This window comes from Paraburkholderia heleia NBRC 101817 (genome assembly GCF_000739775.1).
Lineage (GTDB): Bacteria > Pseudomonadota > Gammaproteobacteria > Burkholderiales > Burkholderiaceae > Paraburkholderia > Paraburkholderia heleia.
In genome coordinates this window covers 1-110,791 of record NZ_BBJH01000022.1, presented here as the reverse complement: position 1 = coordinate 110,791, position 110,791 = coordinate 1, and the positions used below count along the sequence as shown (strand labels likewise).

The 110,791-nt window shown below is 66.4% G+C and carries 103 protein-coding genes and 2 pseudogenes (1 of these 105 cut by a window edge); 43 read left to right on the top strand and 62 right to left on the bottom strand.

The annotated features are described in order from the left end of the window. On the bottom strand, positions 1 to 162 hold the 5' portion of the coding sequence (locus BHE01S_RS18975; protein WP_042266623.1) for a hypothetical protein. Its footprint begins 51 nt before the window's first position; 162 of the gene's 213 nt are visible here — the first part of the coding sequence; it begins with the start codon at positions 160 to 162; its stop codon lies beyond the left edge, outside the window. 272 nt (positions 163 to 434) lie between these two features. Between BHE01S_RS18975 and BHE01S_RS18970 the strand changes: the two genes are divergently transcribed. From BHE01S_RS18970 to BHE01S_RS36865, 3 genes are all read left to right on the top strand, one after another. Further along, positions 435 to 629: a DUF1653 domain-containing protein gene (locus BHE01S_RS18970; protein ID WP_042266620.1), complete on the top strand. Its 195-nt coding sequence runs from the start codon at positions 435 to 437 to the stop codon at positions 627 to 629. 45 nt (positions 630 to 674) lie between these two features. Further along, a complete protein-coding gene (locus tag BHE01S_RS18965) occupies positions 675 to 869 on the top strand; it encodes a YqaE/Pmp3 family membrane protein (RefSeq protein WP_042266618.1) in 195 nt (64 codons plus the stop codon). A 127-nt stretch (positions 870 to 996) separates the two neighbouring features. After that, entirely contained in the window at positions 997 to 1,365 is a 369-nt protein-coding gene (locus BHE01S_RS36865; protein ID WP_084068988.1) for a hypothetical protein, read from the top strand. Positions 1,366 to 1,523: 158 nt separating this feature from the next. Here BHE01S_RS36865 and BHE01S_RS18955 read toward each other — a convergent pair whose 3' ends face one another. Then, positions 1,524 to 1,787: a DUF4148 domain-containing protein gene (locus BHE01S_RS18955; RefSeq protein WP_042266614.1), complete on the bottom strand. Its 264-nt coding sequence runs from the start codon at positions 1,785 to 1,787 to the stop codon at positions 1,524 to 1,526. 390 nt (positions 1,788 to 2,177) lie between these two features. On the opposite strand from BHE01S_RS18955, the gene BHE01S_RS18950 reads away from it, so the two are divergent. Continuing rightward, positions 2,178 to 2,468 (top strand): DUF4148 domain-containing protein, encoded by a 291-nt coding sequence (locus BHE01S_RS18950; RefSeq protein WP_042266611.1) that lies wholly within the window; start codon positions 2,178 to 2,180, stop codon positions 2,466 to 2,468. Between the two features lie 84 nt (positions 2,469 to 2,552). Here BHE01S_RS18950 and BHE01S_RS18945 read toward each other — a convergent pair whose 3' ends face one another. The 3 genes from BHE01S_RS18945 to BHE01S_RS18935 all read right to left on the bottom strand — a co-directional run bounded on the left by BHE01S_RS18945 (position 2,553) and on the right by BHE01S_RS18935 (position 6,099). Continuing rightward, entirely contained in the window at positions 2,553 to 2,879 is a 327-nt protein-coding gene (locus tag BHE01S_RS18945; protein ID WP_042266610.1) for a 2Fe-2S iron-sulfur cluster-binding protein, read from the bottom strand. Then, the gene (locus BHE01S_RS18940) at positions 2,876 to 4,006 is read right to left on the bottom strand and encodes a VIT1/CCC1 transporter family protein (RefSeq protein WP_042266608.1); all 1,131 of its coding nucleotides are present in this window, start codon (positions 4,004 to 4,006) and stop codon (positions 2,876 to 2,878) included. Before BHE01S_RS18940 ends, BHE01S_RS18945 begins: the two co-directional genes overlap by 4 nt. 92 nt (positions 4,007 to 4,098) lie before the next feature. Next, a complete protein-coding gene (locus tag BHE01S_RS18935) occupies positions 4,099 to 6,099 on the bottom strand; it encodes a sigma-54-dependent Fis family transcriptional regulator (protein WP_042266607.1) in 2,001 nt (666 codons plus the stop codon). Between the two features lie 231 nt (positions 6,100 to 6,330). Here BHE01S_RS18935 and BHE01S_RS18930 point away from each other — a divergent pair, with 231 nt between their 5' ends. Then, positions 6,331 to 6,552, top strand: a complete 222-nt coding sequence (locus tag BHE01S_RS18930; protein WP_042266605.1) for a DUF2964 family protein — start codon at positions 6,331 to 6,333, stop codon at positions 6,550 to 6,552. Positions 6,553 to 6,897: 345 nt separating this feature from the next. Next, positions 6,898 to 7,188 (top strand): DUF1488 family protein, encoded by a 291-nt coding sequence (locus BHE01S_RS18925; protein ID WP_042266602.1) that lies wholly within the window; start codon positions 6,898 to 6,900, stop codon positions 7,186 to 7,188. Between the two features lie 134 nt (positions 7,189 to 7,322). Here the strand turns inward: BHE01S_RS18925 and BHE01S_RS18920 are convergent, their stop codons facing one another. The 4 genes from BHE01S_RS18920 to BHE01S_RS18905 all read right to left on the bottom strand — a co-directional run bounded on the left by BHE01S_RS18920 (position 7,323) and on the right by BHE01S_RS18905 (position 11,004). Further along, the gene (locus tag BHE01S_RS18920; protein WP_042266600.1) at positions 7,323 to 7,856 is read right to left on the bottom strand and encodes a cytochrome b; all 534 of its coding nucleotides are present in this window, start codon (positions 7,854 to 7,856) and stop codon (positions 7,323 to 7,325) included. Positions 7,857 to 8,009: 153 nt separating this feature from the next. Further along, complete coding sequence (locus tag BHE01S_RS18915; protein WP_042266599.1) at positions 8,010 to 9,311, bottom strand: NCS2 family permease; 1,302 nt, start codon at positions 9,309 to 9,311, stop codon at positions 8,010 to 8,012. Between the two features lie 329 nt (positions 9,312 to 9,640). Continuing rightward, a complete protein-coding gene (locus BHE01S_RS18910; RefSeq protein ID WP_042266598.1) occupies positions 9,641 to 9,910 on the bottom strand; it encodes a DUF4148 domain-containing protein in 270 nt (89 codons plus the stop codon). An 83-nt stretch (positions 9,911 to 9,993) separates the two neighbouring features. Continuing rightward, on the bottom strand, positions 9,994 to 11,004 hold the full coding sequence (locus BHE01S_RS18905) for an AraC family transcriptional regulator (RefSeq protein WP_042266737.1): 1,011 nt from the start codon (positions 11,002 to 11,004) through the stop codon (positions 9,994 to 9,996). A gap of 227 nt (positions 11,005 to 11,231) precedes the next feature. Here BHE01S_RS18905 and BHE01S_RS18900 point away from each other — a divergent pair, with 227 nt between their 5' ends. The 6 genes from BHE01S_RS18900 (at position 11,232) to BHE01S_RS18875 (ending at position 18,557) form a co-directional block, all read left to right on the top strand. Further along, positions 11,232 to 12,365, top strand: a complete 1,134-nt coding sequence (locus BHE01S_RS18900) for an acyl-CoA dehydrogenase family protein (RefSeq protein WP_042266597.1) — start codon at positions 11,232 to 11,234, stop codon at positions 12,363 to 12,365. 64 nt (positions 12,366 to 12,429) lie between these two features. Next, positions 12,430 to 14,154: an AMP-binding protein gene (locus BHE01S_RS18895; protein ID WP_042266596.1), complete on the top strand. Its 1,725-nt coding sequence runs from the start codon at positions 12,430 to 12,432 to the stop codon at positions 14,152 to 14,154. A 19-nt stretch (positions 14,155 to 14,173) separates the two neighbouring features. Next, the gene (locus BHE01S_RS18890; RefSeq protein WP_042266595.1) at positions 14,174 to 14,959 is read left to right on the top strand and encodes an enoyl-CoA hydratase; all 786 of its coding nucleotides are present in this window, start codon (positions 14,174 to 14,176) and stop codon (positions 14,957 to 14,959) included. Between the two features lie 3 nt (positions 14,960 to 14,962). Beyond that, positions 14,963 to 16,111: an enoyl-CoA hydratase/isomerase family protein gene (locus BHE01S_RS18885; protein ID WP_042266593.1), complete on the top strand. Its 1,149-nt coding sequence runs from the start codon at positions 14,963 to 14,965 to the stop codon at positions 16,109 to 16,111. Between the two features lie 608 nt (positions 16,112 to 16,719). Next, positions 16,720 to 17,031: a BON domain-containing protein gene (locus tag BHE01S_RS18880; protein WP_042266590.1), complete on the top strand. Its 312-nt coding sequence runs from the start codon at positions 16,720 to 16,722 to the stop codon at positions 17,029 to 17,031. 341 nt (positions 17,032 to 17,372) lie between these two features. Continuing rightward, on the top strand, positions 17,373 to 18,557 hold the full coding sequence (locus BHE01S_RS18875) for an endo-1,4-beta-xylanase (protein WP_245639784.1): 1,185 nt from the start codon (positions 17,373 to 17,375) through the stop codon (positions 18,555 to 18,557). Positions 18,558 to 18,581: 24 nt separating this feature from the next. Here BHE01S_RS18875 and ppnP read toward each other — a convergent pair whose 3' ends face one another. From ppnP to BHE01S_RS18860, 3 genes are all read right to left on the bottom strand, one after another. Next, the gene (ppnP, locus tag BHE01S_RS18870; RefSeq protein ID WP_042266587.1) at positions 18,582 to 18,902 is read right to left on the bottom strand and encodes a pyrimidine/purine nucleoside phosphorylase; all 321 of its coding nucleotides are present in this window, start codon (positions 18,900 to 18,902) and stop codon (positions 18,582 to 18,584) included. A gap of 128 nt (positions 18,903 to 19,030) precedes the next feature. Next, positions 19,031 to 19,831: a family 1 encapsulin nanocompartment shell protein gene (locus BHE01S_RS18865; RefSeq protein WP_042266583.1), complete on the bottom strand. Its 801-nt coding sequence runs from the start codon at positions 19,829 to 19,831 to the stop codon at positions 19,031 to 19,033. After that, positions 19,824 to 20,909 (bottom strand): Dyp-type peroxidase, encoded by a 1,086-nt coding sequence (locus tag BHE01S_RS18860; RefSeq protein WP_042266581.1) that lies wholly within the window; start codon positions 20,907 to 20,909, stop codon positions 19,824 to 19,826. Before BHE01S_RS18860 ends, BHE01S_RS18865 begins: the two co-directional genes overlap by 8 nt. A gap of 148 nt (positions 20,910 to 21,057) precedes the next feature. Between BHE01S_RS18860 and BHE01S_RS18855 the strand changes: the two genes are divergently transcribed. Then, a complete protein-coding gene (locus BHE01S_RS18855) occupies positions 21,058 to 21,330 on the top strand; it encodes a hypothetical protein (protein WP_042266579.1) in 273 nt (90 codons plus the stop codon). Between the two features lie 16 nt (positions 21,331 to 21,346). Here BHE01S_RS18855 and BHE01S_RS18850 read toward each other — a convergent pair whose 3' ends face one another. The 5 genes from BHE01S_RS18850 to BHE01S_RS18830 form a co-directional block, all read right to left on the bottom strand. Continuing rightward, the gene (locus BHE01S_RS18850; RefSeq protein WP_042266577.1) at positions 21,347 to 23,449 is read right to left on the bottom strand and encodes a VTT domain-containing protein; all 2,103 of its coding nucleotides are present in this window, start codon (positions 23,447 to 23,449) and stop codon (positions 21,347 to 21,349) included. A gap of 272 nt (positions 23,450 to 23,721) precedes the next feature. Continuing rightward, on the bottom strand, positions 23,722 to 24,936 hold the full coding sequence (locus BHE01S_RS18845; protein ID WP_042266575.1) for a CaiB/BaiF CoA transferase family protein: 1,215 nt from the start codon (positions 24,934 to 24,936) through the stop codon (positions 23,722 to 23,724). 56 nt (positions 24,937 to 24,992) lie between these two features. Beyond that, positions 24,993 to 26,129: an acyl-CoA dehydrogenase family protein gene (locus BHE01S_RS18840; protein WP_042266574.1), complete on the bottom strand. Its 1,137-nt coding sequence runs from the start codon at positions 26,127 to 26,129 to the stop codon at positions 24,993 to 24,995. Between the two features lie 10 nt (positions 26,130 to 26,139). Then, on the bottom strand, positions 26,140 to 27,336 hold the full coding sequence (locus BHE01S_RS18835; RefSeq protein ID WP_042266573.1) for an acyl-CoA dehydrogenase family protein: 1,197 nt from the start codon (positions 27,334 to 27,336) through the stop codon (positions 26,140 to 26,142). A gap of 25 nt (positions 27,337 to 27,361) precedes the next feature. After that, entirely contained in the window at positions 27,362 to 29,485 is a 2,124-nt protein-coding gene (locus BHE01S_RS18830) for a 3-hydroxyacyl-CoA dehydrogenase NAD-binding domain-containing protein (protein WP_042266571.1), read from the bottom strand. 147 nt (positions 29,486 to 29,632) lie between these two features. On the opposite strand from BHE01S_RS18830, the gene BHE01S_RS18825 reads away from it, so the two are divergent. Next, the gene (locus BHE01S_RS18825; protein WP_042266570.1) at positions 29,633 to 30,541 is read left to right on the top strand and encodes a LysR family transcriptional regulator; all 909 of its coding nucleotides are present in this window, start codon (positions 29,633 to 29,635) and stop codon (positions 30,539 to 30,541) included. Between the two features lie 25 nt (positions 30,542 to 30,566). On the opposite strand, the gene BHE01S_RS18820 is transcribed toward BHE01S_RS18825, so the two are convergent. From BHE01S_RS18820 to BHE01S_RS18770, 11 genes are all read right to left on the bottom strand, one after another. After that, positions 30,567 to 30,965 carry a Na+/H+ antiporter subunit G gene (locus BHE01S_RS18820; RefSeq protein WP_042266568.1) on the bottom strand — a complete coding sequence of 133 codons (399 nt, stop codon included), beginning with the start codon at positions 30,963 to 30,965 and terminating at the stop codon, positions 30,567 to 30,569. 12 nt (positions 30,966 to 30,977) lie between these two features. After that, positions 30,978 to 31,253: a K+/H+ antiporter subunit F gene (locus tag BHE01S_RS18815; RefSeq protein WP_042266566.1), complete on the bottom strand. Its 276-nt coding sequence runs from the start codon at positions 31,251 to 31,253 to the stop codon at positions 30,978 to 30,980. Next, the gene (locus tag BHE01S_RS18810; protein WP_042266564.1) at positions 31,247 to 31,738 is read right to left on the bottom strand and encodes a Na+/H+ antiporter subunit E; all 492 of its coding nucleotides are present in this window, start codon (positions 31,736 to 31,738) and stop codon (positions 31,247 to 31,249) included. The genes BHE01S_RS18815 and BHE01S_RS18810 overlap by 7 nt, the downstream gene beginning before the upstream one ends. A 1-nt stretch (position 31,739) precedes the next feature. Continuing rightward, positions 31,740 to 33,404 (bottom strand): monovalent cation/H+ antiporter subunit D, encoded by a 1,665-nt coding sequence (locus BHE01S_RS18805; RefSeq protein WP_042266560.1) that lies wholly within the window; start codon positions 33,402 to 33,404, stop codon positions 31,740 to 31,742. Next, complete coding sequence (locus BHE01S_RS18800; RefSeq protein ID WP_042266557.1) at positions 33,401 to 33,754, bottom strand: Na+/H+ antiporter subunit C; 354 nt, start codon at positions 33,752 to 33,754, stop codon at positions 33,401 to 33,403. The genes BHE01S_RS18805 and BHE01S_RS18800 overlap by 4 nt, the downstream gene beginning before the upstream one ends. Continuing rightward, positions 33,754 to 36,561, bottom strand: coding sequence for a monovalent cation/H+ antiporter subunit A (locus tag BHE01S_RS18795; RefSeq protein WP_042266554.1), 2,808 nt, complete (start codon positions 36,559 to 36,561; stop codon positions 33,754 to 33,756). Before BHE01S_RS18795 ends, BHE01S_RS18800 begins: the two co-directional genes overlap by 1 nt. Positions 36,562 to 36,730: 169 nt before the next feature. Beyond that, positions 36,731 to 37,216: a carboxypeptidase regulatory-like domain-containing protein gene (locus BHE01S_RS18790; RefSeq protein ID WP_245639783.1), complete on the bottom strand. Its 486-nt coding sequence runs from the start codon at positions 37,214 to 37,216 to the stop codon at positions 36,731 to 36,733. 215 nt (positions 37,217 to 37,431) lie between these two features. Beyond that, positions 37,432 to 39,135, bottom strand: coding sequence for a lactate permease LctP family transporter (locus BHE01S_RS18785; RefSeq protein WP_042266552.1), 1,704 nt, complete (start codon positions 39,133 to 39,135; stop codon positions 37,432 to 37,434). A gap of 92 nt (positions 39,136 to 39,227) precedes the next feature. Next, positions 39,228 to 40,694, bottom strand: a complete 1,467-nt coding sequence (locus tag BHE01S_RS18780; protein WP_042266550.1) for a LutB/LldF family L-lactate oxidation iron-sulfur protein — start codon at positions 40,692 to 40,694, stop codon at positions 39,228 to 39,230. Beyond that, positions 40,691 to 41,410 carry a LutC/YkgG family protein gene (locus BHE01S_RS18775; RefSeq protein ID WP_042266734.1) on the bottom strand — a complete coding sequence of 240 codons (720 nt, stop codon included), beginning with the start codon at positions 41,408 to 41,410 and terminating at the stop codon, positions 40,691 to 40,693. Before BHE01S_RS18775 ends, BHE01S_RS18780 begins: the two co-directional genes overlap by 4 nt. A gap of 11 nt (positions 41,411 to 41,421) precedes the next feature. Continuing rightward, entirely contained in the window at positions 41,422 to 42,213 is a 792-nt protein-coding gene (locus tag BHE01S_RS18770; RefSeq protein WP_042266547.1) for a (Fe-S)-binding protein, read from the bottom strand. 216 nt (positions 42,214 to 42,429) lie between these two features. On the opposite strand from BHE01S_RS18770, the gene BHE01S_RS18765 reads away from it, so the two are divergent. The 3 genes from BHE01S_RS18765 (at position 42,430) to ppk2 (ending at position 44,720) form a co-directional block, all read left to right on the top strand. Next, positions 42,430 to 43,236: a FadR/GntR family transcriptional regulator gene (locus BHE01S_RS18765; protein ID WP_084068997.1), complete on the top strand. Its 807-nt coding sequence runs from the start codon at positions 42,430 to 42,432 to the stop codon at positions 43,234 to 43,236. Positions 43,237 to 43,299: 63 nt separating this feature from the next. Next, the gene (locus BHE01S_RS18760) at positions 43,300 to 43,680 is read left to right on the top strand and encodes a VOC family protein (protein WP_042266545.1); all 381 of its coding nucleotides are present in this window, start codon (positions 43,300 to 43,302) and stop codon (positions 43,678 to 43,680) included. 110 nt (positions 43,681 to 43,790) lie between these two features. Beyond that, positions 43,791 to 44,720 carry a polyphosphate kinase 2 gene (gene ppk2, locus BHE01S_RS18755; RefSeq protein WP_407669531.1) on the top strand — a complete coding sequence of 310 codons (930 nt, stop codon included), beginning with the start codon at positions 43,791 to 43,793 and terminating at the stop codon, positions 44,718 to 44,720. An 81-nt stretch (positions 44,721 to 44,801) separates the two neighbouring features. Here the strand turns inward: ppk2 and BHE01S_RS18750 are convergent, their stop codons facing one another. Further along, positions 44,802 to 46,391, bottom strand: coding sequence for an inorganic phosphate transporter (locus BHE01S_RS18750; RefSeq protein ID WP_042266541.1), 1,590 nt, complete (start codon positions 46,389 to 46,391; stop codon positions 44,802 to 44,804). Between the two features lie 345 nt (positions 46,392 to 46,736). Between BHE01S_RS18750 and BHE01S_RS39875 the strand changes: the two are divergent. Continuing rightward, a pseudogene (locus BHE01S_RS39875) lies at positions 46,737 to 47,575 on the top strand (diguanylate cyclase). 43 nt (positions 47,576 to 47,618) lie between these two features. Here BHE01S_RS39875 and BHE01S_RS18740 read toward each other — a convergent pair. Further along, entirely contained in the window at positions 47,619 to 48,023 is a 405-nt protein-coding gene (locus BHE01S_RS18740) for a helix-turn-helix domain-containing protein (protein ID WP_028202557.1), read from the bottom strand. A 679-nt stretch (positions 48,024 to 48,702) separates the two neighbouring features. On the opposite strand from BHE01S_RS18740, the gene BHE01S_RS18735 reads away from it, so the two are divergent. Further along, positions 48,703 to 49,317 carry a hypothetical protein gene (locus BHE01S_RS18735; protein ID WP_042266539.1) on the top strand — a complete coding sequence of 205 codons (615 nt, stop codon included), beginning with the start codon at positions 48,703 to 48,705 and terminating at the stop codon, positions 49,315 to 49,317. Positions 49,318 to 49,341: 24 nt separating this feature from the next. Here the strand turns inward: BHE01S_RS18735 and BHE01S_RS18730 are convergent, their stop codons facing one another. From BHE01S_RS18730 to BHE01S_RS18710, 5 genes are all read right to left on the bottom strand, one after another. Further along, positions 49,342 to 49,587: a DUF2964 family protein gene (locus BHE01S_RS18730; protein ID WP_243413099.1), complete on the bottom strand. Its 246-nt coding sequence runs from the start codon at positions 49,585 to 49,587 to the stop codon at positions 49,342 to 49,344. A 312-nt stretch (positions 49,588 to 49,899) separates the two neighbouring features. Continuing rightward, positions 49,900 to 51,342: a flagellar filament capping protein FliD gene (fliD, locus tag BHE01S_RS18725; protein WP_042266536.1), complete on the bottom strand. Its 1,443-nt coding sequence runs from the start codon at positions 51,340 to 51,342 to the stop codon at positions 49,900 to 49,902. Positions 51,343 to 51,506: 164 nt separating this feature from the next. Then, positions 51,507 to 52,145 carry an IMPACT family protein gene (locus BHE01S_RS18720; protein WP_042266534.1) on the bottom strand — a complete coding sequence of 213 codons (639 nt, stop codon included), beginning with the start codon at positions 52,143 to 52,145 and terminating at the stop codon, positions 51,507 to 51,509. Between the two features lie 727 nt (positions 52,146 to 52,872). Further along, positions 52,873 to 53,187, bottom strand: coding sequence for a hypothetical protein (locus BHE01S_RS18715; protein WP_042266531.1), 315 nt, complete (start codon positions 53,185 to 53,187; stop codon positions 52,873 to 52,875). A gap of 312 nt (positions 53,188 to 53,499) precedes the next feature. Further along, positions 53,500 to 55,170, bottom strand: coding sequence for an acyl-CoA synthetase (locus BHE01S_RS18710; protein ID WP_042266529.1), 1,671 nt, complete (start codon positions 55,168 to 55,170; stop codon positions 53,500 to 53,502). Between the two features lie 185 nt (positions 55,171 to 55,355). Here BHE01S_RS18710 and BHE01S_RS18705 point away from each other — a divergent pair, with 185 nt between their 5' ends. Further along, the gene (locus BHE01S_RS18705; protein WP_042266729.1) at positions 55,356 to 56,108 is read left to right on the top strand and encodes a Crp/Fnr family transcriptional regulator; all 753 of its coding nucleotides are present in this window, start codon (positions 55,356 to 55,358) and stop codon (positions 56,106 to 56,108) included. A gap of 116 nt (positions 56,109 to 56,224) precedes the next feature. Beyond that, entirely contained in the window at positions 56,225 to 56,599 is a 375-nt protein-coding gene (locus BHE01S_RS18700) for a DUF4148 domain-containing protein (RefSeq protein WP_245639781.1), read from the top strand. Between the two features lie 8 nt (positions 56,600 to 56,607). On the opposite strand, the gene BHE01S_RS18695 is transcribed toward BHE01S_RS18700, so the two are convergent. Together BHE01S_RS18695 and BHE01S_RS18690 are read right to left on the bottom strand one after the other, a co-directional pair. After that, entirely contained in the window at positions 56,608 to 58,380 is a 1,773-nt protein-coding gene (locus tag BHE01S_RS18695; RefSeq protein ID WP_042266528.1) for a peptidoglycan D,D-transpeptidase FtsI family protein, read from the bottom strand. Positions 58,381 to 58,560: 180 nt separating this feature from the next. Next, positions 58,561 to 60,108, bottom strand: coding sequence for a methyl-accepting chemotaxis protein (locus BHE01S_RS18690; RefSeq protein ID WP_042266725.1), 1,548 nt, complete (start codon positions 60,106 to 60,108; stop codon positions 58,561 to 58,563). 417 nt (positions 60,109 to 60,525) lie between these two features. On the opposite strand from BHE01S_RS18690, the gene aepX reads away from it, so the two are divergent. From aepX to BHE01S_RS18675, 3 genes are read left to right on the top strand one after another with little or no spacing between them, the layout of a single operon-like run. After that, on the top strand, positions 60,526 to 62,232 hold the full coding sequence (gene aepX / locus BHE01S_RS18685) for a phosphoenolpyruvate mutase (protein WP_042266527.1): 1,707 nt from the start codon (positions 60,526 to 60,528) through the stop codon (positions 62,230 to 62,232). Further along, positions 62,229 to 63,428 (top strand): phosphonopyruvate decarboxylase, encoded by a 1,200-nt coding sequence (gene aepY / locus BHE01S_RS18680; protein ID WP_042266526.1) that lies wholly within the window; start codon positions 62,229 to 62,231, stop codon positions 63,426 to 63,428. Before aepX ends, aepY begins: the two co-directional genes overlap by 4 nt. A gap of 10 nt (positions 63,429 to 63,438) precedes the next feature. Then, positions 63,439 to 64,506 (top strand): 2-aminoethylphosphonate aminotransferase, encoded by a 1,068-nt coding sequence (locus BHE01S_RS18675; RefSeq protein ID WP_042266525.1) that lies wholly within the window; start codon positions 63,439 to 63,441, stop codon positions 64,504 to 64,506. Positions 64,507 to 64,620: 114 nt separating this feature from the next. On the opposite strand, the gene BHE01S_RS18670 is transcribed toward BHE01S_RS18675, so the two are convergent. From BHE01S_RS18670 to BHE01S_RS18640, 8 genes are all read right to left on the bottom strand, one after another. Further along, positions 64,621 to 65,850, bottom strand: a complete 1,230-nt coding sequence (locus BHE01S_RS18670; RefSeq protein ID WP_042266523.1) for a PepSY-associated TM helix domain-containing protein — start codon at positions 65,848 to 65,850, stop codon at positions 64,621 to 64,623. Between the two features lie 262 nt (positions 65,851 to 66,112). Continuing rightward, the gene (locus BHE01S_RS38435; RefSeq protein ID WP_167337693.1) at positions 66,113 to 66,262 is read right to left on the bottom strand and encodes a hypothetical protein; all 150 of its coding nucleotides are present in this window, start codon (positions 66,260 to 66,262) and stop codon (positions 66,113 to 66,115) included. Positions 66,263 to 66,383: 121 nt separating this feature from the next. Next, complete coding sequence (locus BHE01S_RS18665; protein WP_042266522.1) at positions 66,384 to 66,971, bottom strand: nucleotidyltransferase family protein; 588 nt, start codon at positions 66,969 to 66,971, stop codon at positions 66,384 to 66,386. Between the two features lie 173 nt (positions 66,972 to 67,144). Further along, a complete protein-coding gene (locus tag BHE01S_RS18660) occupies positions 67,145 to 69,376 on the bottom strand; it encodes a xanthine dehydrogenase family protein molybdopterin-binding subunit (RefSeq protein ID WP_042266519.1) in 2,232 nt (743 codons plus the stop codon). Then, positions 69,373 to 70,389: an FAD binding domain-containing protein gene (locus BHE01S_RS18655; protein WP_042266516.1), complete on the bottom strand. Its 1,017-nt coding sequence runs from the start codon at positions 70,387 to 70,389 to the stop codon at positions 69,373 to 69,375. Before BHE01S_RS18655 ends, BHE01S_RS18660 begins: the two co-directional genes overlap by 4 nt. Positions 70,390 to 70,405: 16 nt before the next feature. After that, positions 70,406 to 71,122 (bottom strand): (2Fe-2S)-binding protein, encoded by a 717-nt coding sequence (locus BHE01S_RS18650; protein WP_042266723.1) that lies wholly within the window; start codon positions 71,120 to 71,122, stop codon positions 70,406 to 70,408. Between the two features lie 353 nt (positions 71,123 to 71,475). After that, on the bottom strand, positions 71,476 to 73,128 hold the full coding sequence (locus BHE01S_RS18645) for an FAD-dependent oxidoreductase (protein ID WP_042266513.1): 1,653 nt from the start codon (positions 73,126 to 73,128) through the stop codon (positions 71,476 to 71,478). 161 nt (positions 73,129 to 73,289) lie between these two features. Further along, positions 73,290 to 74,258, bottom strand: coding sequence for a LysR family transcriptional regulator (locus BHE01S_RS18640; protein WP_245639780.1), 969 nt, complete (start codon positions 74,256 to 74,258; stop codon positions 73,290 to 73,292). A gap of 64 nt (positions 74,259 to 74,322) precedes the next feature. Here BHE01S_RS18640 and BHE01S_RS18635 point away from each other — a divergent pair, with 64 nt between their 5' ends. Next, positions 74,323 to 75,402 carry a zinc-binding dehydrogenase gene (locus BHE01S_RS18635; RefSeq protein ID WP_042266508.1) on the top strand — a complete coding sequence of 360 codons (1,080 nt, stop codon included), beginning with the start codon at positions 74,323 to 74,325 and terminating at the stop codon, positions 75,400 to 75,402. A 74-nt stretch (positions 75,403 to 75,476) separates the two neighbouring features. Here the strand turns inward: BHE01S_RS18635 and BHE01S_RS18630 are convergent, their stop codons facing one another. After that, on the bottom strand, positions 75,477 to 76,769 hold the full coding sequence (locus BHE01S_RS18630; protein WP_042266507.1) for an aspartate carbamoyltransferase: 1,293 nt from the start codon (positions 76,767 to 76,769) through the stop codon (positions 75,477 to 75,479). Between the two features lie 186 nt (positions 76,770 to 76,955). Here BHE01S_RS18630 and BHE01S_RS39565 point away from each other — a divergent pair, with 186 nt between their 5' ends. Both BHE01S_RS39565 and dapA read left to right on the top strand, forming a co-directional pair. After that, positions 76,956 to 77,081 (top strand): hypothetical protein, encoded by a 126-nt coding sequence (locus tag BHE01S_RS39565; RefSeq protein WP_281177761.1) that lies wholly within the window; start codon positions 76,956 to 76,958, stop codon positions 77,079 to 77,081. Between the two features lie 137 nt (positions 77,082 to 77,218). Beyond that, a complete protein-coding gene (gene dapA, locus BHE01S_RS18625; protein WP_042266505.1) occupies positions 77,219 to 78,073 on the top strand; it encodes a 4-hydroxy-tetrahydrodipicolinate synthase in 855 nt (284 codons plus the stop codon). A 202-nt stretch (positions 78,074 to 78,275) separates the two neighbouring features. On the opposite strand, the pseudogene BHE01S_RS18620 reads toward dapA, so the two are convergent. The 6 genes and pseudogenes from BHE01S_RS18620 to BHE01S_RS18595 form a co-directional block, all read right to left on the bottom strand. Continuing rightward, positions 78,276 to 78,506, bottom strand: a pseudogene (locus BHE01S_RS18620) (DUF2866 domain-containing protein); the annotation flags it as partial. 283 nt (positions 78,507 to 78,789) lie between these two features. Further along, on the bottom strand, positions 78,790 to 78,990 hold the full coding sequence (locus BHE01S_RS18615; protein WP_028202533.1) for a DUF3562 domain-containing protein: 201 nt from the start codon (positions 78,988 to 78,990) through the stop codon (positions 78,790 to 78,792). A gap of 271 nt (positions 78,991 to 79,261) precedes the next feature. Then, positions 79,262 to 80,323 (bottom strand): alkene reductase, encoded by a 1,062-nt coding sequence (locus BHE01S_RS18610; RefSeq protein ID WP_042266502.1) that lies wholly within the window; start codon positions 80,321 to 80,323, stop codon positions 79,262 to 79,264. A gap of 114 nt (positions 80,324 to 80,437) precedes the next feature. Further along, positions 80,438 to 80,761, bottom strand: a complete 324-nt coding sequence (locus BHE01S_RS18605; protein ID WP_042266501.1) for an ArsR/SmtB family transcription factor — start codon at positions 80,759 to 80,761, stop codon at positions 80,438 to 80,440. Positions 80,762 to 80,988: 227 nt separating this feature from the next. Further along, the gene (locus tag BHE01S_RS18600) at positions 80,989 to 85,386 is read right to left on the bottom strand and encodes an autotransporter domain-containing protein (RefSeq protein ID WP_042266498.1); all 4,398 of its coding nucleotides are present in this window, start codon (positions 85,384 to 85,386) and stop codon (positions 80,989 to 80,991) included. A gap of 133 nt (positions 85,387 to 85,519) precedes the next feature. Next, positions 85,520 to 87,457 (bottom strand): ATP-binding protein, encoded by a 1,938-nt coding sequence (locus BHE01S_RS18595; protein ID WP_245639779.1) that lies wholly within the window; start codon positions 87,455 to 87,457, stop codon positions 85,520 to 85,522. Here BHE01S_RS18595 and BHE01S_RS18590 point away from each other — a divergent pair. Then, the gene (locus BHE01S_RS18590; RefSeq protein ID WP_042266495.1) at positions 87,428 to 88,060 is read left to right on the top strand and encodes a response regulator; all 633 of its coding nucleotides are present in this window, start codon (positions 87,428 to 87,430) and stop codon (positions 88,058 to 88,060) included. The genes BHE01S_RS18595 and BHE01S_RS18590 overlap by 30 nt on opposite strands. A gap of 426 nt (positions 88,061 to 88,486) precedes the next feature. Further along, positions 88,487 to 88,921, top strand: coding sequence for a hypothetical protein (locus tag BHE01S_RS18585; RefSeq protein WP_042266492.1), 435 nt, complete (start codon positions 88,487 to 88,489; stop codon positions 88,919 to 88,921). 35 nt (positions 88,922 to 88,956) lie between these two features. On the opposite strand, the gene BHE01S_RS18580 is transcribed toward BHE01S_RS18585, so the two are convergent. Then, positions 88,957 to 89,643, bottom strand: coding sequence for an NADPH-dependent F420 reductase (locus BHE01S_RS18580; protein WP_245639778.1), 687 nt, complete (start codon positions 89,641 to 89,643; stop codon positions 88,957 to 88,959). Between the two features lie 103 nt (positions 89,644 to 89,746). Here BHE01S_RS18580 and BHE01S_RS18575 point away from each other — a divergent pair, with 103 nt between their 5' ends. After that, positions 89,747 to 90,715: a LysR family transcriptional regulator gene (locus BHE01S_RS18575; RefSeq protein ID WP_084068981.1), complete on the top strand. Its 969-nt coding sequence runs from the start codon at positions 89,747 to 89,749 to the stop codon at positions 90,713 to 90,715. Positions 90,716 to 90,720: 5 nt separating this feature from the next. On the opposite strand, the gene BHE01S_RS18570 is transcribed toward BHE01S_RS18575, so the two are convergent. Continuing rightward, positions 90,721 to 91,554, bottom strand: coding sequence for an isocitrate lyase/PEP mutase family protein (locus BHE01S_RS18570; protein WP_042266490.1), 834 nt, complete (start codon positions 91,552 to 91,554; stop codon positions 90,721 to 90,723). Positions 91,555 to 91,855: 301 nt separating this feature from the next. Here BHE01S_RS18570 and BHE01S_RS18565 point away from each other — a divergent pair, with 301 nt between their 5' ends. After that, positions 91,856 to 92,851, top strand: coding sequence for a LacI family DNA-binding transcriptional regulator (locus BHE01S_RS18565; protein ID WP_042266717.1), 996 nt, complete (start codon positions 91,856 to 91,858; stop codon positions 92,849 to 92,851). A gap of 36 nt (positions 92,852 to 92,887) precedes the next feature. On the opposite strand, the gene BHE01S_RS18560 is transcribed toward BHE01S_RS18565, so the two are convergent. After that, positions 92,888 to 93,634 carry an IclR family transcriptional regulator gene (locus BHE01S_RS18560; protein WP_042266488.1) on the bottom strand — a complete coding sequence of 249 codons (747 nt, stop codon included), beginning with the start codon at positions 93,632 to 93,634 and terminating at the stop codon, positions 92,888 to 92,890. 199 nt (positions 93,635 to 93,833) lie between these two features. Here BHE01S_RS18560 and BHE01S_RS18555 point away from each other — a divergent pair, with 199 nt between their 5' ends. Beyond that, positions 93,834 to 95,021, top strand: coding sequence for a pyridoxal phosphate-dependent aminotransferase (locus BHE01S_RS18555; protein ID WP_042266487.1), 1,188 nt, complete (start codon positions 93,834 to 93,836; stop codon positions 95,019 to 95,021). On the opposite strand, the gene BHE01S_RS37870 is transcribed toward BHE01S_RS18555, so the two are convergent. The 3 genes from BHE01S_RS37870 to BHE01S_RS18545 form a co-directional block, all read right to left on the bottom strand. After that, positions 95,018 to 95,188, bottom strand: a complete 171-nt coding sequence (locus BHE01S_RS37870; RefSeq protein WP_157025474.1) for a hypothetical protein — start codon at positions 95,186 to 95,188, stop codon at positions 95,018 to 95,020. The genes BHE01S_RS18555 and BHE01S_RS37870 overlap by 4 nt on opposite strands. A gap of 112 nt (positions 95,189 to 95,300) precedes the next feature. Next, positions 95,301 to 95,534, bottom strand: coding sequence for a hypothetical protein (locus BHE01S_RS18550; RefSeq protein ID WP_042266486.1), 234 nt, complete (start codon positions 95,532 to 95,534; stop codon positions 95,301 to 95,303). Positions 95,535 to 95,572: 38 nt separating this feature from the next. After that, positions 95,573 to 96,037, bottom strand: a complete 465-nt coding sequence (locus tag BHE01S_RS18545; RefSeq protein ID WP_042266484.1) for an Lrp/AsnC family transcriptional regulator — start codon at positions 96,035 to 96,037, stop codon at positions 95,573 to 95,575. Between the two features lie 136 nt (positions 96,038 to 96,173). Here BHE01S_RS18545 and BHE01S_RS18540 point away from each other — a divergent pair, with 136 nt between their 5' ends. Further along, positions 96,174 to 96,800, top strand: a complete 627-nt coding sequence (locus tag BHE01S_RS18540; RefSeq protein WP_042266482.1) for a LysE family translocator — start codon at positions 96,174 to 96,176, stop codon at positions 96,798 to 96,800. A gap of 88 nt (positions 96,801 to 96,888) precedes the next feature. Here BHE01S_RS18540 and BHE01S_RS18535 read toward each other — a convergent pair whose 3' ends face one another. After that, complete coding sequence (locus BHE01S_RS18535; RefSeq protein ID WP_042266481.1) at positions 96,889 to 97,395, bottom strand: DUF1993 domain-containing protein; 507 nt, start codon at positions 97,393 to 97,395, stop codon at positions 96,889 to 96,891. Between the two features lie 352 nt (positions 97,396 to 97,747). On the opposite strand from BHE01S_RS18535, the gene BHE01S_RS38680 reads away from it, so the two are divergent. Together BHE01S_RS38680 and BHE01S_RS18525 are read left to right on the top strand one after the other, a co-directional pair. Then, positions 97,748 to 98,344 (top strand): hypothetical protein, encoded by a 597-nt coding sequence (locus tag BHE01S_RS38680; RefSeq protein WP_174479514.1) that lies wholly within the window; start codon positions 97,748 to 97,750, stop codon positions 98,342 to 98,344. Between the two features lie 347 nt (positions 98,345 to 98,691). After that, the gene (locus BHE01S_RS18525; RefSeq protein WP_042266479.1) at positions 98,692 to 98,961 is read left to right on the top strand and encodes an RNA-binding protein; all 270 of its coding nucleotides are present in this window, start codon (positions 98,692 to 98,694) and stop codon (positions 98,959 to 98,961) included. A 17-nt stretch (positions 98,962 to 98,978) separates the two neighbouring features. Here the strand turns inward: BHE01S_RS18525 and nadE are convergent, their stop codons facing one another. Next, complete coding sequence (gene nadE / locus BHE01S_RS18520; protein WP_042266476.1) at positions 98,979 to 99,857, bottom strand: ammonia-dependent NAD(+) synthetase; 879 nt, start codon at positions 99,855 to 99,857, stop codon at positions 98,979 to 98,981. Positions 99,858 to 100,036: 179 nt separating this feature from the next. Here nadE and BHE01S_RS18515 point away from each other — a divergent pair, with 179 nt between their 5' ends. Beyond that, entirely contained in the window at positions 100,037 to 101,158 is a 1,122-nt protein-coding gene (locus BHE01S_RS18515; RefSeq protein ID WP_157025479.1) for a L,D-transpeptidase, read from the top strand. A 41-nt stretch (positions 101,159 to 101,199) separates the two neighbouring features. Here BHE01S_RS18515 and BHE01S_RS18510 read toward each other — a convergent pair whose 3' ends face one another. Together BHE01S_RS18510 and BHE01S_RS18505 are read right to left on the bottom strand one after the other, a co-directional pair. Further along, positions 101,200 to 102,120 carry a DMT family transporter gene (locus BHE01S_RS18510; protein WP_042266475.1) on the bottom strand — a complete coding sequence of 307 codons (921 nt, stop codon included), beginning with the start codon at positions 102,118 to 102,120 and terminating at the stop codon, positions 101,200 to 101,202. A 214-nt stretch (positions 102,121 to 102,334) separates the two neighbouring features. Further along, positions 102,335 to 103,906, bottom strand: a complete 1,572-nt coding sequence (locus BHE01S_RS18505; RefSeq protein WP_042266473.1) for an ABC1 kinase family protein — start codon at positions 103,904 to 103,906, stop codon at positions 102,335 to 102,337. Between the two features lie 190 nt (positions 103,907 to 104,096). On the opposite strand from BHE01S_RS18505, the gene BHE01S_RS18500 reads away from it, so the two are divergent. The 7 genes from BHE01S_RS18500 (at position 104,097) to BHE01S_RS18470 (ending at position 110,758) form a co-directional block, all read left to right on the top strand. Then, a complete protein-coding gene (locus BHE01S_RS18500) occupies positions 104,097 to 104,852 on the top strand; it encodes a DeoR/GlpR family DNA-binding transcription regulator (RefSeq protein ID WP_042266471.1) in 756 nt (251 codons plus the stop codon). Between the two features lie 433 nt (positions 104,853 to 105,285). Further along, positions 105,286 to 106,368 (top strand): 2-aminoethylphosphonate ABC transporter substrate-binding protein, encoded by a 1,083-nt coding sequence (gene phnS, locus BHE01S_RS18495; RefSeq protein WP_042266470.1) that lies wholly within the window; start codon positions 105,286 to 105,288, stop codon positions 106,366 to 106,368. A 126-nt stretch (positions 106,369 to 106,494) separates the two neighbouring features. Next, complete coding sequence (gene phnT, locus BHE01S_RS18490) at positions 106,495 to 107,604, top strand: 2-aminoethylphosphonate ABC transport system ATP-binding subunit PhnT (RefSeq protein ID WP_042266712.1); 1,110 nt, start codon at positions 106,495 to 106,497, stop codon at positions 107,602 to 107,604. Beyond that, on the top strand, positions 107,582 to 108,496 hold the full coding sequence (locus BHE01S_RS18485) for a 2-aminoethylphosphonate ABC transporter permease subunit (protein WP_042266467.1): 915 nt from the start codon (positions 107,582 to 107,584) through the stop codon (positions 108,494 to 108,496). The genes phnT and BHE01S_RS18485 overlap by 23 nt, the downstream gene beginning before the upstream one ends. Then, positions 108,486 to 109,361, top strand: coding sequence for a 2-aminoethylphosphonate ABC transport system, membrane component PhnV (phnV, locus tag BHE01S_RS18480; protein WP_042266466.1), 876 nt, complete (start codon positions 108,486 to 108,488; stop codon positions 109,359 to 109,361). The genes BHE01S_RS18485 and phnV overlap by 11 nt, the downstream gene beginning before the upstream one ends. A 142-nt stretch (positions 109,362 to 109,503) precedes the next feature. Further along, positions 109,504 to 110,130 carry a GntR family transcriptional regulator gene (locus BHE01S_RS18475; RefSeq protein WP_245639776.1) on the top strand — a complete coding sequence of 209 codons (627 nt, stop codon included), beginning with the start codon at positions 109,504 to 109,506 and terminating at the stop codon, positions 110,128 to 110,130. 73 nt (positions 110,131 to 110,203) lie between these two features. Continuing rightward, a complete protein-coding gene (locus tag BHE01S_RS18470) occupies positions 110,204 to 110,758 on the top strand; it encodes a phosphonate degradation HD-domain oxygenase (RefSeq protein ID WP_042266464.1) in 555 nt (184 codons plus the stop codon). The last annotated feature ends 33 nt before the right edge of the window (positions 110,759 to 110,791 follow it).

Below are 110,791 nucleotides of genomic sequence, written 5' to 3'. Positions count from 1 at the left end.
GCGCGCATCGTCCCAACTGGCGAGCCATTCGATCTCTTTTGCGGCGAACACCTGGCCATGGTTGCGCAGGGCGTACTGCAATGAGTCGATAACGTGATTGCGGATGATTTCGGGCGTATGCGGGTCGTCGAGGACGATGCGCAAGGCTTCGAGCGTGGCCATTGTGCGGCTCCGGCGAATGTGGCGACCGCAACGTTATCGCACGACAAAAAAGCGTTTGCCGGGCGAGAAAAAATGTCCGGCAAAGCGCGCCTCAGCTTGCGAAGGTACGTTCCCCAAACTAAAAAACTGGATTCCATGGGCCGGCCGCCAGAAGGGATGTCACGCCGGACATTAGCTGCCGGCGCCCTCTACGCGGGTCCGCATGCCGCATTCCCTTGTTACACTGGCGCAGTCGCGCAGGGACAGCTTGCGCACTCGAAGAGGGGAACACGATGGTGCGCTACAGGCACTACAAGGGTGGCATTTACGAACTGGTTTGCGAGGCGACGCTCGAATCGGATCCTTCCGTCACGATGATCGTGTATCGCGCGGCGAACGGTACGATCTGGACACGACCCGCCACCGTGTTCTTCGAACTCGTCGAGCATGAAGGCGGACTCGTGCCGCGCTTCGCGCCTGTCAACTGATACTTTTCACACCCGTCTTTTTCCACGCTTTAGAGGTTTCGCCGAATGCGTTTACTGATTGCGCTGATTCTGCCCTGGCTCCTGTTCTTCACCATTGGGCGTCCGATTGCGGGCATCGTCTGCCTGATCCTGCAGGTCACGCTGATCGGCTGGATTCCTGCCGCGATCTGGGCCGTGTATTCGCTCAGCCAATACAAGACCGACCGGAAAATAGAAGACGCGCTCGGCCGCCGCGGCTAAAACCCGGAGCGGGCGTCTACGCGCCGCTCGCAGGCGGTTTGCGCGTTACAACGGTAACCCGTGCTCACAATTCAATAAGAACTTAACGCCGGTTCTCCTTTCTTACAAACAGAAAGGAGAGTCAGCTATGTTCAAGTTCGTTCTCACGATGGGCGCTATCGTGCTCCTTGCCGGGTGTGCGGTGGCCCCGGGCTACGACTATGGCTACGGCGGCTATGGCCAACCGTACTCCACCGGGTATTACAGCGGCTACGCGCCGGGCTATGCACCGGCATATGGCAGCGTGAATATCGGCGTCTGGGGCGGTGGCGGTCGCGATCATCACGGTGGCGGCTGGCATGGCGGCGATGGCTGGCATGGCGGTCGTCCGGGCGGTCACGGCGGGCCTTGGGGGCCGCCGGGCGGCGGTCATGGAGGCGGCCCCGGCGGCGGTCATGGTGGCGGAGGCCATGGTGGCGGCGGTCACGGTGGCGGTGGACCGGGCGGCGGCCGTTGATGCGGGCTTACCACGCACACCGGCGCGGTTCCGTGACGCTCAAGGTGCCGCGCCGAGCCGAAAATCCGTTTCAAAACGTCAGGCCCGCCACTCTTACGAGTGGCGGGCCTGACGTTTTGCGCGAGAACCCGGCGTCACAGCCGGGGTTGTCGCGGAACTTACTGGCTCGACTGCGACGTACCGTTCGTCGACGGGCCGTAAGCCGTCGCGCGTTGCGCTGCGACCTTGGCTTCGGCAGCCTGAATGTTTTCGGGGTAGTGCATCCAGTCGCTCGGATCGTAGCCGGCAGCGCGCAGTTGCGCGAGATCGGCGCGAACTTCGGCGCGGGTCAAGGGTTGTTGCTGAGGTTGTGCCTGCGCGAACGCGGCGGCGGGCACGGCGACGATGGCGGCGAGCACAGCTGCCTTGAGAAGCGATTTCATGACTAACCTCCGATATCTTTTGTGAGGAGCCATCGCATCGGCGTGGCCCATATCGACAATGTATGCGGGCGGAGGGTAAGGGTAAATACCTAGAAAGTGAATTCAGTGTTCTCCTGGTGACAACAATCGGCTACGAAATTTCCAGAAGCATTGCGCGAGGCGCGTGCAATAAGGCGAGAAGCCCACGGATCGTCTGTCCCTGAAAACTCAGAGGATTATTGCGGAATCTGTAACTCCAATTCGCCCGAATCGGTCTGTATCCGGCCGGGGCACTTGCCTAGAATCCACTCACAGCCAGCCGATGCGGCAAGTCGCAGCGGGCCGGCCGGGCACGACAGGGCATGCACCGTCGTTGCGCATCGACGTTAAATAATTCCGGAGGTTGTCATCATGAAGTCGCTTGTCAAGGCTGTTGCCCTCACCGTTGCCCTGGCTGCTCCGCTGGCCGCTTTCGCTCAGGCCGATCAAGGTCTGACCCGCGAGCAAGTGCGCGAGCAACTCGTCGAATTCCAGCAAACGAGCCGCAATCAGGCCGCAGTCGCCACCCAGACGGCTGCGCCGGTCGCCCAGACGGATGGCTCGTTTGGCGGCGTGAGCAACTCGACGTCGGTGGCGGGCGCTCGCTATGTGTCGGAAGCGGCTCGCACGGGTCCGCAATCGGTGTATTTCGGCGGTCAGTAAGCCCTGTCGTCAGTCGGCAGATAAAAACGGCCCGCGATGTCGATTCGCGGGCCGTTTCGCATCTGGGCTCTGCTTCTCGTGCCGCTACATGGCTTGCGCCTCCGGCACGTCGAGCACGAGATCCGTACGCGCAACGGCCACGCAGGTCAGCACATAGCCCTCAGCTTTTTCCTCGCGGCTCAATCCGGGCCACTCGATCGTGAAGCTCACTTCGCCGCTCACCACGCGGCACAGGCAGGCGCGGCAGGTGCCGTTGCGGCACATGCGCGGCAGACGGATGCCCTCGAACGCCGCCGCTTCGAGCAAGGTCAGCCCGGGCGGCGCTTCGAAGCTGCGCCCGAGCGGCTCCACGCGCACGACGGGCACGCGCGCCGGGTCGTCCTGCAAGCTTTCGCGGCTCGAATCGCTCATGAAAGCGACACCCCGAGCAGCCGCCCCGCGCCCGCCGTGAACGCCGCCGCGGCGAGCCCGATCACGATCTGCCGGAACGCCGAGAACGTTGCGCTGCGCCCGTTGAAGAGCGACGTGAACACCCCGACGAGGGCGAGCCCGCACGCGCTGAGCGCCACCGACTGCGCGATGGCCGTGACGCCGCTTGCCCACAGGAACGGGGCGGTCGGAAACGCCGCGCCGAGCGAGAAGAGGCAAAACGAGACGGCCGCGGCCGACCACGGATTGCCGCCCAGCTCTTTCGGGTCGATGCCGAGCTCCTCGCGTGCGAGCGTATTGAGCGCCTCGTCCTTGTTGCGCATGATCTGGGCGGCCACGCGGTGCGCTTCATCGGGTTCCACGCCCTTCGCCTGATAGATGAGCGCGAGCTCGTGGCGCTCGGCATCCGGCGTGTGCTCGAGTTCGTCGGCTTCCTTCGCGAGCTGCGTGCGCGCCAGCTCGCGCGCGTTGGTCACCGAAAGCCATTCGCCGAGCGCCATGGAGCAGGCGCCCGCCACGAGGCCCGCAAGCCCCGTGAGCAAAATCGTGCGGTTGACGCTGCCGGCGCCCGCCACGCCCATGATCAGGCAGAAGTTCGAGACGAGCCCGTCGTTCGCACCCAGCACCGCTGCGCGCAGATCGTTGCCCGACGTGACGCCCTTGTGCCACGACTCGGCGGCGCCGATCGCTTCGCCGTGGCCATGTTCGGGCTCGCGCTTGCTCGCGGCGATCGCCTGCACGATGGCGGCGTGCTGCTGTTCCTGGGCGGAAAGTTTCTCGGCGCCGGGTTCGCGCGCGTAGCGGTCGCGGTCGGCGTATTCGGCGGCGGCGACGGTGGGCAGCACGAGCGAAGGGCCGAACGTGCGCGTGAGCGCCTGCAGCAGGCGGGTTTTTGCGCTGCGCCGATGCGGCCGGGGCGTGACGCCGTTGGCCGCGAGCTTCTCGCGCCAGACGCTCGCGTGCTCGCGCTCGGAGGCGGCGAGTTCGGCGAAGATGCGGCGGCGCTCGTCGTCTTTCTCGACCGCGGAAAGCGTGTCGTAGACCGCGGCGCTGTCGAGTTCATCGGCGAGATTGCGCCGGAAGCGGTTGATTTCCTGAGCGGAGGCCATGGGGCGCGGTGCGGGAAGCGATTCGCCAAGCTTACCCTGGTGCCGCTGTCGCCAGAAGCCGCGCGTCGCTTCGCACCGCCTGGCCGGTGCGCTCAGCGGCGCTGACGCAGATGCCGATAGACCGTGTTGCGCGCGAGCCCCAGTTCGCGAGCCGCCGCCGAAACATTGCCGCGGTGGCGCGCGAGGGTCGCTTCGATGAGCCGCGTTTGCCAGACGGCGAGGCGCGCGGGTTCGCGTTCCGTGTCGCTCGTCGGGTCTTCAGCCGTCGCATCGGCGGACGGCCGTGCGCAGTCGCTCGCGGGATCGCAATCGTGCATGAGGTCTTCGGGCAGATGCGCCATGTCGATGGCGTCTTCGCCTTCGGCCATGATCGCCGCCGTGCGCAGCGCGCTGGCGAGCTGACGCAGATTGCCCGGCCAGCGGCAGCGCGCGAAGCACGCCCGAACCGCCGGCGTGAGACGCGCGGGTGCGCCCCGCACCTCGCGCCGCACGATCTCGAGCATGCGGGCGACGAGCGCGTCGAGGTCGGTGCGCTCGGCCAGCGCCGGCAGCGTGACGACGAGGCCGTTGATGCGGTAGTAGAGATCTTCGCGGAACGTGCCTTCGGCGATCATCGCGCGCAGGTCGCGGTGCGTCGCGCAGACGATGCGCAAATCCACCGGCACCGCGCGCGTGCCGCCGAGCGGCACGACGGCGCGTTCCTGCAACACGCGCATGAGCCGCACCTGCTGCGCGAGCGGCATGTCGCCGATTTCGTCGAGAAAGAGCGTGCCGCCATGCGCCTGCGCGATCTTGCCGGCGCTGCCGCGGCGCTTCGCGCCCGTGAACGCGCCGTCCTCGTAGCCGAACAGCTCCGCTTCGATCAGCGTGTCGGGCAGGGCGGCGCAGTTGAGCGCGACGAACGGCCCGTCGCGGCGCGGCGAGTCGCGATGCAGCGCACGCGCGAGCCATTCCTTGCCGGTGCCGGTGCGGCCGAGCACGAGCACGGGAATGTCGCGGCCGCGCACGCGCGCCACGCGCTGCAGGGCGGCGGCGAGCCGCGCGTCGCCGGTGTCGAGTTCGGCGAGCGTCGGCTGCGGCGCGGTGTCGGCGGCGTTGGGCCCTTTCGCCTGGACGGGCGCGGGCATGTACGGCGAGCGGGACGTTTCGGCTACGGCGCTGTGCGCGAACGTAGCGACGCCCGACGTAGTCACGCCCGACATACCGACGCCCGACGTGGCCGCGCCGGGCGTGGCGCGCGCGATCACGCGCACGCCGCTTGGCAGCGCGAGCGTGAGCGGCTCGCCGCTCGCGCGCATGAGCTGCTGCATGAACGCCGCGAACGGCTGGCCGAAGAGCGCCGCGAACTCGCGCTGCTGCAGCTCGGCGAGCGGCGCGCCGAACTGGAACAGGGCGCTGCGGTTTGCGCAGAGCAGCGTGCCGTCGGCCAAGAATGCGGCTAATCCTTCGTAGAGCGTACCAATGAATTCCGCGCGCGCATGAAACTGGAGCCGGATGGCATCGGCGAATTCGGTGTTGAACAGATGGTTCTCGATCATCTGCGCCGACATGCGTACGAGCGCGAGCGTGTGCTTGTGGAAGTCGCGCGACTCGCCGCTCACGTCGAGCGCGCCGAGCGTGCGCCCGTATGGATCCGCGATCGGCGCGCACGAACAGGTGAGGATGTGATTGGCGCGCAAGAAGTGCTCGCCCGCATGCACCGTGGTTGGCTGGCCTTCCACGAGCGCCGTGCCGATGGCATTCGTGCCGCGATGCTGCTCGGCCCACGAAACGCCCGGACGCAGCGCGACGCGCTGCGCTTTCTCGACGAAGTCGCTGTCGGCGCAGCTATGGAGGATCACGCCGTTGCGATCGGTGAGCAGCACCATGCTCTGCGTATCGACGATCTGCGCGTGCAAGGCGTCCATGACGGGGCGCGCCTGGTGATAGAGCGTGCGGTTCGTGTCGATCAGCTCGCGCAGGTCGGCGGCGGCCAGCGCGTCGAAATCCGGCGCTTCGGTGGCGCGCAGCCCGAGTGCGCGCGAGCGCGCGTGAGCCTGCGCGATGGCGTCCGCGCGGGCCGCGTCGTGCGGCGTGACGGGGCGTCGGGTCACTCGGTGTCTCCAGTCGTTTTGGGGTGCTACGCTGCGGCGCAGCATGGCAAGGGCGCGAGCGGCGCCTCTGGGCAGTTCATGGTACAGGATACGCGGCGGCTGCCAATTCGGGTTGAAGCGGGGTTCCGGCCGCGACGGTGCCTCAACTGCGCCTTGAGTTTACCGGCGCGGATGCCATGATGAAGGTGAGGGCGCATTCGCGTCGCGCCCCCGCTGAGTAGGGAGTTCGTCATGGTGCACGGCGAATTGAGGATCGTGGCATCAGTGCTCGCCACGTTCGTTGCGCTCTTCGGGCTCGGCTATGCGATTGACGGATTGATCTTCGACGAGAACAACGTCGTGCTCTCCGGAATGGTGACCGTGGCCCTTGGAATCGTCGCGTTCGTGGTGATGCTCACCCTGCACCCGAAAGACCTCGAAGATCTTGATCAGCACCGGCATCGCGAGTCGTGACGCGCCCGGGTGGCGCACATGGTGCGATGCGGCAACCGGCGCAGCGCGTTGGCGCAGGGCCGGGGTGGAGGGCGTTTGCGCGCGCAACGGCATACGCGCATGCTGCACGCGCAAAAAAGGGATCAGGCGAGGACGCCGCCGGCTATTTCAGCTGTGTGACAACGTCGACCTTGCGGGCGGCAGGAAGTCGTCTAAAGTGAATCCAATCAACCTGCGCGAGCGTATCGTTCGCAACGGTTGTTGTTGATCCGCGGGAGCCGGATCGGGGTGTTCCCAGGCACCAGGCTGGGGCAGCCCGAGGACGGTTGAACGCGGCCTGTTCACCCTCCACCAAAGGCGACCCCCATGCAGATCATGTTTCCGAATGAGGTGCCCGAGTACTCGGGCCCAGACCTGACCTTGGCGTTTCCGGCGATGATCGATGGCGAGCGGGTGGAGTGTCTGATCACGGCGGCGGCGCTGGAAGATCACTTCGGGGCGGCTTCACCGCGCGCCGAAGACATGCTCAGCGCGTTCGACCATCATCGCGACCGCATCGAGGCTTGCGCGCGCCGTTTGCTCTCCGAAACACGTGCGCAGTGTCTCGTGCTGCGCAGCGGCTACGTGCGTTTCGTGCAGGCTCACGCCAACGCGTAGTCAACAGGGAAACGCCGGCGAGACGCGCGCGCTTTCCGTTCAACTGAGTCCTCTTGCCGCGCCCGTTGGGGCGCGGCGTTCGTTTACGCGTGTGCCGCCTTGCTGCCAGGGCCAGTTATCAGCGTGAACCGGCTCTAGATCATGCGGCGCAGCGTGTTGTCGCGCAATACCACATGATGCGCGATCGCCGCGAGGGCGTGCAGTCCGACCACCCAATAGAACAGATTGCCGATCAGCTCGTGTGCGTCCTTGAGGAACTTGCGCGCGGCCGGGTCGGGGCCCATGAGCGTGATCTGCAGGTCGAACCCCGCGAGCGTGACCGGATGGCCGCTGGCGTTGATCATCAAAATGCCGAGCAGCGGCTGCACGAAGATGAAAAGGTAGAGCGCGAGATGCACAAGGCGCGAGAGAAACGACAGCAGCGCGTTCGAGTCGATCTGCGCGGGCGCGCCGCGCCAAAGACGCCACGCGAGGCGCAGCACCGCGAGCACGAGCACGAGCGAGCCCGCCCAGAAGTGCACGTTGCTCCAGAACAAGCGGCTGTCCGTGCCCTTGGGGCCGCGCACCTCGATCGCCAGCCAGGCGAGCGCGACGAGCAGGAAGATGATCCAGTGAAAGAAGATGGCGGGCTTCGTGTAGCGTTCGGTTGCGGCGGTGTAGGTTGCCACGTGGCGGCTCCTGTGTGCGGGGAATCTGACGATAGTTCCCTATGATAAGGAGGACCCGCCTTGAGGGGCAGTCATGCGGCTGCGAAGTTTGATGCTGAGGGGGGCGGCGGCGATTCGAAACAAAAAGGGTGGCGCGAAGCCACCCTTTTGCTTTTACGCGTTGCCGAGATAGAAAAACCGGAACAGGAACACGGCGGCGATGATCCAGACGATCAGTTTCACGTCGCGCACACGGCCCGTGAGGAGCTTCAGGCCCGCATACGAGATGAAGCCGAACGCCACGCCGTTGGCGATCGAGTAGGTGAACGGCATGGCAAGCGCCGTGAGGGCGGCGGGCACGACTTCGGTGGCGTCGTCCCAGGGCAGATCGGCGAGTTCGCGCAGCATCAGGCACGAGACGTAGAGCAGCGCCGGCGCGGTGGCGTAGCCCGGCACGACGCCCGCGAGCGGCGCGACGAACAGGCAGGCGAGGAACAGCACGGCCACGGTGAGCGCGGTCATGCCGGTGCGGCCCCCCGCCTGCACGCCCGAGGCGCTTTCGATATACGCCGTGGTCGACGAGGTGCCGAGAATCGAACCTGCGAGAATTGCGGTGCTATCCGCGAGCAGCGCGCGGTTCAGGCGGTGCATCTTGCCGTGCACGAGCAGCCCGGCCCGGTTGGCCACGCCCATCAGCGTGCCGGTCGCATCGAACAGTTCGACGAGGAAGAACACGAGCACCACGTTGAGCACGCCCGTGGAGAGCGCCGCCTTGATGTCGAGCTGGGCGAAGGTCGGCATGATCGACGGCGGCGGGGAGAAGACGCCGTGAAACTGGTTGCCGCCGAAGAAGAACGACAGGATCGTGACGCCCACGATGCCGATCAGGATCGCGCCGCGCACCTTCAGCACATCGAGCGTGACGATCGCGAAGAAGCCGATGATCGCGAGGATCGTGTGCGGATCGTGCAGGTTGCCGAGCTCGACGAGCGTGGCCGGGCTGCCGACCACCACGCCCGAGGTCTTGAGCGAGATGATGGCGAGGAACAGACCGATACCCGCTGTGATCGACACGCGGATCGAATGCGGAATGCCATTGACGATGGCTTCGCGCACGCGCAGCAGCGTGACGATGAAGAACAGGCACCCGGAGATGAACACCGCGCCGAGCGCGGCCTGCCACGTGAAGCCCATGCCCTTCACGACCGTATAGGCGAAATACGCGTTCAGGCCCATGCCGGGCGCGAGCGCGATGGGGTAATTCGCGTAAAGGCCCATGACGAGCGAGGCGAGCGCCGCGACGAGGCAGGTGGCGACGAAGACGCTTTCCTTCGGCATGCCGGCGTCGCCAAGAATGGCCGGGTTCACGAAGATGATGTAAGCCATCGTGAGGAAAGTCGTGATACCGGCGAGCAGTTCGGTGCGCAGGTTGGTGCCTGCTTCTTCGAAACCGAAATAGCGTTTGATGGCGTCCATGAAGATCGGGCCCTTGAGAGTCGAGCGGGTTGTTCGCTGCTTGTTGGTGTGGTGTCTTGCGTGCAGCCGGCGCCGCCAGGTCCTCGACGTGCCCATGCGCGCGCATGCCGCAGCGCGCGGCTACGGGCGCGATTGTAAACAATTGTCCGGCGAACGCAGAAAAGCCGTCGTGAACGTGGAACGGGTACAACAGCGTGCGTTGCGGTGGCAAACGTGAGAGGGCGCGGCGAATTGCGCCCGTGCGGGGACGCGAGGGGCACGACCGCCTGCAGGCGCCGGGCGTTGCATCGTCCGGTGCCGGTTACCGCGGCCGTCCTGCAATCAGGCGATCACTGCTGCATTTGACCGGCGGGAGCGCCATATCCGGCGCGCGCCGCCCGCCGTTGCGCGACGATCGCGCCGGCGCGTTGTGCGTTTTCCGGGTAGTCGATCCAGTCGAGCGGATCGTAGCCCGCCTGCCGCCATTCGATCAGATCCGCGCGAACCTGGGCTCGAGTGAGCGGTTGTGACGGATCGCCCGGTTGGGCCACCGCCGCAGCCGAAGCGAAGCAGCACGCTGCGGCGAGGACGCCGAGCATTACACGCGAAAGGGAGTTCATGGCAAGACCTTTCATATTAGGGATATCCCTAAAATTATAGGCACTATCTCACTAACTCAAAGGGGGATCGAGGGCTTCGCGGGCTACCCGCGAGGCTGCGAAGAGGCGTTGCGGACGTTTGCCGTGCGGTAGTCGGTCGGGCGCTGCCCGGTCCATTTGCGGAACGCCCGATGAAACGCACTCGGCTCCGCAAACCCGACCGCGGCGGCGACATCGGCGACAGAGCGGCCCGGTTCCTGCAGCGCCGCGATCGCGAGGTCGCGGCGCAATTCGTCCTTGATCGACTGGCAACTGTGGCCTTCCTGGCTCAGCCGGCGGCGCAGCGTAGCGGGCGCCATGTTCAGGCGTTGCGCGATGGCGTCGGCATCGGGCCACGCGGTGACGGGCAGGGCGCGCAGCGCGCGTCGCACGCGCGCTGCGTACGAGCCCGGATTGCGGTACTTCACGACGAAGTTGCCGGGTGCGTTGCGCAGAAACGTTCGCGCCGAGCTGGCGGTCTGGATCACGGGCAGTTCGAGAAAGCCCGGTGCGAATTCAAACCACGTGGCCGGCTGATCGAACGCCATTTCGTCGCAGAGCATGAGCTGGTATTCGTGCGCCGCGACCGGCTGCGGGCAGCGAAAGCGCGCCGCGAGAAGCGGAATGCGCCGCCCCACGAGCCAGCACACGAGTCCGTAGACGAGGATGAACCAGGTAGCGTACGCGAACATGGTGGGTGCAGGTTTGCCGGCGCGATGCGAGAGCGTGACGCGCACGCGCGTGGCGCCGATGTCGATCTCGCCCGACAGATCGTCGAGTACGAGCCGCATGAAGTGCACGGCGCGCTGCAGCGCCTGGCGGCCCGTGCTGGCGCCGAGCGCCGCGTGCGTCATGGCGACGAAGCTGCCGCTTTTCATCGCGTGCGAATCCTGGCCGAAGAATTCGTCGTCGAGCGCGCGCGCGATGCCCGACCACAACTGGCCGTATTGCGCCGCGCTCACGCGGGCCTCGGGCGCGAGCAGCACGGCCGGCGCGATGCCGGCGGCCTCCGTGAGCGGCGCGGTTGCGAGGCCGCCTGCGCGCGCCAGCGCCAGCGTCTCGTTCACGAGGCTCATCGAGATCGTGCCTTTTTCGCTCAGTGTCGGGTTTCTTGCCGGCCGCACAGAATCGCATCCCAAAGGGTTGTCACAACCGATATGGTAAATCCGATCAGCGACTTTGAGCGTGGCGGGCATCGAATACGGTCGCCTGCGTGCCTACACTTTTCACAAGCCTTGCAGCCGGGGCCGCATCGCGCCACAGTGTGGAAGGCAAGCGCAAGAGACACAGGAAGGGGACACACATGGACGAGTTCTACACCGACGACCAGCGCATGATCCGCGACGCCGCGCGCGACTTTGCGAGCGGGCAGCTTGCGCCGAATGCGGCGCAATGGGACCGCGACGGCAGGCTGCCCGACGAGGTCGTCAAGCAACTGGGCGAACTGGGTTTTCTCGGCATGATCGTGCCGCAGGAGCAGGGCGGCTCGTACACCGATTACGTGGCCTACGCGCTCGCCATGGAGGAGATCGCGGCCGGCTGCGCCTCGTGCGCGACGCTCGTGAGCGTGCACAATTCGGTGGGCTGCGGGCCGATCCTGCAGTTCGGCACCGACGCGCAAAAGGACCGCTGGCTCGGCAAGCTCGCGAGCGGCGAGCTGATCGGCGCGTTTTGCCTGACCGAGCCGCAGGCAGGCTCCGAGGCGAACAACCTGCGCACGCGCGCCGACCTGCGCGACGGCAAGTGGGTGCTCAACGGCAACAAGCAGTTCGTGACCAACGGCTCGCGCGCGAACATTGCCATCGTGTTCGCCGTGACCGATCCCGACGCCGGCAAGCGCGGCATTTCCGCGTTCATCGTGCCGACCGATACGCCGGGCTTCAACGTCGGGCCGCCCGAGAAAAAGATGGGCATTCGTGCTTCGGACACCTGCCCGATCTCGCTCGTGGACTGCGCGATTCCCGAGGCGAATCTGCTCGGCCAGCGCGGCGAAGGGTTGAAGATCGCGCTTGCGAATCTCGAAGGCGGACGCATTGGCATTGCCGCGCAGGCGCTGGGCATTGCGCGCGCGGCCTTCGATGCGGCGCGTGCCTATGCGCACGAACGCGTGCAGTTCGGCGAGCCGATCATCAAGCATCAGAGCGTGGCCAACCTGCTCGCGGACATGCATACGCGCATCAACGCCGCGCGTCATCTCGTGCATCACGCGGCGCGGCTGCGCTCGCTCGGCAAGCCGTGCCTTTCCGAGGCATCGCAGGCCAAGCTCTATGCTTCCGAAATGGCCGAGGAGGTGTGCTCCCACGCGATTCAGATTCATGGCGGCTACGGCTTCCTGAACGACTATCCGGTGGAGCGCCACTATCGCGACGCACGCATCACGCAGATCTATGAAGGCACGAGCGAAGTACAGAGGATGGTGATCGCACGGCAGCTTTGAAAAGCAGTGAGGATGACGTAGCAACAATAAGCGGGCGCATGAGCACGCCGACAAGGAGACGACGATGACCGGGTTCACCCCTTCCGCGCAGGCCTTCATCGACGCACGCGAGTTGCTGCTGCGTCACCGTACCGACTACGCACGCGCGTACGAAGCTTTCGCGTGGCCGAAGCTCGACCTGTTCAACTGGGCGCTCGACTACTTCGACGTGATGGCGCGCGGCAACGACAACCCGGCGCTCTGGATCGTCGACGACCTCGCGGACGGCGGCACGCGCTATTCGTTTGCGCAGATGTCGGAGCGCTCGTCGCGCATGGCGAATTTTCTGCGCGAGCAGGGCGTTGCGCGCGGCGACCGCTTGCTGTTGATGCTGCCCAATCGCGTCGAACTCTGGGACGTGATGCTGGCGGCGATGAAGCTGGGCGCCATCGTGTTGCCCGCCACGACGCAGCTTTCACCCGACGACGTGCGCGAGCGCGTGGAAACGGGCGGCGCGCGCTACGTCATCGTGGACGCCGCCGAACTCGGCAAATTCGCTGCGCTCGACCCGGACGTGAAGCGCATTGCGGCAGGCGCGGCGCCCGCTGCGTGTGAAGGCTGGATCGATCTTGCGCGCGCGTACGAAGCGAGCCCCGCGTTCGAACCCGACGGCCCGACGCGCGCCAGCGACCCGCTCCTGCTGTATTTCACCTCGGGCACGACTTCGAAGCCCAAGCTCGTCGAGCACACGCACGAGAGCTACCCAGTAGGCCACCTTTCGACGATGTACTGGATCGGCCTCATGCCCGGCGACGTTCACTGGAACATCAGTTCGCCGGGCTGGGCCAAGCACGCGTGGAGCTGCTTCTTCGCACCGTGGAACGCACAGGCCTGCGTGTTCGTCTACAACTACGCGCGCTTCGTGCCGAAAGACACGCTCGCCGCGCTCGTGCAATGCGGTGTGACCACGCTGTGCGCGCCACCCACGGTGTGGCGCATGCTCGTGCAGGAGCCGCTCGCAACGTATGCGGTGAAGCTGCGCGAGATCGTGGGCGCGGGCGAGCCGCTCAATCCCGAGATCATCGAGCGCGTGCGTCACGCGTGGGGCATTACCATCCGCGACGGCTACGGCCAGACCGAAACGACCTGCCAGATCGGCAATCCGCCGGGCCAGCCTGTGGTGGCGGGCTCGATGGGACGGCCGCTGCCGGGCTACCGCGTGGAGCTTGTCGATGCCGACGATCAGCCTGCGAGCGAGGGCGAAATCGCGCTGCCGGTTGGGCGAGATTCGGTGCACCGTCCGCTCGGCCTGATGACGGGCTATGCGAACAACGCGAAGGCGAGCGAGTACGCCATGCGCAACGGCTATTACCACACGTCCGATGTCGCCCTGCGTCGCGACGACGGCTATTACGTCTACGTGGGCCGCGCCGACGACGTGTTCAAGTCGTCCGACTACCGCCTGAGCCCGTTCGAACTGGAAAGCGTGCTGATCGAGCACGAGGCGATCGCCGAGGCGGCCGTCGTGCCGAGTCCGGACGAGCTGCGCCTCTCGGTGCCGAAGGCTTTCGTCATCGTGCGCCAGGGCTTCGAGGCGGGCCCCGAACTCGCACGCGAGGTGTTCCGTTTCTCGCGTGAAAAACTCGCGCCGTACAAGCGCATCCGCCGCCTGCAGTTCAGCGACCTGCCCAAGACCATCTCGGGCAAGATCCGCCGCGTGGAGCTACGCCGGCGCGAAATGGAGCGCAGCGCCGAGCCCCCGCGACAGCCTGACGAGTATTGGGAAGAGGATTTCCCCGAGCTGCGCTGATATTCACACGGAGTCCGAAATGATCGAGTTCGAATACGCGCACGAAGGCGCGGTGGCCCTGCTCACGCTTTCGCGGCCGCCTGCGAATGCCTTTACGGTCGACGGCCTGCATCAGCTCCAGCAGGTCGTCGAGGCGTTCGACCGTGAGCCGCAGGTGCGCGCGGTCGTCATCACCGGCAGCGGGCCGAAGTTTTTCAGCGCGGGCGCCGACCTCAATGCCTTCGCCGGCGGCGATCGCGAGGTCGCACGCACGGCGGCGAGCGCGTTCGGCGCAGCATTCGAGGCGCTGCAGCAGGCGCGGCCCGTGGTCATCGCGGCGATCAACGGCTATGCGATGGGCGGCGGCCTGGAGTGCGCGCTCGCATGCGATATCCGCATTGCCGAGGAGCATGCGCAACTCGCGCTGCCCGAGCCCGCCGTGGGACTGCTGCCCTCCGGCTGCGGCACGCAGACCTTGCCCTGGCTCGTGGGCGAAGGCTGGGCCAAACGCATCATCCTCACGGGCGAGCGCGTGGACGCGCAAACGGCGCTGCGCATCGGTCTCGTGGAGGAAGTCGTCGCAACCGGCGGCGCGCGCGAGGCCGCGCTCGCCATGGCCGCGCGCGTGGCGGGCCTGAGCCCGCAAGCGGTCACCTTCAGCAAGTCGTTGATCCATCAGGCGCGCAATGGCGTGCCGCGCGGCGCCGCGCTCGCCGTCGAGCGTGAGCGCTTCGTCGATCTGTTCGATTCGCCCAACCAGCGCGAAGGCGTCAACGCGTTCCTGGAAAAACGCAAGCCGCGCTGGCATATTGACACGGAGAATTAGGCAATGAATGCAACACCCGCTTGCACGCAGGCTGCAGCAGAAACCGAAAAAGATGTGCTGTTTCGCGTGGTCAATCGTGTGGCGATCGTCACGCTCAACCGGCCGGCTGCGCTCAATGCGCTTTCGCACGCCATGGTGCGCGAACTGGCCGTGCTGCTGGAACGCGTGCGCACGGACGACGACATCGTCGCGCTCGTGCTCGAAGGAGCGGGACCGAAAGGCTTTTGCGCGGGCGGGGACGTGCGCGCGATTTATCGGCTCGCACGCGAAAAAGCGCGCGAAGGCGCGAACGGCTGGCAGCAGTTCTTCGTCGATGAATACCGTCTTGATTACGCGCTGCACAGGTATTCCAAGCCGCTCGTCGCGCTGCTCGACGGCGTGACGATGGGCGGCGGCATGGGTCTCGGCCAGGCGGCCACGCTGCGCGTGGCGACTTCGCGCACGAAAATCGCCATGCCGGAAACGCGTATCGGGCTCTTGCCCGATGTAGGCGCGACGCACTTCCTCGCGAAGATGCCGGTGGAGACGGCGCTATACGTGGGCTTGACCGGCGCGATGCTCAGCGGCGCGGACGCGGTGCATTGCGGCCTTGCTGATGCGTGCGTGCCGGGCGAATGGCTCGATGGCTACGAGGCACGTCTGCTGGCCGCGCAATGGTCGGGCGATATGCAGGCTTCGTTGCGCGAAGTATTCGTCGCGCCGTGTCACGAGGCTAACGAGGGTGTGCTCGCTTCGCTCACGGCGCTCATCGTGCGGCACTTCGACCGCCGCCTGCGTGTCGAGCAGATCGTCGCCTCGCTGCACGCCGACCTCGAACGCGAACACCCGCAGGCCGAACGAGCGTGGCTCGAAGCCACGCTCGAAGCACTCACGCACTATTCGCCCACGATGCTCGAAGTCACGCGCGAAGCGCTGTTGCGCGGCCGCCAGATGACGCTCGCCGAATGCTTCCGCATGGAACTCGGCATCGTTGGCCGTGCGATCGGGGAGGGCGACTTCTGCGAAGGCGTGCGCGCGCATCTCGTCGACAAGGACCGCAAGCCGCGCTGGGCGCCCGCCACGCTCGTCGAAGTGCGGACCGGGCGCGTGCAGCAGTTTCTTGCGTCGCCGTGGCGCGCCGAGGCGCATCCGCTGGCGGACCTCGGCGAATAGCGCTGTAATCGGAGGACTCGCGTGCCGACGGCTCGCGCAGCGCGGCGAGCCCCAGTTCGCGTGCTCGGCGCTGAGCGCTGGTGCACCGTGAGAAGGATGCTGCGTGCGCGCCAACAGTCGCAGCGCGGCGATAGAACCCGCCACGGCGACCCGCAGCGCCCAAGCGGCGAACCCAACGCGACGGTCACGATCTGCCGCAGCAGCGGCGGACATTAACGACTATCATCAATGGATACGATGCCGGGCAACGAGCCGGGCTCGGCCGCGCAGCAGGCCGAGTGCGGGACTGTCAATGCATCCGTCTGGCTCTCGCGCTCCGTCACGAACGCGCCAACCAGCCCATCCCTCGGCTCCCGCTGTTCCCCCGCCACGCCGCGCACGCGACGTCCCGCTCGAACGCACTGCACCTGCACGCTTTTCTGCGGGCGAGGGCACAACCGCCCATCGCCCCGGCCGACAAAACCTCGACGCGCAATCGCGATCGCCGCGACGCGAGCAATGGAAAGAGGATTTTGTCCGATGCACTTCCGTGGCCTCGCATTGAGTCGGACCGGAAGGAGTTGCCGGCGGAGTTTTCCGGCACACCGTAGTACTTGTCAGGAGGTATCGTGAAAACAGCTCTTGTTTCTACGCTCGCGTTGCTAATCTCAGGCGCAATCGCGCCGGTGGCCCATGCCCAGGGTGATGCGCAAGCCACTGACCAGCAGCTTGCCCATGCCGTGCGCGTCGCGGAGGCGCGCAGCGGCGTCGGGATGTCACACGTATTTGTCTTTGCCCACTCAGGACAGATCACGCTGCTGGGATGGGTGCCAGAGCGGGAACATGTCGCGCGCGCCGAACAGAGTGCGATGTCGGTGCCCGGTGTCACCTCGGTGGACAACCGGCTCTCCCCAGATGGAGGCTCGTTGGGCGCACATTGAAATCAAACTGAATCGCCGCGCGCACGACGTTTGAAGCACGCCGCGCGCTGAAGGGCTTCGGTTCTCCCGTCCCGCCAGTTGGGATTGAGTGACCGGCGCTCCGTTTCGCGCAGTCGGTGGCGCGCCAGGCCGGTGCAACTCCATTTGAAAGCGCTGTCAAGGCGCGCTGAGTCAAATCGATCGACTCGACACTCATTCACCTTGCATCGCCTCGTTCACACCTCAGGTAAATCCCTCATAGCCGGTCCGAGGGGCGCTCCCTAACATCCGCGTTGTTACCGCTAACGTTATCGGTGGTTAGAATACATCCGGCCGGGCGTCACATCACCAGGAGACCAGCAATGCGTCCGTTGAGGACTTCGATGCGCATGTTCTGCGCAGCCGTGGCCGTTTGCACGCTCGCATGGACCGCGGGCTGCGCGAACAACCAGACGGTGGCCGCCCACGACGGGCCGCCGCTCGCCGCGGCGCCCGCTGAAGCGCTGCCGCCACTGCGCAGTGTGATGGCCGCGCACTTCAAGGTCGGCGCGGCGATCGAGCCCGATTCGATCGACAGTCCCGCCGACGCGGCGCTCATCGCCGCACAGTTCTCGAGCCTCACCGCGGAGAACAAGATGAAGCCGGGCACGATCGGCGTCGCGCAAGGCCAGTACAACTTCGAGCCCGCCGACCAGATCGTCGCGTTTGCTCAGGCGCACGGCATCGCGGTGCGCGGCCATACGCTCGTTTGGCACTTCAAGGCGGGCGACTGGACCGAAGCGCCGGCCTGGTTCTTCGCCGGCGATCCAAAAGACCCGCACTATCACGACGTCGTGGCGAAGCGGCTCGATCGATATGTAACCGACGTCGTCACACACTTCCGCGGCAAGGTCTATGCATGGGACGTGGTCAACGAAGTGATCAGCGACGACCCGCATCAGGTGTATCGGGAAGACAGTCCGTGGTATCGCGCGCTCGGCAAGGACTACATCGCGATCGCTTTCCGCGCGGCGCGCGCGGCAGACCCGCACGTGAAGCTCTATATCAACGAGTACAACACTGACGATCCAGGCAAGCGCGCGAAGCTGCTCGCGGTGATCCGCGATCTCCGCGCTCAGGGCGTGCCGATCGACGGCGTCGGGCATCAGATGCATATCAGCGTGAACTGGCCGCCGCTGCCGAACATCAGGCAGGCGTTCGACGACGTCGCCGCGCTCGGCCTCGAAAACCAGGTGACCGAGCTCGACGTGAGTCTCTATACCGATCCGGGCGAATGCTGGAGCCATCCGCACGCATGTCTGCCGGACCTCGGCCATCCTGTGCCGAACGACATCATGCGCGCGCAAGCCCGGCGATATCGTGCGGTGTTCGCTCTGTTCGAGCAGGAGCCGAGCATCAAGGCGGTAACGTTCTGGGGCTATTCGGACAAGCATACGTGGCTGACGTCGACGCCGGTGCCGCGCAACAACCTGCCGTTGCCCTTCGATGCGAACCTGAAGCCGAAAGCTGCGCTGTGGACGATCGTCGATTCGTCTTATCAGCCGTAACGTCAAGCTTCATCGATGCAACGCTTACAGATAGCTGCAAACGTAGTCGAGCGTCTCGACCACTTCGATGTCGAAACGGCTCTTGCCCGGCACCGGGAACGACTCGCCGGCGCTGTAGGTCTTCCACTCGTCCGTGCCTTCCAGGCGGATGCGGCACCGGCCTGCCTGCACTTCCATCAGCTCGGCGGCGTCGGTGCCGAAGTTCAGCGTGCCCGGCAGGATCACGCCGAGCGTCTTGCGCGAGCCGTCGGCGAACAGCACGGTGTGCGAGACGCACTTGCCGTCGAAGTAGACGTTGGCGCGTTTGATTACGGAAACCTGGTCGAATTGTGCTGCTGCCGTCATGACGGTCTTCCTCTGTCTTCGTGAATGGAACCGCGCGCCGGGACGACGCGTCGTCCCGGGCGAGGCCGCCATGATACCGGCAGTCGGGAGCGGCGGGCGCATGGCATCGCCATTCGACCTCTTGTCACTTACTCCGGCTTCACCGCCACCGAAGCCTCGGAAGTCAGCATCATGAACGTGAAGCTCTCCTGCAGATACAGCTTCACGCTCTTGTCGTCATGCGACGAATAGCCGATCGACACATCCTGCCCGAGGTGGAACGCGAAATCGCCGCCGCGCGTGCTCAGGATCGCGCCGCCCTCGATGGCCGGCGCCCAGATGATCTCGCCGTTCACCAGACGGCGAATGTGCTCGAGAATCGGATAACCCATGTCGCTCGCTTCGCTCACCGCCGTGTACGCATCGGAGCCGAGCAGCACCGCGTACGGACCGTCCACGCCTTGCAGGCGCAACTGCTCGAGCGCCTTGGCGATGACCGTGGGGTAGTCGGCGATATCGGCCGGCATCGGCAGGATCGGGTTCGACGAGCCTTCGCGGATGCCCGTGATCTGCGCGGCCGTGTAGCCGTCGAAAATCGCGCGGTCTTCCGCGAACGCGAGGCGCGTGGCCGCGTCCTTGGCTGGCTGCCAGTCGGAGTCTTCGGCGCCGCGCTCCACGTCGTCGATGGCGTCGCGCGAAAGTTCGAACGGCACGCGCAATTCCACGATCGCCTTCACTTCGCGCTGGCGCGCGCGGATGCCTTCGAGCGGCGCTTCGATGCCGTTCTGGTGGCCGGTGCCGACTGCCGCGAGCGCCGGGCCGCCGGGGCCCTCGACGTCCACGACGCGGCGGCCCGCGAGCGAGCGCTTGAAGGTGCGCGCCACTTCTTCTTCGATTTGCGACCACGCGGCCGTGGAAATGGGCGCCAGCTCGCGATGGAGGTTATTCATGCCGGGGTGCTCCTTTAAGGGATCCGATGGCGAGCGAGCCGTCCGCGCTCGGCGCGGCGGCAGGCCCGGTTTCTGTTTCTGATGCATTGCCTGTGCCCACCTCGATGGTGGGCGCGGCGCCCGGGTCGACTTCGGCGAGCGCTTCGAGCAGCGTTTGCGACGGCACGAAGAACAGGCCTCCCGTGACGGCGCGGCTGAAGTCGAGCAGACGGTCATAGTTGCCGGGCGGCAGGCCGACGAACATGTTTTCGAGCATCTGTTCGATCGGCTCGGGCGAACGCGCGTAGCCGATGAAGTAGGTGCCGAATTCGGCCGAGCCGGGCCGGCCGAACGGCATGTTGTCGCGCAGGATCTTGATCTCGTTGCCCGCATCGTCTTCGAGCGTGGTGAGCGAGCTGTGCGACCAGCTCGGCTTCACCGCTTCGTCCAGTTCGATGTCCTGCAGCTTGGTGCGGCCGATGATGTGCTCCTGGGCCTCCACCGAAAGCGCGTTCCAGCCTTTCATGTCGTGCAGGTACTTCTGTACGAGCACATAACTGCCGCCGCAGAATTCGGGATCTTCGTTTTCGCCGATCACCGTGAAATGGACGGCTTCGTTGCCCGTCGGGTTCTCGGTGCCGTCGACGAAGCCGATCATCGCGCGCATGTCGAAGTTGCGAAAGCCGTGCACTTCGTCCACGGTCGTGACCGCGCCTTCCAGGCGCGTCATGAGCTGGGTGGCCAGCTCGAAACAGAGATCGGTTTCGTCGGCGCGAATGTGCAGCAGGATGTCGCCGGGCGTGGCGATGGCCTTGCGCTCGCCCGTGCCGAATTCGCGGAACGGGTGCAGGCCGGCCGGGCGCGGCTCGCCGAACAGCTTGTCCCATGCGTCGGACGAAAAGCCGACCACACAGGACAGATTGCCGGCGGGTACGCGCTTGCCGACCGCGCGCACGAGGTTGGCGACATCGGCGCACCAGGCGCGCACGGTGGCGCGGCTCGCGGCGTCTTCGTTGACGGTCGCCACGATGAAGAAGGCGTTGCGCGTGACGGCGCTGGAGACGGACTGCGGTTCCTGCGTGAGAGAGGCCGGCGTCATGATGTGAGGTATCGCTTCTGGGTCCTGAGTCGGGTTTGGGTTCTGCTGCGCCCGCATAGTTTAGCCAAACTCGGGGGAAAAGGCCGTTTGCAGGCGAGAGGGGTGCCGTGCGACGATAGTCGATGTCATGGCGAGCGGGAGACACACCATGTGGGACCACACCGAGCATGAAGGCTTCGAGATCTGGGTGCTGCCGATTCCGGCGTTCGGGCCGCGTGCGCCCGAGCCGCTGTTCCACTACAGCGGCTACATCTGCCGCCACGGCGCGGACGCCCATGTCGAAGGGCGCAGCGTGCGCTTTCACGACATGATGCGCAACTACACGGGCCCCGACGCCGCGCTCGACGCCGCCTACGCGGACGCCCGCAAGCGCATCGACCGCTTCCATGCCACGGGAAGCTGGGGCGAGAGCCCGGCCTGAGCCGTCAATTGCCCTTTCAGCGCTCGTCCTGCACGATCAGCTTCACGGGCCGCCCTTCGCAGCTCAGCTCGCCCGGCAGCGCGAGCGTTCGCCAGCCCGCCGGCTGGCCGGGGGCGCTGAGGTCGGAAGCGTCGTCGGGGTAGGTCGTGACCACGTTGAAGGGCCACGACCCGCGCCGCAGCCGTTCATGGACGAGCGAGCCCACCCAGATCGGCGCGGGCTCCCCCTCGCTCGCGTGGCCGTCGCCATTGCTGTTTCCTTTGCCGTTTCCATTGCTGCTTCCGTGATGCCGCGGCGTGAGCGCGTAGCCCGAAGGCCAGAAGCGCAGCACGTCGCGGCGGCTGCCCGGCTCCCCCGCGTCGCCGGGCTTCCCGGCGAGGCGCGCGCGGGCGAACACGAGCGGCGAGGGCACGCCATTGTTCAGCTTCGGCAGCAGCGGCAGCGACATCACGTCCACGTTCGGTGCGACAAGCGATAGCACGCTCCTCACCGAGAGCTGCGGACCTTCGGCCCAGCCCGCGTCGCGCAGCGCCGCGCGCAGATCGTCGGCGCTCGCGGCCCACTGGATCGTCATCGGCTCGCGGCGCGCGCCTTTCATGTCGAAGCGATAGCACGCAAACGTCCTCCACAGCGAATCGCTCCACTGCATCTGCGAAAGGACGACAGGCGGCGGCGCAGCGGCGGTGGGCGGCGCGGGCGTGCGCCCGGCCGGTAACGTTTGCAGCAGAACGGCGCCGACCAGCACGATCAGCACGATGAGCGGCATGTATGCGCGTTGCGGCGGCCGCTTGGGGTAGCGCCAGAGCGAGGTGAGCACCACGATCGCCACCCAGATGGCGGCGAAGGCCGCGCCGCCGATGGCGTCCGAGAACAGGAAGCGGTCGAAGTAGAGCCCCGCGAACGCGACGGCCACGACGATCCCGTTGCCGAGCGCGGCAACGAGCGCGGCCTCCAGCATGCTCGCGCGGCGCACGAGCAGGAACATCACGAAGCCGTAGACGATCACCATCGACGACACGCGGTCGCTCGGGAACACGTAGGCCTCGACGGCCTGGCCGCCGCCCGGCGACGTATGGTGGATCGCGAAGCGCAGGATGACGATGAGCAACTGCGAAACGGCCGCCGCGATCATCCAGTAAGCAATCGTGCGCCAACGCCGCTCCAGCACCATCCATATGCCCGCCGTCGCGATGAGCGCCGCGAGCGTCCAGGCGCTGCCGAGCGTTTCGACGCGCGCGAGGGCAGCATCGGCCCATGTGGTGCGAATCGACTGCAGGAACTGGCGCACGGACTGGTCGATCTGCACGAGCGGCGCGCCGCGCAGCACGTTGCCGAGCACATAGGAAAATACGGCAGCGCATACCGGCACGAGGCCCGTGATCACGATGATCGGGCCGAGCGCGGGCTGCGCCGGGTCGAGCAGGCGGGCGATGCGCTTCGAGGCGCGCCCGGGATGCTGCGCCGCCCACTGGGCCGCGCTGCGCCGCGACGCGCCTGCCCAGTTGTCGATGTGCAGCAGCAGCATGCGCACGAAACGCCAGATGAGCCAGACCGCGAGCGCGACGATGCCGATGACGACCACCAGCCGGAACGACACCGCGCCGGCGAGCTGGAGCGAGGCGCCGAACACCACGCCCGGCACGATATGCGCGGGCGCCCACACGAGCGCGGAAATCACGTTCATCATGAAGAAGCGCATGGGCTTCATACCGGCCATGCCCGCGACGATCGGCACGACGGCGCGCAGCGGCGCGATGAAGCGCGCGAGGATCACGCTGCGCGTGCCGTGGCTCACGAAGTAAGCCTGCGCGCGCTCGAGTATGGCGGGATGGCGGCTGAACGGCCACATCTGGGCCAGCGAGCCGCGATAGCGATGGCCGATCCAGAAGCTCACGCCGTCGCCGGCCACGGCGCCCGCAATGGCGCAGACGAAGAGCCAGCCGAGGTTGATCGTGCCGGTGGCTGCGAACGCGCCGGCAATGAACATCGCCGTGCTGCCGGGAATGAACGTGCCGACGAACGCGAGCGATTCGAGGAAAGCGGCGACCACGACAAAGGCGAGCGTCCACGTGGCGTGCGCGGCGAGCAGGTGCAGCAGATGATCGTAGGCGTGCTCCATGAGCGGGGCGGGTTCGTTTGCTGGGGCTCGCGGGAAGTACGCGAGATTGCGCGGGTGCCGGTCCGCACCGGCCGTCGGCCGTCCGCGACTAGCCGCAAGCGGCGTGCGGGACCATCACGCGCAATATAACCGGGCGCGCGCAACTACGTGCAACGCGAGGCCGGGCGGGGCACGGAGAGGGGCGAAGGCGCAGCCGCTTCGCGCAAGGGGCGGCGGCCTCGCGATGGATTCGCCGGGTGCGGCAGCGAGCCCGGGTCCGACCGGGACCGGATTCAGATAACGCCTTTTTCCTTCAACGCGGCCACCTGTTCCGCCGAATAACCGAGCATCGACTGCAGGACCTCCCGCGTGCCTTCGCCCAGTTGCGGAGGCGCGCGTCGCACGGGCAGGCGTTCGCCGTCGAAGCGCCAGGGCGGCGCAAGCACCGGCGTCGTGCCGCTTTCGGTATGCGGATGCGGCTGCTGCGTGACGAGCCCGCCACGCGTGGCGCGCGGCGAAAGCAGCGCCTCGCGCAAGCCCGCCACTTCGCCGCACGGAATGCCCGCGCGCGCGAGCCGTTCGAGCAGCAGTTTGCGCGGACGGCGGCCCAGTTCGTGAGTGAGTTCGGGCACGAGCGTTTCGCGGTTCTGCGCGCGCAGGATGTTGGTCTTGTAGCGCGCGTCGTCGGCGAGGTCGGGGCGCTCGATCACTTCGCGGCAAAAGCGTTCGAACTGGGCGTTGTTGCCCACGGTGACGACGAGCGGACCATCGGCTGCATCGAACACGCCATACGGCACGATCGACGGGTGCGCATTGCCGTAACGCGGCGGGTCCTCGCCGAGCAGCAGCGCTTCGAGGCCGTAGTAAGCGGTAATCATGAGGCCGCAGTCGAACAGCGCCATCTCGACGTGGCGCCCGCGGCCCGTGCGCTCGCGCTCGTAGAGCGCGGCGAGCATCGCCTGCGCGCAATACATGCCCGTGAACAGATCCACGGCCGCCACCCCGAATTTGAGCGGCGGCTGGCGGGCTTCGCCGTTCATCGCCATGAGGCCCGTTTCGCCCTGCACGACGAGGTCGTAGCCGGGGCGTTGCGCTTCGGGCCCCGTGCGGTCGTAGCCCGAAATCGAGCAATAGATGAGACGCGGATTTTCGGCGCTCAACGGCTCATAGCCGAGCCCGAGCTTTTCCGCGCCGCCGAACTTGAAGTTCTGAACGACGATGTCGCTGGTTTTCGCCAGCTCGCGCACGATCTGCTGGCCTTCGGGCGTCTGCAGATCGAGCGTGACCGAACGCTTGTTGCGGTTCACGCTGTTGAAATACGCAGTCTCTGTCTTGCCGACTCGCACACCCCAGTCGCGCGTGTCGTCGCCGCGGTCGGGATGCTCGATCTTGATGACTTCCGCGCCGAGGTCGCCGAGCACCATCGCGCTCCACGGCCCGGCCAGCACGCGCGAAAGGTCGAGCACGCGCACGCCCGCCAGGGGCAAGCTGTCGTTGTCCGTCTGCATCAACGGGTACTCCTGATTCGTTGTTGGGGCAACTGTATGCCGCCGCCCCTCATGTTTCATGCTGCCTCACGCCCCAATGCGATGTAGCGCGCGAGATGATGATCCTCGTCGCCGAGCTGATGATCGATCATCACGAGCCGCTTTGCATAGTGCGCGAGCGGCAGTTCCCACGTCATGCCAATGCCGCCGTGCAGCTGGATCGCTTCTTCGGCCACGCGCGCGCCAATGCGCCCGATCGTGTACTTGGCGGCCGAAAGCGCACGTTCGCGCTGCGCGCGCGGCGCGTCGACCGCCGCTGCCGCGTTGATGACCGCCGAGCGCGCCTGCTCGATTTCGAGCAGCAGGTCCGCCATGCGATGCTGCAACGCCTGGAAGCTGCCGATGGGCGCACCGAACTGCTTGCGCGTGCGCAGGTACTCGAGCGTGAAGTCGCGTGCGACATCCATCGCGCCCACGGCCTCCGATGCAAGCGCGACGATGCCGTATCCGCGTGCGTGTTCGAGCGTCGCGAAGCCGCTGCCTTGCGTGCCGACGAGCGCATCGGCATTGAGCTTCACGTCGTCGAGCGTCACTTCCGCTGCGCGGCCGCCATCGATCTTGCGGTAGCCGCGCAGGCTCACGCCCGCTGCATCGCGCGGCACGAGGAAGAGGGAGATGCCCGCTTCGTCGAATTCGTTACCCGAGGTACGCGCCGGGACGAGCAGCACATCGGCGTGTTCCGCGTGCTGTACGACGCCCTTCGCGCCTTGCAGGACCCAGCCATCGCCGCTTTTCTCCGCGCGCGTCGCCACGCGTGCGTCCTCGTAGTGCGAACCCGGCTCGTCGTGCGCGAGCGCGGCGATTTGCGAGCCGTCGACGAACGAGGCAATGCGCGCGCGCTGCGCCTCGCTGCCCGCGTGGGCGAGCGCGCGGCCGACGATCAGCGTATCGAGGAACGGCTCGACCACGAGTCCGCGCCCGAGCGCTTCGAACACCACCGCGACGTCGAAGCCCGCGCCGCCGAAGCCGCCATCGGCCTCGTCGAACAGTGCGCCGATCACGCCGAGTTCGGCGAAGCGCCGCCACATGTCTGCGCTAAAGCCTGCATCGGAGCGCGCGATTGTATCGCGCGCATGGAAACCGTATTGCTCCGTGATGAAGCGATTGAGTGTATCCGCAAGCATGCGGCGGTCTTCAGTGTGCTGGAAGTCCATGGCGCGCCTTTCAAAGACCGAGAATCATCCTGGAGATGATGTTCTTCTGAATTTCGTTGGAGCCGCCGAAAATCGACAGCTTGCGGTTGTTGAAGTATTGCGCGGCGGCGCTCGCGGCTTCATCGGGGCCGATTGCCTCGCCCGCATATCCCTCTTCGAGCGCTTCCTCGACGAACGGCACCGCATACGGCCCCATCGCGCGGCGCAGCAGCGAGGAGATCTCCTGGCGGATCTCGGTGCCGCGAATCTTCAGCATCGAGCTTTCCGCACCGGGCACGCCGCCGCCCGCCACGGCTGCGATCACGCGCAGGTTCGTCGTCTTCATGTTATCGAGATCGATCTCGACCTTTGCGATGCGCGCCGCAAATTGCGGATCCTCCGCGAGCGGCTTGCCGTTGCGCGTGATCTTCTGCGCGGCGCGCTTCAGGCGCGCGAGCGCCGCCACCGAAAAGCCCACGCCCGCGATATTCGTGCGCTCGTACGTGAGCAGATATTTCGCGTAGGTCCAGCCCCGGTTTTCTTCGCCAACCAGGTTTGCCACCGGCACGCGCACATCGGTGAAAAACACTTCGTTAACCTCATGTTCGCCGTCGAGCGTAACGATGGGGCGAACCTCGATGCCCGGCGTGGTCATGTCGATCAGCAGGAAGCTGATGCCTTCCTGCTTGCGCACGTCGGTGGCGGTGCGCACGAGGCAGAAGATCATGTTCGCGTAGTGGCCGAGCGTGGTCCACGTCTTCTGGCCGTTCACCACGTAGTGGTCGCCGTCACGCACGGCAGTCGTGCGCAGCGAGGCGAGGTCCGAGCCCGCGCCCGGTTCCGAATAGCCCTGGCACCACCAGTCCGAGCCGTCGAGAATGCGCGGCAGCCAGTAGCGCTTTTGCGCCTCGCTGCCGTACTTGATGAGCACGGGCCCGAGCATGTTCACGCCGAACGGCACGATGCGCGGCGCGCCCGCGATCGCGCATTCGTTCTCGAAGATGAACTTCTGCACGGCGGTCCAGCCGGGGCCGCCGTATTCCCGCGGCCAGTGATTCGCGAGCCAGCCTTTTTCGTGGAGGATGGCGTGCCATTGCGCCATGTCGTCGCGCGTGAGGTGCCGGCCGTTGCTCACCTTGCCGGCAATGCGCTGTGGCAGGCGCTCGTTCAGGAACGCGAGCACTTCGCTGCGAAACGCCTCTTCTTCGGCGGTGAATTTGAGGTCCATGTCCGAAAAGCTCCTTATTGCACTTTCAGGCCGATTGATTGAGGCTCGCGAAATTCTCGCCGCGCTCGACCAGTTCGACGAGCAGCGGCGAAGGACGCCAGAACAGCGGATCTTCTTTCGCAAACTCGCGGATATCGGCGAGCACGTTGGCGAGGCCCACGGTATCGGCATACTTCATCGGGCCGCCGCGATAGCGCGGGAAGCCGTAGCCGTAGAGCAGCGCGACATCGACATCGAGGGGGCGCAGGGCAATCTTTTCGTGCACGACGTTCGCGCCTTCGTTGATCATCGCGGCCATGTAGCGGCGCATGATCGCTTCGTCGGTGAAGGTGCGCGGCGTGATGCCCGCGCGTTCGCGCTCAGCGCGGATGATGGACTCGACTTCGGGGTCGGGCGTGCCCGTGCGTGCGCCTTCCGGGTAGAGATAGAAGCCGCGGCCCGTCTTCTGGCCGAACCAGCCGCGCTCGCAAATGCGGTCGGCGATCTGCACGTAGCGCGCCTTCGGGTCGCGCGTGGCGGCGCGGCGCTTGCGCGTGGCCCAGCCGATGTCGCCGCCCGCGAGATCGACGACCTGGTACGGGCCCATCGGAAAGCCGAAGTCGCGCACGGCCTTGTCGATCTGATACGGCGAGGCGCCGTCTTCCATCAGATGATCCGCAGCGGTGCGGAACACCGCGAGAATGCGGTTGCCGATGAAGCCGTCGCACACGCCGGCGCGCACCGGCACCTTGCGCAGCTTCTTCGCCAGCTCGAATGCCGTGGCAACCACATCGGCGCTCACCTGCTTCGGCACCACGATTTCGAGCAGCTTCATGATGTTCGCAGGCGAGAAGAAGTGCAGGCCTACCACGTCCTGCGGGCGTTCGATGCTGGCCGCAATGGCGTCGATGTCGAGATACGAAGTGTTGGACGCGAGCACGGTGCCGGGTTTGCACACGCGGTCGAGTTCGGCGAACACGGCCTGCTTCACGGCCATGTCCTCGAATACGGCTTCGATGACGAGATCGGCGTTCGCGAGCGCATCGTACGAGGTGCTGCCGCCAAAGCGCGCGAGGATCTGCGCTTTCGCTTCGGGCTTCATCCGGCCTTTGGCGATGAGGCCGTCGTAGACCTTTTCCACATGCGCGCGGCCGCGCGCGAGCGAGGCGTCGTCGCGCTCGATCATCGTCACCGGCAGGCCCGCGTCGAGCACGGCCACGGCAATGCCCGCGCCCATCGTGCCGCCGCCGATCACGCCCACGGTTTCGATCGCGCGCGGCTTCGCGCTCTTCGTCTCAGGGGCCTTCTGCACTTCGCGCTCAGCGAAGAACGCGTGCACGAGACCCGCGCGCTGCGGACTCTCGAGGCATTCGAGGAACTGCTTGCGCTCGAAGCGCAGGCCCTCGTCGAACGAAAGATCGAGCGCGGCCTGCACGCACTCGACGATCTTCAGCGGCGAGAAGAGACCGCGCGACTTCTTCGCGGTGTCGGCGCGCGCGGCGTCGATCACGGCTTGCGCAACGCCGCGATCGGCGAGCGCCTGGGCGTCGCGGGTGCGTCGTACCGGTGCATGGCCTGCGAGCAGTTCCTGCGCATAGGCGAGGCCTTCGGCGAGCGTGTCGTCGCTCGCGCCCAGCCGGTCGACGAGACCCAGCTTTTGCGCTTCCTGCGCGCTCGCGTGACGGCCGCTCAGCATCAGCGAGAGCGCCGCTTCGGCGCCGATCAAACGCGGCGTGCGCTGCGTGCCGCCTGCGCCGGGCAGCAGGCCCAGTTGCACTTCGGGCAGGCCGAGCTTCGCGCCCGCCACGGCGAGCCGGTAGTGCGCCGCGAGCGCCACTTCGAGGCCGCCGCCGAGTGCCGCGCCGTGAATGGCGGCGATCACCGGCTTGTGGCAGGCCTCGATGCGGTTGCAGACGTCGGGCAGCGCAGGCGGCTGCGGCGGCTTGCCGAACTCGCGAATGTCCGCGCCGGCAATGAAATTGCGCCCCGCGCCGACGATCAGCACGGCTTGCACGGCGTCGCTCGCCTCGGCGTGCTCGATGGCGGCGGCGAGGCCGCGGCGTACGTCCACACCGAGCGCGTTGACGGGCGGGTTGTCCACGGTGACGAGCAGCACCTTGCCGCGCAGTTCATGAGTGACGGGGGCGGCGTTCACGGGATCGGATGCCATGGCGAGGTTGTCTCCATAATGAGGGCCGGACTGGTGGGCCAGACGGCAGTGTTTCACGTTCTCGTCGATTCTCGGCGCGTCAAGGCCAATTGACAATCCCATCGCCCGTTGACAGACTGTCAAATTATCCTTGACAGTGGATGTGCCATGGACGTCAACGCGCTGACCCTGCTCGTCGAGATTCTCGACGCGGGCAACCTGAGCGAGGCGGCGCGCCGGCTCAAGATGAGCCGCGCGAATGTCAGCTACCACCTCAACCACCTGGAGAAGTCGATCGGCCTGCAGCTCGTGCGCCGCACCACGCGCCGTGTCGAGCCGACCGAAATCGGCCTGAAGCTCTACGAGCACGGCCGCGCGATCCAGAACGCGCTGCACGCCGCGCGCGAATCGGTTTCCACGCTCGGCCAGAGCCTGCAGGGGCGCGTGCGGCTTTCGGTGCCGAGCGGCTACGGGCAGCTCGTGATGTCGGACTGGCTCATCCAGTTCAAGCGGATGTACCCCGGCATCGTGCTCGACGTGATGTTCGAAAATCGCGTGGAGGACCTGCTGCGCGACGAGGTGGATATCGCCGTGCGCGTGATGCACGAGCCGCCGCAGAATCTCGTGGCGCGCGACATGGGGCCGGTGAAGTACATCGCGTGTGCCTGCACGCAGTGGGCTGAGCAGCACGGCATGCCGCAAACACTGGAAGACCTGGCGCGCGCGCCCGTCATCACGGCAACGGTGGTGGGGCGGCAATTGCGCCTTGCGGGTTATCTGAACGAGGACCGGCACGAGGTGCTACTCGAGCCCTCGATCATCTCGGAAAACTTCCTGTTTTTGCGCCAGTCGATTCTCGCGGGACTCGGTGTGGGCATCGTGCCCGACTACGTGATGCACGACGACATTCGCCAGGGCGCTGCCGTCACGTCGCTCGATAGCTGGCGCCTGAGCATTTTCGGCACGCATATGTACATGCTCTATATGCCGAACCGCCACCACACGCGGGCGGCGTCGACCTTCATCGATTACGTGCTGGGCGAGGCCCGCAAGACCGGGCGCGGCGCGGCAGTGTGAGCGGCGCGCTGTTGCGTGCCGATAGTCAGAAGTCCTGTGCGGCATTGGTGTCCGGGTTCGCGCCTTGCGCACCTTCGCCGCCTGCACTGGCGCCGGCGGCATCCGGCCTTCCGCGCGTCACGGACGAAACGGCGACGCGCTGCTGGATCCCGGCCTTGGTGAGCATATGCGCGCTGATGGGCGCGGTGAGAAACAGGAACGCCGGAATCAGCACTTCGTGCAGGCTCGCGAAATTGTTGTGCACACTGAAGTACACGACGGAAGCGAGCACGACGCCGCCCACGCCGAGCGTGGTCGATTTGGTCGGTCCGTGCAGGCGCATGTAGAAGTCGGGCAGGCGTGCGAGTCCTATGGCGCCGATCAGCATGAACGCGCTGCCGAGCAGGAGCAGCACGCAGACAATCGCTTCGATGACGGTTTGCATGACGCACTCGCCCTAGTTCAGTTCGATGATGTCGCCGCGCTGCAGGTACTTCGTGAACGCGACAGTCGCCACGAACCCCATGACCGCGATGAGCAGCGCGATTTCGAAGAAGACCGTCGAGCGCAGCATGATGCCGTAGACGACGATGAGCGCAATCGCGTTGATATTGAGCGTGTCGAGCGCGACGAGCCGGTCGGGCAGCGAAGGCCCGCGCACGAGGCGCACGAGCGTGAGCAGGAACGCGAGCCCGAGGATCGTGAACGACACCGGAATGGCAATGGCTAGCATGCGAATATCTCCATGAGCGGGGCCTCGTAACGGGACTTGATCAAGGCGACGAGCGCGGCTTCGTCTTCGAGGTCGAGCACGTGCACGACGAGGCGCCTGCGGTCGTCGGAAAGCTCGGCGCACAGCGTGCCGGGACTCAGCGAGACGATGCTGATGAGCGCCGCAAGCGCGATTTCGTGGGTGCTGTCGAGCGGCACGTCGATGAACGCCGGGCGCAGGCGCTTCGTCGGGCCAAGCACGAGCAACGCGACTTCGAGATTCGCCACGAGGATGTCGTAGAGCACATGCCCGAGGAGCCGCACGAGCAGCCACGGCTTGCCGAAGCGCACGGGCGTGAGCCACAGCCCTTCGCCCACGCGGTAGGCGATGGCGGTCCCGAGCACGAGCCCGAGGAGCAGGTTGCCCGGCGACACGTCGTTCATCAGCAAGACCCAGCACACGAGCAGCACGACGGTGAGCCAGGGGTGCGGAAAGAGCCGCTTCATGTCAGCTTCCCCCGCCCTGTGACGTTTGCGTGGCCGGCGCGGGCAGGATCGCGTGAACGTAGGCTTCGCGATCGAGCAGCTGCGCGGCGGTGGCGTCGAGATACTGCTTGAGCGGGCCGGCGAACACCGTTGCCGCCACCACGCCCGCGAGCAGCAGCGCACACGCGGCGAGCTTCGCGCGGCTGCCGTGCGGCGCGGCGGCGGGCGCGCCGTCGTAGGCGCGTGCGGCGGGCATCGCCCACAGCAGGCGTGTGCCCGTGCGGCTGAGCGCGACGATCGACAGCAGGCCCGCGGCCAGCACGGCGGGCCACAGCACGACGGCCTGCGCAAGCGGCGTGGCGGCGAGCACCATGGCCTTGCCCAGAAAGCCCGAGAGCGGCGGCAGGCCGACAGCGCCGACGGCTGCAGCGAGATAGAGTCCGCCGGCGATGTTCGAGGGCCAGCGCGCCGGATGCTTTTCAGGCTCCGCTGCCTTGGGCGGCGCTGCGCCTGGTTCGCCGTCCGCCTCGGGCGTGATGGCGGGCGCAGTGGCGTCGTCGAGCGATTCGAGCGAGGCGGGTTCGCGCGTTTCGGGGGCAGCGGGCACGGCCGCAGGTTCGCTTGCTTCGGGCTCCAGTGCATCGGCGAGCATGAACAGCGCGCCCGTGCATAGCGTCGTGCTGATGAGGTAGTACAGCAGCGCGCTCCAGGCGAGCACGGTTTGCAGCGTCACGGCCGCGATCAGCAGGCCGACCGAAACCAGCACGAGAAAGCCGGTCGTGGTCTTGAGGCTCGATACCGCGAGCGCGCCGAGCGCGCCATAGACGATCGTCGCGATGGCGAGCCACCACGCCCATTGATGCAGGAACGCGTCGAGCACGCCGCCTGCCGCGCCGAACACGAGCGCGTCGCAGCGCAGCATCGCGTAGATGCCCACCTTGGTCATGATCGCGAACAGCGCGGCCACCGGCCCGATTGCGCTTCTGTACGCCTGTGGCAACCAGAACGACATGGGGAACACAGCGGCCTTGAGGCCGAATACGAGCATGAGCGTCGCGCCCGCGAACTGGGCGAGGGGCAGCGAAGCGGGGTCCAGGTGCGCGAGCCGTTCGCCCGCGTCGGCCATGTTGAGTGTGCCCGTGAGGCCGTATAGCACGCCCAGCGCGATCAGGAAGAACGACGAGCCCACGAGGTTCAGCAGCATGTAGTGCAGGCCGTTGCGCACGCGGCGGCGGCCGCCGCCATGCAGCAGCAGCGCGTAAGAGGCGATCAGCAGCAGTTCGAAGAAGACGAACAGATTGAAGAGATCGCCGGCGAGAAACGCGCCGTTCAGACCCATTAGTTCGAACTGCACGAGCGCGCGGTAGTAGCGCCCGCGCCGCGCATCGGCGCTCGTGGTGCCGAGCAGGCAGCAGCACGCGAGCAGCGCGGTCAGCACGAGCATGAGTGCGCCGAGCCGGTCGATCTGCAACACGATGCCGAACGGCGCGGGCCACGCGCCGAGCGCATAGCCGGCAATCCGCCCTTGCGCCGCGAACTCGGCGAGCGCCACCGCGATGGGCAGCAGCGCGAGCGTGGCAATCACGTTGATCGCGCGCTGCAGGCGCTTCGCGCGCAGCGGCAGCGCAACGATCGAGCCGGCCGCGAACAGCGGAATCAGAATGGGGAGGATGAGAGCGTGGTTCATTCGCCGCGCATCTCCAGAGCGCTGCGCTGCGGGTTGTCGCCGTCCACATGATCGGTGCCGTCGATCGCGAGCGCGCGCAGCGCGAGCACGACCGTGAAGGCCGTCATGGCGAAGCCGATCACGATCGCCGTGAGCACGAGCGCCTGCGGCACCGGGTCGGCATAGCGCGCGAGCGCCGCGATCACGGGCGGCTTGCCGGTGGAGAGCCGGCCCATGCCGAGCAGGAACAGGTTGATCGCATACGAGAACAGTGTGATACCGAGGATCACGGGCAGCACGCGCGCGCACAGCAGCAGATAGATGCCGCTCGCGCACAGCACCCCGAGCGTAATGGCGAAGGCGGCTTCCATCAGCTTTTCTCCACGGATTGCATGTCCTTGTCGCGCACGCCGAGATGCGAGACGATCGTGAGCGTCGTGCCGACCACGGCGCCGAGCACGCCGAGGTCGAACAGCATGGCCGTGCTCAGTTCGATTTCGCCGATCAGCGGCACCTGCAGATGGCCGAACGCGCTCGTGAGGAAGGGCCGGCCGAGCACGATCGCGCCCACGCCCGTGGCGGCTGCGACGAGAATGCCGAGGCCCGCGAGCGCGCGGTAGTTGATGCGGATGCGCGACTCGGTCCATAGCACGCCGCTCGCCACGTATTGCAGCAGCAGTGCGATGGAGATCACGAGCGAGGCGATAAAGCCGCCGCCCGGCAGATTGTGGCCGCGCAGAAAAATGAAGGCGGCAACGAGCAGGGTGAGCGGCAGCATGAGGCGCGCGAGAATGGCGAGCAGCAGCGGATGCGACTGCGACGACCACGGCAGGCCGCCCGGGCCCGTATCGGGCGACTTCAGGCGCAGTCCGCGCAGCAGCGCCTTCACGGCGAGCCCAGCCACCACCAGCACGCTGATTTCGACCATCGTGTCGAAGCCGCGGAAGTCCACGAGGATCACGTTCACGACGTTATGGCCGCCGCTGCCCGGCAGCGCGTTCGCGAGAAAGAACTGACCGATGCCATCGACGGGTGCGCGCGTCATCACCGCATACGCCACGCCGCCGATCAGTGCGCCGCCCGCGAGTGCGAGCACCGCGTTGCGGGCGCGCGTGCCTCGCGGCTGCTGCGTGCGCTGCACGACAGGCAGAAAGTAGATGGCGAGCACGAGCAGCAGCACGGTGACCACTTCCACGGAGATCTGCGTGAGCGCGAGATCGGGCGCGGAAAAACGTACGAACGCCAGCGTGACGAGCAGTCCACAAGTGCTCAGCATCACGAGCGCATAGAGCGTATTGGCGCGCACGAGCACGACGCCCACTGCCATCAGCGCCATCAGCACGAGGCCGACGAGCGTCATTGCGTCGAGCGGCGCCGAGCGATACGCGCCGTCCAGCGCCGGCAGGGCGAGCAGCGCCGCGCCGGGCACGATCAGCATCGCCGCGATCATCCACGCGAGATAGGAGGGCAATGACCGCGTTTCAAAGCGATTCACCACGAAGCCCGCGGCTTTTTCGAGTTGCTGCACGAAACGGTCGAAGCCTTCGCTCGCGTTCATTTCGGAAAGCATCGAACGATGATGGCGGAACGCATCGCGGCGAAAGAAGAACAGCAGCGCGCCGCCCACGAACGACACGCAGCTCATCAAGAATGGCAGATTGATGCCGTGCCACAAGCTCAGGCTGTACGTGGGCACGGTGCCGCCCAGCGCGAACCACGCCGCGGACTCGAGCATCTTGCCGATGGTCTGCTCCGGCACGAGCCCCACGAGCAGACAGATGACGACGAGAATCTCGACGGGCAGCTTCATGAAACGCGGCGGTTCGTGCGGCGGGTAGTGCGCAAGATCGTGCGGCGTCTCGCCGTCGAAGAACACGCCCCACACGAAGCGCAGGGAGTACGCGACCGAGAGCCCCGCCGCGATGACGGCGAGCGCGGGAATGATCCAGTTGAAGTCGCCGAGGAGTCCTTGTGCAAGCGTTTCGCCGAAGAACATCTCCTTCGAGAGGAAGCCGTTGAGCAGCGGCACGCCCGCCATGGCGAGCGATGCCACGGCGGCCAGCGCGGCGGTATGCGGCATGAAACGGCGCAGGCCGCGCAGGCGGCCCAGATCGCGTGTGCCCGTTTCATGGTCGATGATGCCCGCCGCCATGAAGAGCGAGGCCTTGAATACCGCGTGGTTGAAGGTGTGAAAGAGCGCGGCGACCGTGGAGAGCTGCGTGTCGAGGCCGAACAGCAGCACGATGAGTCCGAGATGGCTGATGGTGGAATATGCGAGCAGCCCCTTGAGGTCGCGCTGCACGAGCGCCATGGCCGCGCCGCCTGTGAGCGTGACGAGGCCGATCAGGCTCGTCACGTAGAAGAACCAGTCGGTGCCTTCGAGCACCGGGTAAAAGCGCGCGATAAGAAAGATACCCGCCTTTACCATGGTCGCCGAATGCAGGTACGCGGAAACGGGCGTGGGCGCCGACATCGCATGCGGTAGCCAGAAGTGGAACGGGAACTGCGCCGACTTCGTGCAGGCCGCGAAGAGAACGAGCAGGAGAATCGCGGGATACAGCGGATCGCGCTGCACGAAGCCCGCATGCGCGAGCACGACATCGAGGTCGTAGCTGCCGCAGACATGGCCGAGCAGCAGCACGGCGGCCAGCAGCGCGAGACCGCCCGCGCCCGTGATGGTGAGCGCCATGCGCGCGCCGCGCCGCGCTTCGGGGCGCGAAGGCCAGAAGCCGATCAGCAGGAACGACACGATGCTCGTGAGTTCCCAGAAGATCACGAGCAGCAGCAGGTTGTCCGACAGCACCACGCCGAGCATCGCGCCCATGAAGAGCAGCAGCAGCGCGTAAAGGCGCGGCAGCGACTCGCTGCCCGCGAGGTAATAGCGCGCGTAGATAAAAACCAGCAGGCCGATCGCTAGCACGAGCAGCGCGAACATGAACGAAAGACCGTCCAGACGCAGCGCGAACGAGAGGCCGAGTTGCGGGATCCAGTCGGCTTGCCAGTGCAGCACGCCATGAGTGGCCATGCCCACGCGTTCGCTGCCCAGCAGTCCCAGGCCGAAGAGCGCGGCCGCGAATGCGACCCATGTGCCGGAGGCGGAGCCGCCGGGGAGCGGCCCCGCGAACGCGACGAGCGCCGCGGCGACGAACGGTAAGACGACGAGCCACCCCAATGCCATTCGACACTCCCCGTGAATCCGGCAAGGCGCCGAGCCGCCGCGCCGCAGTTCACGATCATAGCCGCAAACGGGGACGGAGTTCATTCATGTGGCATCGAGGCGGCCACGGGGTGTCATGCGAAAGCAACGTGCGTCAGGTCCTCCGGCACTGGGGGCTCGTCGGTGATCTTCACATCGGCCAGACGAAGGTTTCGTGAGCGCGCGTCGCTTTGCCGATGTCCACCGTGCGCCGCTCCGTATTGCCGCCATGGCTCGCGGTGACCACATAGCGGCCGTCCGGAATCGAAACGAGCATGAACGGGCCTTGCGTGCGTGTGGAAAGGAGCGGCGTGCCGTGCATGTCGGCGATCTTCACGGGCACGTTCGCGAGATACTCGTTGCCGAGCGCAGATTGGCGCGCGAATTCGAGCGAGAGCGGGTATTGGTGCATCGCCGACTTGAACGCCGCCGACTGGTCGCTGCCGATGCCGCCCGATAGATACGCAATGTCGCCTTTGTGCCGGGCGGGCGGCAGGACGCCGGCCGATGCGGTCGCGACGCCTGCCTCGCCGGCTGCCGGGGTCGCCGCCCACGCGCCCGGCGTGCCGAACACGACGGCGAGCGCGAGCGCCGCGCCGATCCACGGAGTCGAGCGTGCTTTCACTTGTGGTTTCATTTGACACCTCCATCGATTCGTTGACCGGATGCCGGCACGCGTCTCGCGTTGCCGCGTGCGAACGCGTGCCGGACGAATCGAGCGTAGACAGGGGGGCTTAAAAGCCGCTTAAGACCCACGCTTCGCGCGCGCATGCAAGAAGACCGTTCCCCGCACGCGGCGGGAGACGGCCCCCTGTCACTTCGTTACAGCGTGTTGCGATCGCGACTCCACCATCACTGCGCAATCATGCCGGTCAGCACGTAAGCCTGAATCAGCGTCACCACGCCCACGACAGCCGCGAACAACAGGCTGTGACGCACGGTGAAGCGGAACAGCGACGACTCCTTGCCGACGAGGCCGGTTGCCGCGCAGGCCACCGCGATCGACTGCGGCGAAATCATCTTGCCGCTCACGCCGCCCGAGGTGTTGGCTGCGACGAGCAGCGTGTCCGACACGTTGATCTGGTGCGCCGTGGTGTGCTGCAGCGAGCAGAACAGCGCGTTCGACGACGTATCGGAGCCCGTGAGGAACACGCCGAGCCAGCCGAGGAACGGCGAGAAGAACGGGAAGGCGGCGCCGGTGCCCGCAAGCGCGAGCGCGAGCGTGGACGACATGCCCGAGTAGTTCGCGACGAACGCGAAGGCGAGCACGAGACCGATGGAAAGCACGGGGCGGCGCAGTTCGCCGAGCGTCTCGACGAACGCGGCCACGGCGGCGCGCGGCTTCATGCGCAGCAGGATCGCGGCGAGGATCGCCGTGATCATGATCGCGGTGCCCACGGCGGAGAGCCAGTCGAGCTTGAACACGGCCTCATAGGGCTTGGCTGACGCGACGATCGGCGCCGTGCGCACCACGAGCTGGTCGAGCCCCGGCACGTGCAGGCTCAGAATCGTGCCCGCGAGCGGCCCCTTCGCGGCGAAGAGCGCCTTGAACGGCTTGACGCTCCACACGGTCACGATGGCCGTGAGCAGAATGAACGGCGACCATGCGCGCACCGTTTGCGCGACGCTGTACGGCGAAGCCTTGCGGCTCGAAGCGGCCGCACGCGAACCGCCGCCGCCGAATCCGCCCAGCGCGGCGGCACCGCCGCTCACCGTCACGCTTGCGCCTTGCGCGGCCCGGCGCGGCTGCCACACATTGAGGAACGCGGCGAGCGCGACGAGGCTCACGAGCGCCGAGGTGATGTCCGGCAACTCGGGCCCGATGTGGTTCGACGTGAAGTACTGCGTCACGGCGAAGCTGCCGCCCGCCACGAGCGCGGCGGGCCACGTTTCCTTCACGCCGCGCCTGCCGTCCATGATGAAGACGAGCCAGAACGGCACGAAGAGCGAGAGCAGCGGCAACTGGCGGCCCGCCATCGCGCCGATCAGGAACGGATCGATGCCCGTCACCTGGCCCGCGACGATGATGGGAATACCCATCGCGCCGAACGCAACCGGAGCGGTATTGGCGATGAGGCACAGGCCCGCGGCGTAGAGCGGCTCGAAACCGAGGCCGACGAGCAGCGCCGAGGTGATCGCCACGGGCGCGCCGAAGCCCGCCGCGCCTTCGAGGAACGCGCCGAACGAGAAGCCGATCAGCAACAGTTGCAGGCGCTGGTCGTCGGTGATCGAGAGCACCGAGGCGCGGATGATTTCGAACTGGCCCGTCTTCACGACGATCTTGTAGAGGAACACGGCGGTGACGATGATCCACGCGATCGGCCAGATGCCGTAGGCAAAGCCGAAGCCAGCGGAAACGAGCGCCTGGCGCACGGGCATGCCGTACTCGAAGATCGCCACGGCGAGTGCGAGCAGCAGGGTGATCGCGGCGGCGACGTGGCCCTTCATGCGCAGGCCGGCGAGCGCGACGAAGAAGAACAGAATGGGAATGGCGGCGACGAGCGCGGATAGCCACAAACTGCCGAGCGGTGTGTAGATCTGATACCAGGGTTGCATGACGGTCTCCTCCGATGATGCGGGTAGTCGATTGATGTGCGGTCGTCAGGCATGCATTTACGAGTTATTTCGCATGCCTGACGACATGAACGCTATTGCGGCTGGCCGCGTTCGCGCAGCAGGTCGTGCAGGCTGCGCGGCGCGGGCTTGAGCGGCGTGCGATGCTGCGTCCAGCCCATTTGCTGCGCGGGCGCGAGGCCGCGCAGACGCGTCACGGCCCAGCGCAGCGCGCGGTAGGCGCGCGGATGCGCGAACGCGCCGCTCCAGAAGCGCCAGATGAACTGCTCGCTCCTGCTGTGATTCGCGCCCTGGCCGCACAACGGATGCGCGACGTTTTCCTCAGGGGCGCGGTTCGCTTCGGTGCGCAGGCGCACGAGCAGCTGCGGAATCGGAATGCGCACCGGGCAGACTTCGCCGCACGCGCCGCACAGGCTCGAAGCGGTGGGCAATTCGGCGGTCGCGTCGAGCCCGAGCAGATGCGGCGAAATGATCTTGCCGATCGGCCCGGGGTAGGTCGTGCCGTACGCATGCCCGCCGATGCGCGTGTACACCGGGCAGTGGTTCATGCACGCGCCGCAGCGGATGCATTGCAGCGTGGCGCGCAATTGCTCGTCGGCGTAGGCCTGGCTGCGGCCGTTGTCGAGCAGGACGAGATGCACCTCACGCGGGCCGTCTTTCTCGCCTGCGCGGCGCGGGCTGCTGATCAGGTTGAAATACGTCGTGATGGGCTGGCCCGTGGCCGAGCGCGTGAGCAGGCTCGAAAGCGGCACGATGTGCTCGAGCTTTGCCACGACCTTTTCCATGCCCATGATCGCGATATGCACGTCGGGCACCGTGGTGGAAAGGCGGCCGTTGCCTTCGTTTTCCACGAGCCAGAGCGTGCCCGTATCGGCGGCGGCGAAGTTCACGCCGGAGAGGCCGATCTGGGCATCCACGAAGGCGCGGCGCAGCGCGCGGCGGCCCGTTTGAATGAGCGTGTCCACGTCCTCCGTAAAGGGCGTATCGGGGATGTGCGCTTCGAACAGGTGCCCGATGTCGCCCTTCGTCTTGTGAATGGCGGGCATCACGATGTGCGAGGGCTTCTCGCCCGCGAGCTGCACGATGTACTCGCCCATGTCCGATTCGATGCAGTCGACGCCGCGCTGCGCGAGGTAATGGTTGAGCTCGATTTCCTCGCTCGCCATCGACTTGCCCTTGATCACGCGGGTGGCCGCGTGACGTTGTGCGATGGCGTGGACGATGCGGTTCGCCTCGTCGGCGGTCTCGGCCCAATGCACCTGAACGCCGTTCGCGCGCAGCTTCGTTTCCAGTTGCTCGAGGAGTTCGGGCAGGCGTGCGAGCGCATGCTGGCGCACGGCTTCGCCGAGATCGCGCAGGGCTTCGAGTTCGTCCGCCTCAGGGAACTGCGCGGCGCGCTTGCCTTGCAGGAAGTCCATCGCGCCGCGAAAGCTCTTGCGCAACTGCGGGTCGTCGAGCGCCGTGCGCGCGCGCTGGCGAAATTCCGCGGTCGGCACGAAATGGAGCGTGTTTTCCTGAGTAGTCCGCGTGGTCGTGCTCATTCGGCGGCTCCTTGCTGCACACCCGTCTCGCGATCCTCATCGGTCACGACGACGACCCACAGGGCGCGGGGACCGTGCGCGCCATAGGCGGTGGTCTGCTGGATATCCGAGGTCTTCGAAGGACCCGAGATCATCACGAGATTGGTGGGCATGCCGTCACGCCAGCGCTCCGCGGCCACGGCGGCATGCAGGTCGGCGTGCAGCGTGCTCGCGTGAATCAGCGCGACGTGCAGCGGCGGCACGAGCGAGACCGTGCGCGGCGCGTTCGCGTCGGGCACGACCACGAGCGTGCCCGTCGCCGCGAGGCCCGAGCGCGCGACGGTGAAGCCCGCGTCGATGGTGTCGAAGAGTTCGGCCTTCCACTCTTCGATCGGCCGCGTGTAACCGCGCGCCTGCACGGCGGCCGGGAGCGCGGCTTCGAGCGCCTGGCCTTCGGCGCAGGTGCTGTCGAGCAGCAGGTTGCGCACGCCCGCCGCAGCGAGGCGCCCGGCGAGATCGGCAGCCCACGTTGCGGCGCTCGCGCAGATCACCTCGGCCTGCGCGGCTTCGAGCATGCGCTGGAACTGCGCGATGCGTTCGTTCAGCGCGAGCGGGCCGGGTGCCCGGCGCCCGGCGAAATGCGCGTCGATGCGCGCGTCGAGCGCTTCGAGCGTCGTGGAGGGCGCAGCGGGTGCATGGCCGCGCAGCCGTTGCAGCATGCGCGCACGCGCGCTCATCGCATCGACGTTCATGCAGCCTCCCCGCCGGTGCGGCGCCAGAGGAACGAGGCGAGGTGCTCCACGGCGAGCGGCGCGCCCTTGTGCGCCGCCGCGTGGCCGATGTTGAGCAGGCAGCCGCAGTCGGCGGAAACGAGCCGCTCGCAGCCCGTGGCGCAGGCGGCAGCGATCTTGTCGGCGACCATCGCGCCGGAAATGTCCGGGTGCTTGAGCGAGAAAGTGCCGCCGAAGCCGCAGCATTCCGGTTCGCGTGCGTGCTCGATGCGTGTCACGCCCGGCAGCGCATCGACGACTTCGACGCCGTGCACGCGCGTGCCCATCTCGCGCCTCGCGCCGCAGGAGGTGTGCAGCACGACGCGCTCTTCGGGCTGGCGCACGGAACCATGCGCGCCATACGCGTTGAAATCGACGTTCAGCACGCGCACGAGGAATTCGGTGAGTTCGTACACGCGTGCCGAAAGTCCCTCGGCGCGCGCGGCGTTGGCGGCGTCGCTGTCGAACAGCGCGGGCCAGTGGTGACGCATCATGCCCGCGCACGAACCCGAAGGCACGATCACGGGCCATGGCATTTCGAAGAGGCCGAGTTGGGCGAGCGCGACCTCGCGCGCCTGGCGCGGGTTGCCGCTGCTGTACGCAGGCTGGCCGCAGCAGCTCTGGCTGCGCGGGAAATGGACCGTGAGGCCTTCGCGTTCGAGCAGCTTCACCGCGTCGAGGCCGGCTTGCGGCACGAACAGGTCGACGAGGCAGGTGGCGAACAGATAGACGTCGGTGGGGCGCTCGGTGGGGTATTGCCGTGGCTTCATGTCTCGCTCGGTGTCTTTGCGCGCTTTCGTGCTCCTTTCCCGCGGGCCGGGGCCGGGCAGGTTGGGGACAAGCGCTGGTTTGGGCGCATAATTCCTGCTTCTGGCGAATGGTTCAAACTGGTTGGACCACTCGCTGCAAGCGACAACGAGACTCGGGATGACGCGGGGATGACAACGAGGGACAGGGCAGGCCCGCGCGGGCGCGTGGAAACCGTGATGCGTCAGATGGAGACGTCGCTGCTCGACGGCACCTGGCGCGCGGGCGCGAAGCTGCCTTCCGAGCGCGTACTCGCGCTGGAGTACGACGTGGCGCGCAACACGGTGCGCGAGGCGATCCAGCGGCTGGCTGCGCGCGGCCTCGTGCAGAGCCGGCCGGGCGCGGGCGTGTTCGTCACCGACCAGTTGCGCACGGGCTTTGCTTCGCCCTGGGGGCAGCTCGTGGCCGATCATCCGGCCTTGCGCGAAGACATCCTCGAGTTTCGCCGCGTGCTGGAAGGCGCGACGGCGTATTTCGCGGCGCTGCGCGCGAGCGACGAGGATCTCGCGCGCATTCGCGCGCTGATGCAGGAGCTGGAGCGCACGCGCGAAGCGGACGACAAGGCCGCCGAAGCCGACACCGACGCGAAGCTGCACGAAGTAATCGCGCAGGCCTCGCATAACGCGATGTTCCTGCATCTGCACACGAGCGTGCTCGGGGTGCTGCGCGAGCACATCACGATCAACGGCACGGGGCTGCGTGTGCAGAACGAAGACGCGCCGGACCAGTTGCTGCTGCAGCACCGCACGCTGTGCGACGCGATCGTCGCGCGGCGCCCGGAGGAGGCGCGCACGGCGATGCAGACGCACATCGACTTCGTGCGCACGCGGGTGGGAGAGGAGATTGGCTGGCCGGAAAGCGGTCCAACCAGTGGCGATGCGCAGCGTGCCGCGCAGGCGCGCAACACGGCGCGCAAGGTGCCGGGCGGCAGAGGAAAAAAGCCGGCGGCCCGCGCCGGGCGCGCGAACGCTGCTAAAGTCGGCTGATCGTGCCGACGGGCCTCATTCCGGGCAGCACGCAGTAGCCGGCCGCATGAGCAGGAGGAACAGATGAACGAACGCGCCGCCCAAATCGTAGCGTTGAGCGCCGTGACGCTGACTGTCGGCGACATCGCGCGGTCGGTGCCCTTTTACGAGGCGCTCGGCTTCGTGCAGAGGGCTGGGCCGGCGGTGCCGGGCTTTGCGTCGTTCGAACTGGGCGGCGCGGCCGGCGTCTGCTATCTGAACCTGCTGGAGGGGCCGCACGGCCCGGTGAACGGCTGGGGCCGGGTGATTCTCTACGTCGCCGACGTGGACGCCTTCTACGCCCACGCGCTGGCGGCCGGCGCCAGGCCCGAATTCGCGCCGCGCGACGCGCCGTGGGGCGAGCGCTATTTCCATCTTGTCGATCCGGACGGCCACGAACTGAGCTTCGCCAGGCCGCTCACTTGAGCCGTCGCCATGCATTTGAAATATTCGTGACACTCGCTGCGACGATAGTGGCGCGAGTTGCCAGCCTATCGACCAAGGAGAGAGTCGCCATGAATGAACTGGACCGCACGATGGATGCCGAACAACCGGATGCGCAGCAGCAGGATGCCGAACTGCATCGCCGCCGCCGTCTGGATGAAGAGCTCATCGACGCCTACGACGAAGAGCTCGAAATGGAGGTCGACGACCGGCTGCAGGAAAGCGGCCTGCAGATCAGCGACGAGGCGCGTGCGCTGCGCCGCGTCTATTTCCGCGAGCTGATCCGCCTGCAGGGCGAACTCGTCAAGCTGCAGGACTGGATCGTGAGCACGGGGCACCGGCTCGTCGTGATCTTCGAAGGACGCGACGCCGCGGGCAAGGGCGGCGTCATCAAGCGCATCACGCAACGCCTGAACCCGCGCATGTGCCGTGTGGCCGCGCTGCCCGCACCGAACAACCGCGAGCGCACGCAATGGTATTTCCAGCGCTACGTGCAGCATCTGCCGGCGGGCGGCGAGATGGTGCTGTTCGATCGCAGCTGGTACAACCGCGCGGGCGTGGAGCGCGTGATGAACTTCTGCACCGACGACGAATACGAAGAGTTCTTCCGCTCGGTGCCCGAGTTCGAAAAGATGCTGGTGAGGAGCGGCATCCAGATCGTCAAGTACTGGTTCTCGATCACCGACGACGAGCAGGAAGTGCGTTTCCAGAGCCGCATCGACGATCCGCTCAAGCAATGGAAGCTCTCGCCGATGGACCTCGAAAGCCGCCGCCGCTGGGAGGCCTACACGCACGTGAAGGAAGCGATGCTGCAGCGCTCGCACATTCCCGAGGCGCCGTGGTGGGTCGTGCAGGGCGTGGACAAGAAGCGCGCGCGGCTGAACTGCATTCACCACTTGCTGAGCCAGGTGCCGTATCACGAGATCGAGCACCCGCACGTCACGCTGCCGGCGCGCGTGCATCATCCGGATTACATTCGCCAGCCGGTGCCGCAGAACATGATCATTCCGGAGATTTATTGAGAGGTTGACCCGTTCGCAGCGTTCAATTAAAAAGCCGCGCTCCCCTCGCAGGGAGTGCGGCTTATTGCTGGCCGTGCGTGCTCAGAACACGTGCCTGAAAACCCAATAGAGCACGCCCGCCAGCACGATCGAAGCGGGCAGCGTGAGCACCCACGCCATCACGAGGCTGCGCACCGTATTCCATTGCAGGCCCGAGCCGTTCGCGGCCATCGTGCCCGCCACGCCCGAGGAGAGCACGTGCGTGGTCGAGACCGGCAGACCGTACACGTCCGCAGCGCCGATCGTCACCATCGCCACGACCTCCGCGCAGCCGCCCTGGCCATAGCTCAGGTGCTGCTTGCCGATGCGTTCGCCCACCGTCACCACGATGCGCTTCCAGCCCACCATCGTGCCGAGTCCCAGTGCGATCGCCACGGCCACCTTCACCCACGTCGGGATGAATTTCGTCGCGTGGTCGATCTGGATGCGGAAGTTGTTGATGGACTTCAGGTCGTCGGCTGAGAAGGGCACCGCCTTCTGCTTGTCGAGCAGGCGGATCGCCTCGGAAACTACGTACATGTTGTTGCGCACGTTATCGACGACCGATTGCGGCACCGCCGCGAGCGAGCCGTAGCCGCGCACCTGTTCGGCCACCTGGTTCGACAGCGCGGCGAGCGCGGGCACCGTCGTGCTCGACAGCGCGCGGCGGCCGATGAAGCGTTCCACTTCCGCGCGCGGATCGGCGGGCGCGGCCACGCCGTTCGTGTAGCGCTCGAGCGCGCGCGTGGCGTCGTGCGCGACGGCGACGAAGGTCTGCGTCTGCTCGGCCGTGACGGCGCGGTTCAGCGCATAGGCCGTGGGCACCGTGCCGATCAGGATCAGCATGATGAGGCCCATGCCCTTCTGGCCGTCGTTGGAGCCGTGCGCGAACGACACGCCCGTGCAGGTGAGGATGAGCAGCGCGCGGATCCAGAACGGCGGCGGCTCCTTGCCCTTGGGCTCCGAGTAGAGCTCGGGCACGCGCACCACGGCCTTGAGGATGAGCAGCAGGAGGCCGGCCAGCAAAAAGCCGACGATCGGCGAAAAGAGCAGCGACTTGCCCACGCCGAGCGCCTGGCTCCAGTCCACGCCGCTCGTGCCGTTCGCGCCGTGCATGAGCTGGTTCATGAGGCCCACGCCGATGATCGAGCCGATCAGCGTATGCGAGCTCGACGAAGGCAGGCCGAAGTACCACGTGCCGAGGTTCCAGATGATCGCGGCGATGAGCAGTGCGAACACCATGGCGAAACCCGCGCTGCTGCCCACCTGCAGGATCAGCTCCACCGGCAGCAGTTGCAGGATGCCGAAGGCCACCGCGCCGGTGGACGTGAGCACGCCGAGGAAATTCCACGCGCCGGACCATATCACGGCGATATTGGGCGAAAGCGAGTGCGTATAGATCACGGTCGCGACCGCATTCGCGGTATCGTGGAAGCCGTTCACGAACTCGAAGCCGAGTGCGATCAGGAGCGCGATGCCGAGCAGGATCCAGGGCATCGCCGAGCTTTCGCGCACCGGCGAGAGGTCGTCGGCGAGATGCATCCCCACGTACACGGCGCCCGCGGCGATGACGACGAGAAACACGAGCAGGCTGGCGTTGCGCCCGCGCGCGGGGGCGGTGCCAGGTTGCGGTGACAGGGAATATTCTGGCATGGCTGGCGGGCTCCTTGGGGGAGGGAGTGGGCACAGGTTTCGCCTTCGATCCTGAACCGCCCAGGTGTCCGTTTGATGACGGACTCGTGCCAGTCATGTCCGATGCATGGCCGATGTACGCCCGATGTATGCCCGATGTGTGCCCGATAGACCGGCGCTCTATCGAATCGCGAATCGCGCCGTCAGCAAGAGGATTGCGCAGATGCCAAAACGGGTTCTTTCACGGCGTCTCCTGGTGCATCGCTGGGCTCACGCCCGGGCGAAGGCGGCGACGCGCTCACGATCGGCCTCACGCGCCGCATCGACGCGCCCGACGGCTCGTTCGCGGGCGTCGCGCTGCTCGGGGTGCGTCTCGACTATCTCGATCAACTGCTCGAGCGCATCGACCTCGGCCCGGGCGGCTACCTCTTCATCCTGATGCGCGACGGCACGTTGCTCGCGAGCAGGCCGCCTTCGACGCGCGGTGCCGACTCGAGTTACGCGGACCTGCCGAATTTCGCATTCCTTTCGCGTCGCGACGCCGGCACCCAGACGTCGCGCTCGGCAATCGACGGGGTCGAGCGCATCTATACCTTCGCGGTCGTGGCCGAGGGCAAGCTCGTGCGCCTCGCCGTCACCGACCCGCTCACGGGTCTTGCGAACCGCCGTGCGCTCGACAGCCGTCTCGCGGAGGAGTGGCATCACGCGGTGCGCGAATGCGCGCCGCTTTCCGTGCTGTTTTCGACATCGACCACTTCAAGCTCTTCAACGACACCTACGGGCACGCCGCCGGCGACGAGGTGCTGGTGTTCGTGGCCGGGCGCATCGCTGCAGGATCGAGGCGCGCAACCGATCTCGCCGCGCGCTTTGGCGGCGAGGAGTTCGCGGTGGTGCTGCCGGGCACGGGGCTCGACGCCGCGGCGCGCATGGCGGAGAAGATCCGCAAACGCATCGAGTCGGACAATCTCACGCTGAGTGGTACGCACGAGGGGTGCGTGACGGTGAGCGCGGGTGCGAGCTGCAATCCGCCCGAGGGAGGCAGCGGCGCGAAGCTGCTGGCTGCCGCCGACCGCCTGCTCTACGAGGCCAGGGAAGCGGGCCGAAATCAGGTCCGGTCGCAGCAATGGACGGGCGAAGGGGCGCAGCCGCTGGTGGATCCCGAAGCCGGAAGCCGAAGCCGCGATGCGCCCGCTACGCGAGGCTGAGGCGCGCCGGTTTTCGTGCGGCGCGCGACGCCCTCCATGCCGTTCAGCGCGCGGATTTCGACAGCCGGTGGCCGAGACCGAGGTTCGAGACGATCTGCCAGGTATAGACGCGCGAATAGTGCACGCCGAACTGGCGGCCGATCAGCTCGCGCACGCGGCTGTTGGTCCACGCATCGCTCGCAAAGCCGTGCTCTCGGGCGGAGCCGTGCAGGGCGCTCGCGATCCAGCCTAGCGCGGCTTGATCGAGCACCGAAGGACGGCCACCCACGCTCATCTGCTGGAGAGCGGCGAGTCCGCCGTCTTCGACGATGGACTTGTAGCGCCTCACCGTCTGGGCGGAAAGGTGGAGTGAGTCGGCGACGCTATTCACGGTCGCGCCTTCCATCAACATCTGGCCGGCGGCCATTCTTCTCGCGACGCTGGGCAGGTTCTCGGTTCGGGTAAGCATGTGTTCACTCGTCGACGAAAGATTCCGGACACGCGGCATTGCGGATGTGCCGCTCCTGTAACCCTTCCTGCAAGCGGGTCTTGTCGCTTGCCATGGACCCGGCGCCGGTGCGGTGACGCGGGGGCCATGACGGACGGCGAAATCGACGCCCGGTGAAGGGCGCTTGTTGCGAAACGCCTTGGTGTTCCGCAGCGGATATTAATAATTGTTTTTGTAGGGAATGTGTATAGCTAGCGGAAAAATAGTCTGCTTGACTTGTGGATAATCCTGAACTAATGGGAAAAAACAACCGGTTCGCGCCGGTCAACAATGGGCGCGGCCATTTCGCATCGCCCCCGCAATGCGAAGTTTGCTCCTGTTGCAGCCGGTTAACCCGACTTGATTGCTCAAACATTGAAAAGCAACACTTCGCCTTGTTTTGTATGACTAAATCCGTATTCAGCATATATTGAACTGGATCAATCTTATCCAATATGAATTAAATGACGGCAGTGGCGCCTTTTAGATGTTTGTTAGCGTTTTCGGTCTGCGCGGTAAAAATTGGCGCGGCCGGCGCGGGTGATGACGGCCATGGGGCAATTTCAGCGAGCGATTTGATTTTTTTGTGCAGAATGTTTTCGCAAACATTTCGAATCGATTGCCATGCGCAATGCGGATTGGATTCAAACAAGGAGGCTTCATGTCCACGCGCTATCGTTCTTCCGCGCCGCTGCCCGGCGCCGTGCTCGTGCTTGCCCTCGGTGTTTCGCCGCCCGTGCCGCTGTATGCGCAGACGGCATCCGATGCCGCGCCTGAGAGTGCGCCCAACGCCGCGCTGCAGATCGGCGAGGTGCAGACCACGGCGACGGTCGTGAGCATCGACGCGGCCACCAATTCCGTCACGCTGCGCGGCGCGCGACGCAACCTCGTGACGGTCTCGGTCGATCCCGCGGTCGGCGACGTGAGCAAGCTCAAGCCCGGCGATCATGTGAACATCCTCTACAAGGAGGCGCTGCTGCTGCGTGCCGAAAAGGTTGCCACGAGGGGCATACGCTCGCGCGTCGATACGGTCGCCACCACGCCCGCTTCCGGCGGCGTGACGGCGACGGCGCGCAGCGTGCAGGTGATCGCGACGGTGGAGAAGATCGACCGCAAGAGCCGCAAGGTCGCATTGCGCGGACCGACCCGTACGGTCGTGGTAGTGGCGCCGCCGGACGTGCCGCTCGAGTCGATCAAGGTGGGCGACAGCATTCGCGCCGACTACGTGGGCGCGACCGCCGTGCACGTCACGCGCGACGGCCAGAACCTGCAGTGAGGCGGTGACACCGGGGCGGCATGGCTAGTCGGCCCGATTGCGGTCGCGCACGAGGATCGATACGTAGACCGCCGTGCAGACGATGATGACGGCCACGCCGGCAATCACCTTCTGGTGGTCGAAGTTGATGAGGCCGACCACCGCGATGGCGATGCCGGCGGCAGAGCCGAGCGTGCCCATTGCAGCCACGAAAATGCGCACTTTGCTCCAGACGCGATGGCGCCGCTCGGGACCTGCGCCTTCCATAAACCGATGCAGTCGATCAAACATGGCGGCTCTTCCGGATTGGGTAGACAGTCATGCGGGCGCGAATGAGTGGACGCCCCTGACCAGATCAAGTATAGCCAGCCCGTTAATCCGCGTTCTTTCAATTGCCCGCGCCTCGTGCGCCGGAATTCGCGATCGTTTTTTTGCAGGCGTTTAAGTTTGTCTTAATTTTGGCTCGCCATGATGGAGCGGTCGGGTCGATTCGATAGTTCGATTCGCGGTTGTTCTTCACGTCCCCTGTTGGCCGCCGATTCACTCGGCGGCTTTTTTTTGTCTGCTTTCGACGTTTGCTAGCGAGCCGCGCGCATTCAAGCCTTATTTGTGATTCGTCGCGAGGGCGCCCGCGCTGTTTGCGCCGCCAAAGAGCTGTGTCAGATATTGCTGGTTGTTGTTCATGATCGACATGAGGTTATTGAGCGCAGTGAACTGGCGGTTGAATTTCGCAGTGAGCCCGGTTGCACGCACATCGAGCATCGACGACTGCTTTTTGATGTCGTCAAGCTCCTTGTTGATGGCCGTGCTGCGCCGCTCGATGATGCCGCTCGACTGAACGTAGGGCGTGATGGCGCTGTTGAGCCTGGCGGTCATGCCGTCGCTGCCGAACAGCGCGGCAATCGCACTGTTACCCGGTTGCAGCGCCTTCTTGAACGTCTCGTCGTCGATTTCCAGCTTGCCGCTCTTGTCGAGCTTGATGCCGATCTCGCCCAGCGAATGGGTCACGCCGTCGCTGCCCTTCACGCCCGCCGAAACGACCGCCGGCAAACTCGCCGCGAGGGTGCGCGCGATCGAGTCGCCGAGCAGTGCGCCCGCTTGCGCGCTCGTCGAACCGGTCGCGGCCGTGTAGGAGGTCAGCCCGTTGAGGGCATCCACGTAGCTGTTGTACGCCTTAACGAAGGCGCGAATGGATGTGCCTGTCGCTTCGGTGTCGGGAGCGATGGTGAGCGTTTGCTTCGTGCCCACCGAGGCGCTGGTGAGCTTGATCGTGATGTCGCTCACCACGCCCTCGAGCGTGTTGCTCGCGCTTGTGACGCGCGTGCCGTCGATGCGCAGCTCGGCGTCGCCGGCCGGTTCGACTTCGCGCATCTGCGAGGAAGCGAGGCGGGTATCGACGCCCGGGCCCGCCTGGACGTCGATCGCGTTGACCGCGCCGGTCTTGTTCGCGGTCAGCACGAGGTGCTGACCGTCGGCGCCGTTGACGATCGAAGCCGTGACGCCGGGATTGTCCTTCGCCTGATTGATCGCCGCGACGACGTCGGTGAGCTTGTTGCTGCCCGCGGCGATCGTCAGATGCATGGACTTGCCGCCCATCGAAAGGTCGAGGCTGCCTTCCCCTAGCGTCTCGCCCGCATCGAATCCGTCCGAGGCGAGCTTGTGCGCCGTCGCGAGGCGATCGACCTCGACCGTGAAGCTGCCCGCCACGGCGTTCTTGCCGGGCACTGCGCTCAAGCCCTTGTCCTTCTCGCTCGCCGTGGCGGTGAAGCGTTGCAGCGCGGCGCCGTCCTTGAACGGCTCGAGCGCGCTCTGGAGTGAAGCGAGGGCCGACTTCAGCGTGCCCAGGGCCGAGAGCGTCGTGTTGCTGGCGCTCTGCTTCGCGCTGAGGATAGCGCTCGGCCCAGCGATTTTTGCATTGACGAGCGCCTTGACGAGCTGGTTGACGTCGAGCGTGGAGTTCGTCGCGCCGCTGATGATGGACTGGGCGGCGTCGCTCAACGCGCTGTTCGCGCTGGCGGTCGTGGAGTTCGTGATCGTGCTTGCCATGAAAGAAGTCCGTTCGTTCTGGTGCGTCGAGTCGACGGAACGCGCGAATGCGCGGCCATGCTTTCATTACGGCAAGCTTTCATGAAACTTGATGAAAGAAATGAAAAGATTTTGAAAAGTGCGCGACCTGCACGGCGGCGGTCGCTGGGCGCCGGGCGACCGCTTCAACCGTGCTCGGGGAAGCCTGAGCGGCCTTGCGTGAGGTCGGTCAGTGCGTGGCGCGCGGCGTCCACGGCGGTGGCGGGCAGCTGGATCGTGAGGCGGACCGTCATGGCGTACTGGCTCTCCACGAGCGTGAAGTGCGCCTGGTCGATCCAGTGACGCACGCGGGTTTCGTCGGGATAGCCAAGTTCGACGGTGAGTTGCGCCTGCGCGATGCGCTCGACGCGCGCGGCCCCCTGCAAGGCGCTCGCAATGGCGTCGGTATAGGCGCGCACGAGGCCGCCCGCGCCGAGCTTCACGCCGCCGTAGTAGCGCACCACCGCGGCGAGCACGCCGTCCAGGTCGTGATGGCGCAGCACTTCGAGGATCGGGCGCCCGGCGGTGCCGGAGGGTTCGCCGTCATCGGACATGCCGGACTGGCCGCCCGCGAGCAGCGCCCAGCAAACGTGCGTGGCGGCGGGGTGTTCGTCGCGCAGACGGCGGATTTCGGCCATGGCCGCTTCGCGGTCGGCAACAGGAATGGCGTGCGCGATGAAGCGGCTCTTGCGGATCTCGAGTTCCGCGGTGACGGGATGGGCAAGCGTAAAGGTCGGCACAAGCGGTTGGCAAAAGCGGGCGGGCCCTGCAGGCGAAACTCCCATGTTAACCGATGCGCACAGGCCGGCTTTCGACGTCCGTCCCCAAATCTTGCCGGTTTATGTAATGGATCTTTGCGCGAGAGGCTAGTGACGTTCCGGCTTTGAGCCCGGATAATGCACGACATGACGGATCTAGCTCTGGCTGGAGCGAAGCCGAACTCCTCATTCGGTGATCCGTCATAGTCCTTTCTCTCGCGGCGCCGCTGCTGCAGACGCGATTCCCCACAGGCATTGAAGCCAAAAAAATCCCCGGCCGGACCGTGTCGCGACCGGGGGTCACAAGGCTCGCCTGTTCTCAAGAGGCCATTCCACCTTACGTCCGCAAAATTGCGTCCGCAATCGGAAAAAAACCCTGGTGCGCCTGGCGCCCGAAAAGCCCTGGTGTTCTGATCCGCGCGCAAAAAAATCCCGGCCATCTCTGGCCGGGCAATGAGAATACACCGTGCGCTCCGGGGAACGAAACGCCCATCAACGTTACCCGCGGCCCGTGCGGCCGGCAACGCTTGCGCATTACCTGCGTTTACTGACGTCTGCCTTTCCGGCCGCGCCCCAAGCGTGGCGCGGCCGGCTGGATCCGCCGTCCGGCGGGCGTTGCGGTCAAACTGATTCGCATCCCGAACGATATTCGCGCGCCCGAACGCGCGTGCCGGAGTAAGGAGCCGAAATGCGCCGAGGCCGGTCTCCCTTGGGAAGACCGGCCTCGGTGTACCGCTTCAGGTGCCTGCCTCGATCAATAACGGGGGGGCGGCGGACGGCGGTCGTCGTCGCGGTAGTGCGGGGGACCCGGATCGTGCGGGTGACGGTGCATCCACTCGTCGTGGTCCCAATAGCGATGGCCGTCGTAGTAACGGTTCTCGTGCCAGCCGATCGAGATGTGCGCGTCCACCGGCATCATGCGCGGTTGACCGTATTGCGGCGCCGCTTCGGCACGCAGCCCATACGGCGCAGTTTGGGCGAAGGCGCTCGATGCGCCCATCAATGCGCCGCCGGCGATCAGTGCCGCGCCGATGGCGCGGGCGGGGGTCTTCCAGCTCTTCGAATTCATGAGTTACCTCCTCTTCGGTTGCGTCGTCAGTCACGCGGCATCGGGATGCCTTTGTGTTGTGACCACGATTCAAAGCTTATCGGCCCGAAGCGGAGGAATACGTGACCACTTGTAAGCTTTCGTTTCATACGATTCTTCATGAAAGAAAGTCCGATCTGACAATGGGTCCTTGATGCAGAAAGGAATAAGTGGCGCACCTGACAATCGGCAGCCAGCCACAGGGGGTCGGGTTGTCAACCGACGTTACATTCGGGCAGCGCGGGGCCGCCCGAATGCGTCACATGTACCGGCCAGCAAGTCCCGATGGCGTTCTTACCGCGGCGTTTTCGGTGCGGACGGCGCGCCCGCCACGTCGATTGCGCTTTGTGAACCTAGTTGCGCGCGCAACTCATATTTCTGGATCTTGCCCGTGGCCGTGCGCGGCAGCTCACCGAATCGCACGATGCGCGGTACCTTGAAGTGCGCAAGAAAGAGGCGGCAGTGCGCGATGATTTCCTCGGCCGTGGCGCTCGCGCCCGGCCGCAGTTCGACGAACGCGCAAGGCACTTCGCCCCACTTCGGGTCGGGCATCGCCACGACGGCGGCGAGCGCGACGGCCGGATGGCGATACAGCGTGTCTTCCACCTCGATGCTCGAAATGTTCTCGCCGCCCGAGATGATGATGTCCTTGCTGCGGTCGGTAATGCGCACGTAGCCGTCGGGCGTCATCACGCCGAGGTCGCCCGTGTGGAACCAGCCGCCGCGGAACGCCTCTTCGGTCGCGCGCTCGTTCTTCAGGTAGCCCTTCATGCAGATGTTGCCGCGGAACATGATCTCGCCGAGCGTTTCGCCGTCGGCGGCCACGGGTTCCATCGTCTGCGCATGGCGCACGCTCACGCCGCTTTGCAGGTGGTAGCGCACGCCCTGGCGCGCGGCGAGGCGCGCCTGCTCCTCATCGGGGAGCGTCTGCCAGCGCGCCTGCACCGCACACACGGCAGCGGGACCGTACACCTCGGTCAGGCCATAGACATGCGTGAGTTCGATGCCGATTGCCTTCATCTTTGCGATCACGGCCGGCGCGGGCGGCGCGCCGGCCACCATCGTGTGCACCGTGTGATCGATGCCGGCGCGATACTCCGCGGGGGCGTCGGCGAGCGCGCCCTGCACGATCGGCGCGCCACAATAGTGCGTGACGCGCTCGCTGCGAATGAGGTCGAACACGAGCTTCGCGTCGAACTTGCGCAAGCACACGTTCACGCCCGCGCGCGCGGCGACCGTCCAGGCAAAGCACCAGCCGTTGCAGTGAAAGAGCGGCAGCGTCCAGAGGTACACGGCGTGCTTGGGCATGTCCCATTCGAGGATGTTGCTGACCGCGTTGAGGTACGCGCCGCGATGGTGATAGACCACGCCCTTGGGGTCGCCCGTCGTGCCCGAGGTGTAGTTCAGCGCGATAGCGTCCCATTCGTCGCGCGGCGGCTCCCAGGCGAACTCCGGATCGCCTTGTTCGAGGAACGCCTCGTAGTCGGTGGCGCGCGGGAAGGACTCGGGGGCGGCGGCCGCGATGTCGGCCACGCTGATGATCTTGAGGTTGGGGAATTCGAGCGCCGCGCGCTGCGCGAGCGCCGCGAATTCGGTATCGACGATCAACGCCTTCGCTTCGCCATGGCGCAGCATGAACAGCATGGTTGCGACATCGAGTCGCGTGTTGAGCGTGTTGAGCACCGCGCCGAGCATGGGTACGCCGAAGTGCGCCTCGACCATCGCGGGGATGTTGGGCAGCAGCGCCGCTACCGTGTCGCCGCGGCCGATGCCCGCCTGCGCGAGCGCGCTCGCGAGCCGCCGCGTGCGGGCATAGGTCTCGCGCCAGTTGCGCCGGACCTCGCCGTGGACGACGGCCAGGCGGTCGCCATAGACTTCGGCTGCGCGGGCGATGAAATCGACCGGCGTGAGCGGCACATAATTGGCTTCGCGTTGCGCGAGCCCTTCTTCGTAGGGGTGCAACATGGCGGTGTCTCCGAACAGTTATTGGTTTGTCGATAGGATTCGCGCTAACGTAGCAGGGCCGCGCGCGCCAGTCTGTCGCCGGCGCGACAGAGCGGGCCGCGACGCACGGTCCGTTCGGCAAGAGTGACCCAAAGATCGACCCAAAGATTGACCTAACCCAGGAAAGCGCGATGTCGCAATCCATTATGCCCCCGGACGGAACCCCGCCCGCCCGCGATTCATGGCGCGAAGGCGAGCGCATCGACGCCGCGAGCGCCGCGCGTCTGGCTGCGCTGTTCGAGCGCTGCGCGTGGTTCCGCGCGCTTGCGCCCGAGCATCGCGAGTGGGTGCTGGCGTCGTCGCATGCGCAGGGCTATGCCGCGGGCGCGATCGTCGCCGCGCGCGAGGCGCCCTCGGACTGGTGGCTCGGCGTGAGTTCCGGCCTCGTGAAGCTGGCGATCTTCAATGCGTCGGGGCGCGGTTGCACGTTTTCGGGCGTGCCGCATGGCGGCTGGTTCGGCGAGGGGAGCGTGATCAAGCGCGAGCCGCGCAAGTACGACGTGATCGCGCTGCAGCCCTCGCTCGTCATGGCCGTCGCCACCGAGACGTTCCACCGGCTCATGGACTGCAGCCTGCCGTTCAACCGCTTCGTGATCCATCAGCTCAACAACCGCATGGGCGAATTCATCGCGTTGATCCAGAACAGCCGCTTGCTCGACGTCGATGCGCGCGTCGCGCAGTCGCTCGCGCAGATGTTCAATCCCGATCTCTACCCCGAGACGGGGCGTGCGCTCGACATCTCGCAGGAAGAGATCGGCATGCTGGCGGGCGCGTCGCGTCAACGGATCAACCAGGCCCTGCAGACGCTCGAGCGCCAGGGGCTCGTCGCGCTCTCCTATAACCGCGTGGATGTGGTCGATCTCGACGGGCTGCGCGCGTTTGGCCGCGACCAGATCTGAGGATCGCAGAACTCCTTATCAATCTTGCGAGGAATGGAAGACTGTCTCCCTCGCTCGCCGGTTTTTACGCGTGGCCGCGCTGCGTAGACTCTGCTCATCGAATTCATACGGAGAGCATGGTGAAAAACGCGATGCGGCGCGCGGCGCTGGTTTCGATGATCGCAATCGTTCCGGCGGTGTCGTTTGCCCAGTCCAGCGGCACGCATAACGGTCCGGTGACGCGCGCCCAGGTGCTTCAGGACTTGATGGATCTGGAGTCGGTGGGCTACCGCCCGGCTTCGGCGAACGACGCCACGTATCCGGAAGATGTGCAGAGCGCCATGCGCCGGCTTGCCGAAAAGCGCGCCAACGAAGCGCGTCTGGCGCGGGAGCAGGTCGCGCAATCGGGCTACGGTGCACCGCCCGCGCCCAATGCAGAAGCGAGCGCGCCCGCCGCCGTGTCCGGCAGCGAGCCGCCGCCCGGTTATCGTGACACTTATCGCCACCATTGATTGCGGCGCTAACGGCGCCCTGGGCCGGCTTGAGTGCCGCTCGCACCCCTGGCGCTTTCGGGCCCGGCCGCGACATCGGGCGGCACGCCGAGCAACTGGAGCGTGCCCGCCGTCACCCCCGAGAACACCGGCCCCGCAACCGTGCCGCCATAGAAGGCCCTGCCCGCCGGATCGTCGATCATGACCGCGACGATCACGCGCGGCGCGCTCATCGGCGCCATGCCGACGAACAGCGCCCGATAGCGGTTCTTCGCGTAGCCCGCGCCGATCTGCTTGCGCGCGGTGCCGGTCTTGCCGCCCACCCGATAGCCGTCCACATTGGCGGCGCGCCCCGTGCCGCCGTCGCTCGTCGCCATTTCCAGCATCTTGCGCATGGCGGCGGCCGTGGCCGGCGTCGTGACCGCGCGCGCCGCCGACGCGGCGCCGCCTGACGCATCGCGCAGGAGGCTGGCCGGGTGCAGCGTGCCGTCGCCGGCGTAGGCCGTGTAGATCTGCGCCATCTGCAAAAGCGACGCGGACAGGCCGTAGCCATATGCCATCGTCGCCTGCTCGATGGGGCGCCAGCGCGCCCACGGCCGCACGCGGCCAGGCGCCGCGCCCGGGAACGTGACGCCGGGCCTTTGCCCGAGCCCGTACTCCTGATACTTGTCCCAGATCGTTTGCGCGGGAAGATTCAGCGCGAGCTTGGCGAGCGCAATGTTGCTCGACTTCTGGATTGCCTCCGCCACGGTCATGCGGCCGTGATTCGAGGTGTCGTGGATCGTCGCGGGGCCGATGCGGTACGTGCCCGGCGCGGTGTCGATGAGGGTGTTCGCGTTGACCTTGCGCAGGTCCATTGCCAGTGAAACGACCACGGGCTTGATGGTCGAGCCGGGCTCGAACGTGTCGACCACGGCGCGGTTGCGCAACTGTTTGCCCGTGAGCCGCGCGCGGTCGTTCGGGTCGAACGACGGCCAGTTCGCGAGCGCGAGGATTTCGCCGTTCTGCGCGTCGAGCACGACGACGCTTCCCGCTTCCGCGTGATGCTTCGCGACGGCGGCCTTGAGCTGGGAGTACGCGAGCTGCTGCACGCGGCGGTCGATGGTGAGCTGCACAGTGTCACCGTTGCGCGGCTGCACGCGCTCGCCCGGCTCGGAAACGACGCGCCCGAGCCGGTCGCGGATCACCTCGCGCTGGCCCGGCGTGCCGCGCAGGCGCGCGTTCGCGGCAAGCTCCACGCCTTCCTGGCCGGCGTCTTCGATGTCGGTGAAGCCCACCACGTGCGCGGCCGATTCGCCTTCGGGGTAGTAGCGTTTCGAATCGGCGATCAGGGTGATGCCGCCTATGGCCGTCTCGTCGATGTGCGCGGCGGTCTCGGCGTCCACCTGGCGCTTGAGCAGCACGAAGGAGCGGTCGCCGGCAATGCGCCGCTCGAGTTCCGCGAGCGGCATGTCGAGCAGTCGCGCGAGCGGCGCCTGCGCGGCGGCGTCGAGGAGCCGCGGATTCACCCAGACTTCGAAAGTAGCGAGGCTCACGGCCAGCAGCGCGCCGTTGCGGTCGACAATGCGCCCGCGCATGGCGTCGAGTTCCAGCGTGCGCTGGTAGCGCTTTTGGCCCTGCTTCACATAAAAGCCGTGATTGGCGACCTGAATCCAGAACGCGCGCCCGGCCAGCGCCGCAAAGGCCGCGAAGGTGACGAACACGATGAACTTCGAGCGCCACGCGGGCAGGCGCGGCGCAAGCATCGGGTGACGGGTCGCGGCGGCGTGCGGATCGCGCGGCGGTTTCCTGGAACGGATCATCGGCAAGGCGGGGTGGCGGGCAGAGTCATATTGTAAACATGATGTAATTGAATTGAAATGATCGGCGCGGGCGGTGCGGGCGGCGCAGGGGCAGCGAAGGAGGCGCAAAGCGAACCGGGCCGCGAATGCGGCCCGGCGGGAAGCCACGCAAACCGGCGTCGAGCCGGTGTGGCGACAGCGTTACGCGTGTGCGGGCAAGCGGAAGCTCGCGATCGACTCGCGCAGCGCGCTCACCTGGTCCTTGAGCGAATGGGCGGCGGCGGCGGCCTCCTCCACGAGCGCCGCGTTTTGCTGCGTCACCTGGTCCATCTCGCCCACGGCGCGGTTGACCTGCTCGATGCCGGCGCTCTGCTCGCGCGAAGCATTGCTGATCTCTTCGAGGATCTCGTGCACGCGCCGCACCGACTGCACGATCTCGGTCATCGTCGAGCCCGCGTGGGTCACGAGATGCTGGCCCTCGGTCACGGTGCCCGTCGACTTTTCGATCAGCGCCTTGATCTCCTTGGCCGCGGTGGCGGAGCGTTGCGCGAGGCTGCGCACCTCGGCGGCCACCACCGCGAAGCCGCGGCCCTGTTCGCCCGCGCGCGCCGCCTCGACGGCTGCGTTCAGGGCGAGGATGTTGGTCTGGAACGCAATGCCGTCGATCACGCCGATGATGTCGCCGATCTGCTGCGAGCTCGTCGTGATGTCGCCCATCGTGCGCACCACGTCGTCGACTACGGCGCTGCCGCGCGTCGCGACGTCGGCGGCCTGACTCGCGAGCGATGCCGCATGCTGGGCGCTATCCGCGTTCTGGCGCACGTTCGCCGTCATCTGATCCATGCTCGATGCGGTCTGCACGAGCGCCGCCGCCTGTTCCTCGGTGCGTTGCGAGAGATCCGTGTTGCCCGCCGCAATCTCGTTCGCGCCCACGTTGATGTTTTCGGCGCCGCTGCGCACGCGCGAGACGGTTTGCACGAGCGCCGTCTGCATCGTCGCGAGCGCGCGCATCAGGCTGGTCTCGTTCGTGCCCTGCACCTGCAGGTGCAAGGTGAGGTCGCCCTCGGCGATGCGATTGGCCGCGTCCACCGCGCCCTCCAGCTCGCCGCCGATGCTGCGGCGCACGCTGCGCACCACGAGCACCATCACCGCGGTGGCGGCGCCGGCCAGCAGGAACGTCACGCCGAGCCAGCGCAGCAGGCTGCCGTAGAACTCGGCGCGCACGTCGTCCATGTACATGCCCGTCACGATCACCCAGTCCCACGGCACGAAGCGGTGGCCGAAGCTCAGCTTGGGTACGGGTTCGCTGTGGCCGGGCTTGGCCCACAGGTAGTCGAGGAAGCCGCCGTCCGGGCCGCTCGCGGCGTTCACGAGCCCGGTGAAGATATGGGTGCCGGCGGGGTCGGTGAAGTCGCTCATGTTCTTGCCGTCAAGCTCGGGCTTGATCGGGTGCATCAGCATGACGGACTGCGAGTTGTTGACGCTCAGGTAGCCGTCGGTGCCGTAGCGGATCGAGCCGATCACGGCGAGCGCCTGCTTCTGCGCATCGGCTTCGGGCATGACGTTGCGTTGCGAGAGGCCGTAGTAGTAGTTGGCGATGCTCATCGCTTCGTCGACGAGCGCGATGAGCTGCGCGCGCCGCTCGCGGATCATCGACTCGCGGCTTTGCCAGGCGCCAAAGGCGACGATCAACAGCAGGCCGATCCAGAGGATCGCGATCATCGAGCGGAGCTTCTTGTTGAGTGTCATGTTTTGCATGGTCGGTCGGGGGATTTCACAGGGCGAGAGCGATACGACTGGCGATGCGTTGCCGCCAGACTGTGTTTACGGCCGGCGCAAACGTGCGCGAGACCCAGGAGGAACCCTGCTTAGGCAGCTTTCGTCATACAAAACCACGAGCTTTGATCTCACTCGTATGACACGCCGTTGAAACACCGGCGAACGCGCGACAAAAGCCACAAATTTCACAGTAACTGCATGATTTGCCACGCTTTGCAGGGATCGACTGCGGATAGGAATCATTTCCGATATAGTCGCGACTTTGCCCCCGGCCGGCCTGACTTCGAGGCCTGCGACGAGGCCGGGATGAAGGACCTTTCCTAACGATGCGACGCACACGGCGCAACTCCCGCTGCCGCCCGCATGACGTCCACTGGAGCAACAAGAATGAACGCACGCGAACCCGCCCTGGTCCCCGCCGCTGTTGCCACATCGCGCAGCGCGCGGCTGCGCCGGATGCTGACCAGCAACGAACTCGAATTCCTGATGGAAGCGCACAACGGCCTTTCCGCGCGCATTGCGCGCGAGGCGGGCTTCAAGGCGATCTGGGGTTCGGGCCTCTCGATCTCCGCGCAGTTCGGCGTGCGCGACAACAACGAGGCGAGCTGGACCCAGGTGGTCGACAACCTCGAGTTCATGGCCGACGCGAGCGACCTGCCCATCCTGCTCGACGGCGACACCGGCTACGGCAACTTCAACAACGTGCGCCGTCTCGTGCGCAAGCTGGAGCAGCGCGGCATTGCGGGCGTGTGCATCGAAGACAAGCAGTTCCCGAAGACCAACAGCTTCATCAAGGGCGAGGCGCAGCCGCTCGCCGGGATCGCCGAGTTCTGCGGCAAGATCAAGGCCGGCAAGGACTCGCAGACCGACGAGCACTTCTCGATCGTCGCGCGCGTCGAGGCGCTGATCGCGGGCTGGGGCATGGACGAAGCGCTCAAGCGCGCCGAGGCGTATCGCCAGGCCGGCGCGGATGCGATCCTCATCCACAGCAAGCTCTCGAAGCCTGACGAGATCCTCACGTTCGCGCGGGAGTGGGCGGGCCGCGGCCCGCTCGTGATCGTGCCGACCAAGTACTACAGCACGCCGACCGAGGTGTTCCGCAAGGCGGGCATCAGCACGGTGATCTGGGCGAACCACCAGATCCGCGCGGCCGTTTCGGCCATGCAGGCCGTGACCAGGACGATTTACGAAACGCAGACGCTCGTCGATGTCGAAGACCGCATTGCTACGGTTAACGAAATTTTCCGCCTGCAGGACGCCGACGAATATTCGGAAGCCGAAGACCGCTACCTCGGCGCTTCGTCGCGCGGCGCGGGCTCGGCGATCGTGCTGGCCGCGAGCCGCGGCTCGGGCCTCGACGTCTACACGGAAGACAAGCCCAAGGTCATGCTGCCGGTGGCGGGCAAGCCGCTCCTGCGCTGGCTCGTCGACGCGTTCAAGAAGCAGTCGGTCAACGACATCACCGTGGTGGGCGGCTACAAGGCCGAAGCCATCGACACGGCGGGCATCAAGCTCGTGCGCAACGAGCGCTTCGCGCAGACGAACGAACTCGCCTCGCTCGCGTGCGCCGTTGGCGCGCTCGACAACGACACGGTGATCTCGTACGGCGACCTGGTGTTCCGCAGCTACATCCTGCACGATCTCGTGGAAAGCACAGCCGACTTCAGCGTCGTGGTGGATTCGTCGCCTGAGTCGGAGAACAAGAGCACGCGCGACTTCGCATGGTGCTCGGCCGCCGACGAGCGCGATCTGTTCGGCAACAAGGTGTTCCTCGTGCGCGTGGCAAGTGAACCGGCTGCGAACGGCGCGGCCCCGCACGGCCGCTGGATCGGCCTCGTGAACGTGCGCGGCGCAGGCCGCGCGAAGCTGGCGAAGAAGCTCGCGCAACTGCAAACGCGCGCCGACTTCGACACGCTCGACATGCCGGCGCTGCTCAACGCGCTGATCGCAGATGGCGAGAAAATCGAAGTGCAATACGTGCACGGCCACTGGCGCGGCGTGAACGACCTCGAAGACTTCCGCCGCGCGGGAGATTTCGCCCAGGGTGTCTATACGCATGCGCAAACGCCGCTGGGCGCGCAGGGGCAGGCATGATCGAAGCCGCACAGTTTGTCGAAGCGGCGCGCTCGCGCGGCTTCGAGTGGTATGCAGGCGTGCCGTGCTCGTATCTCACGCCGTTCATCAACTACGTGCTGCAGGACGACTCGCTGCACTACGTGAGCGCGGCCAACGAAGGCGATGCGGTCGCGCTCATCGCGGGCGTGGCGCTCGCGGGCAAGCGCGGCATCACGATGATGCAGAATTCGGGCCTCGGCAACGCCGTGAGCCCGCTCACGTCGCTGACGTGGACGTTCCGCCTGCCGCAACTGCTGATCGTCACGTGGCGCGGCCAGCCGGGTGTGCCCGACGAGCCGCAGCATGCGCTGATGGGCCCCATCACGCCGCAGATGCTGGAAACGATGGAAATTCCGTGGGAGACGTTTCCCACGGAAGCCGGCCAGATCGCGGCGGCGCTCGATCGCGCCATCGAGCACATGGACAAAACGGGCCGCCCGTACGCACTCGTCATGCAGAAGGGCAGCGTGGCGCCGTACGAACTGAAGGGCGGCGGCGCGATGCCGGCGCAGCACGCGCTGCCCGTCGCGCAGGCCAGATGGACCGGACGGACGCCTGATCGACTGCCCACGCGCCAGCAGGCGCTCGAGCGCGTGATCGCCGCGACGCCTGCCGGGTCGACGGTGGTCGTCGCCTCGACCGGCTTTTGCGGCCGCGAACTCTACGCGCTGGACGACCGCTCGAACCAGCTTTACATGGTCGGCTCGATGGGCTGCGTCACGCCGTTCGCGCTCGGCCTCGCGCTTGCGCGGCCCGACCTGAACGTGGTCGCGCTCGACGGCGACGGCGCGGCGCTCATGCGCATGGGCGTGTTCGCCACGCTCGGCGCCTATGGCCCCGCGAACCTCACGCACGTGCTGCTCGACAACGGCGCGCACGATTCGACGGGTGGCCAGGCCACCGTGTCGGGGCAGGTGTCGTTCGCGAACGTGGCCGCCGCATGCGGTTACGCCGACGCCGTGGAAGGCGACGATCTCGCGATGCTCGACAACGTGCTCGCCGCCGCGCGCGAACGCGCGAAGGGCGCTTCGGGTGTCGAAGGCACACGCTTCGTACGCCTGACGATTCGCCGCGGCACGCCAGACGGCCTGCCGCGCCCAACCATCACGCCGCCCGATGTCAAGGCGCGCCTCATGCGCCACATCGGCGCCAATGCCGACACGTCAGCTGAATAAGGACCTACCGATGCTGCTGCTCAATCCCGGCCCGGTCACGCTCACCGAACGCGTGCGCCGCAGCCTCCTCCAGGAAGACCTGTGCCATCGCGAAAGCGAGTTCTTCGACGTGCAGGAAGAGGCGCGCACGCGTCTTTTGGGCGTCTACGATCTCGACCCGGCGCTGTGGCAGGCCGTGCTCATGACGGGCTCCGGCACGGCTGCGGTCGAAAGCATGATCGCGACGCTCGTGCCGGCGGACGGCAAGCTGCTGATCGTCGAAAACGGCGTGTATGGCGAGCGCATCACCGCGATCGCCAAGCAGTATGGCATCGCGCACGAGGTCGTCGGGCACGACTGGATGCAGGCGCCGGACCTCGCGCGCATCATGGCCGCGCTCGACGCCGACAAGTCGGTCACGCACGTCGCGATCATTCATCACGAAACGACCACGGGCCGCCTGAACGATCTGCGCGCACTGGGCGAAGCGTGCCGCGCGCGCGGCGTGCAGATGCTCGTGGACGGCGTGAGCAGCTTCGGTTCCGAAGCGATCGATTTCGGCGACGCAAGCATTGCGGCGGTGGCGGCGACGGCGAACAAGTGCCTGCACGGCGTGCCGGGCGCGGCCTTCGTGGTGGTGCGCCGCGCAGCGCTCGCGCCGGCGCATAGCCGCACGTACTATCTCGATCTCAAGCGTCTCGCCACACTCCAGGATCAGCGCAATACGCCGTTCACGCCTTCCGTGCACGCGTATTACGCGCTCGTCGAGGCGCTGCGCGAACTCGCGGACGAAGGCGGCTGGCAGGCGCGTCACGCGCGCTATGCTGCGCTTTCCGGGCAGGTGTGCGCAGGGCTCGCGGCGCGTGGCATGGAGAGCGTGCTGCCGAAGGACGAATCGTCGGTGGTGCTGCGCGCGTTCCGCTTGCCCGCGGGCGTCGATTATCCGGCGCTGCATGACGCGCTCAAGGCGCGCGGCTTCGTGATCTATGCGGGGCAGGGCGGCTTGTCGGCAGAACTGTTCCGCATTTCGACGATGGGCGATATTCACGCCGCCGACGTCGAGCGTTTGCTTGCAGCGTTCGATGAAGTGACGCGTTGAACGTAAGCATGACGGGCTTGCGGTTTCGAGCCCGTCCACGAAAAAAGGCCTTGCAACGATCACCGATCACTCGCTGCAAGGCCTTGTGTTTTGTTTCGTGCGCCCGTCTGCGGATCAGTTCGCGGCCCGCTCGCGCGTGCCGATCGTGCTGGCCGCCTTCGCCTGCTTCGCGGGCTTGCGCCGCGCACGCGCTTTCTTGAGCCAGATGAGCACGCCGGTCACGCTGAGCATCGCGACGGCAATGCCGGTAACGCTGATGGCGATGCGTCCCGGCAGCCCGGCGATGCGCCCTGAATGCAACGGAAACTGCGCCTGCATGAAGATATCGCCTGCGCTGCCGCGGCCCGGAATCTGCCGGCCGAGCACCTGGCCCGTGCGTGCGTTCATGATGAGCCAGGCATTGCCGAGGCCCGCGTCGCCGTGATCGTTGCCCGCCGTGTAGTAGCCCACGCCATATATGCCGGAGGTCGGCAGCCCGAAGAGTCCGCCGGGCGGCGCCGTGATGCCTTCGCGTCGGCCCATGTCGGCGGCTTCGGCCACGATGCGAACGCGCGCAGCCGCTGCTTCGGCAGGCGTGAGCGCAGGGCCCGGCGCGACGAGGCGGAACGGGTCCGGCGCGAGCGTCGAGAACACCGACACCACGGGGCGCACGACCTGCGCGCCGAGGTTCATCGAAATCGATGTCACGGCCACGACGATCAGGAGTCCCCAGAGCCACACGCCGCCCGAGCGGTGCAGATCGAACGTGAGCGCATAGCCGCCGCGCTTCACCCGAAAGGCGAGCGACTTGCGCCAGCTTTTCAGGCTCGGAAACGCGAGCACGATCGCGATGAAGCCGTCGAGCAGCCATACGATCCCCACCACGCCCATCGTCCATGCGCCGAAGTCGATGCCCATCTTCGTCGGCATGAACAGCGTGTAGTGGAGCTGGTAGAGGAAGGGGATCAGGTTCTGGCGTGCCAGCGATGCTTTGCCCCACATGCGGCGCCCCTGCTCCCCGCCCGTTACGGGATCGAGCGCGACCTGATTGAACCCGAGCGCATAGGGTGCCTGGCTTGCGGGGTTCAGGCGCGGCGCCACCTGCGCGATCCACGTATGGCCGGGCTCGACGGCAAGCGGCATGAAGGTCACGACCGCGTGCGGTTGCGCGGCCTCGAGACGCTTCGCGAGTTCGAGCGCAGGCAGCGGCGTGCCCGGCGTCGCACTGCGGAAGAACGACGGGTTCAGCAGCGCGTCGAGTTCGTGGTCCCACGCGATCACCGCGCCGGTGAGTCCGGCGAGGAACAGGAAGGCTGCGGTGCCAAGACCGAACCAGCGGTGCAGGCGTACCAGCAGCGGTCTCATGCGAAACCTCGGCGCGCCGGCCGGCGCGCGGGGGCGAACGCGATCACGAGTGGGCTCACGGCAATCCTGAAAGATATTGCAAATGGGAATCGTTTGCATTCTACGGATCAGCCGTCGAAGGCGCAAGCTTTGCGAAAGGCGGGGATGGGAGGCGGAAGAAGCGCTCGGCGCGCAGGAGCGGACGCGGCGCCTGCCAACCGTCGCCGCGAGCGCCGCTACGGCCGTGAGACGAGATGCCCGGCCGTGGCGACCGGGCGTGCGATCACACGGGATCCTTGTCCGGCGGCCCTTCGGGCTGCTGCGGTTCGTCGTTGTGATGGCCCGGTGCCGGCGGGCTGAGCGGGTCGCGTTCGGGGTCCCGCGTCGGATCGGCGAGCGGATCGGGAAGCGGATTCGTGTGCGAGCAGATCATCGCGAGGTCCTCTTGCGCTAAAGCGGGCGGCCGTGTGGCGCGCGTCAGCTTATAGCGTAGGCGATCGATTGCATGCCAGGCATTCGCAATTGAACAATCGCAGCGCGCGAGTGCGCGCGAATCAGAGCCCGTTGAGATCGGCCGGCGTGTCGACGTCGCGCAGAATGCCCGGGTCGTCGACTTCGACGCGCGTAAGCGGCTGGGTGCTCAGCAGGGCACGTGCGCCCGCGTCGCCATCGAGCGCGACGAGCGCCGCGCGATGCGCGTAGCCGAAGCCCACCGGATGTCCGCGCTGCCCGCGATAGAACGGCGCGACGAGCGACGCGCCGCCGTCCAGTGCGCGCGCTACGGCTTCGATCGATTCGACGGCAATGCAGGGCATGTCGGCAAGCGCCACGATCCAGCTTTCCGCTTCATGATCGGTTTCCACGCCGGCAGCGAGGCTCGCGCCCATGCCGCGCGCGGCGTCGGGCGCGAACACCACGTCGCAGCCCGCGTCGTTGAGCACATGCGCGAGCGCTTCCGCCCCGGGGCGCACGACGGCGATGACTTTGGGTACGACGCGCAGCAGCCGCTGCGCGGATTCGCGCGCGACGCACGTGCCTTCCGGGAGGGGAGCGAGGAGCTTGTTGCGCAGTCCGTTGGGATCGAAGCGCGAACCGGTGCCGGCGGCGAGCAACACGCCGGTGGCGAACGAAGCATAGGCCATGGGTGTGGTACGCCGCGAAGAGGGTGAGCAGTGATTGTGCGGCGCAAGCGCGCGTGAGGCAAGCCCCGAGGGCGGCATATGCCTTGCTTATCCTCCCTGTGCGGACCGCGCATGCACTATGCGGGTGCAGCCTGCGTTGCAGGCCGCATCGTGCCGGTCACCTCGTGTGCCGGTCACGCAAGCGAATTCATCTGCGGAACGACCTTGTCGAGCGTGATCGGCAAATCGCGCACGCGCACGCCCGTGGCGTGATACACGGCGTTCGCAATGGCCGCCGGCACGCCGGTAATACCGATTTCGCCGATGCCGCGCACGCCGAGCGGATTGAAGCGCAGATCGGGTTCGCCGACGAACAGCACGTCCAGCTCGCCGATGTCCGCGTTCACGGGCACGTGGTATTCGGCGAGGTTATTGTTCGCGATGCGGCCCATGCGCGTGTCGAAGAGTCCCTCTTCGTGCAGGGCCGTGCCCACGCCCCATACCATGCCGCCCATCAACTGGCTGCGCGCCGTTTTTTCGTTGAGCACGCGTCCCACGTCGTACGCGCCGACGATGTGCGCCACGCGCATCGTGCCGGTATCGGCATCGACGTGCACTTCGGCGAACACGGCGCCGAAAGAGTGAAACGCATACTGCTGCTTCTCCGCGCCTGGCTTCGTCGCGGCCTGCGCCTCGAGCGGCTGGCCGCCTGCGCGTGCGATGACGGCCGCCGCCGGATCGCGGCGCGAACTGTCGCTGCGGCTCACGACCCAGCCGTCCTGTACGGTCACGTCCTCGGCGGCGAGTCCGTAGACGGGCGAGCCGCGATCGGCGCGCGCGAGCGCGACGAGCTTGTCGCGCACGGCTGTGCATGCAGCCTCCACGGCGGGCGAGACACTCGCCGCCGACTGCGAGCCGCCCGAAACCGGCGCGCCCGGCAAGGTCGAATCGCCCAGCGCGAAGCGGATGCGGTTGGGCGGGAAGCCGAGCGCGTCGGCGGCCACCTGGGTCATCACCGTGTAAGTGCCGGTGCCGATGTCCTGAGTGCCCGACGCGACCATCGCGTTGCCGTCGGGCAGGATGCGCGCCACCGCAGCGGCTTCGCTGCGATTCGCGGGATACGTCGCGCTCGCCATGCCAAGGCCGATGAGCGTGTTGCCGCGGCGCATGGCGCGCGGCGTGGCGATGCGCCGCGACCAGTCGAAGCGTTGTGCGCCCGCCTCGTAACATTGGCGCAGCGCTTTCGACGACCACGGCTTGCCGTCCTGCGGCTCGCTTTGCGCGTAGTTCTTCAGGCGCAGCGCAACCGGGTCCATTTTTAGTTGCCATGCCAGCTCGTCCATGGCCGATTCGAGTGCGAACGAGCCCGTCGTTTCACCGGGCGCGCGCATGAAGGTCGGTGTGCCGACGTTCAGGGGTACGACACGATGGCTCGTGCTGCAATTGGGCACGGCGTACATCATGCGCGTGACGAGGCCGGACATCTCGAGCCAGTCTTCGAACGTGGACGTGTGAGCGAGCGTGTCGTGGCGCAGCCCCGTGAGCGTGCCGTCCGCGTGTGCGGCGAGCGCGAGATGCTGTTCCGTGTGCGGGCGCGAGCCGACCGGGCCGAACATTTGAGGACGCGCGAGCGCGAGCCGCACGGGGCGTCCCGTCTGCTTCGCGGCCATCGCGCACAGGCTCACGTGCGACCACGACGAGCCCTTGCAGCCGAAGCCGCCGCCGAGAAACGGCGAGATCACGCGCACGTTGTCGGGCGCGATGCCGAACACGGCCGCCACCGCATTGCGCGCGCCGCTCACGCCCTGGGTGGCGTCGTAGAGCGTGAGGTCCGGGCCGTCCCAGTGCGCCATCGTCGCATGCGGTTCCATCGGGTTGTGAAACTGCGTGGGCGTGGTGTAGACGGCCTCGAAGCGCACCGCGCCCTCATGCAGCCCGGCCTCGACGTTGCCGCGCGTCGATTCGACCGGGCGGCCCATCGGGCTTGGCGGCGCGTGCGCGTCGCCTTTTGCGCGGTTGAAGTCGAGCGTGGCCTGTGTCGGTGCGTAGGCGATGTCGACGTGGCGTGCGGCATCGGTGGCCTGTTCCAGCGTGTCGGCTACCACGACCGCAACCGGTTCGTTGCTGTAACGCACGACATTGTCCTGCAGCAGCGTGAGGTGCCGTCCCGCCGGCGGCTTGAGCGGCGAGCGCCCGCCGTTGGGCAGCCGCATCGCGCTCTGGTACGTCATGACCAGCAGCACGCCGGGCATGGACTGCGCGCGGCTGGTATCGATCGACGTAATCGTGCCGCTCGCAATCGTGCTGGTAACGAGCACGGCGTGGGCGAGCCGCGTTTCGGGGAAATCGCTCGCGTAGAGCGCGCCGCCCGTGACCTTGAGCATGCCGTCGATGCGGTCCATCGGTTGTCCGGTCAGCGTGCTCATGCAAAATCTCCGGTGTTTTGCGCTTGCGTGCCGGCGGCAGCGAGTATCGTCGAGCGGACGATCGCGCGCTGCGCGAGCCCGACCTTGAACGCATTGCCGCTCAGCGGCTTTGCCTGCGCGAGTTCCGCCGCAGCCGCCTCGCGCAGCGTCGACTCGTTGAGTGTTTTGCCCGCGAGATGCTGCTCCACCACGCTCGCGCGCCAGGGCCGATGCGCGACGCCGCCCAGCGCGATGCGCGCCGTGCGTATGCGGTGGCCGTCGAGTTGCAACGCGCTGGCGACCGAGACGAGCGCGAAGGCATAGCTCGCGCGGTCGCGGACCTTGAGGTAGTGTGCGTGTTCGCTGAACAACGGTGGCGGCAGGTCGACCGAGGTGATCAGTTCACCTGACTGAAGCGTCGTGTCGAGATCGGGCCGATCGCCGGGCAGGCGATGAAATGACGCGAAAGCAATGGTGCGCGCGCCGTTCGGACCGCTCACCTGCACGGTGGCGTCGAGCGCCGCGAGCGCAACGCTCATGTCGGACGGATTGACGGCCACGCATTGTGCGCTTGCGCCGAGGATCGCATGCATGCGGTTGAAGCCGCCGGTCGCCGCACAGCCGCTGCCGGGCGAGCGCTTGTTGCACTGGGTGAACGCGGTGTCGTAAAAGTACGGGCAGCGTGTGCGTTGCATGAGATTGCCGCCCACAGTCGCCATATTGCGCAGTTGCGGCGAAGCGCCGGCGAGCAGCGCCTGCGAGAGCAGCGGGTAGCGCGTGCGCACGAGCGTGTGATTGGCCGCGTCGCTGTTGCGCACGAGCGCGCCGATGCGCAGGCCGCCGTTGGGCAGCGTTGCGACTTGATCGAGCGCTTCGATGCGCGTGATATCGATGAGCATGACCGGATGCGCGACGCCGCCCTTCATGAGATCGAGCAGATTCGTGCCGCCGCCAATGAACACGGCACCGGGACGCTGCGCGGCGGCAATCGCGCCGTTCACGTCGGCCGCGCGCTGGTACGAGATGGCATCCATTTGTGTGCCTCCGTGCTCAGGCGCCGGCCGTGTGCGCGTCGCGCACGGCGGCCACGATGTTGACATAGGCGCCGCAGCGGCAGATGTTGCCGCTCATGCGCTCGCGTATTTCGGCATCGCTCAGTTGCGCTGGGCGTGTGCGCACGTCGGGCGTGGCGGCGCTCGCTGCGCCTGCCGCGAATTCGGAGAGGCAGGCCGTTGCGGAACACAACTGGCCCGGCGTACAGAAACCGCACTGGAAGGCGTCGTGCTCGATAAAGGCGCGCTGCACGGGACTCAACGTGGCCACGCCCGCGAGCCCTTCGACCGTGGTGATGCGCTGGCCTTCGTGCATCACCGCGAGCGTGAGGCAACTGTTGATGCGCCTTCCTTCGACGAGCACCGTGCATGCGCCGCACTGGCCGCGATCGCAGCCCTTCTTCGTGCCGGTGAGGCTCGCATGGTCGCGCAACGCATCGAGCAGCGTGACGCGCGGTTCGATATGCAGCGCGTATGCGCGGCCGTTGATGTCGAGCCTGACCGGTTGCGCGGGTGCGGGCGGCGGCGCAACGGCTGGGGCGCTGGCCGGCGGCGCATTTTGCGCGTGCAGATGAGGCGTCGCGCTCAACGCGGCAGCGGCGGCCGCCGATTGCAGGAAGCGCCGGCGTGTGACGTCGGCGGGCGCGCGAGAGGGGCAGGCCTGAGAGGCGTCGTCGCAATCGCTCGGCGCATCGAGGGGACGTTCGTTGGACATGGCGATCTGCGGACTCCAGGATGAAGACGGAACATGATCCGGGACTTCGGGCGCCGGCCGCACGGGGTTGCGCTGGGCTTCGTCGCGCAGCGGCGCGCTTCTTTCGTGAAGCAATTCCGATGCCGCGGTTGCTCGGCCGGGCATCGCAGAACTGCAAATTGCACTTCTCGAACCCGAAAGTAAAGCGCTTACGTGTGAATTTTTCGCTGCATATTGCTTGATGGCGCAACGCTGTCGCATCGCTGACGCCAGCCCGGCGCGAAGCTGGCGCTGTGGACAGAAACGCAATGCAGCAGGAGGGACAAGCGTATTGAAAGCGGGTTGCGCGGCGAGTCGTACCGCGCAACGCAACGCTATGTGCGATCTTCCTGAAGGTAGCGATGCACGAACGCGATCGCCATGCTGCCTTCGCCAACAGCAGAGGCCACCCGCTTGACCGGGCTCAGCCGCACGTCGCCGCAGGCAAAGATGCCGGGTACGCTCGATTCGAGCAGGTAAGGATCGCGCCGGTGCGACCAGCGCCCGGCTTTCACGGCATCGTCGCCGGTCAGCACGTAGCCGCGAGTGTCGCAGGCGATTTCCGGCGGCAGCCAGCCCGTTTCCGCGTCTGCGCCGATGAACACGAACAGACCGCCACATTCGCGGCGGCTTACGCTTTCGCTGGCCGTATCGAGCACGTCGATGGCGTCGAGATGCGTTTGCCCATACACGCCGACGACTTCCGAATTCAGTTCGACACGGACGTTCCCCTTTCCCGCCAACTGCTCGACGAGATAGCGCGACATCCTGTTTTCGAGCGAGTCGCCGCGCACGATGAGCGTCACGGCGCGCGCATGATTCGCGAAGTACAGCGCGGCCTGTCCCGAAGAATTGCCGCCGCCGATCAGATACACGTCGAGTCCGTGCGTGCCGCTCGCCTCGCTGCGCGCGGCGCCGTAATAGATGCCTTTGCCGATGAAGCGGTCGAAGCCTTCGATCGCAAGCCGCCGCCAGGTGACGCCCGTCGCGAGAATGAGCGTGTGCGCGCGCACCACGTCGCCGCCGTCGAGGTGGACTTCGCGCGCGGCGGTATCGACGCGCGCAACCGCGCGCGTAACGAGAATTTCGGCGCCGAGGCGTCTTGCCTGCTGCAGCGCGCGGCTCGCCAGCTCGTCGCCGGAAATGCCGCCGGGAAAGCCCAGATAATTTTCGATGCGCGAAGAGGTGCCGGCCTGACCACCCGGCGCTTCGCGCTCGATCACTATGGTACGGAGTCCTTCTGATGCGCCATAGACAGCAGCGGCAAGACCAGCCGGGCCGCCGCCGATGATCAGCGTGTCGTATTGGGCGAGACGCGGCTGGGTTTGCAGCCCCAGGCGCTCCGCCACGTCGCGCGCCGCGGGACGGATCAGCAGGGTGCCATCGGCGAGGCGCAAGGCGGGGCAGTGCTGTTCCTCGGGGCAGGGGCCGTTCCAGTGTGTTTCGAGTTCGGGCGCGTCGGGCGTCATCCACTCGCAGCTGATCTGGTTGCGCGCGAGAAACTGGCGCAGGTTGGCGCAAGCTGGGTCCCAGCGCGCGCCAACGAGCGTGACGCGCGTTTTCGGCGGCTCCGCGGAAAGGCCCTGCAAGCCGCCTATGCGTTCGCGCGCGAGCGCGCCCATACGCGTGGCGACGTCGGGGGAGGCCGCCGCAAGCGCGTAGTAATGCTGCGCGTCCACGCGCATGACGCGCGAGGGCATGGCTGCGCGGTACGCACCCGGAAACGGCGAGCTGAGCGCGAGCGGCACCTCGCCGAAGATCGTGCCGGGCAAGCGCCAGCCAAGCGTGCGCTCGATGCCGTCGAACAGCTTGACGACCTCCATCTTGCCGGACAGCACGGCATAGAGCGCGCGCTCGCCGCCTTCGTGCACGGCATACTCGCCGGGACTCAAGTGCAGGTCCGCGGAGGTTTGGGCGAGGCGTTCGAGTTCGGCTTCGGGGAGCGTGGAAAAAAGCGGGATCGCGCGGATTTCGTCTGTGGTCAGCATGGCTTCGCAAGTCGCGGGCAAGCAGGAAACGACGATGGGACAGCGGCGCGGGGACCGAGCCTTCGTGCTGCGGCGCGGCCGTTCTTTTTGACATCTCATGCAGTATAGGCGGCGCGCAGGCGGACAATCGCCGGATCAATCGACTGACGATTGGGCGCGAATCATTCGAGAGGATCGCTAACCATGCTGCCGGTGCTCAGCGCAGCCACGGCCTCGCGTAGCCACACGAGCGCGGGATCGGCGTGATTGCGCGGATGCCAGGCCGCATGCATCGAAAAGCCGCGTGCCTCGAACGGCAGCTCGAACAGGTCCACGCGGTCCTGGTAGCGTGCGATGAGCCGGTAAGGCAGCGTCGCCACGTAGTCCGTGCGCGCGAGCACCTCGGGCACGAGCGTGAAGTGCTGCACCGAGTGCGCCACGCGGCGGCGTCGGCCAAGGGCTTCGAGATGTTCGTCCATGAAGCCGAAGAAGCTCGCTCCGCTCGTCGAGACGAGCACGTGCCCGAGCGCGCAATAGCCGTCCAGGTCGAACGGGGCCGCGCTGCGAGGGTGCCGTTTGCGCTGCGCCACGACGAAGCGTTCGTCGTAGAGTTTTCTGGACTTGAGCGTTGGCGGCACCTGTTGCGCGGAGCCGAGCAGCAAATCGATTTCGCCGCGCTCGAAGCGCTCCGCGAGCGAACCGGATTCAATCGCGATGAACGCCAGCTGCAACCCAGGCCCGGCCAGACGCGGCCATTCGGTCATTAGCGGCAGGCCGAGTACGGCCACGCACTGGTCGCTCGCGGCGACCACGAAGCGCCGCGTGCCCGTGAGCGGGTCGAAGGCGCTCTCGCGGCGCACCACCGTTTCGAGTGTCTTGAGCGCCGCGTGCAGCGGCGCCATCAGTTCGAGTGCGCGGGCCGTGGGCGTCATGCCGCGGCCATTGGCGGCGGGAATGAGCAGCGGGTCGTCGAAGAGCTGGCGCAGCCGCGCGAGCTGCGCCGAAACGGCCGGCTGCGTGAGATTCAGGCGCATGGCGGCGCGCGTCACGTTCGACTCGGCGAGCAGGGCGTCGAGCGACACGAGCAGGATCAAGTCGATGCCGGAGAGATCAATCACGTTGATGGGTGGAATATCGGCAATTGATTTCAAGAATACGTCTGGCTCGCCTAGAGTTCAATCCGTCAGATGAACACCCTTTCCATCAGGAGACGCCATGAAAGCCTGGATACTCGATCAACCCGGCCGCCCGCTCGCATTGCGCGACGTGCCGCAACCCGAAGCGCGCCGCGGCGCGCTGCTGGTGGGCGTGGAGGCCGTGCCGCTCCTGAGCTATACGCGCCAGTACGTGCAGGGCAAGCTGCCCTACGGCTACCCGCCGGGGTCCTTTTCGCCGGGGACCAACGGCATCGGCCGGGTGCTTGCGGTCGGCGCAGGCGTGTACGGCTACCGCGTCGGCCAGCGCGTGGCGCTGAGCCCCTACTGGATCGCCGACGAGGCGCTGCGCGAGCCCGCCCAGGCGTTGCTCGGCCTTACGGCAATCAGCCCGGACAGCGCACCCATGCTCGGCGATTTTCCGCACGGCACGCTGCGCGAGGCGGTCGAGTTTCCCGCCTCGACGGTGTTCCCGCTCGACGGCCTCGATCACGTGCCCTCGGCGCAGCTCGCGGCGCTCGGCAAGCTCGTGGTGCCGTTCGGCGGCCTGCGGCGCGGCCGGCTCGCGGCTGGCGAAACCGTGGTGATCAACGGCGCGGCCGGCGCGTTCGGCTCGGCAGCCGTACTCGACGCGCTCGCACTCGGCGCGGGCCGTGTGGTGGCGCTCGGGCGGCGCGCGGCGGCGCTGGCGCCGCTCGCGAAGCTCGGTGGCGGCCGCGTGGTCACCGTCGCGCTCAGTGGCGAGACGGCGCGCGACGTGGAGGCCATCCGCGCCGCTGCACATGGCGGCGCCGATCTCGCCTTCGACATGGTGGGCCACGCCACCGACCCGGGTGCCACGCTCGCCGCGCTGCGCAGCCTGCGCCGCAACGGCCGCATGGTGCTGATGGGCAGCATGGAGGTGGAGTTGCCGATCAAGTATGGCGAGATGCTCATCAACAACTGGGAGCTGATGGGGCACTTCATGTACAGCGGTGCGGACTACCGTGCGCTGATCGCGCTCGTGCAGTCGGGGCAACTGCCGCTCGACGCGATCGAAGTGCAACGTCACGCGTTCGACGCGCTGGAGACCGCGATCGACGCAGCGGAAAAGGCGGAAGGGCTGACCTGCGTGACGGTTTGCACGTCGTCAGGCGTTTGAGCACGCCATCAACCAATCGGCCCGCAAGCGCGACTGACGCTTGCGGGCCGATTACGTTGCGAGCGCAACGAGATTCAGTCGATGCCGTGGAACACGGCGTCGTCCGGGCCGAGGTAGGCAGGCGGACGCCACACGGCGTCGCGCATCGAGTGCTGCACGAGATTTTCGACGCCCAGCAGCACCGCGAAGATCGCCATGCGCACCGGAATGCCGTTGTCGGTCTGGCGGAAGATCGCGAGGCGCGGGTCGTGGTTCAGATCGGTCGAGAGATCGTTGGCGCCCGGGCGGCTGTCGCGCGGCAGGGGGTGCATCACGAGCGTTTCGGCGCTGCAGCACTCGTCCATCAGCGCCTGGTTGATCTGGAATTCGGGCGTGTAGCCTTCGAACGACTCGTCGGCGAAGCGCTCCTTCTGGATGCGCGTGGCGTACACCACATCCGCGCCGCGCAGGCCTGCGCGCAGGTCGTGCGTCTGCTCGACCACATGGCCGTTGGTCGAGATCTTGTCGACGATGTACGCCGGCATTTCGAGCTGCGCTGGCGAAATGAGCGTGAACTTGATGCCGCGATAGAGCGCGAGCAGCTTCACGAGCGAGTGCACCGTGCGGCCGTACTTGAGGTCGCCCACGAGTGCGATATGCGCGCCGTCGACGATCTTGCCCAGACGCGAGAACTCGCGCTGGATCGTGTAGAGGTCGAGCAGCGCCTGGCTCGGGTGCTCGCCGGGACCGTCGCCGCCGTTGATCACGGGGATGTTCACGGCGCGCGCGAATTCGGCCACCGAGCCTTGATCAGGATGCCGAATCACCATCGCATCCACGTAGCCGGCCATCACACGGCTCGTGTCGTAGATCGATTCGCCCTTGGCCATCGAGGAGAACGTGAAGCCGGTCGTGTCGCACACCGAACCGCCCAGGCGGCAGAACGCGGCGCCGAAGCTCACGCGCGTACGCGTGCTGGCCTCGAAGAACAGGTTGCCGAGCACCGCGCCTTCTAGCACGCGCGAGATTTTCCGGCGGCGCGCGATAGGCTGCATGATGTCGGCCACGCGGAACAGGGCTTCGACGGACTCTCGCGAGAACTGGTCCACGGAGAGCAGTTGCGGCTTGCCCTGGAACTGCATCTGGCTGGCGAGCGAACGCGAATCTACGCTTTGCGTATAGTCTTCGCGCGGTTCGCCATTACCGACGATTTCCGAGACGAAGCGCTCGACGATCTCCGGCATGGCGCGCGATTCCTGCGACTCCTCGGGCAGCAGCCACGTGTCGAGCGCACGACGCGACACGCCGATGCGGCTCGCAAATGCGTCGCGGGTCATGTTCAGACGCCGCATGGCGTCACGGAGGAAGGCTTGTTGCGGAACGCTCATGCTGGCACCCGTGAGTTCTGGTTAATGTACGCGGTGCGTATATTAGTTCGATGGCACGAGAAGTCAAGTGCTTTTGTCGGATGAGCACTCGGGAGACCATGCTGCGCGAGTGAGCGCGCACCGCGCGCAGCATGGGGCCTGCAGGCGCGCGCCCGCAACAGCGCGATCCCGGTTACACTGCGCGACATGCTGCGTAACCCGCTCCGCCACGACCTGCCGAATCCCACCGCCGCCACGCGCGCGGTGTCGTCGCACGCGCAGGCCGCTTCGGTGCGGGTGAAAGCCAAATCCAAAAAACAGCCGCTCATCTGACCGGAGTCCGCTGTTCCGTCAGATGTGCGACGGAACAGCCAGTCGAAGGCACCCTGCCTCGCGCTTCACTCCCGGCTTGCTTCCCTCCTGCGCACCGCTGAACGGACCTTCCATACGGTCGAGTTCAAGGGAAAATCATGTCTGAGTTTTCGGGTATCTGGATTCCGCTCGTCACGCCGTTCAACGACGGTGCAGTCGATCATGCTGCGCTCGACGCGCTCGTGCGCCACTACGCCGAGGCCGGCGTGGCCGGCTTCGTTGCGCTCGGCACGACAGGCGAGCCCGCTGCGCTGAGCGACGTGGAAGCGGACGAGGTGCTCACCACCGTGCTGGCGTCGGCGGGCGGGCTGCCGGTCGTGGCGGGCGTGAGCGGCAATCACACGGCGGCCGTCTGCGAGCGGATCGCGGCGCTCAACGAGCAGCCCATCGCCGGCGTGCTGGCGGCCGCGCCTTACTACATCCGGCCTGCGCAGGCGGGTGTGATCGGCCACTTCGCGGCGCTCGCGGAGGCGAGCCGCAAGCCCTTGATCGTCTACGACATCCCCGCGCGCACGGGTGTGCGCATCGAGCTGCCGAGCCTGCTCGAACTCGCGGCGCACGAGCGTATCGTCGCGGTGAAGGACTGCGGCGGCTCGCTCGACAAGACGCTTGCGCTGATTCTCGACGGCCGTTTGCAGGTGCTCTGCGGCGAGGATATCGACATGTTCGGCGCAATGTGCGCGGGTGCGAGCGGGGCGATTGCGGCGTCGGCGCATTGGCGGCCGGAGCGTTTCGTGGGCATGGCGCGCGCGTTGCAGGAAGGGCGTCTCGCCGATGCGCGCGCGATCTGGCAAACGCTCGTGCCACTCGTGCGCGCGGCGTTCGCGGAGCCGAATCCCGGGCCGGTGAAGGCGGGGCTGGCTGCGTGCGGGCTGATCCGCAATGAACTGCGCGCGCCGATGACGCGTGTGAGCGGCGAACTGGAAGCGTCGCTGGCGCGCCTCGTGGTTTGAGGCTGCCCGTGCGGGAAGGTGCGGGAAGGGCGCGTGGCGCAATGAGAGGCGGGCAGGGGAAGTGCGTCGTGCGCCGCCGCGTGTGTGCCGCCCGAAAGCGGTGCGCCTAGCGCGCCGCGCGTGCGTTCGCGGCGCCGGACGCGCGGCGGCGGCGCGAGCGAGGGCGTTCGATTGTTGCGGGTTCGCCGTTCAGCAGAATGCGGCGGCCGGGCACGTGCTGCGCAACGAGGCGGGCGATGTCGAGCGCCGTGCTCTCGGCGGGCACGACCTGGCGGCGTGCGCTGTCGTCGAGCGGCGTCGTCCATTCGACGAGCCGGTAGGCGCGGCCCCACGGATGCTGGAGCGGCGTGGAGACCCGGCACGACGCGACCGTCGAAGCGGCGCCCTCGCGCAGCAGGGATTGCAGGTGCACCAGCACATCGTCTTCAACCATGACCTCGCTCCTTCCCAGGCTTGCCGTGCAAAAAAATGCCGCCGATGTTCCGGCGGCTCAACAGGGGTTGAGGCTATGGTTGCAGCAAAGAATTAAACCAGGCTTAAGAGGGATGCACGAGTGCGGCCGGGTTGGCCAATGGGTGCAGCGGTGCGGACCCTCTGCGGGCGCGCACCGTTCAGAAAATCGTGACGGGGGGAGCGGCCGGCCTGGTTGGGGTCGGCTCAAAGACAAGCTGGCAGTCCGCGATTAGCGGGCTGCGTAGTGGGCGCGTAGTTGGCGATTAGTGCGGCTTCGTGCCATTTTGCCGCAATGTCGCACGCGTCTTGCGCGCGGCGAAAAGCGGCAGATAGTCCTGGATACGCGCTTGCGCTCGATATTCATTGAGCGTGTCGGCGTAGATGCGCGCGACCGTTTCCTCCGGCGTGTTGGTTTCTTCGGCAATGGTATGGACGATCTCGGAAGCATCGGCGGTCTTCGGCATGACTTGGCTCCGGTCAGCGAGGAGGGGTTGGAAGGCGGGTTTGTATTCAAGGACATCCGGGCGCGGGATACCAATTGAATCCGCCTATCGCGCAAAAAAGCGCTGTACGCGGGCCGCCGGCGTGATCTGTCTGAGCTTTGGCGCCCGTTTGCGCGAGCCCCGTATTTTCAGGACTTCCAGCGCAAAACGGCCACGGCGGGACGGAACGTCTGCGCCGTGGCCGCCTGGTGGCATGCGGCCATGGGCCGCATGCAATCTGCTTATGTCATCTTTACGCCGCGCTTTCGAGCGACGGGTAGTCCGTGTAGCCCGTTTCGCCGCGCGCGTAATACGTCGACGGATTGGGGGCGTTCAGCGGTGCGTTCAATTCGAAACGGCGCGGCAGATCGGGGTTCGCGATGAAGAGCTGACCCCACGCGACTGCGTCGGCTTCGCCTGCCGCGAGCACGGCCTGTGCCGATTCCAGCGAGAACTTTTCGTTCGCGATGAACGGACCGCCGAATTCGGCTTTCAGCTGAGGCCCGAGACGGTTCTCGCCAAGCGATTCGCGCGCGAACAGGAACGCGATCTTGCGCTTGCCGAGCTCGCGCGCCACATAGCCGAACGTCGCCGCCGGATTCGAATCGCCCATCGTATGAGCGTCGCCGCGAGGTGCGATATGCATGCCCACGCGATCCGCGCCCCACACGTCGATACACGCGTCGGTGATTTCGAGCAGCAGGCGCGCGCGATTTTCGATCGGGCCGCCATAGGCGTCGGTGCGCTGGTTGGTGCTGTCCTGCAGGAACTGGTCGAGCAGATAGCCGTTCGCGCCGTGAATTTCCACGCCGTCGAAACCGGCCGCCTTCGCGTTGACGGCGCCCTGGCGGAATGCGGCGATCACGCCGGCGATCTCTTCGGTTTCCAGCGCGCGCGGCGTGACGAAACCACGCTGCGGACGCACGAGGCTCACGTTGCCTTGCGGCGCGATAGCGCTGGGCGCCACCGGCAGTTCGCCGTTCAGGAACACAGGGTCGGACACACGGCCCACGTGCCACAGCTGCATGAAGATGCGCCCGCCCGCGGCATGCACCGCATCGGTCACGATCTTCCAGCCTTGCACTTGCTCTTGCGACCAGATGCCCGGCGTTTCGGCATAGCCGACGCCTTGCGGCGTCACCGAGGTCGCCTCGCTGATGATGAGTCCGGCTGTTGCGCGCTCGGCGTAGTACTTCGCCATGAGTTCGTTGGGCACGCGCACTTCGCCTGCGCGTTGACGCGTGAGCGGGGCCATGATGATGCGGTTCGGCAGCGTGAGGGCGCCGATCTGGATGGGGTCGAAAAGCGTTGCCATGTAGGGTCACCTTGTCTGCGGGCGCGGCCCGCGGGCTGAAAAGCGATACGGGAATCGAAACGGACGATGCATGTTCAGCAGAGGTTTCGTCGCTGAAGAATCACAACCGCGGAATCACAACCGAGCGTTCATATGGGCGATAAACGCCTCGATGACCGGCTCGTTGCGCTTGAAGAACACCCACTGCCCCACGCGTTTGGACGTGACGAGCCCGGCCTTCTGCAACACGGCCAGATGCGCGGACACCGTGGATTGCGAAAGCTCGCAATGCGCGTCGATCTTGCCCGCGCAAACGCCGTTTTCGAGCGGCAGCTCCTGGTCGCCAAAGTGCAACTGCGGCTCGCGCAGGCATGCAAGAATCTCGCGGCGCACCGGATTGGAGAGCGCCTTGCAGATCGCGTCGACGTCTAGAGCGGGAGTGGTAGGGGGTTTCTTCATCGCGGTTGCATCGTAACTGTCCGAATCATATATCGGAATTCTACGATATGGGCGATGACACTTATTTCAATAGGGTTGTCGGCACTGATCCGGTGAATAAAGTATCGACATACAAAGAAGTCCGCCTCATGGTCGGGGTGTTTTTCAACACAATAGATCCAGAGCGGTCACCCAGCCTCAGGGAATCGGGCGGCCGGTTTGTGAACTCGCCGGCCGCATGGACCAGATCAGAACAGGTAGCCGACGCGGAGGTTGCCCTGCTGCGCCGATGCGTGCGTGGTGTTGATTACCGTGTCGTAGCTGAACGAGACATCGAGATTTTTCAGCGGATGCAGCGTGACGCTGGCGCCCGCCGTGAGATATCCGCGCGGCAGGTTCGTGCCCGGCGCGGCGAACACTGTGCCGTCTTGCGCCGCCACGTTAATCGCGCGATTCGCGTCGAGCAGCTCGCGTGCATAGCCCAAACGCAGTTCCGCGTTGACCGGCTTCAATGCATCGCCGAATGCCCGGTCGACAGTCACACCCACATACGGTTGCAGGCTGTGTACGTTATCCGTGCCGACATTCAGATCCTGCCCGCCGGCGCCGCTTTCGCCAAAACCATTCGCATGGAAGTACGCATAGTGCAGCCCGGCGCGTGGGGTCACCGTCACGCTACCGAACGTCATCGGCAGGCTCGCCTGGGCGCCCGTGCTGAACTCCTGGCCCATGTGATCGCCTTCAGCCGTGGTGGCGGCGCCGAATGGCCGCTTCTGCGACAGGAAGTCGAGCCCCGCACCCAACGTAGCGGCAAGGTTCACCGGTCCGACATTGCGGGTACCGTACAGCGCCGCGCGTAGCGTATCGGTCGTGCCGGAATCGCCTGTGTTCTGCTCGTTGATGTCCGTGTGGTCGTAGCCGATCGCCACGCCTGCCGTGCCCGCGCCGAAGCGCTTGTCGAGGCCCGCAAGGAACCCATAGCGGTTGGCCTGGAAGCCGGGTTCGCCATGGGTGCCGCCGACCTTCGTCCAGCTTCCTGTCGCGTTGATCCAGCCATAGGGCTGCGCGGCCGTGGCCCGCGAGACCTGAACCATACGATCGAGCAGCGCCGTGCCCTGCGCCTGCGCGCCAAGAATGGCCGACGTGCCCACGGCTGTGTAGATGCTGGTGTTGGTCGGCGCGATCACCAACGGGTCCGCCGGGGTGAATGGCGCACTCAGCACGAGATCGACTGCATTGGCACCGTAGTCGAGCGATGGCGTCAGGGCGCCGAGGTTCGATGCGCCAGCGCTCGTGACACTGGCGAACTTGCCACTGATGCTGTTGGCCGACACCAGCGTGTAGGTCTTCGCCGAGTAAGTGCCCGGATCGTACGTAATCGCCAGCGTGCCGGCGAGCGCCGCGCTGCCGCCCACCTTCAGTTGCGAGGCCTGCGTCGGGCTGACCTCGATCGCAAGCGTCGCGTTGCTGGCCTGCGTGTAGTTTCCACCTACAGTCAGCGTGCCAATCGAGCCGCCCGGCATCACCACGCCCTGGTTGCTCACGTCGCCCGCCACCGTACCATGACCGCGCAGCGTACCCGCTGCATCAACGGAAACATTCCCGCCCAGCAACGCCGAAGGCGTATTGATGTCGCCCACTTCAAGCAGGCCAGCATTCACCTCGGTCGTGCCGGTGAACGACGAACTGTTGCCGTCCAGGATCAACGTGCCGCTACCTTGCTTGACAAGCGTACCTGACCCGCTAAACGTACCGGAGAAACTGCCGATCGCGCTGGAGAGCGTCAGCGACTGGCTGCCGAGTTTCACGCTACCCGTGCCCGAGAGATTCTGGATCGTTGCACCGGCCGTCGTTGCCGAGATATCCAGGGTGCCGTTGGCTGTGACGCTGCTCGATTGTGCGATGCTGCCTGTCCCGGACAGGAGTAACGCGCTGTCGCGATCGATGGTCGTGACACCCGCGTAGGTATTCGTTCCCGACAGCGTTTCATTGCTGCCCGACAGGGTAAGGCCACTGGCTCCCGATATCGCGCCCCCGAACGACCCGGAACCCGTTAGCACCAACCCGGCAGCACCCACCGAGACCGAACCTGTCCCCGACAAGCCGCCCATCGACCCGGAAATCTGGAGATTGCCAAAATTCACGACATTGCCTAGCGCAATATTGTTCCCACTCGACAGGATGAGCGTTGCAGCGTTGCCGATTGTCGTGGTACCCGTGTAGGTGTTCACGTTCGTAAGCGTTTCGGTACCCCCGCCAATCGTTAATCCACCGCTGCCGGAGATTACGCCGGAGAAGGTGCTGTTAGCGTTCGAGAGCGTCAGCGTCTGGCCGCCCAGTACGACATTTCCGCTACCCGACAAGCTCTGGATCGATGTACCGCTGGTACCGGAAATATCCAGCGTGCCACCGTCGGCGACGCTGGAATTTGCCACACTGCCGGTACCGGATAGTGCGAGGGTCGCGCCGCCGTTGATGCGCGTGCTGCCCGTGTACGTATTCGCGGCCGACAGCGTGAGCGTACCGCCGCTTTGCTGCACCGTGCCGTTGCCTGAAATGGCACCGCCAAACGTTACGTTATCCGAACGATTGAATGCGAGTGTCCCATTGTTGGTCACGCTGCCCGAGATTGAGCCGGTTGCGCCACCACTGCCGATCTGGAGCGTACCGTTGCTGATTGTCGTGCCGCCCGTATAGGTGTTGGCACCCGAGAGCGTCAGCGTGCCCGTGCCGCTTTGCGTCACCGAACCACTGCCGGAAATAATGCCGCCGTAACTCGAATTGGCTGACTGACCGAAAATCAGCGCACTGCTATTGGCAATGTTGCCGGTCAGGCTCGACGTGTCCCCCGTAAACTCGAGAGTGCCGCTGCTGATCGTCGTCGTACCCGCGTAGGCATTGGCGCCCGAGAGCGTCACCGTGCCTGTGCCGCTTTGCGTCACTGAACCGTTGCCGGAAATGACGCCGCTATAACTCGAATTGGCCGACTGACCGAAAATCAGTGCGCCACTATTGGTGATGTTGCCGTTAAGGCCCGACGTATCGCCGGTGAATCGGAGCGTACCGCTGCCGATCGTCGTCGTGCCTGCGTAGGTATTCGTCCCCGAAAGCGTGAGCGCCCCCGTGCCGTTTTGTGTAACGGAACCATTGCCAGAAATCGCCCCCGAAAACGCCAGGCTATCCGAATGATCGAAAGCCAGCGTACCGTTGTTCGTTACGCTACCCGCTAGCGATGCGCCCGCGCCGCCGTTTCCGATCTGCAACGTACCGCCCGCGGCAATGCTCGTGCCGCCCGTGTACGTGTTAGTGCCGGTGAGGATCGTCGTACCGCTACCGTTCTGGCTAACCCTGCCGCTTCCGCTGACATTGACTGAGATCGTGGATGTGTTCGTCTGATTGAAATTGATTTGGCCATTGTTCACGAGGCTGCTCAGCCCGGTGATCGTGCCGCCGGTCGAGCCGTTGACCGTAGCATCGCCCAGGTTGAACGTCCCGTTGTTGTTGATGGTGAACGATGCGCCGGTCAGGTTCAGCGTACTGCCGCCACCCAGATTGAAGATGCCGGCGCCGCCTGCGCCAGCAATGCCAAAATTGCCGGAGCTACCTGCATATCCGCCAAGGACGAGCGATCCCGTAACGCTGACTGTCGAATTGCCCGTTACAGTCACCGTACCCATACCGCCTGCACCGCCGCTGCTGCCTGTCGACACACCACCGCCACCGCCGTCGCCGCCCACGAGCAGGGTGGTTGCGGAAAGCGTGGCGCCACTGTTGACGTTGACTGTGCCGGCACCGCCCGCACCACCTGTACCGGAGTCGGAGCCAACACCGCCACCCCCCCCTCCCACCTGGACGGTGGCCGCAGAAACGTTTGCGTTGCTGTCAATGGTGACCGTACCTGCACCGCCCGTACCACCAGACCCGGACTCACCACCAGAACCGCCTCCACCGCCGCCAACGAGGATACCTGACGTCAGCGTCAAGCCGACGCCGGCACCGGTAACAGCGAGAGAGCCGGCGGTACCTGTACCGCCGTTGCCGCCGCCGCCGCCGCCGCCGCCACCCCCGCCGCCGCCGATTCCGGCATAGCGGTAACTGTTGGATTGGCTTGAGCCAGTGGAAATCGTGTCCGGGCTTGTTGCCGTCGTGATGGTCCCGGCCCCGCTACCGGCATTGCTACCTATGCCACTCGATCCATTGCCGCCGATGGCCCCACCTGAATCCCCACCACCGCCATTCCCGGTTGTATCACCGCTGCCACCGGCAGAGCCGCCACCGTTGCCGCCGATGTAGCCCAAACTGGTAGCGTAGATGCCAAAGTTACCGCCACCGCCTCCCCCGAAGCCGCCACCGCCACCGCCACCGTAAACACCAGCACTGCCGTTGCCGCCGCCACCGCCGCCGCCGAGCCCGCCGGCGCCGCCGGGGTTGCCGCTGGCGCCGGCGCTTCCGCCGCTTCCCCCGCTACCGACGAGCAGGGACACTTGTGCATACGCCCCGGCCGTTGGGGCCAGCATTGCGCACAACAGCAGGCCGATGGCCACTACTGCCTTGCCCGATGTCTTTCCGCGTGCACGAGCCCGCTCCGATGCAACCTGCCACACCCCATGTGTGGCGTTCCAAACCACCCGGTACGCCTGATTCATTTTTATATGTCCCCGATACCTGCCACATATGCCGTTACGCCGCTAAGTTCGTTTTAAGAATTCAGAAAGAGGACGGTAACGTATGGGCTGGGTCGAGGTAAATACTGCAAATGCAGTAGTTACCCGCGCGGCTTCACGCGGGCTGCATCTCGATCAGCGCCCGCATTTCGTGCGGATCGAACGGCTTGTGCATGACGCGATAGCCACTCGACGAAGCGGCATTGATGCCCTCGGTCGAGGTATCGCCGGTGATGATGATTGCCGGTATCGCGCGCCCGATCGAGTCGGATACCGCCCGGATGACATCGACACCCGTCACGTGCCTCGCCAGCCTGTAATCGGTCACGACCAGTTCCAGCACGGAGCCATGTGACCCGGCTGCCGACATTGCCTGCTCCAGGGAATGCGCCGCGACCACGGTATGGCCCCAGGCACCAAGCAGGGTCTGCATGCTGGCCAGCACGTCACGATCGTCGTCCACGACCAGGATCGTCTTCTTTCGGCCGTCGGAGACCGCCGGTGTCTGTTGCGCTTGCGCGCCGGTTCCAGACGGACGAATGCTTTGCATGACCGGCAGCCTGATGGAAAAGAACGAGCCGCGTCCAAGCCGCGAGCGCACCTGGACAGTCGCACCGAGCAGGGCGGCCGTTCGCTGCACGATGGCCAGACCGAGCCCCAGGCCCTGTTCCCGGTCACGCGCCGCATTGTCGACCTGATAGAACTCCCTGAAGATGCTGGGCAGTTGATCGGATGCGATTCCGATACCGGTGTCGAACACCTGGATTTCTACGTTTGCATCGCGGCGTCGGCAAGCGACGAGGATGGCGCCATGGTTCGTGTAACGCACCGCGTTCGACACCAGGTTGGTCAGGATATTGCGCAGGAGAACTGCATCAGTATTCAGCCATATCGCGGTAGGGCGAATTCTGAGTGTCAGCCCTTTCGCTGAAGCGGCGTTGAGAAACTGGCTTTCCAGCGCGTCCAGTTCCTGCTGAAGCGGGAAGCAGCGCGGCTCGACTTCGATCACCCCCGCATCGAGTCGCGAGATATCCAGCAATACGGTCAGCAACTGGCACATGCCTTTCAATGCCGTCTGAAGCCGTTCGGCAATGTCATTGAGTGCCGCACGCTCGATGGTCGGTGCCCCGGCCATGGCACTCAGCGTCGCGATGTAGAGGCCCAGCGCATGGGCGGGCTGGCGCAGGTCGTGGCTGGCGGCAGCCAGGAATTGCGATTTGCTTCGATTGGCGACCTCGGCTCGCTCCTTTTCCTCGGTCAGTTGCCGGATCAGGCCAACGTTCTCGAAACGTAGCAGCACGGCGTCGCGCACGGTACGTTGCAGGGTGCGGCTAAAGGCGATGTTCACCCCCAGCAGGAACAGTGAAAGGAATCCCAGCACGGAAAAGAGCGGCGTGCCGTAGACGAAGGAGCGAACGGCAAACGGCAGCACGGTCGGTAATGCAAAGCCGAGATAGGTCGGCCACCAGGAGGACAGCGAAGCAACCGATCCTCCCGTCATGCCAGCCAGCACAATGCAGATAAGTACCGTCACGACGGTGTTGTCCGGCGCAAAGAACAGAATCCCCATGGAACCCCACAGGAAGCCGGACATGGCCGAAAAGAACATGTATCGCCGGACGCGGCGCATAGCTGTCGCGACAGGGTGCTCAGGCGCCCGACGATCGCGCCACACCATCACGATGCGCATGCCGGTCAGTACGTAGATGGCAGCCGCCCACGCCAGCAGATCGCGTTGCAGAACCTCGTGCCACAGCAGAAATACCGTCAGGCTGACCACGGCGATATTGCCGAAAAGGATGGGCGGCGACTGGCGATACAGCGTGTTGACCAGTGCCAGGCGCACGTTGCCGCCATATTCGTGAGGTATCCTGTTTGCCATCTTGAACGCGCGCGTCTGATCTTGTGTAAGGTCCGTTCCCGGGAAATCCGTTACGCCGTGTGATGCGCCCGCATCGGCGCCCTCTCGGCATTGTCGCAAAAGAACAAGGCGTCGAGTGGCCCGGAAAACGGTGAAAGAAAAATGAAAAGAATCGTGCTTGCTGAAGATCACGCCATGATCCGCGACGGTATGAAGCTACTGCTAATGACGAGGAGTAGCTGGTGCGTGGTGGGCGAGACGGGAGACGGGCGGAGAGTCAGTCAGCTCGTGCGCGATACACAGGCGGACCTGTTATTGCTGGATCTCGATTTGCCGGGCTGCCGCGGTATCGAGCTGGCGCAACAGATCAGAGGCGAATTCCCGCAGACCAGAATTCTGGTCGTGACGGGCAACCAGAGTGCTTCCGCAGTCAGGTCTGCCGTTGCGGCCGGCGTAGACGGATACGCGCTCAAACATGACGATGCCGGCGAACTTCTTCATGCGATTTCCCTGGTGCTGTCCGGCATCCGGTATGTGAGCAAGGCGCTCGCGCATACGCTGGAGATCGCGCACGACAGCGTTGCACAATCGATCACGGCGCGGGAAAGGGAAATCCTCGTGCTGATCGCCAAGGGACATTCCAGCCCGGAAATCGCCAGGATACTGGATCTGAGCGTGCTGACGGTACGCAAACACCGGCAGAATCTGATGTCGAAATTGTCGTTGCACAACGTTGCCGAATTGACTGCCTACGCCATCCGGGATGGACTGGCCATGACACCGCCGGTTTCGTGACGCGCACGCGCCAACCCGGCGGCTCACAGCGATTCGAACTGCGATCCTGTTCGTGCGCGCATTCTTCGTGCGGAACTACGCGCACAGCCGTAGCACCCCGCATGTGTCGCGCTGCTGATGGACAGCGAACCCGCCTTTGGCGATGCCAGCAGTGACGCAAGGACAATCACGTCTTCAGCGGGAATTGCATGCTCGGCGAATTCGGCGACGACGCGTTCGTGTTCACCGCAACGAATTCTTCGGCTCGTAGCGCGAACCTCCTCCGGGGGCGGCGTTTGCCCGCACGCCCCTTCATGCGTCCCAAGGCAGTCCGTTGCGTCGGACCATTTTGTTACACCTCTTACGGTAGCTCGCCTATGGCGTTACAAGGCCCTTTCACTTTGGCCGCTATACTCGGTTCCGTCTCAAAAACATAAGAGAACAACTATGTCGAAGAAAATCATCCAGTTGGTTGCCGTCGCTGCGCTGACTGCTGCGGCCTCCCTGCCGGCGCTCGCCGGCGATATGAACAACGCACTGGGTGGCGCGCTCGGCGGCGTCGCCGGCGCGGCTTTGGGCGGCGCCGTAGGCGGCAGCACCGGCGCGGTGATCGGCGGCGCGGTGGGCGGCGGCGCGGGTGGCGCGGTCACCTCGAATCGCCGCGAGCGCACGGGCGCCATCATCGGCGGCGCGCTCGGCGGCGGCGCAGGCACAGCGGCGGGCAATGCCATGGGCGGCCGCACGGGCGGCCTGATCGGTGCGGCGGTGGGCGGCGGTGCGGGCTCGGCACTCGGCGGCAATATTTCGCGTTCGAACTCCTACGCCGACGACTATTCGCGCGGCTATCACGGCAAGCACCACAAGCACCGTCATTACGACTAAGCACGGCTTGCGGGGCGGTCCGGCTGCGCGCCGCCTCAATCCTGCCGCGCTTTGCGTCGCCATGAGCCATGCGGCAGTTCCTTGTCGCGTTCGGCAGCGCCGAGCGCGGCGCGCAGCTGCGCATGGTTCAGTGGAATGCAATAGGCCGGTTTCGCGCGCTCGAAGCGCCAGCTATCGGCAAGCGCGCCCGCGTCGAGCACGTCGAAATCGAGTTGTGCGTGCAACGCGGCCACGAGCGCCTTCGCCGCCTCGTCGTTTCCCGCGACGGGCAGCGCACGCCGTCCGCCTTCGACAGGCGGCCGTTCTTCGCGCGGCAGATCGTACGCAAGAATCGCACTGAACGCCTTGACCACCCGTGCGCCCTTCAGCTGCCGCGCAACGCGCTCGCTCGTGGCCTCGCGGTGTTCGTCGAACGCAGCGATGGCGCCGTCGCGCGCAGGATAGTAGTTCATCGTGTCGATGACGACTTTGCCGGCGAGCGTGTTGACCGGTATCTCGCCGAGCGCGCCCAGCGGCAGCGCCGCGATCACGATCTCGCCGAACGCCGCGGCTTGCTCCAGCGTGCCGATCCCGCAGCCGAGCGCCGCCGCCTCTCCCGCGCGTGCCTTCGGATCGCGCGACGAGAGCATCACCTCATGCCCCGCCTGCGCGAGCAGTTTGCCGAGCGTCGAGCCGATCTCGCCCGCGCCGAAAATGCCGACAGCCAATCGATGTTCGTTCATGGGAAGCTCCGTGGTTTGCAATGGAGGCCCCAGCGTAGCGCCGAAACTTCCATGCGATAATCCGCCGTTCAGGTGAAGCACTTGAAATAGCGGGTTTCCAATCGTGGATAAATTGACCAGCATGACCGTGTTCGTGAAGACGGCCGAATCCGGTTCGTTCACGGCGGCGGCGCGTATGCTTGCGATGACGCCGCAGATGGCGGGCAAGCACGTCGATGCGCTGGAAAAGACGCTAGGTGTGCGCCTGCTGCAGCGCTCGACGCGCAAGCATGCGCTCACGGAGGCCGGCCGCGCTTATTTCGAAGCCTGCCGGCGCGTGCTCGAAGAGGCGGCCGCCGCGGAGGCCGTCGCGCTCGCGCAGACCGCCCACCCGCAAGGCACGCTGCGCGTGACGGCACCCGTCGCGTTCGGCGCCTTCCGGCTTGCGCATGAAATCAAGGCCTTTCTCGCGGATTGCCCGGACGTGAAAGTCGATCTCGTGCTGAGCGACCGGCAGTTCGACCTCTTGCAGGACGGATTCGATGTCGCGTTTCGTATCGGCGCGCTGCCCGACTCGCAACGGGTCGCGCGGCCGCTCGCGCCCTATCGGCTCGTGCCGTGCGCCGCGCCGGCCTATCTCGCCGCACACGGAACGCCGGCGCACCCGCGCGAACTCGCGCAGCACGTGTGCCTCGATTACGCGTTCGACAGCTTCCCGGCGCCCCGGACGTGGATCTTCAAGGATGGCGACACGCAGATCGACATCGAGCCGCGCGGCCAGCTGCGCAGCAACGACACCCGCGCGCTGATCGCGGCGGCGGAGGCCGGAGCGGGAATCGTGCTGGCGGGCGAGCCGAGCCTCGCGCCGTCGATGGCGGCGGGGCGGCTCGTGCCGCTGCTCGAAGCGTATGCCGCGCCGGTGCGGCCCATGCATCTGCTTTACGCGGATCGCCGCGCCCAGGCCCCGAAGCAGCGCGCGTTCGTGGCGTGGGCGCTGGCGTGCTTTGGCGAGGCGGGAAGCGTGACCGGCGCGCGGGCGCCGGCGTCGCCGCGTGTTCGTCGTTCGGCGCGCAAGCCGCGCGGAACGACGTAGCGCGATTAGCTCTCGCTACGGAAGGCGGCGTTCAGCGTCGCGCCGGGGGCCGCGCCTTCGAAGCCGTCGAAACGCCCTTCGGTGAGCCGTTGCGCCGCGTGCATGAAAGCGCCCCACGCGGTGCGGGCGAGCGCGCCGCCCACGCTCACGCGCCGCACGCCGAGCGCGGCCAGTTCGTCGAGCGTGAAAGCCGACTTCGCCCCGATCAGCACGTTCACCGATTTTGGCGCGACAGCGCTGACGACGGCCGCGATCTGCTCGCGTGTCTGAATGCCGGGTGCATAGAGGCAATCCGCGCCTGCCTGCGCATAGGCCTGCAAGCGCGCGATGGCATCGTCGAGATTGGGCACGCCCGCCACGAAGTTCTCCGCGCGGCCGACGAGCACGGTGTCGCCGCCGCACGCGTCGATGGCGCGCCGCGCCGCGCGCATGCGCTCGACGGCAACCTCGATCGGCAGCAGCGGCGTTGCGTCGTCGCCGGTCGAGTCTTCCACGGAAAGCCCGGCGACGCCGGTCTCGACGGCGAGGCGCACGCTTGCTTCGACGCCTGCGGGATCCGCGCCGAAGCCGCTTTCGAAGTCGGCGTTCACAGGCAGGTCGGTGGCCGCGACGATTTCGCGCAGGTGCGCGAGGATCGCGTCGCGCGGCAGGGTGTTGTCGGCGTGGCCGCGCGACCATGCAAAGCCGGAGCTGGTGGTCGCGAGCGCCTTGAAGCCGAGGCTCTGGAGATAGCGCGCGCTGCCCACGTCCCACGGGTTCGGCAGCACGAAGCAACCGGCGGCGTGCAGCGCGCGAAATTCGGCGCGTTTCTCGGCAACAGTGCGGGCGGGTCCTGACATGGCAAGTTTCCTCCAGGCTCGTGGATAGGCTGCGGAGTGTCTGCGCGGGAGCGCGCATCCCCTGGCGCCGGTCATCGATTGTGACCGAATTCCTGGATTGCCGATTCGAACGGCGCTCGCTTGCGCCGCGATCGGCACGAAGATAAGGATGGCGAATTAAATGGGCGCCTACGAAGGCGATGGCGTGCAACAGCGCGAAACGAGGAAAAGAAGGGCACAGCCGTTATGATATGCGTTCCTTTTATTTTGCCGTCCAGCCGCGATGTCCAAAACCAGCGCTCCGAAAGCCACGCCGCCCCGCATGTCCGATGTCGCCCGTCTCGCGGGCGTTTCGAAAATGACGGTGTCCCGCGTGATGGCGGGGCGCAGCGCGTCGGAGGCGACCCGCGAGCGGGTGCGGCGCGCCATCGACGAGCTGGGCTACGTGGCCGACGCGGCGGCCGGCGCGCTTTCCTCGGGGCGCTCGTCGTTCGTCGCGGTGCTCGTGCCTTCGCTTTCCAGCTCCAACTTCTCGGACACCGTGAGCGGCCTCACCGCCGTGCTCGAACCGCAAGGGCTCGAACTGCTGATCGGCGACACCGACTACTTCCTCGATCGCGAGGAGCGTCTCGTGCGCCAGATGCTGCGCCATCAGCCGCGCTGCATCGCGCTCACGGGCGCGCAGCATACGGACGCCACGCGCACGCTGCTGCAGCGCTCGGGCGTACCGGTCGTCGAGATGTGGGACCTGCCAACGGAGCCGATCGACATGGCCGTGGGCTTTTCCAACGTGAGCGCCGCGCGCGAGATGGTGCGCTATCTCGCGGACAAGGGGCATCGCCGCATCGGCTTTCTCGGCGGCGCGGGCGACCTGGACCGGCGCGGTCTGGACCGCCTCCGGGGTTTTCAGATGGAGATGAAGGCGCTCGGGCTCGAAAGGCACCGCGTCGTGCAACTCGGCGACTCGCCGGTCACGATGAGCCACGGCGCGCCCGCCATGGCCGAGCTGCTCGCGCGCTGGCCCGACACGCAGGCGGTGATGTGCGTGAGCGACATGTCCGCGTTCGGCGCGATCATGGAGTGCCAGCGGCGCGGCCTGAGCGTGCCCCGCGACATGGCGGTTGCCGGCTTCGGCAACTTCGAGATCGCGGCGTGCTGCCATCCGGCGATCACCACGATCTCGGTCGATGCCTACGGCATTGGTCAGCGCACCGGCGAGGCGATCGTCGCCGCCCTTGCGGCGGCGGATGGCGCGGGCGCGTCGCATCCCGCGAAAACGCGCATTCAGTACACCGTCGTGCCGCGCGAGAGCGCTTGAGCATCCGGCGCGAGCGTGCGATTTGCGCCTGCGTCTTCAAAGACCCTTGGCGATACGCTGCGCCATCTCGACCACTGCGATGGCAAGCCGCTTTTCGCGGCGCGCGTCCAGCCGCTCCAGCGGCAGGCTCGCGCTGACCGCCACACGCTTGCCAAGCGCCGTCACGCCGACGAACGCCGCGAAGCATGCGATGCCCGCCGTCACTTCTTCCCGCTCGTGCGCGAGGCCCGAGCGGCGTATCGCGGCGAGCGCCGCCAGCAGGTCCTGCTTGCGCGTGATGGTGTTGGCCGTCACGGCGGGAAGCTGGCGCGGCAGGATGGCGTTGACCTCGTCGTCGGCCAGGCTGGCGAGCAGCGCCTTGCCCAGCGCACTGCAGTGCGCGGGCAGCCGCGAGCCGAGATCGGAGACGAGACGCACGGGCCGCGCGGGGTCCTCGCGCGCGAGATACACGACTTCTGCGCCGTCGAGCACCGCTAGCTGAACGACTTCGTTATGCGTCGCGACGAAGACGGTCGCTTCCTGGCGGAACACTTCCTGGAGCCGATCGTGCCGCACGTAGGCACTGCCTAGCTCGAACAACGTGACGCCGACGATATAGCCGTCGGCGCGCTTTTCGATCCAGCGCCGGCGCTCGAGCGAATCGAGCATCAGGTAGAGCGTGCTGCGCGAGAGGCCGGTGGCCTGCGCGATTGCCGCCGCGCGCATCGGACCTTGAGCGTGGGCGAGCACGTCGAGAATGTCATGTATGCGCCGTAGCGCCGGGACTTCGTAGGGTGAGGACATGGAGCCGCGCGTCGGGTCTGTCGACCCAAATGTCATCCAACAGGCTGGAAATACTAACACCATGTTGGATATGCGCATGAGTGCATCGACATTTCCCGGCGGCATCGTTCCTTGGTATCGTGGCACACACGAATCAACAGGAACGGTTTGAACGCCACGGCGCGCGAGGCGCGCCGCACGTTCGGGAGAGTCGCGGAAGATGAAGTATTCGAATCTGGTCGAGCGTTTGCAGGGCCGTCGCACGACGGCGTGGGAGATCCATCACGCAGCGGTGCAGGCCGCGGCGCGTGGCGAGGACGTGATCGTGCTGAGCGTGGGTGACCCGGACTTCGGCACGCCCGCGCCCATCGTCGAGCGCGCCGTGGCCGCGCTGCGCGAAGGCGATACGCACTACTCGGCCATCATGGGCCGCGAGCCGCTGCGCGAGGCGATTGCACGCGAACATACGCAGCAGAGCGGGCGCGCGGTCGGCGCGCAGAACGTGATTCTCTGCGCAGGCGCGCAGAACGGCCTGTTCGCATCGTCGCTCTGTTTGCTGGAGGCCGGCGACGAAGTGCTCGTGCCCGAGCCGATGTACCTGACCTACGAGGCCGCGATCCGCGTGTCGGGCGCGACGCTCGTGCCGGTGCCCGTCGATCCCGGCAACGGCTTTCATCTCGACTGCGATGCGCTCGAAGCAGCCGTCACGCCGCGCACGCGCGCGATCTTCTTCGCGACGCCGTGCAACCCGACCGGCGCGGTGATGCCGCGCGCGCACCTCGAACGCGTCGCGCAACTGGCAAGGCGCCACGACCTGTGGGTGCTCTCCGACGAGGTCTACGCCGACCTCACGTTCGAGCGCGAGCACGTGAGCATTGCCGCGCTCGACGGCATGGCGGAGCGCACGGTCACGCTCGGCAGTCTGTCGAAGTCGCATGCCATGCCGGGCTGGCGCCTCGGCTGGGTGATCGCGCCGGAAACCATGATCGCGCATCTGGCGCGGCTTGCGCTCTGCATGCTCTATGGGCTGCCCGGTTTCATCCAGGAGGCGGCGATCACGGCGCTCGACAACCGCGCGCAGATCGTCGCGCAAATGCGCGAGATCTATCGCCGCCGGCGCGACATCGTCTACGAGCGGCTCGCGGGCGTGCCGGGTCTCAAGTGCCTCTTGCCGGAAGCAGGCATGTTCATGATGATCGACATCCGCGGCACGGGCCTCGACACGCAGGCGTTCACCTGGCAGCTGTTCGAGACGCAGAAGGTTTCCGTGCTCGACGCAAGCGCGTTCGGCGAAACCGCAAATGGCTATGTGCGGCTTGGTTTCGTCGTGGACGAACCGAGGCTCGTCGAGGCCTGCAAGCGTATCGCGGCGTTCGCACGGGAGCGCGCCGCAGCCGCGACGCGCTAGCGGGTCGCGAAGTAGAGGCGCGTGGGCTCGAACAGGTTGGCGGGCAATGCGTCCCGCGCGAACCACGCCCACGTGTCGCGTCCCCATGCGCTTTTGCGCAGGCCGAGCAGCCACGTATCGCCGTTGCGTACGACGACGCCCACGCCGAGCACGGTGACGGGGTTCATCTCATCAGTCATGCTTTGCCGATATTGATCTGGAATCCGAATCATTGGCGAGGCTGTCCGCGGGCTGCACGCCGTTCTGCTTTTGCGCAGCGCGCAGCAAACGCGGGTAGATTCAGCGTTCGCCGTCGAAGAGATCGTTGAGCATCTCGTCAAAGGCGGCCTGGGCGTCCTCGAGTTCCTGGAGCGCCATGTCGAAGGTCTGCAGCGCGAACTGCGACGGCTTGCCGTCGCCTTCCGGCGGAAACTGCGACTGCAGCGAGGTGAACGCCGACTTGACGCGCTGGGTCGCGCTCAAGACGCGTTCCATGGCGGCGGCTTCCTCGGCTCGTGCCTGTTCTGGGGTCATCGAAAGCTCCGTTCTTGCGTGAATGGGGTTGAGTGTGTTCAGGGCAGGGGCAGTCCGCCCTCGGCCTTCACTTCGCGCAGCGACAGCGCCGATTCGACCGAGGTGACACCGGGCAAGCTGCGCAGCTGGTCGCGCATGAAGGTGCCGTAGTCGTCGAGATCGCGGGCCACCACCTGCAAAATATAGTCCGCCGTGCCGGCTACGTTGTGGCACGACAGAATGCGCTCGATCGCCAGCACCTCGCGCTCGAAGCGGTCGGCGAGCGCGCGGTCGTGCACGGCGAAGCGCACCGAGACGAATCCCACCACGCCATAACCGAGCGAGCGGCGCGAGAGCACGGCCCGGTAACGCTCGATATAGCCCTCCTGTTCGAGGCGCTTGAGGCGCCGCGCGCACGGCGTTTCGCTCAGGCCCACCGTTTCGGCGAGCCGTGCGTTCGGCATGCGTCCGTCGGTTTGCAGCGCGCCGAGTATCGCCCGGTCGAGTTTGTCGAGGTCGCTCATGATGGTTAGGGGAAATGTGGCGCAGATTCTGAAATCTTAGCGTATTACGCCAATGTGTGGCTGGAGCGGTATGAAAATCGCCAGAAGTCGCTCTGCGTGTAGCGGCAAGATAGAGCCTCTTTCACACGAGGCCAACATGATTTCCGCCCATCTGCTGTTGATGTTCATTGTCGCCCTGATTATTGTCTGCGCGCTGCCCGGCGCCGACATGGCGCTCGTGATGCAGACCAGCATGAGCCGTGGCACACGCAGCGGCTTCGCGGCGGCCTGCGGCCTCGGACTCGCCCGCGCGACCCACGTGACGCTCTCGGCCTGCGGTCTCGCGGCCTTGCTGCGCAACGCGCCGTGGCTTTATGAAGTCGTGCGATACGCGGGGGCGGCTTACCTCACGTGGATCGCGGTGCAGATTTTCCGCGCGCCGGCGTTCGCGATGCCCGTGCAGGAGGCCGTGGCCGTAGTGCGGCCGCGCCGCGCCGATTTCGCCAAGGGGCTGCTCACGAACCTGCTGAACCCGAAGGCGCTGCTGTTCTGCTCGGTGCTGCTGCCGCAGTTCATCCGGCCCGAGGCGGGCTCGGTCTGGCTGCAGGTGTCCGTACTGGGCGTGCTGCTCGTTGCCGTGTGCGCGGTCTTCGACGTGATCTATGTGCTGGGTGCGGCGCGCATCGCCGTATGGCTGCGCCGCCATCCGCTCGCGCAGACGGTCCAGAAGTGGGCGTTTTCGTCCGCGTTGATCGGCTTCGCGCTGCGGCTCTCGCTCGATTGACGCCGCCGTCAGGACCGGCGATTGCCAGAAAGCGTGCGGCGCCTTGTGCTGCGCACGCTTTCTTGTCGCTCGCGTTTAGCGGCTCGCGTTAGCGCCCGCCAAGATAATCCAGCTTGCCCAGTTCCACGCCGTTGTGACGCAGGATGTCGTAGGCCGTGGTGACATGGAAGAAGAAGTTGGGCAGCACGAAGCCCAGCAGATAGCTCTGGCCCGTGAACTCGATCGGCCCGCTGCGCATCTTGAGCGTAATGCTGCGCGCTTCCGTGCCGTCGATCTGCTCCGGCTTGAACCCGTTCAGATAGTCGATGGTCTTCTGGATACGGGCGTGCAATTCGTCGAAAGTGACCTCGACGTCCTCGAATTTCGGAGCTTCCACACCGGCGAGGCGCGCCGCGCAGCCCTTTGCGGTGTCGGTGGCGATGTGGATCTGACGCATGAGCGGCAGCATGTCGGGGAAGAGCCGCGCGCCCGTCAGCACGGAGGGGTCGATCTGCTTTTCCGCTGCATGTGCCTGAGCCTTGCCGATGATGTTTTGCAGATTGGTGAGGCCGCGCACGAGCACGGGCACCGATGCTTGATACATGGAAATGGACATGGGGTTTCCTCGTTTCCTGGAATGCGCGCGATGCGCTCCGCTTTGGAGCTGACCGGGCGGCCCATTATGCGCTATCGCGTCGCCTGCTGCCATCGGCCAAACAGCCGGCATCGGCGCAACGGCCGGACATTCCGCCAGGTGCGTAAATTACCTGGGATTACAGAGCAAACATTCCGTACGAAACCTTGAGATTGCGAAAGCTAGCGGCGCAGGAGCGCGGGCCGGCGCGCGATGTGCGCAAGTGCATGTCTGCAAACCAATGCGCGCAATTGCCCCCGACAATATTTGATTGTGGTTTAATAGCCCGGCACCAACCAACCATTGCGCATCGTGCTGCACGATGCGCTCAACCATGAACGCAGAAAAGGCAGCCGCACGCCGCATTGCGCGCCGCATGACAGAAGGCATTGCTTGTCGCCCCGGCGCGCCGCGGTGGCGCGCGCGCGCGTTGCGCGTTTCGCTGCTGGCACTCGCTGCGGGCAGTGCTGCGCAGGCCGCATTCGCGCAAGATCCACAGCTTCTCGATACGCGCGTCACGCAGGAGTCGGTGACGGACACGATCTGCCGTCCGGGCTACGCCGACACCGTGGCGCCGCCGTTCGACGAGACCATGGCGCTGAAGGACCGCATGCTCGCGGCGCGCGGTATCGGCGCCGACGACGGCGTGGGTTACGCGCTCGACCGGCGCGTGCCGATCGTACTCGGCGGGGCGCCGGACGCCACGGCCAACTTCGACCTCATCCCATGGGGCGGCCATGCCGGCGAGCGCCGCAAGTCGCTGCTCACGGTGCGCCTGAAGCGCTGCGTATGCGCGGGACGCATGACGCTGGCCCAGGCGCAGGCCGCGATCACCGGCAACTGGGTGCATCAGTACAATCGCCTCACGCGCATGGATTGTGGCGGGTCGGCCGACGAGACGACCTCGGCAAGCCGCGACGACGGGTCCTGAAGCGCCGTTTCGCGCGCACCTTTCCTGCCTCGGGCACGCCGATTGCGGTCCGGTTCAGGCATGCACGGCGGCCAATCCGACGGCAATCGGTAACCATCCGCCGCTAGACAATATGCCGCAGCGCACCGCTCAGCAAATGCGACTATGCTGACATTCATCAACAAGAGGGAGTCACAACAATGCTTACGTCCAGCTTTTTACTGCTTGGCGTCGTTGCCGTGCTCGGCCAGGTAGCGTGGACCCGCGCTCGTGCGAGCCTGCAGCCCGTGCGCGTACGCGCGACGCAACCCCGCCGGTTCCGCTAAACGCTGCACGTCGGACTCGAATACCACGCGAGGTAGGCCGTCATGCACCTGACTGTCTGGAATGTTCCGGAAACCTGCAGCGAGCAGGATGTGCGCAGCTTTTTCGAGCGCGAACTCGGCAAGTACGCCAAGGGCATTACCGTTTATGACGCGGGCACGCCCAACGCGCATGCGGACCTCGAACTCGACTCCGAAGTGCCGTACGTGGCCGATGCCGTGGCGCGCGAACTTCAGTTCCGCCGTCTCGCGGGCGTCGCGCTGAGGGTGAGTGCGACACCGTTCGAAGACGAGGAGCCGCCGCAAGGCAACTGACCCGTTCGGGCCGCGCTTCAGCGGCCGTCGTCGGCAGTGTCGTACGGTGTATAGGGCAGCGCCCGCTTGTGGCGCGTCGACTCGTAAAAGCGAAAGATCGTCTCGTATGCACGTTCGCTCACCGGTTGGCCTTCCAGAAAGTCGTCGATCTCCTCATAGCCGATCCCGTAGGCGTCTTCGTCGGGATGCAGCGGGCGCAACGTTTCCAGATCCGCAGTGGGCGTTTTCTCCACCAGCGTGGCCGGAGCGCCCAGCGCCCGCGCAAGCGCGCGCACGCGCCGCTTGTTCAGGCCCGCGAGCGGCAGCACGTCGGCGCCGCCGTCGCCGAACTTCGTGAAAAAGCCCATTAGCGATTCCGCCGCGTGATCCGTGCCGATCACGAGTCCCGCTCGCGCACCGGCCACCGCGTACTGCGCAATCATCCGCTCGCGCGCCTTGATGTTGCCGTGAACCTTGTCCTGCACGCTCTCGTCGGCGAAGGCGAGGCCGCCCGCTGTGAGCGAGGCGAGCAGCGCGTCGGCGGCGGGGCGCATGTCGACGGTCAGGATGTCGTCTGCGGCGATGAAGTCGAGCGCAGCGGCGGCGTCCGCTTCGTCGCGCTGGCTGCCGTAGGGCAGACGCATCGCGACGAACCGTGCCGCCGTGCGGCCCTGCGCGCGCAGGCTTTGCACGCACAGTTGCGCGAGGCGCCCGGCCGTTGCAGAGTCGACGCCGCCGCTGATGCCCAGCACGAGCGTCTGCAGCCCGCTTGCCTCGAGGCGCTCCCCGAGGAAGCGCACACGACGCTCGATCTCGGCGTGTGCGTCGAAGCGCTCCGCGACGTTCAGTTCGGCGATGATGCGTTGCTGGCGGGCGAGGCGGTCGGTTGCGGGTCTGGCGTCCGATTGGGCGGGCATGGGCGGTCCTCAAATTGGCTGTGTACGCGACGTATGCGCTTAGCCTGCGTTGTCTGGTCTAATGTCGGGTGGTCGTGGCGCGGTCAGCGACGCCGCAAGACACGGCGCCCGACGTATCCGACTTCAGACAAGACACACAATCGGCCGGACTCACGATGAACGACAATTTTTCGCGGCGCATGGGCGCTCGCGTACGCGGTGGCGTCCGGGGCGACGCCCCGAAACTCCCCCATCATAAAACGCAGTGGTTGGGCGCGCCGGCGCGCCGCGCAATCGTGATCGCACTCTCCACCTGGTTTTACGCTTCGTGGGCGGCAAGCGCCGCTTACGCCTCCGACGCCGCGACGGCTTCAGGCGCGCACGTTGCCTCGGGCGCCGTGCACGGCGCGCCGAAGCCGGCCGCTTTGGGCGTGCCCCCTGCATCGGCGGCTTCGTCGGCTTCCGCGGCCTCGGCCGCGCTGGCCGCCTCAGCGCCTCCCGAACTCGTGCTGCCCGTTCACCGGATGCTCACGCCGGAGGAGGCCGCCGAGGAAACCCGCGGCGCGCTCGAAATGCGCAAGCGCTTCGCGCGCGATGTCAACCGGCGCCTGCATGTGCCGCTGGCCGAGCAGCGCGCATACGGCCAGCGCCTGCAGGCCGCGCTCGAAGAGAAGAACCTCGGCGCGCTGGCGGGCGAGTACGTCATCCTCGTCGATCGCAGCGCGAATGTGCAGGCGCTCTTCATCTACTTCCGCGCCATGCCCGACGAGCCCTGGCTCATGATCGGCGCTTCGCCGGTCGCGACGGGACGCCCCGGCGAGTTCGACCACTTCCTCACGCCGCTCGGCGTGTTCGAGCACACGCCGCTGAATATGGACTTCCGCGCGGAAGGCACCATGAACCAGAACAACATCCGCGGCTATGGCCGGCGCGACATGCGCATCTACGACCTCGGCTGGGTGGACGGCGAACGCGGCTGGGGCAAAGGCGGATATTCGCAGATGCGCTTCCAGATGCACGCCACCGACCCCGACCGCCTCGAGCCGCTGCTCGGCATCCGCCACTCGAAGGGCTGCGTGCGGATTCCCGCGACGCTCAACGCGTTCATCGACCACTACGGCATCATCGACGCCGAATACCAGGCGCTCGTCGATGCGGGCAAGTCGCTCTGGGTCCTCCACTCGGACCGCGAGATCACGCCGTGGGCGGGACGCTTCATCGTCGTTGTCGATTCGGAGCGCAAGACGCGTCCGGCGTGGTCGCCCGCACCCGGCGGCAAGGCACGCGCGAAAGTGCCGGCCGGCGCCGACACCGCTGACTGAGCGCGCGCTTCGGCGAAGGCGCGCCAGCGCATGCGCATGCGCTACGCGCGCCGCGCGAGCAGCACGCCTGCGAGCGCGACGCCGAAGCCCCCCATCTGCATGGGCGTGAGCGTTTCGCCGAAGAGCAGCCAGCTTTCGAGCGCCGCGAGCGGTGGCGCGAGAAAGAGCAGCGCGGTGGCGCGGGCGGCGTCGCCGTGGCGCACCATCCACACGAGCAGTGTCACGCCCGCGCCCGAGAGCATCGCTATGCCCCAGGCCAGCGAGAACCACAGGGTCGGCGTGGCGATCCAGCGTGTCTCGCCGAGCGCGAGTGCGAGCGCGGCGGCGACGATGGCCGCGCCGAGGTTCTGCACGGCGCTCGCGCTGCGAATGTCGGCTTGCGCGAGCGAAGTCTTCTGGTAAAGCGTGCCCGCCGTGATCGATCCGACCGATACCACTGCGACCACCACCACGAGCAGCGGGTTCGCGTGAGCGTGCGTGGGCGCGCCAGTGGCAGCGGCAGCGGCGTCGGCGATGGCGCCGCCGGCGGCGTGCATGGCGGCATACAACTTCGGGCTCAGCACGAGCACGACGCCGGCGAGGCCGAGCGACATGCCCGACCAGCGCCGCGGCGGCAGGCGTTCGCCGAACATGCGTGCCGCGACGGCAGCTGTCAGGAGCGGCTGGAGCGCGCCGAGGAGCGCCATCACGCCCGCGCTCAAGCCCTGCGCGACCGCCCAGTAGCCCGCGCCCAGATAGACGCCCTGCAGGAGCGCGCCGGCGAAGAGATGCTTGCCGATTTCACGTCCGCGCGGCCAGGGCGCGCGCATCACCAGCGCCACGATCGTGAACAGCGCCGCCGTGCCCGCAAAGCGCGCGAGCAGGAACAGGTTGGGATCGGCGTAGGGCGCAATGGCGCGCGCGACGACGAAACCCGTCGACCAGAGGACGACGAAAAGAGTGGGTGCGAAGATGGCGAACATCGGTGTCGAAGAGGGTGCGCTGACGTTGCGCGCTGAGAAACACGAAAGGCTCGGAGTATCGCGCGACGTGCAGGTTGCGGTCTTGTTCAGGACTGCACTGGCCAGGACGTGCATCGCTCGACGAGCGGAACGCAACTAACCGCCGAGCCTGTGCGATGTCGGCTAATGCAAACATCGCCGGGCCGGAAACGGAAAGCGGAAACGCTAGCGGCCGCTAGCTCGCAAACAACACCGCCGTCACGCCGATCAAGCCGCCGCAGACCGCACAGGCGAGCAGCAGCGCGCGCGTGCGCCGATGCTCGCGGCGCCAGGCATCGAGCGCTGCCTGCTGCGCGGCCTGTCCGGCAGCGGGACCGTGGCCGCCCTTCGCGTGATGTTCGAGGAAGCGGAACACCATCTGCGGCACGCGCGGTGCGATTTGCGCGAGGTGGGGCAACTCCTGCGAGAGTCGCCTGATCCAGCCATGGTGGCCGATATCTTGCCGGGCGATGTCGGCGAGCGTGTGCCGCGCGATGCCCCATGCGTCGACGCCCGGATGAATCGAGCGGGCCAGCTGCTCGGCCTGGCCGAACGCGCGCTGCGCCGCCACGAGGCGCGGCGAGACTTCGCCTCCGAACGGCTGCACCGAGTGCAGCAGATGATGGAACAGTGCCCCGGCGCTGCGCTCGTCAGTGTCGCTTGCGAAATGCGCTTCGCTGCGCGTGCGCAATTCGGCCTCGATCTGTTCGGTGCGTGCGTGTGCGGGCACATGACCTGCCACGTGATGCAGTGTGGCGAGCCGGCCGTAGTCCTGTTCGAACAATGCGGTCGCGCCGTGCACGAAGAATTCGCGTTCAGGCGAAGACAGGCTCGTCATCAGCGCCGCGCCCGCGAGCACGAGGCGGCCGCGCGTCTCGGGTTCGACGCTCACCGCGACCCGGCTCGCGTCGAGGGCCGCGTGGAAGAACCCGTGTTCGAACGCCTGGCGCGTGACCACCTCGATCAGATGCGCCGCGACTTGCGTGACATTGATGTGGTGCTCGGCAAGCCCGGCGAGATCGGTCGCGCGCACGGTGTCGATGTGCTGCACCGCGATCGTCTGAAGGGTGCAGAGGTCCCAGATCACGTCGGGCACGACGATGCGCGGGTCGTCGCCAAGCTGATGGCCGCTCTGGCTCAGGTTCGCGGCCTGGGCGCGCAGGTCGAAGCGGCGATGCAGGTCGTCTCGCAGCGCCTGCGCGAGCGCATGCAGTTGCAGTTTGCGTGCGACGCGCGAAAAGCGCTCTATCCAGCGGGCCACGGCGCACAGGAGCGCGGCGTCGTCGTCGACTGCCTGGACCTGTTTTGCGCGCAGCACGCGCAGCGTGATCGTCTGGTGGCCGTTCACCGGCAGCGCGAGCCGTGCGATGTGCGTCTGCTCGCACCAGCCGTTATGGGCCGGCCTGGGGTCGAGCCACGTGAACACCGTTTCGGGCGGCTTGCCAAGCGCGGCGCGCAGCGTGGCGCCGAGCGCCTCGCCCGCGAGGGGTTCTTCGAAATGCCCGATGGCATCGATCGCATCGTGCAGGGTCACGCCCGCGAGCTCGGGGCGGGTGGCGAGCGTTTGCGCGAAGGCCGCGGCGAGCGGCGCGAGACGCGGCAGCGAACCATGCAGGCGCGAGGCGAGACGCGGGTCGCCGTGCAGGTTCGAGGCGAGCGTGAGGAACCAGTGCAGCTTGTGATGCTCGGGAGCTGCGAGCCAGATCAGCCTGAAGCCATAACGCAGTGCACAAAACAGCAGACGCAATTGACGAAGTCGTGAACGCATGAATTCCAGTGGTCGGCAAAGCGAGCGTCGCGTGAGCGCGCGGTCTCCACGAGATTAGCAGGGATGCGCGCGCGATGGCAGGACCGGCTCGTTCTGCGCATGCGTACTACAATACGGCGGCTTTTCCGGATCCACGCCGGACTCACTTTATTCCCAGCGTTTTTTCGACGCACGACCCGCGCCCATCGAGATGCTCGCAGAACAACGTCACCAATACATCCTCTCGCAAGTGAACCGGACAGGCGCGCTTTCCGTGGCGGATCTCGTGCGCGAACTGCGCGTCTCGCGCGAGACGATCCGGCGCGACCTCAATACGCTCGCGGAGCGCGGGCTGCTCGTCACGACCCATGGCGGCGCGCTCTCGAGCGATCGCCGCGAGCCCGATCTCGACGTGCGCGAGGCCGCCAACGCGAGCGCCAAGCGCGCGATCGGCGAGCGCGCGGCGGAGTTCGTGCCCGACGGCGCCTCGGTCATCATCGATTCGGGCAGCACCACGCATGCGCTCGCGCGCGCGCTCACGGACCGCCATCGGCTCACGGTCTATACCAACGACTGGCGCATCGCGCTGTTGCTCGGGCGCCGCAACGAAAACCGCGTCACGCTGCTGGGCGGCGAGCTGTCCGACCACGAGGAAGCGACCTTCGGCCTCGACACCGTGCAACAGCTCGCCCAGTACCACGCCGACTTCGCGTTCGTCGGGGCGGGCGGCATTACGGCCGACGGCTGGCTCACCGACTACTCGCGCATGGTCGCCGAGGTGCGCAGCTGCATGCTCGCGGCCACGGCATGCGCGATCGTCGTCGCCGACCACTCGAAGTTCGGGCGCGTCACGCCCGTGCGCATCAACGGCTTCGAGCAGGCGCGCTACGTCATCACCGAGCTTGCGCCCGAAAAGAGCGTTGCTCGCGCCATCGCGGCGCGCGGCCCCGAACTCGTCATCGCCTGAGTCTGCCTGCAGCGCGGCGCGCTCCGCGTTTGCTTTTTGCCCGTCTACACGTTCGCATGCCTGCCGCCAACTCGTGAGCGGCGGAATCTGCGCGCTTATGTGGCTTGTCGAATATTGGCGAATTGTGGAATTTGTTGACAAACGCCACAATCGTCATGCGCATGTCATCAAAACCTGTGATTCTTGCGGGGCCCGTCCAGGTGGGCCGGTAAGCGAGGCGGGCGGCAGCTTCGCGGCTTCGCCGGGCTGGACGGTTCAGGCGGAAAGTTCCGGATTGTAAACAATCTGCAATCCGTGATACGAGTCTACCGCCAGACGGGCTATGACAGGCGGCGCAGTCCGCCGAAGTCCGGATTGTTCAGCTCAGTTCGATCCATTCAATCACAAACGCATCGGGTATCCCGAGCATCTGGTTTTGCCTTCGGAGAGTGACATGAACCACACGAATTCCCATCGCGCGGGTTTTGCACGCAAGCTGTTGCCGATCGCGGCCGCCGCGGCGCTGCTGGGCGCAGCCGCGAGCGCGCACGCCGCCGACGCCGTCGTGCTGTACACGGCCGACGGCCTCGAAAATCTCTACAAGGACGTGCTGCCGGCCTTCGAGAAGAAGGAAGGCGTCAAGGTCAACATCGTGACGGCGGGCAGCGGCGAAGTCGTGAACCGCGCGAACGTCGAGAAGGACTCGCCGAAGGCCGACGTGATCGTCACGCTGCCGCCGTTCATCCAGCAGGCGCAGCAAAGCGGCCTGCTCCAGCCGTACCAGAGCGTGAACTACAAGAACGTGCCGACGATCGCGAAGGCCACCGACGGTTCGTGGGCGACGTTCGTGAACAACTACTTCTCGTTCGCGATCAACCCCGATGTCGTGAAGAACGAGCCGAAGACGTTTGCTGACCTGCTGCACCCGGACTACTCGGGCAAGGTCGCGTACTCGAACCCGGCCACGGCCGGCGACGGCATGGCCGTGATCATCCTCACGACCTCGCTGATGGGCGAAGACAAGGCGTTCGACTACCTCAAGAAGCTCGAGCAGAGCGCGAAGTTCCACACCAAGGGCACGGGCTACCTCGACGTGCTGCTCTCGCGCAACGAAATCTCGGTGGCCAACGGCGACCTGCAGATGGATCTCGACGACGCCGCCAACGGCGGCCTCTCGCTCAAGCCGATCTTTCTCGCGGCCGACGCTGGCGGTCGTCCCACGACGTTCCAGTTGCCGTACGCAATCGGCCTGATCAAGAACGGCCCGAATCAGGCGGAAGGCAAGAAGCTGATCGACTACCTGATGTCGACGGACGTACAGTCGAAGGTGCCGGACATCTTCGGCATTCCGGCCCGCACGGACGTGGCGCTCACGGGCAAGAACGGCGAAGCGGTCAAGCAGGCCATCCAGGGCGTGAAGCTGATTCCGGTGGACTGGAACCAGGTGATGGCGAAGAAGGCCGACTGGACTACGCGCTGGAAGAACGAAGTGATCGGCACGTCGGGCAAGCAGATCGAAGTCGTGAAGCCGAAGTAAGCAACCGTACCTGCAACTTTGTATGGGACCGGAGTGAGGGCTCTGCATGGGACCGGAGTCAGGACTAAAGCCCTGACTCCGGTCGGCAGCTCGAGCGCCAACTCTGGCCGACAGGAGATGAACCCGGTGAATACCGCAAGCCTCGCGCCGGCCGGCATGGCCCGCGCGCTGCCGGATGTGTCCGGACTGACTGACGCCACGGACGCCTCAGGCGTGGCGGGCGTGCAGATCGACCACCTGAGCGTGCGCTTCGGTGCGCGCACTGTCCTCGACGATCTGTCGCTCACGATCCGCCGCGGCGAACTGCTGACCGTGCTGGGCCGCAGCGGCTGCGGCAAGACGACTTTACTGCGTTTCATCGCCGGGTTCATCGAAGCCGATGGACTCGCGGGCTCGCTCACCGTGGCGGGCCACGACCTGACCCATGTGCCGCCGCATCAGCGCAACCTGGGTCTGCTGTTCCAGAGCTATGCGCTCTTTCCGCATCTCTCGGTGTTCGAGAACGTCGCGTTCGGGTTGAAGGCGCGGCGCGTGCCGTCGCGCGACATCGCGCGGCGCGTGGCCGACGCGCTCAAGCTCGTGCAGCTCGGCGACGCGGGGCACATCATGCCCGCGCAACTCTCCGGCGGCATGCAGCAGCGCGTGGCGCTCGCGCGTGCGCTCGTGATCGAGCCGGACGTGCTCCTGCTCGACGAGCCGCTCTCGGCACTCGACGCCAATCTGCGCGCTTCGGTGCGCTCCGAATTGAAGGCACTGCACGAGCGCCTGCCCGATCTCACGATCGTCTGCGTGACGCACGATCAGGATGACGCGCTCGTGCTCTCCGACCGCACGCTGCTGATGCGCGATGGCCGCATCGCGCAGCTCGGCACGCCGCAGGAACTCTACGACACGCCGGGCGACGCCTACGTGGCCCGCTATCTGGGCGCGGCGAACCTGCTGCCGCCGAACGTCGCGTTCCCGGTAGGCGACGCGCGCCACGACGTGCGCGACAGGCTCGCGTGCCTGCGCCCCGAAAGCCTGCGCATCGTGCCGCTCGGCGAAGGCGCGCTGCACGGCACGATCGAATCGGTCGAGTGGTATGGCTCGGTGCTCTCGGTGCCGGTGCTGCTCGACGCGATGCCGAACGAACCGGTGCTCGTCACCATGCAGCGCGGCCACGGCGCGACGCCGGCGAAAGGCATGCGCGTGTCCCTGCGTTACGAGGCTGACGATGTCGTCCTTATCAACCCCTGATTCCGCTCAGGCTCTGCCCGGCGCCGACGCGCACGCGGCTGCCGTGCGCCGCCGCGAACGGCGCGCGCAGTGGCATATCGCGTTTCTGCTCGTGTTCGTGCTCGGGCCGCTCGTGGTCTATCCGCTCGTGCGGCTCGTGCTGCTGAGTCTTTCGGGCGCGCATGGCTTGAGCTTCCACGCGTACGAAGCGTTCTTCGGCAATCCCGAGTCGCGCGGCGTGATCGCCACGACGTTATGGATCCTGTTCCTGAGCGCCGGTCTGGCCTCCGTGCTCGGCGTCGCGCTGGCCGCGCTGCTGTTCTTCAAACCGTTTCCGGGTGCACAGCTCGTCACGCGTTTTCTGGAACTGTTCGTGGCGTTCCCGTCGTTTCTCGTCGCATTCACGCTGATTTTTCTGTACGGCTCGCAGGGCTCCGTGAGCATCGGGCTGCAACGGCTCTTTCATTTGCAGGCGCCTCCGCTCGACTTCCTGTTCGGCATCGGCGGCGTGGTGCTCGCGGAGGTGGTGTTCTATGCGCCGTTCGTCGTGCGCCCGACGCTCGCCGCGTTCGCGCTGCTCGACATGCGCCTGATCGAAGCCGCACGCAGTCTCGGTGCGAACGGCCGGATGGTCGCCCTGCGCGTGATCCTGCCGCTCGCGTGGCCGGGGATCGCGGCGGGCACGATCCTGTGCTTTTTGCTGACGTTCAACGAGTTCGGCATTCTGCTCGTGCTCGGCAGCGCGCACCTCATCACGCTGCCGGTGGCGATTTACAGTTCGGCCACGGTCGACCTCGATCTGCCGACGGCCGCCGCAGGCGCCGTGGTCATGCTCGCGATGTCGCTTTCCCTGTATGCGCTGTATCGGCGCGTGAATCGCCGCAGTCATGGAGGCGTGCGCAATGTCAACTAGTCCCGCCGCCGGTTCCGACCGTATCGCGCTGCCGCCCAGGCATCTTCGTGCGCGGCCTGTCGAGCGCAGTCTCTTCTCGCGCATCGCCAGCGCGGTACTGCTTGGCTTCGCGGCGCTGCTGTGCTTCTGGCTTTTCGTGTTGCCGGTGATCGTCGTCGCGTTGTCGAGCGTCGCGTCGCACTGGTCGGGCACGATCCTGCCCGACGGTTTCAGCACGCGCTGGTTCGAGCGCCTCGGCTCGACCGACTTCGATGCGCTCGCAACGAGTCTCGAAATCGGCTTCGGCGTGGCGGTGCTCGGCACGGCGCTGGGTCTGTGGCTCGCACTCGCGCTCGAAGGGCGCGACCGGCGCGGTCTGGGCGCGGTCGTCGACACGCTCGCGATGGTGCCCAACGGCGTGCCGAGCGTGGTGCTCGGCCTCGCGGTGCTGATCGCCTATCACAAGGCGCCTGTGGATCTGTCGAGTTCGGCTGCGATCGTCGTGTTCGTGCAGCTCGCTCTGGTACTGCCGTTTTGCTACCGATGCGCTGCGGCCGCGCTGCGTCCCGAGCTGACTGTGCTGCGCGAAGCGGCAGCGAGTCTCGGAGCGCCGCCTTCGATGGTGCTGCGCCGCGTGGTGCTGCCACAGCTCGTGCCGGCCATCCGCGCGAGTCTCGCGCTCGGCTTCGCGCTGTCGCTCGGCGAGTTGGGCGCGACGCTCACGGTGTATCCGCCGGGATTTGCGACGGTGCCGATCGTCGTGGTGGGGGCAGTCGAGCGCGGTTACTACCTGCCGGCTTCGGCGCTCTCGCTGGTCCTGTTGCTCGTCTCGCTGGCCGCGCTGCTGCTGATCGCAGCACGTGTGCCGCGCCGGCGGGCGGACTGAGCGGATGGATGCCATGCGGTTCGATGCGCCGCAGGCGTGCAACAGACAGGCAGGGCAGGACGTGCAAGATTCGATGAGCGATGAGTGCGCAAGCAACGGGAACGCGAGCGATCCTGGTCGCGATCCTCAGGCGTTGTCCGACATGACGCCGCTTGCCATGGTGCGCCAGCATTCGCTCACAGCGCTGGTGCGCGACGAGATCGAGCGGCGTATCGCGGCAGGCATGCTCGCGCCCGGGGACAAACTCAACGAAGCCGACTGGGCGGCACGCCTCGCCGTCTCGCGCGGACCCGTGCGCGAAGCGTTTCGCGCGCTGGAGCAGGCAGGCCTTGTGCGCAACGAGAAACATCGGGGTGTGTTCGTGCGCAGCGTCGGCGCGGCCGAGGCCCAGGAACTGGGCGTAGTGTGCGCGGCGTTGCGCGAAGCGGCGTGCCGGATGCTGGCGCCGCGCATCGACGCGGCGCAGGTCGCCGAGTTGCGCGAGCACCTCAACGCGATGCGCGACGCGGTAGTCGCCGAGAGCGGCGAGGCTTTTCTACAGGCGCGCGACGCTTTTCGCGCGTCGCTCTTCGCAGCGGCTGGCAACGCCAGGCTGCGCGAGACCTATGAGGGCGCCGTGCGCGAATTGCGGCTCTCGCCGCGGCGTGCGGCGCCGGCGCACAATGCGCTGGATGCATCGTATGCGGGGCATCGGGCGCTGTTGAGCGCGCTCGCATCGCGCGACGCCGATGAATCGGCCAGGCGCATGCGCGAGTCCTGCGGCGACTGAGAGCAGAAGGAACGATGGGCGGTGCGCTCGTGCGGGCCGTCGCCGAATTCACCTGGCAGAGGAGTTGAAGAAGATGGCACTGAGCCTCGCGGAAATTCGTGAGCTGTTCGAGACATACGGCGCGTTGGCGTATAGCGGCGAACCGGTCACGCAACTGGAGCACGCGCTGCAAAGCGGCGCGCTGGCGGAAGAAGACGGTGCGAACGAAGAGTTGACCGCTGCGGCGTTCCTGCACGATCTGGGTCACCTGCTCAATCGTCAGGGCGAAACGCCGACCGAACGCGGCATCGACGATCTGCACCAGTACTATGCGCTGCCGTTCCTGCGGCCCGTGTTGCCCGATAGCGTCCTGGAGCCGATCCGCTTGCACGTCGATGCGAAGCGCTACCTCTGCGCCGTCGATAAGGCGTATTTTGGCTGCCTCTCCGCAGACTCGGTGCGCAGCCTCGAATTGCAGGGTGGCATTTTCAATGCGGATGAGGCGCGCGATTTCGCTGCGCGACCCCACGCCGAAGACGCGGTGCGCCTGCGCCGCTGGGACGACCTCGCGAAGGTGGCCGGCAAGCCAACGCCGGATCTCGACCACTATCTGCAACTCGTCGAGCGCGTCATGCAACGCCACGTTTGAGGCGATTGCGCTTACGCGTTTTCCGAATTTCAC

What these genes read in the sequence shown, in the direction of transcription:
- BHE01S_RS18890 (WP_042266595.1), top strand. Translation starts at nt 14,174, where the DNA reads ATGATCGAGTTCGAATACGCGCACGAAGGCGCGGTGGCCCTGCTCACG.
- BHE01S_RS18585 (WP_042266492.1), top strand. Translation starts at nt 88,487, where the DNA reads ATGTCGAAGAAAATCATCCAGTTGGTTGCCGTCGCTGCGCTGACTGCT.
- BHE01S_RS18505 (WP_042266473.1), bottom strand. Translation starts at nt 103,906, where the DNA reads ATGCGTTCACGACTTCGTCAATTGCGTCTGCTGTTTTGTGCACTGCGT.
- BHE01S_RS18825 (WP_042266570.1), top strand. Translation starts at nt 29,633, where the DNA reads ATGGACGTCAACGCGCTGACCCTGCTCGTCGAGATTCTCGACGCGGGC.
- BHE01S_RS18730 (WP_243413099.1), bottom strand. Translation starts at nt 49,587, where the DNA reads ATGTTTGATCGACTGCATCGGTTTATGGAAGGCGCAGGTCCCGAGCGG.
- BHE01S_RS18810 (WP_042266564.1), bottom strand. Translation starts at nt 31,738, where the DNA reads ATGAAGCGGCTCTTTCCGCACCCCTGGCTCACCGTCGTGCTGCTCGTG.
- BHE01S_RS18785 (WP_042266552.1), bottom strand. Translation starts at nt 39,135, where the DNA reads ATGCAACCCTGGTATCAGATCTACACACCGCTCGGCAGTTTGTGGCTA.
- BHE01S_RS18470 (WP_042266464.1), top strand. Translation starts at nt 110,204, where the DNA reads ATGGCACTGAGCCTCGCGGAAATTCGTGAGCTGTTCGAGACATACGGC.
- BHE01S_RS18475 (WP_245639776.1), top strand. Translation starts at nt 109,504, where the DNA reads ATGACGCCGCTTGCCATGGTGCGCCAGCATTCGCTCACAGCGCTGGTG.
- BHE01S_RS18485 (WP_042266467.1), top strand. Translation starts at nt 107,582, where the DNA reads ATGTCGTCCTTATCAACCCCTGATTCCGCTCAGGCTCTGCCCGGCGCC.
- dapA (WP_042266505.1), top strand. Translation starts at nt 77,219, where the DNA reads ATGTCTGAGTTTTCGGGTATCTGGATTCCGCTCGTCACGCCGTTCAAC.
- BHE01S_RS18540 (WP_042266482.1), top strand. Translation starts at nt 96,174, where the DNA reads ATGATTTCCGCCCATCTGCTGTTGATGTTCATTGTCGCCCTGATTATT.
- BHE01S_RS18555 (WP_042266487.1), top strand. Translation starts at nt 93,834, where the DNA reads ATGAAGTATTCGAATCTGGTCGAGCGTTTGCAGGGCCGTCGCACGACG.
- BHE01S_RS18875 (WP_245639784.1), top strand. Translation starts at nt 17,373, where the DNA reads ATGCGTCCGTTGAGGACTTCGATGCGCATGTTCTGCGCAGCCGTGGCC.
- BHE01S_RS18705 (WP_042266729.1), top strand. Translation starts at nt 55,356, where the DNA reads ATGCCCCCGGACGGAACCCCGCCCGCCCGCGATTCATGGCGCGAAGGC.
- BHE01S_RS18805 (WP_042266560.1), bottom strand. Translation starts at nt 33,404, where the DNA reads ATGAACCACGCTCTCATCCTCCCCATTCTGATTCCGCTGTTCGCGGCC.
- BHE01S_RS18780 (WP_042266550.1), bottom strand. Translation starts at nt 40,694, where the DNA reads ATGAGCACGACCACGCGGACTACTCAGGAAAACACGCTCCATTTCGTG.
- BHE01S_RS39565 (WP_281177761.1), top strand. Translation starts at nt 76,956, where the DNA reads ATGCTGCGTAACCCGCTCCGCCACGACCTGCCGAATCCCACCGCCGCC.
- BHE01S_RS18945 (WP_042266610.1), bottom strand. Translation starts at nt 2,879, where the DNA reads ATGAGCGATTCGAGCCGCGAAAGCTTGCAGGACGACCCGGCGCGCGTG.
- BHE01S_RS18915 (WP_042266599.1), bottom strand. Translation starts at nt 9,311, where the DNA reads ATGGACGCCATCAAACGCTATTTCGGTTTCGAAGAAGCAGGCACCAAC.
- BHE01S_RS18700 (WP_245639781.1), top strand. Translation starts at nt 56,225, where the DNA reads ATGGTGAAAAACGCGATGCGGCGCGCGGCGCTGGTTTCGATGATCGCA.
- BHE01S_RS18860 (WP_042266581.1), bottom strand. Translation starts at nt 20,909, where the DNA reads ATGACGCCGGCCTCTCTCACGCAGGAACCGCAGTCCGTCTCCAGCGCC.
- BHE01S_RS18865 (WP_042266583.1), bottom strand. Translation starts at nt 19,831, where the DNA reads ATGAATAACCTCCATCGCGAGCTGGCGCCCATTTCCACGGCCGCGTGG.
- nadE (WP_042266476.1), bottom strand. Translation starts at nt 99,857, where the DNA reads ATGCCCGCCCAATCGGACGCCAGACCCGCAACCGACCGCCTCGCCCGC.
- BHE01S_RS18775 (WP_042266734.1), bottom strand. Translation starts at nt 41,410, where the DNA reads ATGAGCGCGCGTGCGCGCATGCTGCAACGGCTGCGCGGCCATGCACCC.
- BHE01S_RS36865 (WP_084068988.1), top strand. Translation starts at nt 997, where the DNA reads ATGTTCAAGTTCGTTCTCACGATGGGCGCTATCGTGCTCCTTGCCGGG.
- BHE01S_RS18910 (WP_042266598.1), bottom strand. Translation starts at nt 9,910, where the DNA reads ATGAACTCCCTTTCGCGTGTAATGCTCGGCGTCCTCGCCGCAGCGTGC.
- BHE01S_RS18820 (WP_042266568.1), bottom strand. Translation starts at nt 30,965, where the DNA reads ATGCAAACCGTCATCGAAGCGATTGTCTGCGTGCTGCTCCTGCTCGGC.
- BHE01S_RS18600 (WP_042266498.1), bottom strand. Translation starts at nt 85,386, where the DNA reads ATGAATCAGGCGTACCGGGTGGTTTGGAACGCCACACATGGGGTGTGG.
- BHE01S_RS18570 (WP_042266490.1), bottom strand. Translation starts at nt 91,554, where the DNA reads ATGTCAGGACCCGCCCGCACTGTTGCCGAGAAACGCGCCGAATTTCGC.
- phnS (WP_042266470.1), top strand. Translation starts at nt 105,286, where the DNA reads ATGAACCACACGAATTCCCATCGCGCGGGTTTTGCACGCAAGCTGTTG.
- BHE01S_RS18850 (WP_042266577.1), bottom strand. Translation starts at nt 23,449, where the DNA reads ATGGAGCACGCCTACGATCATCTGCTGCACCTGCTCGCCGCGCACGCC.
- BHE01S_RS18845 (WP_042266575.1), bottom strand. Translation starts at nt 24,936, where the DNA reads ATGCAGACGGACAACGACAGCTTGCCCCTGGCGGGCGTGCGCGTGCTC.
- ppk2 (WP_407669531.1), top strand. Translation starts at nt 43,791, where the DNA reads ATGGATGCCGAACAACCGGATGCGCAGCAGCAGGATGCCGAACTGCAT.
- BHE01S_RS18605 (WP_042266501.1), bottom strand. Translation starts at nt 80,761, where the DNA reads ATGAAGAAACCCCCTACCACTCCCGCTCTAGACGTCGACGCGATCTGC.
- BHE01S_RS37870 (WP_157025474.1), bottom strand. Translation starts at nt 95,188, where the DNA reads ATGAACCCCGTCACCGTGCTCGGCGTGGGCGTCGTCGTACGCAACGGC.
- BHE01S_RS18795 (WP_042266554.1), bottom strand. Translation starts at nt 36,561, where the DNA reads ATGGCATTGGGGTGGCTCGTCGTCTTACCGTTCGTCGCCGCGGCGCTC.
- ppnP (WP_042266587.1), bottom strand. Translation starts at nt 18,902, where the DNA reads ATGACGGCAGCAGCACAATTCGACCAGGTTTCCGTAATCAAACGCGCC.
- phnV (WP_042266466.1), top strand. Translation starts at nt 108,486, where the DNA reads ATGTCAACTAGTCCCGCCGCCGGTTCCGACCGTATCGCGCTGCCGCCC.
- fliD (WP_042266536.1), bottom strand. Translation starts at nt 51,342, where the DNA reads ATGGCAAGCACGATCACGAACTCCACGACCGCCAGCGCGAACAGCGCG.
- BHE01S_RS18675 (WP_042266525.1), top strand. Translation starts at nt 63,439, where the DNA reads ATGCTGCTGCTCAATCCCGGCCCGGTCACGCTCACCGAACGCGTGCGC.
- BHE01S_RS18790 (WP_245639783.1), bottom strand. Translation starts at nt 37,216, where the DNA reads ATGAAACCACAAGTGAAAGCACGCTCGACTCCGTGGATCGGCGCGGCG.
- BHE01S_RS18970 (WP_042266620.1), top strand. Translation starts at nt 435, where the DNA reads ATGGTGCGCTACAGGCACTACAAGGGTGGCATTTACGAACTGGTTTGC.
- BHE01S_RS18710 (WP_042266529.1), bottom strand. Translation starts at nt 55,170, where the DNA reads ATGTTGCACCCCTACGAAGAAGGGCTCGCGCAACGCGAAGCCAATTAT.
- BHE01S_RS18905 (WP_042266737.1), bottom strand. Translation starts at nt 11,004, where the DNA reads ATGAGCCTCGTGAACGAGACGCTGGCGCTGGCGCGCGCAGGCGGCCTC.
- BHE01S_RS18965 (WP_042266618.1), top strand. Translation starts at nt 675, where the DNA reads ATGCGTTTACTGATTGCGCTGATTCTGCCCTGGCTCCTGTTCTTCACC.
- BHE01S_RS18690 (WP_042266725.1), bottom strand. Translation starts at nt 60,108, where the DNA reads ATGACACTCAACAAGAAGCTCCGCTCGATGATCGCGATCCTCTGGATC.
- BHE01S_RS18525 (WP_042266479.1), top strand. Translation starts at nt 98,692, where the DNA reads ATGCACCTGACTGTCTGGAATGTTCCGGAAACCTGCAGCGAGCAGGAT.
- BHE01S_RS18815 (WP_042266566.1), bottom strand. Translation starts at nt 31,253, where the DNA reads ATGCTAGCCATTGCCATTCCGGTGTCGTTCACGATCCTCGGGCTCGCG.
- BHE01S_RS18645 (WP_042266513.1), bottom strand. Translation starts at nt 73,128, where the DNA reads ATGCTGACCACAGACGAAATCCGCGCGATCCCGCTTTTTTCCACGCTC.
- BHE01S_RS18735 (WP_042266539.1), top strand. Translation starts at nt 48,703, where the DNA reads ATGTCCACGCGCTATCGTTCTTCCGCGCCGCTGCCCGGCGCCGTGCTC.
- BHE01S_RS18670 (WP_042266523.1), bottom strand. Translation starts at nt 65,850, where the DNA reads ATGAGACCGCTGCTGGTACGCCTGCACCGCTGGTTCGGTCTTGGCACC.
- BHE01S_RS18515 (WP_157025479.1), top strand. Translation starts at nt 100,037, where the DNA reads ATGGGCGCTCGCGTACGCGGTGGCGTCCGGGGCGACGCCCCGAAACTC.
- BHE01S_RS18720 (WP_042266534.1), bottom strand. Translation starts at nt 52,145, where the DNA reads ATGGGAGTTTCGCCTGCAGGGCCCGCCCGCTTTTGCCAACCGCTTGTG.
- BHE01S_RS18750 (WP_042266541.1), bottom strand. Translation starts at nt 46,391, where the DNA reads ATGCCAGAATATTCCCTGTCACCGCAACCTGGCACCGCCCCCGCGCGC.
- BHE01S_RS38435 (WP_167337693.1), bottom strand. Translation starts at nt 66,262, where the DNA reads ATGATCTGCTCGCACACGAATCCGCTTCCCGATCCGCTCGCCGATCCG.
- BHE01S_RS18665 (WP_042266522.1), bottom strand. Translation starts at nt 66,971, where the DNA reads ATGGCCTATGCTTCGTTCGCCACCGGCGTGTTGCTCGCCGCCGGCACC.
- BHE01S_RS18835 (WP_042266573.1), bottom strand. Translation starts at nt 27,336, where the DNA reads ATGGACCTCAAATTCACCGCCGAAGAAGAGGCGTTTCGCAGCGAAGTG.
- BHE01S_RS18660 (WP_042266519.1), bottom strand. Translation starts at nt 69,376, where the DNA reads ATGAGCACGCTGACCGGACAACCGATGGACCGCATCGACGGCATGCTC.
- BHE01S_RS18635 (WP_042266508.1), top strand. Translation starts at nt 74,323, where the DNA reads ATGAAAGCCTGGATACTCGATCAACCCGGCCGCCCGCTCGCATTGCGC.
- BHE01S_RS18950 (WP_042266611.1), top strand. Translation starts at nt 2,178, where the DNA reads ATGAAGTCGCTTGTCAAGGCTGTTGCCCTCACCGTTGCCCTGGCTGCT.
- BHE01S_RS18740 (WP_028202557.1), bottom strand. Translation starts at nt 48,023, where the DNA reads ATGCTTACCCGAACCGAGAACCTGCCCAGCGTCGCGAGAAGAATGGCC.
- BHE01S_RS18500 (WP_042266471.1), top strand. Translation starts at nt 104,097, where the DNA reads ATGCTCGCAGAACAACGTCACCAATACATCCTCTCGCAAGTGAACCGG.
- BHE01S_RS18535 (WP_042266481.1), bottom strand. Translation starts at nt 97,395, where the DNA reads ATGTCCATTTCCATGTATCAAGCATCGGTGCCCGTGCTCGTGCGCGGC.
- aepY (WP_042266526.1), top strand. Translation starts at nt 62,229, where the DNA reads ATGATCGAAGCCGCACAGTTTGTCGAAGCGGCGCGCTCGCGCGGCTTC.
- BHE01S_RS18715 (WP_042266531.1), bottom strand. Translation starts at nt 53,187, where the DNA reads ATGAATTCGAAGAGCTGGAAGACCCCCGCCCGCGCCATCGGCGCGGCA.
- BHE01S_RS18565 (WP_042266717.1), top strand. Translation starts at nt 91,856, where the DNA reads ATGTCCGATGTCGCCCGTCTCGCGGGCGTTTCGAAAATGACGGTGTCC.
- BHE01S_RS18900 (WP_042266597.1), top strand. Translation starts at nt 11,232, where the DNA reads ATGGACGAGTTCTACACCGACGACCAGCGCATGATCCGCGACGCCGCG.
- BHE01S_RS18760 (WP_042266545.1), top strand. Translation starts at nt 43,300, where the DNA reads ATGAACGAACGCGCCGCCCAAATCGTAGCGTTGAGCGCCGTGACGCTG.
- BHE01S_RS18765 (WP_084068997.1), top strand. Translation starts at nt 42,430, where the DNA reads ATGCGTCAGATGGAGACGTCGCTGCTCGACGGCACCTGGCGCGCGGGC.
- BHE01S_RS18545 (WP_042266484.1), bottom strand. Translation starts at nt 96,037, where the DNA reads ATGAGCGACCTCGACAAACTCGACCGGGCGATACTCGGCGCGCTGCAA.
- BHE01S_RS18895 (WP_042266596.1), top strand. Translation starts at nt 12,430, where the DNA reads ATGACCGGGTTCACCCCTTCCGCGCAGGCCTTCATCGACGCACGCGAG.
- BHE01S_RS18830 (WP_042266571.1), bottom strand. Translation starts at nt 29,485, where the DNA reads ATGGCATCCGATCCCGTGAACGCCGCCCCCGTCACTCATGAACTGCGC.
- BHE01S_RS18940 (WP_042266608.1), bottom strand. Translation starts at nt 4,006, where the DNA reads ATGGCCTCCGCTCAGGAAATCAACCGCTTCCGGCGCAATCTCGCCGAT.
- BHE01S_RS18855 (WP_042266579.1), top strand. Translation starts at nt 21,058, where the DNA reads ATGTGGGACCACACCGAGCATGAAGGCTTCGAGATCTGGGTGCTGCCG.
- BHE01S_RS18610 (WP_042266502.1), bottom strand. Translation starts at nt 80,323, where the DNA reads ATGGCAACGCTTTTCGACCCCATCCAGATCGGCGCCCTCACGCTGCCG.
- BHE01S_RS18695 (WP_042266528.1), bottom strand. Translation starts at nt 58,380, where the DNA reads ATGATCCGTTCCAGGAAACCGCCGCGCGATCCGCACGCCGCCGCGACC.
- BHE01S_RS18925 (WP_042266602.1), top strand. Translation starts at nt 6,898, where the DNA reads ATGCAGATCATGTTTCCGAATGAGGTGCCCGAGTACTCGGGCCCAGAC.
- BHE01S_RS18840 (WP_042266574.1), bottom strand. Translation starts at nt 26,129, where the DNA reads ATGGACTTCCAGCACACTGAAGACCGCCGCATGCTTGCGGATACACTC.
- BHE01S_RS18550 (WP_042266486.1), bottom strand. Translation starts at nt 95,534, where the DNA reads ATGACCCCAGAACAGGCACGAGCCGAGGAAGCCGCCGCCATGGAACGC.
- BHE01S_RS18510 (WP_042266475.1), bottom strand. Translation starts at nt 102,120, where the DNA reads ATGTTCGCCATCTTCGCACCCACTCTTTTCGTCGTCCTCTGGTCGACG.
- BHE01S_RS18615 (WP_028202533.1), bottom strand. Translation starts at nt 78,990, where the DNA reads ATGCCGAAGACCGCCGATGCTTCCGAGATCGTCCATACCATTGCCGAA.
- BHE01S_RS18590 (WP_042266495.1), top strand. Translation starts at nt 87,428, where the DNA reads ATGAAAAGAATCGTGCTTGCTGAAGATCACGCCATGATCCGCGACGGT.
- BHE01S_RS38680 (WP_174479514.1), top strand. Translation starts at nt 97,748, where the DNA reads ATGAACGCAGAAAAGGCAGCCGCACGCCGCATTGCGCGCCGCATGACA.
- aepX (WP_042266527.1), top strand. Translation starts at nt 60,526, where the DNA reads ATGAACGCACGCGAACCCGCCCTGGTCCCCGCCGCTGTTGCCACATCG.
- BHE01S_RS18800 (WP_042266557.1), bottom strand. Translation starts at nt 33,754, where the DNA reads ATGGAAGCCGCCTTCGCCATTACGCTCGGGGTGCTGTGCGCGAGCGGC.
- BHE01S_RS18580 (WP_245639778.1), bottom strand. Translation starts at nt 89,643, where the DNA reads ATGAACGAACATCGATTGGCTGTCGGCATTTTCGGCGCGGGCGAGATC.
- BHE01S_RS18770 (WP_042266547.1), bottom strand. Translation starts at nt 42,213, where the DNA reads ATGAAGCCACGGCAATACCCCACCGAGCGCCCCACCGACGTCTATCTG.
- BHE01S_RS18560 (WP_042266488.1), bottom strand. Translation starts at nt 93,634, where the DNA reads ATGTCCTCACCCTACGAAGTCCCGGCGCTACGGCGCATACATGACATT.
- BHE01S_RS18630 (WP_042266507.1), bottom strand. Translation starts at nt 76,769, where the DNA reads ATGAGCGTTCCGCAACAAGCCTTCCTCCGTGACGCCATGCGGCGTCTG.
- BHE01S_RS18650 (WP_042266723.1), bottom strand. Translation starts at nt 71,122, where the DNA reads ATGTCCAACGAACGTCCCCTCGATGCGCCGAGCGATTGCGACGACGCC.
- BHE01S_RS18885 (WP_042266593.1), top strand. Translation starts at nt 14,963, where the DNA reads ATGAATGCAACACCCGCTTGCACGCAGGCTGCAGCAGAAACCGAAAAA.
- BHE01S_RS18930 (WP_042266605.1), top strand. Translation starts at nt 6,331, where the DNA reads ATGGTGCACGGCGAATTGAGGATCGTGGCATCAGTGCTCGCCACGTTC.
- BHE01S_RS18955 (WP_042266614.1), bottom strand. Translation starts at nt 1,787, where the DNA reads ATGAAATCGCTTCTCAAGGCAGCTGTGCTCGCCGCCATCGTCGCCGTG.
- BHE01S_RS18655 (WP_042266516.1), bottom strand. Translation starts at nt 70,389, where the DNA reads ATGGATGCCATCTCGTACCAGCGCGCGGCCGACGTGAACGGCGCGATT.